Annotated in this window: 112 protein-coding genes and 1 pseudogene (1 of these 113 cut by a window edge); 59 read left to right on the top strand and 54 right to left on the bottom strand. The window is 56.5% G+C overall.

Going from position 1 to position 111,448, the window contains the following annotated elements; genetic code table 11:
- Positions 1-689: the 5' portion of an AraC family transcriptional regulator gene (locus MHZ89_RS13755; protein WP_311783448.1), read on the bottom strand. The gene continues 184 nt to the left of window position 1, outside the view; 689 of the gene's 873 nt are visible here — the first part of the coding sequence; its start codon is at positions 687-689; its stop codon lies beyond the left edge, outside the window.
- Positions 690-856: 167 nt separating this feature from the next.
- On the opposite strand from MHZ89_RS13755, the gene MHZ89_RS13750 reads away from it, so the two are divergent.
- A complete protein-coding gene (locus tag MHZ89_RS13750) occupies positions 857-1,588 on the top strand; it encodes an SDR family oxidoreductase (RefSeq protein WP_311783447.1) in 732 nt (243 codons plus the stop codon).
- A gap of 227 nt (positions 1,589-1,815) precedes the next feature.
- On the opposite strand, the pseudogene MHZ89_RS13745 reads toward MHZ89_RS13750, so the two are convergent.
- Positions 1,816-1,962: pseudogene (locus MHZ89_RS13745) on the bottom strand (glutathione S-transferase family protein); the annotation flags it as partial.
- A 218-nt stretch (positions 1,963-2,180) separates the two neighbouring features.
- Positions 2,181-3,440, bottom strand: coding sequence for a diguanylate cyclase domain-containing protein (locus tag MHZ89_RS13740; RefSeq protein ID WP_311783710.1), 1,260 nt, complete (start codon positions 3,438-3,440; stop codon positions 2,181-2,183).
- A gap of 480 nt (positions 3,441-3,920) precedes the next feature.
- Between MHZ89_RS13740 and MHZ89_RS13735 the strand changes: the two genes are divergently transcribed.
- On the top strand, positions 3,921-4,388 hold the full coding sequence (locus MHZ89_RS13735) for a helix-turn-helix domain-containing protein (protein ID WP_311783709.1): 468 nt from the start codon (positions 3,921-3,923) through the stop codon (positions 4,386-4,388).
- Between the two features lie 397 nt (positions 4,389-4,785).
- Here MHZ89_RS13735 and MHZ89_RS13730 read toward each other — a convergent pair whose 3' ends face one another.
- Complete coding sequence (locus MHZ89_RS13730; protein WP_311783446.1) at positions 4,786-5,250, bottom strand: NUDIX domain-containing protein; 465 nt, start codon at positions 5,248-5,250, stop codon at positions 4,786-4,788.
- Between the two features lie 836 nt (positions 5,251-6,086).
- On the opposite strand from MHZ89_RS13730, the gene MHZ89_RS13725 reads away from it, so the two are divergent.
- Complete coding sequence (locus tag MHZ89_RS13725; RefSeq protein ID WP_311783445.1) at positions 6,087-6,863, top strand: hypothetical protein; 777 nt, start codon at positions 6,087-6,089, stop codon at positions 6,861-6,863.
- 82 nt (positions 6,864-6,945) lie between these two features.
- Here the strand turns inward: MHZ89_RS13725 and MHZ89_RS13720 are convergent, their stop codons facing one another.
- Positions 6,946-7,464, bottom strand: coding sequence for an N-acetyltransferase family protein (locus MHZ89_RS13720; protein ID WP_311783444.1), 519 nt, complete (start codon positions 7,462-7,464; stop codon positions 6,946-6,948).
- Positions 7,465-7,552: 88 nt separating this feature from the next.
- Positions 7,553-8,098: a helix-turn-helix domain-containing protein gene (locus MHZ89_RS13715; protein WP_409373274.1), complete on the bottom strand. Its 546-nt coding sequence runs from the start codon at positions 8,096-8,098 to the stop codon at positions 7,553-7,555.
- A 102-nt stretch (positions 8,099-8,200) separates the two neighbouring features.
- On the opposite strand from MHZ89_RS13715, the gene MHZ89_RS13710 reads away from it, so the two are divergent.
- Positions 8,201-8,866, top strand: coding sequence for an AzlC family ABC transporter permease (locus MHZ89_RS13710; protein WP_311783442.1), 666 nt, complete (start codon positions 8,201-8,203; stop codon positions 8,864-8,866).
- Positions 8,863-9,186, top strand: a complete 324-nt coding sequence (locus tag MHZ89_RS13705) for an AzlD domain-containing protein (RefSeq protein WP_311783441.1) — start codon at positions 8,863-8,865, stop codon at positions 9,184-9,186. Before MHZ89_RS13710 ends, MHZ89_RS13705 begins: the two co-directional genes overlap by 4 nt.
- Here the strand turns inward: MHZ89_RS13705 and MHZ89_RS13700 are convergent.
- From MHZ89_RS13700 to MHZ89_RS13690, 3 genes are read right to left on the bottom strand one after another with little or no spacing between them, the layout of a single operon-like run.
- On the bottom strand, positions 9,168-9,713 hold the full coding sequence (locus MHZ89_RS13700) for a GNAT family N-acetyltransferase (RefSeq protein WP_311783440.1): 546 nt from the start codon (positions 9,711-9,713) through the stop codon (positions 9,168-9,170). The genes MHZ89_RS13705 and MHZ89_RS13700 overlap by 19 nt on opposite strands.
- A gap of 58 nt (positions 9,714-9,771) precedes the next feature.
- Positions 9,772-10,722, bottom strand: a complete 951-nt coding sequence (locus MHZ89_RS13695) for a capsular polysaccharide synthesis protein (protein ID WP_311783439.1) — start codon at positions 10,720-10,722, stop codon at positions 9,772-9,774.
- Between the two features lie 21 nt (positions 10,723-10,743).
- Positions 10,744-11,697 (bottom strand): capsular polysaccharide synthesis protein, encoded by a 954-nt coding sequence (locus MHZ89_RS13690; RefSeq protein ID WP_311783438.1) that lies wholly within the window; start codon positions 11,695-11,697, stop codon positions 10,744-10,746.
- A gap of 289 nt (positions 11,698-11,986) precedes the next feature.
- Here MHZ89_RS13690 and MHZ89_RS13685 point away from each other — a divergent pair, with 289 nt between their 5' ends.
- The 9 genes from MHZ89_RS13685 (at position 11,987) to MHZ89_RS13645 (ending at position 21,741) form a co-directional block, all read left to right on the top strand.
- Complete coding sequence (locus MHZ89_RS13685; RefSeq protein ID WP_311783437.1) at positions 11,987-12,883, top strand: alpha/beta hydrolase-fold protein; 897 nt, start codon at positions 11,987-11,989, stop codon at positions 12,881-12,883.
- Positions 12,884-12,929: 46 nt separating this feature from the next.
- Positions 12,930-13,622 carry a DJ-1/PfpI family protein gene (locus tag MHZ89_RS13680; RefSeq protein ID WP_311783436.1) on the top strand — a complete coding sequence of 231 codons (693 nt, stop codon included), beginning with the start codon at positions 12,930-12,932 and terminating at the stop codon, positions 13,620-13,622.
- 459 nt (positions 13,623-14,081) lie between these two features.
- On the top strand, positions 14,082-16,793 hold the full coding sequence (locus MHZ89_RS13675) for a cation-transporting P-type ATPase (RefSeq protein WP_311783435.1): 2,712 nt from the start codon (positions 14,082-14,084) through the stop codon (positions 16,791-16,793).
- Positions 16,794-16,899: 106 nt separating this feature from the next.
- Positions 16,900-17,178 (top strand): cupin domain-containing protein, encoded by a 279-nt coding sequence (locus MHZ89_RS13670; RefSeq protein ID WP_311783434.1) that lies wholly within the window; start codon positions 16,900-16,902, stop codon positions 17,176-17,178.
- 300 nt (positions 17,179-17,478) lie between these two features.
- The gene (locus MHZ89_RS13665; protein ID WP_311783433.1) at positions 17,479-18,678 is read left to right on the top strand and encodes a M20 family metallopeptidase; all 1,200 of its coding nucleotides are present in this window, start codon (positions 17,479-17,481) and stop codon (positions 18,676-18,678) included.
- A 10-nt stretch (positions 18,679-18,688) separates the two neighbouring features.
- Positions 18,689-19,537: a transporter substrate-binding domain-containing protein gene (locus MHZ89_RS13660; protein ID WP_311783432.1), complete on the top strand. Its 849-nt coding sequence runs from the start codon at positions 18,689-18,691 to the stop codon at positions 19,535-19,537.
- A 6-nt stretch (positions 19,538-19,543) separates the two neighbouring features.
- Positions 19,544-20,269, top strand: a complete 726-nt coding sequence (locus MHZ89_RS13655) for an ABC transporter permease subunit (RefSeq protein WP_311783431.1) — start codon at positions 19,544-19,546, stop codon at positions 20,267-20,269.
- Positions 20,270-20,278: 9 nt separating this feature from the next.
- The gene (locus tag MHZ89_RS13650) at positions 20,279-20,965 is read left to right on the top strand and encodes an ABC transporter permease subunit (protein ID WP_311783430.1); all 687 of its coding nucleotides are present in this window, start codon (positions 20,279-20,281) and stop codon (positions 20,963-20,965) included.
- Positions 20,962-21,741, top strand: a complete 780-nt coding sequence (locus tag MHZ89_RS13645) for an ATP-binding cassette domain-containing protein (RefSeq protein ID WP_311783429.1) — start codon at positions 20,962-20,964, stop codon at positions 21,739-21,741. The genes MHZ89_RS13650 and MHZ89_RS13645 overlap by 4 nt, the downstream gene beginning before the upstream one ends.
- Positions 21,742-21,885: 144 nt before the next feature.
- Here MHZ89_RS13645 and MHZ89_RS13640 read toward each other — a convergent pair whose 3' ends face one another.
- From MHZ89_RS13640 to MHZ89_RS13625, 4 genes are all read right to left on the bottom strand, one after another.
- Positions 21,886-23,916, bottom strand: coding sequence for an acyltransferase family protein (locus MHZ89_RS13640; RefSeq protein ID WP_311783428.1), 2,031 nt, complete (start codon positions 23,914-23,916; stop codon positions 21,886-21,888).
- 304 nt (positions 23,917-24,220) lie between these two features.
- Complete coding sequence (locus tag MHZ89_RS13635) at positions 24,221-24,634, bottom strand: ASCH domain-containing protein (RefSeq protein ID WP_311783427.1); 414 nt, start codon at positions 24,632-24,634, stop codon at positions 24,221-24,223.
- Positions 24,635-24,638: 4 nt separating this feature from the next.
- Entirely contained in the window at positions 24,639-25,430 is a 792-nt protein-coding gene (locus MHZ89_RS13630) for an ABC transporter permease (protein WP_311783426.1), read from the bottom strand.
- Complete coding sequence (locus MHZ89_RS13625) at positions 25,430-26,347, bottom strand: extracellular solute-binding protein (RefSeq protein WP_311783425.1); 918 nt, start codon at positions 26,345-26,347, stop codon at positions 25,430-25,432. The genes MHZ89_RS13630 and MHZ89_RS13625 overlap by 1 nt, the downstream gene beginning before the upstream one ends.
- 301 nt (positions 26,348-26,648) lie before the next feature.
- Between MHZ89_RS13625 and MHZ89_RS13620 the strand changes: the two genes are divergently transcribed.
- From MHZ89_RS13620 to MHZ89_RS13610, 3 genes are all read left to right on the top strand, one after another.
- Positions 26,649-27,173 carry a phenolic acid decarboxylase gene (locus MHZ89_RS13620; protein WP_311783424.1) on the top strand — a complete coding sequence of 175 codons (525 nt, stop codon included), beginning with the start codon at positions 26,649-26,651 and terminating at the stop codon, positions 27,171-27,173.
- Positions 27,174-27,779: 606 nt separating this feature from the next.
- A complete protein-coding gene (locus MHZ89_RS13615) occupies positions 27,780-28,187 on the top strand; it encodes a DUF2382 domain-containing protein (protein WP_311783423.1) in 408 nt (135 codons plus the stop codon).
- A 25-nt stretch (positions 28,188-28,212) separates the two neighbouring features.
- Positions 28,213-29,199 (top strand): YsnF/AvaK domain-containing protein, encoded by a 987-nt coding sequence (locus MHZ89_RS13610; protein ID WP_311783422.1) that lies wholly within the window; start codon positions 28,213-28,215, stop codon positions 29,197-29,199.
- A 483-nt stretch (positions 29,200-29,682) separates the two neighbouring features.
- On the opposite strand, the gene MHZ89_RS13605 is transcribed toward MHZ89_RS13610, so the two are convergent.
- Positions 29,683-30,240 (bottom strand): thioredoxin, encoded by a 558-nt coding sequence (locus MHZ89_RS13605; protein ID WP_311783421.1) that lies wholly within the window; start codon positions 30,238-30,240, stop codon positions 29,683-29,685.
- A 291-nt stretch (positions 30,241-30,531) separates the two neighbouring features.
- Here MHZ89_RS13605 and MHZ89_RS13600 point away from each other — a divergent pair, with 291 nt between their 5' ends.
- From MHZ89_RS13600 to MHZ89_RS13590, 3 genes are all read left to right on the top strand, one after another.
- Positions 30,532-30,801, top strand: coding sequence for a hypothetical protein (locus MHZ89_RS13600; protein ID WP_311783420.1), 270 nt, complete (start codon positions 30,532-30,534; stop codon positions 30,799-30,801).
- Between the two features lie 114 nt (positions 30,802-30,915).
- Positions 30,916-31,497, top strand: coding sequence for a flavin reductase family protein (locus MHZ89_RS13595; protein WP_311783419.1), 582 nt, complete (start codon positions 30,916-30,918; stop codon positions 31,495-31,497).
- Positions 31,498-31,525: 28 nt separating this feature from the next.
- Positions 31,526-32,542 (top strand): NAD(P)-dependent alcohol dehydrogenase, encoded by a 1,017-nt coding sequence (locus MHZ89_RS13590; protein WP_311783418.1) that lies wholly within the window; start codon positions 31,526-31,528, stop codon positions 32,540-32,542.
- 33 nt (positions 32,543-32,575) lie between these two features.
- Here MHZ89_RS13590 and gstA read toward each other — a convergent pair whose 3' ends face one another.
- Entirely contained in the window at positions 32,576-33,178 is a 603-nt protein-coding gene (gene gstA, locus MHZ89_RS13585; protein ID WP_311783417.1) for a glutathione transferase GstA, read from the bottom strand.
- Positions 33,179-33,425: 247 nt separating this feature from the next.
- Here gstA and MHZ89_RS13580 point away from each other — a divergent pair, with 247 nt between their 5' ends.
- On the top strand, positions 33,426-33,959 hold the full coding sequence (locus MHZ89_RS13580) for a sterol desaturase family protein (RefSeq protein WP_311783416.1): 534 nt from the start codon (positions 33,426-33,428) through the stop codon (positions 33,957-33,959).
- Here MHZ89_RS13580 and crtB read toward each other — a convergent pair.
- From crtB to MHZ89_RS13545, 7 genes are all read right to left on the bottom strand, one after another.
- Positions 33,898-34,827, bottom strand: coding sequence for a 15-cis-phytoene synthase CrtB (gene crtB / locus MHZ89_RS13575; RefSeq protein WP_311783415.1), 930 nt, complete (start codon positions 34,825-34,827; stop codon positions 33,898-33,900). The two genes, MHZ89_RS13580 and crtB, sit on opposite strands and share 62 nt — an antisense overlap.
- Positions 34,820-36,301, bottom strand: coding sequence for a phytoene desaturase (locus tag MHZ89_RS13570; RefSeq protein WP_311783414.1), 1,482 nt, complete (start codon positions 36,299-36,301; stop codon positions 34,820-34,822). Before MHZ89_RS13570 ends, crtB begins: the two co-directional genes overlap by 8 nt.
- Positions 36,298-37,461, bottom strand: coding sequence for a lycopene beta-cyclase CrtY (gene crtY / locus MHZ89_RS13565; RefSeq protein ID WP_311783413.1), 1,164 nt, complete (start codon positions 37,459-37,461; stop codon positions 36,298-36,300). The genes MHZ89_RS13570 and crtY overlap by 4 nt, the downstream gene beginning before the upstream one ends.
- Positions 37,445-38,734, bottom strand: coding sequence for a glycosyltransferase (locus tag MHZ89_RS13560; protein WP_311783412.1), 1,290 nt, complete (start codon positions 38,732-38,734; stop codon positions 37,445-37,447). Before MHZ89_RS13560 ends, crtY begins: the two co-directional genes overlap by 17 nt.
- Entirely contained in the window at positions 38,731-39,765 is a 1,035-nt protein-coding gene (gene fni / locus MHZ89_RS13555) for a type 2 isopentenyl-diphosphate Delta-isomerase (RefSeq protein ID WP_311783411.1), read from the bottom strand. Before fni ends, MHZ89_RS13560 begins: the two co-directional genes overlap by 4 nt.
- Positions 39,766-39,799: 34 nt before the next feature.
- Positions 39,800-40,657 carry a polyprenyl synthetase family protein gene (locus MHZ89_RS13550; protein WP_409373288.1) on the bottom strand — a complete coding sequence of 286 codons (858 nt, stop codon included), beginning with the start codon at positions 40,655-40,657 and terminating at the stop codon, positions 39,800-39,802.
- Positions 40,658-40,937: 280 nt separating this feature from the next.
- A complete protein-coding gene (locus MHZ89_RS13545; RefSeq protein WP_311783409.1) occupies positions 40,938-41,522 on the bottom strand; it encodes a YtfJ family protein in 585 nt (194 codons plus the stop codon).
- A 184-nt stretch (positions 41,523-41,706) separates the two neighbouring features.
- Between MHZ89_RS13545 and MHZ89_RS13540 the strand changes: the two genes are divergently transcribed.
- Complete coding sequence (locus MHZ89_RS13540) at positions 41,707-41,919, top strand: hypothetical protein (RefSeq protein ID WP_311783408.1); 213 nt, start codon at positions 41,707-41,709, stop codon at positions 41,917-41,919.
- 132 nt (positions 41,920-42,051) lie between these two features.
- Here MHZ89_RS13540 and MHZ89_RS13535 read toward each other — a convergent pair whose 3' ends face one another.
- The 5 genes from MHZ89_RS13535 to MHZ89_RS13515 form a co-directional block, all read right to left on the bottom strand.
- A complete protein-coding gene (locus MHZ89_RS13535) occupies positions 42,052-42,756 on the bottom strand; it encodes a pirin family protein (RefSeq protein WP_311783407.1) in 705 nt (234 codons plus the stop codon).
- 132 nt (positions 42,757-42,888) lie between these two features.
- Positions 42,889-44,616, bottom strand: coding sequence for a DUF2534 family protein (locus MHZ89_RS13530; RefSeq protein ID WP_311783406.1), 1,728 nt, complete (start codon positions 44,614-44,616; stop codon positions 42,889-42,891).
- A gap of 75 nt (positions 44,617-44,691) precedes the next feature.
- Positions 44,692-45,114 (bottom strand): DUF2946 domain-containing protein, encoded by a 423-nt coding sequence (locus MHZ89_RS13525; RefSeq protein ID WP_311783405.1) that lies wholly within the window; start codon positions 45,112-45,114, stop codon positions 44,692-44,694.
- Positions 45,115-45,234: 120 nt separating this feature from the next.
- Positions 45,235-46,155 carry a glutaminase B gene (glsB, locus tag MHZ89_RS13520; protein ID WP_120455996.1) on the bottom strand — a complete coding sequence of 307 codons (921 nt, stop codon included), beginning with the start codon at positions 46,153-46,155 and terminating at the stop codon, positions 45,235-45,237.
- A gap of 165 nt (positions 46,156-46,320) precedes the next feature.
- A complete protein-coding gene (locus MHZ89_RS13515) occupies positions 46,321-47,523 on the bottom strand; it encodes an MFS transporter (RefSeq protein WP_311783404.1) in 1,203 nt (400 codons plus the stop codon).
- 455 nt (positions 47,524-47,978) lie between these two features.
- On the opposite strand from MHZ89_RS13515, the gene MHZ89_RS13510 reads away from it, so the two are divergent.
- From MHZ89_RS13510 to MHZ89_RS13500, 3 genes are read left to right on the top strand one after another with little or no spacing between them, the layout of a single operon-like run.
- Positions 47,979-48,455 carry a ferritin-like domain-containing protein gene (locus tag MHZ89_RS13510; protein ID WP_120456000.1) on the top strand — a complete coding sequence of 159 codons (477 nt, stop codon included), beginning with the start codon at positions 47,979-47,981 and terminating at the stop codon, positions 48,453-48,455.
- A gap of 59 nt (positions 48,456-48,514) precedes the next feature.
- A complete protein-coding gene (locus MHZ89_RS13505; RefSeq protein ID WP_311783403.1) occupies positions 48,515-49,021 on the top strand; it encodes a DUF892 family protein in 507 nt (168 codons plus the stop codon).
- A 60-nt stretch (positions 49,022-49,081) separates the two neighbouring features.
- Positions 49,082-49,990: a manganese catalase family protein gene (locus MHZ89_RS13500; protein ID WP_311783402.1), complete on the top strand. Its 909-nt coding sequence runs from the start codon at positions 49,082-49,084 to the stop codon at positions 49,988-49,990.
- A gap of 93 nt (positions 49,991-50,083) precedes the next feature.
- Here the strand turns inward: MHZ89_RS13500 and MHZ89_RS13495 are convergent, their stop codons facing one another.
- The 4 genes from MHZ89_RS13495 to fucO form a co-directional block, all read right to left on the bottom strand.
- Positions 50,084-50,257: a hypothetical protein gene (locus MHZ89_RS13495; protein ID WP_311783401.1), complete on the bottom strand. Its 174-nt coding sequence runs from the start codon at positions 50,255-50,257 to the stop codon at positions 50,084-50,086.
- A gap of 138 nt (positions 50,258-50,395) precedes the next feature.
- On the bottom strand, positions 50,396-50,569 hold the full coding sequence (locus MHZ89_RS13490; protein WP_120456006.1) for a GhoT/OrtT family toxin: 174 nt from the start codon (positions 50,567-50,569) through the stop codon (positions 50,396-50,398).
- A 217-nt stretch (positions 50,570-50,786) separates the two neighbouring features.
- The gene (locus tag MHZ89_RS13485) at positions 50,787-51,299 is read right to left on the bottom strand and encodes a 5' nucleotidase, NT5C type (RefSeq protein WP_311783400.1); all 513 of its coding nucleotides are present in this window, start codon (positions 51,297-51,299) and stop codon (positions 50,787-50,789) included.
- Positions 51,300-51,498: 199 nt separating this feature from the next.
- Positions 51,499-52,647, bottom strand: a complete 1,149-nt coding sequence (fucO, locus tag MHZ89_RS13480; protein WP_311783399.1) for a lactaldehyde reductase — start codon at positions 52,645-52,647, stop codon at positions 51,499-51,501.
- Between the two features lie 245 nt (positions 52,648-52,892).
- Between fucO and MHZ89_RS13475 the strand changes: the two genes are divergently transcribed.
- Positions 52,893-53,927 (top strand): NADP-dependent oxidoreductase, encoded by a 1,035-nt coding sequence (locus tag MHZ89_RS13475; protein WP_240629465.1) that lies wholly within the window; start codon positions 52,893-52,895, stop codon positions 53,925-53,927.
- Between the two features lie 35 nt (positions 53,928-53,962).
- On the opposite strand, the gene MHZ89_RS13470 is transcribed toward MHZ89_RS13475, so the two are convergent.
- Both MHZ89_RS13470 and MHZ89_RS13465 read right to left on the bottom strand, forming a co-directional pair.
- Positions 53,963-55,030 (bottom strand): SDR family oxidoreductase, encoded by a 1,068-nt coding sequence (locus MHZ89_RS13470; RefSeq protein ID WP_311783398.1) that lies wholly within the window; start codon positions 55,028-55,030, stop codon positions 53,963-53,965.
- An 80-nt stretch (positions 55,031-55,110) separates the two neighbouring features.
- The gene (locus MHZ89_RS13465; protein WP_311783397.1) at positions 55,111-59,703 is read right to left on the bottom strand and encodes an ATP-dependent helicase; all 4,593 of its coding nucleotides are present in this window, start codon (positions 59,701-59,703) and stop codon (positions 55,111-55,113) included.
- Between the two features lie 282 nt (positions 59,704-59,985).
- Between MHZ89_RS13465 and MHZ89_RS13460 the strand changes: the two genes are divergently transcribed.
- Positions 59,986-60,543: a YbhB/YbcL family Raf kinase inhibitor-like protein gene (locus MHZ89_RS13460; RefSeq protein ID WP_311783396.1), complete on the top strand. Its 558-nt coding sequence runs from the start codon at positions 59,986-59,988 to the stop codon at positions 60,541-60,543.
- 159 nt (positions 60,544-60,702) lie between these two features.
- Here the strand turns inward: MHZ89_RS13460 and MHZ89_RS13455 are convergent, their stop codons facing one another.
- Positions 60,703-60,942, bottom strand: a complete 240-nt coding sequence (locus MHZ89_RS13455) for a biofilm development regulator YmgB/AriR family protein (protein ID WP_311783395.1) — start codon at positions 60,940-60,942, stop codon at positions 60,703-60,705.
- Positions 60,943-61,654: 712 nt separating this feature from the next.
- Between MHZ89_RS13455 and MHZ89_RS13450 the strand changes: the two genes are divergently transcribed.
- From MHZ89_RS13450 to gap, 4 genes are all read left to right on the top strand, one after another.
- Entirely contained in the window at positions 61,655-61,816 is a 162-nt protein-coding gene (locus MHZ89_RS13450; protein ID WP_311783394.1) for a hypothetical protein, read from the top strand.
- Between the two features lie 627 nt (positions 61,817-62,443).
- A complete protein-coding gene (locus MHZ89_RS13445) occupies positions 62,444-64,369 on the top strand; it encodes a methyl-accepting chemotaxis protein (protein ID WP_311783708.1) in 1,926 nt (641 codons plus the stop codon).
- A gap of 301 nt (positions 64,370-64,670) precedes the next feature.
- Entirely contained in the window at positions 64,671-64,853 is a 183-nt protein-coding gene (locus MHZ89_RS13440; protein WP_311783393.1) for a hypothetical protein, read from the top strand.
- A 194-nt stretch (positions 64,854-65,047) separates the two neighbouring features.
- Positions 65,048-66,049, top strand: a complete 1,002-nt coding sequence (gene gap / locus MHZ89_RS13435; RefSeq protein ID WP_311783392.1) for a type I glyceraldehyde-3-phosphate dehydrogenase — start codon at positions 65,048-65,050, stop codon at positions 66,047-66,049.
- 15 nt (positions 66,050-66,064) lie between these two features.
- On the opposite strand, the gene MHZ89_RS13430 is transcribed toward gap, so the two are convergent.
- Positions 66,065-66,952 (bottom strand): LysR family transcriptional regulator, encoded by an 888-nt coding sequence (locus MHZ89_RS13430; RefSeq protein ID WP_311783391.1) that lies wholly within the window; start codon positions 66,950-66,952, stop codon positions 66,065-66,067.
- Between the two features lie 124 nt (positions 66,953-67,076).
- On the opposite strand from MHZ89_RS13430, the gene MHZ89_RS13425 reads away from it, so the two are divergent.
- Positions 67,077-67,802, top strand: coding sequence for a pirin family protein (locus tag MHZ89_RS13425; protein ID WP_311783390.1), 726 nt, complete (start codon positions 67,077-67,079; stop codon positions 67,800-67,802).
- Between the two features lie 105 nt (positions 67,803-67,907).
- On the opposite strand, the gene MHZ89_RS13420 is transcribed toward MHZ89_RS13425, so the two are convergent.
- Positions 67,908-68,618, bottom strand: coding sequence for a hypothetical protein (locus MHZ89_RS13420; RefSeq protein WP_311783707.1), 711 nt, complete (start codon positions 68,616-68,618; stop codon positions 67,908-67,910).
- Positions 68,619-69,006: 388 nt separating this feature from the next.
- Between MHZ89_RS13420 and purB the strand changes: the two genes are divergently transcribed.
- From purB to MHZ89_RS13385, 7 genes are all read left to right on the top strand, one after another.
- Complete coding sequence (gene purB, locus MHZ89_RS13415; RefSeq protein ID WP_311783389.1) at positions 69,007-70,377, top strand: adenylosuccinate lyase; 1,371 nt, start codon at positions 69,007-69,009, stop codon at positions 70,375-70,377.
- Positions 70,374-70,877 (top strand): GNAT family N-acetyltransferase, encoded by a 504-nt coding sequence (locus tag MHZ89_RS13410; protein WP_311783388.1) that lies wholly within the window; start codon positions 70,374-70,376, stop codon positions 70,875-70,877. The genes purB and MHZ89_RS13410 overlap by 4 nt, the downstream gene beginning before the upstream one ends.
- 28 nt (positions 70,878-70,905) lie before the next feature.
- On the top strand, positions 70,906-71,709 hold the full coding sequence (locus tag MHZ89_RS13405; RefSeq protein ID WP_311783706.1) for an amino acid ABC transporter substrate-binding protein: 804 nt from the start codon (positions 70,906-70,908) through the stop codon (positions 71,707-71,709).
- A 62-nt stretch (positions 71,710-71,771) separates the two neighbouring features.
- Positions 71,772-72,443: an amino acid ABC transporter permease gene (locus MHZ89_RS13400; RefSeq protein WP_120456040.1), complete on the top strand. Its 672-nt coding sequence runs from the start codon at positions 71,772-71,774 to the stop codon at positions 72,441-72,443.
- A 7-nt stretch (positions 72,444-72,450) separates the two neighbouring features.
- A complete protein-coding gene (locus MHZ89_RS13395; RefSeq protein WP_311783387.1) occupies positions 72,451-73,212 on the top strand; it encodes an amino acid ABC transporter ATP-binding protein in 762 nt (253 codons plus the stop codon).
- 50 nt (positions 73,213-73,262) lie between these two features.
- The gene (locus MHZ89_RS13390; RefSeq protein ID WP_311783386.1) at positions 73,263-74,414 is read left to right on the top strand and encodes an amidohydrolase; all 1,152 of its coding nucleotides are present in this window, start codon (positions 73,263-73,265) and stop codon (positions 74,412-74,414) included.
- A 161-nt stretch (positions 74,415-74,575) separates the two neighbouring features.
- Positions 74,576-76,528: a methyl-accepting chemotaxis protein gene (locus MHZ89_RS13385; RefSeq protein WP_311783385.1), complete on the top strand. Its 1,953-nt coding sequence runs from the start codon at positions 74,576-74,578 to the stop codon at positions 76,526-76,528.
- Positions 76,529-76,579: 51 nt separating this feature from the next.
- Here MHZ89_RS13385 and MHZ89_RS13380 read toward each other — a convergent pair whose 3' ends face one another.
- The gene (locus MHZ89_RS13380; RefSeq protein WP_311783384.1) at positions 76,580-77,221 is read right to left on the bottom strand and encodes an HD domain-containing protein; all 642 of its coding nucleotides are present in this window, start codon (positions 77,219-77,221) and stop codon (positions 76,580-76,582) included.
- Between the two features lie 113 nt (positions 77,222-77,334).
- Here MHZ89_RS13380 and MHZ89_RS13375 point away from each other — a divergent pair, with 113 nt between their 5' ends.
- Positions 77,335-78,306 carry an AraC family transcriptional regulator gene (locus MHZ89_RS13375; protein ID WP_311783383.1) on the top strand — a complete coding sequence of 324 codons (972 nt, stop codon included), beginning with the start codon at positions 77,335-77,337 and terminating at the stop codon, positions 78,304-78,306.
- Between the two features lie 9 nt (positions 78,307-78,315).
- Here the strand turns inward: MHZ89_RS13375 and MHZ89_RS13370 are convergent, their stop codons facing one another.
- A complete protein-coding gene (locus MHZ89_RS13370) occupies positions 78,316-79,524 on the bottom strand; it encodes a zinc-dependent alcohol dehydrogenase (protein WP_311783382.1) in 1,209 nt (402 codons plus the stop codon).
- A gap of 341 nt (positions 79,525-79,865) precedes the next feature.
- Between MHZ89_RS13370 and fdhF the strand changes: the two genes are divergently transcribed.
- The 4 genes from fdhF to MHZ89_RS13350 are packed head-to-tail and all read left to right on the top strand — an operon-like array spanning position 79,866 to position 85,627.
- On the top strand, positions 79,866-82,838 hold the full coding sequence (gene fdhF / locus MHZ89_RS13365; RefSeq protein WP_311783381.1) for a formate dehydrogenase subunit alpha: 2,973 nt from the start codon (positions 79,866-79,868) through the stop codon (positions 82,836-82,838).
- Positions 82,838-83,326 carry a DUF1641 domain-containing protein gene (locus MHZ89_RS13360; protein WP_120456056.1) on the top strand — a complete coding sequence of 163 codons (489 nt, stop codon included), beginning with the start codon at positions 82,838-82,840 and terminating at the stop codon, positions 83,324-83,326. Before fdhF ends, MHZ89_RS13360 begins: the two co-directional genes overlap by 1 nt.
- Positions 83,319-84,686: a cytochrome ubiquinol oxidase subunit I gene (locus MHZ89_RS13355; protein WP_311783380.1), complete on the top strand. Its 1,368-nt coding sequence runs from the start codon at positions 83,319-83,321 to the stop codon at positions 84,684-84,686. Before MHZ89_RS13360 ends, MHZ89_RS13355 begins: the two co-directional genes overlap by 8 nt.
- A complete protein-coding gene (locus MHZ89_RS13350; RefSeq protein ID WP_311783379.1) occupies positions 84,683-85,627 on the top strand; it encodes a cytochrome d ubiquinol oxidase subunit II in 945 nt (314 codons plus the stop codon). Before MHZ89_RS13355 ends, MHZ89_RS13350 begins: the two co-directional genes overlap by 4 nt.
- Here the strand turns inward: MHZ89_RS13350 and clcA are convergent.
- Complete coding sequence (gene clcA / locus MHZ89_RS13345; protein WP_409373270.1) at positions 85,624-87,021, bottom strand: H(+)/Cl(-) exchange transporter ClcA; 1,398 nt, start codon at positions 87,019-87,021, stop codon at positions 85,624-85,626. The two genes, MHZ89_RS13350 and clcA, sit on opposite strands and share 4 nt — an antisense overlap.
- A 97-nt stretch (positions 87,022-87,118) precedes the next feature.
- A complete protein-coding gene (locus tag MHZ89_RS13340) occupies positions 87,119-87,796 on the bottom strand; it encodes an SOS response-associated peptidase family protein (RefSeq protein WP_311783377.1) in 678 nt (225 codons plus the stop codon).
- A gap of 309 nt (positions 87,797-88,105) precedes the next feature.
- Between MHZ89_RS13340 and MHZ89_RS13335 the strand changes: the two genes are divergently transcribed.
- Positions 88,106-88,279 (top strand): hypothetical protein, encoded by a 174-nt coding sequence (locus MHZ89_RS13335; RefSeq protein WP_311783376.1) that lies wholly within the window; start codon positions 88,106-88,108, stop codon positions 88,277-88,279.
- 30 nt (positions 88,280-88,309) lie between these two features.
- The gene (locus tag MHZ89_RS13330; protein ID WP_311783375.1) at positions 88,310-88,657 is read left to right on the top strand and encodes a hypothetical protein; all 348 of its coding nucleotides are present in this window, start codon (positions 88,310-88,312) and stop codon (positions 88,655-88,657) included.
- Positions 88,658-88,695: 38 nt separating this feature from the next.
- Here the strand turns inward: MHZ89_RS13330 and MHZ89_RS13325 are convergent, their stop codons facing one another.
- Positions 88,696-89,889: a zinc-dependent alcohol dehydrogenase gene (locus MHZ89_RS13325; protein WP_120456067.1), complete on the bottom strand. Its 1,194-nt coding sequence runs from the start codon at positions 89,887-89,889 to the stop codon at positions 88,696-88,698.
- A gap of 288 nt (positions 89,890-90,177) precedes the next feature.
- Here MHZ89_RS13325 and MHZ89_RS13320 point away from each other — a divergent pair, with 288 nt between their 5' ends.
- Positions 90,178-90,885, top strand: coding sequence for a phage antirepressor KilAC domain-containing protein (locus MHZ89_RS13320; protein WP_167456976.1), 708 nt, complete (start codon positions 90,178-90,180; stop codon positions 90,883-90,885).
- Positions 90,886-91,048: 163 nt separating this feature from the next.
- Positions 91,049-91,891 (top strand): type I 3-dehydroquinate dehydratase, encoded by an 843-nt coding sequence (gene aroD, locus MHZ89_RS13315; RefSeq protein WP_311783374.1) that lies wholly within the window; start codon positions 91,049-91,051, stop codon positions 91,889-91,891.
- A 32-nt stretch (positions 91,892-91,923) separates the two neighbouring features.
- Here the strand turns inward: aroD and MHZ89_RS13310 are convergent, their stop codons facing one another.
- Entirely contained in the window at positions 91,924-92,634 is a 711-nt protein-coding gene (locus MHZ89_RS13310) for an IclR family transcriptional regulator (protein WP_311783373.1), read from the bottom strand.
- 171 nt (positions 92,635-92,805) lie between these two features.
- On the opposite strand from MHZ89_RS13310, the gene MHZ89_RS13305 reads away from it, so the two are divergent.
- Complete coding sequence (locus tag MHZ89_RS13305; RefSeq protein ID WP_311783372.1) at positions 92,806-93,498, top strand: RraA family protein; 693 nt, start codon at positions 92,806-92,808, stop codon at positions 93,496-93,498.
- Positions 93,498-94,445, top strand: a complete 948-nt coding sequence (locus MHZ89_RS13300) for a hydroxyacid dehydrogenase (protein WP_311783371.1) — start codon at positions 93,498-93,500, stop codon at positions 94,443-94,445. The genes MHZ89_RS13305 and MHZ89_RS13300 overlap by 1 nt, the downstream gene beginning before the upstream one ends.
- Positions 94,446-94,498: 53 nt before the next feature.
- Here MHZ89_RS13300 and MHZ89_RS13295 read toward each other — a convergent pair whose 3' ends face one another.
- Together MHZ89_RS13295 and MHZ89_RS13290 are read right to left on the bottom strand one after the other, a co-directional pair.
- On the bottom strand, positions 94,499-95,827 hold the full coding sequence (locus MHZ89_RS13295) for an MFS transporter (RefSeq protein ID WP_311783370.1): 1,329 nt from the start codon (positions 95,825-95,827) through the stop codon (positions 94,499-94,501).
- Positions 95,828-96,153: 326 nt separating this feature from the next.
- Positions 96,154-96,576 carry a DUF2000 domain-containing protein gene (locus MHZ89_RS13290; protein WP_311783369.1) on the bottom strand — a complete coding sequence of 141 codons (423 nt, stop codon included), beginning with the start codon at positions 96,574-96,576 and terminating at the stop codon, positions 96,154-96,156.
- A 146-nt stretch (positions 96,577-96,722) separates the two neighbouring features.
- Here MHZ89_RS13290 and MHZ89_RS13285 point away from each other — a divergent pair, with 146 nt between their 5' ends.
- Entirely contained in the window at positions 96,723-97,196 is a 474-nt protein-coding gene (locus MHZ89_RS13285) for an Lrp/AsnC family transcriptional regulator (protein WP_311783368.1), read from the top strand.
- Between the two features lie 28 nt (positions 97,197-97,224).
- Here MHZ89_RS13285 and MHZ89_RS13280 read toward each other — a convergent pair whose 3' ends face one another.
- On the bottom strand, positions 97,225-97,815 hold the full coding sequence (locus MHZ89_RS13280; protein ID WP_311783367.1) for an ABATE domain-containing protein: 591 nt from the start codon (positions 97,813-97,815) through the stop codon (positions 97,225-97,227).
- Between the two features lie 198 nt (positions 97,816-98,013).
- Here MHZ89_RS13280 and MHZ89_RS13275 point away from each other — a divergent pair, with 198 nt between their 5' ends.
- Both MHZ89_RS13275 and MHZ89_RS13270 read left to right on the top strand, forming a co-directional pair.
- Positions 98,014-98,895: an alpha/beta hydrolase gene (locus MHZ89_RS13275; RefSeq protein ID WP_311783366.1), complete on the top strand. Its 882-nt coding sequence runs from the start codon at positions 98,014-98,016 to the stop codon at positions 98,893-98,895.
- Between the two features lie 72 nt (positions 98,896-98,967).
- A complete protein-coding gene (locus tag MHZ89_RS13270) occupies positions 98,968-99,183 on the top strand; it encodes a hypothetical protein (protein WP_311783365.1) in 216 nt (71 codons plus the stop codon).
- Between the two features lie 43 nt (positions 99,184-99,226).
- Here the strand turns inward: MHZ89_RS13270 and MHZ89_RS13265 are convergent, their stop codons facing one another.
- Positions 99,227-100,432 carry a diguanylate phosphodiesterase gene (locus tag MHZ89_RS13265; RefSeq protein ID WP_311783364.1) on the bottom strand — a complete coding sequence of 402 codons (1,206 nt, stop codon included), beginning with the start codon at positions 100,430-100,432 and terminating at the stop codon, positions 99,227-99,229.
- A 507-nt stretch (positions 100,433-100,939) separates the two neighbouring features.
- Positions 100,940-101,890: a LysR substrate-binding domain-containing protein gene (locus tag MHZ89_RS13260; RefSeq protein ID WP_311783363.1), complete on the bottom strand. Its 951-nt coding sequence runs from the start codon at positions 101,888-101,890 to the stop codon at positions 100,940-100,942.
- A 96-nt stretch (positions 101,891-101,986) separates the two neighbouring features.
- Between MHZ89_RS13260 and MHZ89_RS13255 the strand changes: the two genes are divergently transcribed.
- The 3 genes from MHZ89_RS13255 (at position 101,987) to MHZ89_RS13245 (ending at position 103,976) form a co-directional block, all read left to right on the top strand.
- Positions 101,987-102,421 carry a DMT family transporter gene (locus tag MHZ89_RS13255; protein ID WP_311783362.1) on the top strand — a complete coding sequence of 145 codons (435 nt, stop codon included), beginning with the start codon at positions 101,987-101,989 and terminating at the stop codon, positions 102,419-102,421.
- 1 nt (position 102,422) lies between these two features.
- A complete protein-coding gene (locus MHZ89_RS13250) occupies positions 102,423-102,881 on the top strand; it encodes a DMT family transporter (protein ID WP_120456101.1) in 459 nt (152 codons plus the stop codon).
- A gap of 108 nt (positions 102,882-102,989) precedes the next feature.
- Entirely contained in the window at positions 102,990-103,976 is a 987-nt protein-coding gene (locus MHZ89_RS13245; protein WP_311783361.1) for a UV damage endonuclease UvsE, read from the top strand.
- Here MHZ89_RS13245 and MHZ89_RS13240 read toward each other — a convergent pair.
- The 7 genes from MHZ89_RS13240 to MHZ89_RS13210 form a co-directional block, all read right to left on the bottom strand.
- A complete protein-coding gene (locus tag MHZ89_RS13240; RefSeq protein WP_311783360.1) occupies positions 103,948-104,481 on the bottom strand; it encodes a hypothetical protein in 534 nt (177 codons plus the stop codon). The genes MHZ89_RS13245 and MHZ89_RS13240 overlap by 29 nt on opposite strands.
- A gap of 35 nt (positions 104,482-104,516) precedes the next feature.
- Positions 104,517-104,810, bottom strand: a complete 294-nt coding sequence (locus MHZ89_RS13235) for a hypothetical protein (protein ID WP_311783359.1) — start codon at positions 104,808-104,810, stop codon at positions 104,517-104,519.
- 170 nt (positions 104,811-104,980) lie between these two features.
- Entirely contained in the window at positions 104,981-105,220 is a 240-nt protein-coding gene (gene ycgZ / locus MHZ89_RS13230; protein WP_033791039.1) for a regulatory protein YcgZ, read from the bottom strand.
- 262 nt (positions 105,221-105,482) lie between these two features.
- Positions 105,483-105,812, bottom strand: a complete 330-nt coding sequence (gene mdtI / locus MHZ89_RS13225) for a multidrug/spermidine efflux SMR transporter subunit MdtI (protein ID WP_120456108.1) — start codon at positions 105,810-105,812, stop codon at positions 105,483-105,485.
- On the bottom strand, positions 105,799-106,149 hold the full coding sequence (mdtJ, locus tag MHZ89_RS13220; protein WP_311783358.1) for a multidrug/spermidine efflux SMR transporter subunit MdtJ: 351 nt from the start codon (positions 106,147-106,149) through the stop codon (positions 105,799-105,801). The genes mdtI and mdtJ overlap by 14 nt, the downstream gene beginning before the upstream one ends.
- A gap of 497 nt (positions 106,150-106,646) precedes the next feature.
- Entirely contained in the window at positions 106,647-106,976 is a 330-nt protein-coding gene (locus MHZ89_RS13215) for a DUF1471 domain-containing protein (RefSeq protein WP_311783357.1), read from the bottom strand.
- Positions 106,977-107,264: 288 nt separating this feature from the next.
- Positions 107,265-108,065 (bottom strand): MetQ/NlpA family lipoprotein, encoded by an 801-nt coding sequence (locus MHZ89_RS13210; protein ID WP_311783356.1) that lies wholly within the window; start codon positions 108,063-108,065, stop codon positions 107,265-107,267.
- Positions 108,066-108,336: 271 nt separating this feature from the next.
- Here MHZ89_RS13210 and MHZ89_RS13205 point away from each other — a divergent pair, with 271 nt between their 5' ends.
- The 3 genes from MHZ89_RS13205 (at position 108,337) to MHZ89_RS13195 (ending at position 111,200) form a co-directional block, all read left to right on the top strand.
- Positions 108,337-109,338, top strand: coding sequence for a zinc-binding alcohol dehydrogenase family protein (locus tag MHZ89_RS13205; RefSeq protein ID WP_120456116.1), 1,002 nt, complete (start codon positions 108,337-108,339; stop codon positions 109,336-109,338).
- 35 nt (positions 109,339-109,373) lie between these two features.
- Positions 109,374-110,027 carry an oxygen-insensitive NAD(P)H nitroreductase gene (nfsB, locus tag MHZ89_RS13200; RefSeq protein WP_311783355.1) on the top strand — a complete coding sequence of 218 codons (654 nt, stop codon included), beginning with the start codon at positions 109,374-109,376 and terminating at the stop codon, positions 110,025-110,027.
- A 720-nt stretch (positions 110,028-110,747) separates the two neighbouring features.
- The gene (locus MHZ89_RS13195) at positions 110,748-111,200 is read left to right on the top strand and encodes an acyltransferase (protein WP_311783354.1); all 453 of its coding nucleotides are present in this window, start codon (positions 110,748-110,750) and stop codon (positions 111,198-111,200) included.
- Positions 111,201-111,448: the final 248 nt, after the last annotated feature.

The raw sequence follows: 111,448 nt of genomic DNA, 5'->3' as shown, positions 1-111,448 counted from the left end.
GTCAAACCGGTGCCGGCCTTGAACCGCCGGTGGAACACCGAAAGGCTCATGTTCGCCATGCCTGCCAGGTCGTTTACCCTGACAGGCTGCGCGTAATGCGTTCTGAGCCAGCTTACCGGCCTACGCAGCACAGAAAAGTGGCTGCTGACATCGGTCGCCTGGCGAAGCATGCTGCCCTGCGGCCCGCGCAGCAGGCGATACAGAACCTCACGCTCAGCCAGAGGAGCCATCACCGCAACATCCTCAGGATGATCCATCAGGCGCAGCAGACGCAGCCAGGCATCAAGTAACGCCTCACCGGCTAAATCGACAGAGATGCTTTCCTCCAAAGGGATATCGGATACGGCAGGCATCGCATGAATAAGTTCGCTGATCAGAGCGAAATCAAGGGTCAGACGTACGGCCAGGTAGGGAGCAGCTTCACTTGCAGCCGCTATTTTCCCCATGGCCGGCATATCTAAGGCGGCTATAAACACCTGCCCGGCTGAATAGCTGACAATCCGCGCGCCGGTCTGAAGATGCTTCTCACCCTGAAGAATCAGGCTGACAAAGGGCGGATAAATTTCAGGCGGCAGATCCATGGGGTATGTGACCCGGTAGATGTCCGTTCGCGGAATGAGCGTTTGTGTAAGCTCGCCGGCATGACGATTCAGCACGAATTCTCTCATCGCTCCGAGCGTATCTTTCATATCAGCCTGCTCCATTGACGCCCACCGGTGGGAAAATAATAAAAGCATAATCAGGCAAATTTTAGGCAGGATCGTGGCCGCGCCGCAAGGCAGGGCGGTTTAGGCTTTAAACAGCTGCCTGCAAAGCAGAACAACATACCGCTCATATAGCCAGAGGAGAAGATCGCTTGAACATCAAAGATGCAGTGGTAGTGATAACCGGCGCGTCCTCAGGTATTGGTGAGGCGACTGCCCGGGCTGCCGTACGGGAAGGCGCGCGGGTAGTGCTGGTGGCGCGTCGTAAAGCGCGTATTGAGGCGCTGGCCCATTCACTGGGGAATGCGCTGGCGGTGGAGTGCGATGTCACACAGTCAGATCAGATTAATCAGGCGATCAGCGCTGCGCTTGGCCACTTCGGACGGATTGACGTGTTAATCAACAATGCGGGGCAGGGGCTGCACGCGGCGATAGAAGATATTGATGCCGATGATTTCAGGGCGCTGCTTGACCTAAACCTGGTTGCGCCACTGGCCATGATGCAGGCCGTTATTCCCTGTATGCGCAAGCAAGGGGCGGGCAGCATTATTAATGTCAGTTCAGGTGCAACCCTTGCAACTTATCCGGGGTCAGCCGCCTACACCAGCGCCAAGGCGGGGCTGAATATGCTCTCTGCCGTCGCACGTCTTGAGCTGGCTCCGGCAGGTATTACCGTATCGACCTTCTATCCTTTTATGACGGCCACTGAATTCTATCAGGCAGTAAAAGCAGGGCAGGATCAGGCAATAAAACAGGAGCATCAGAGCACTGCATTTATGCATTCCCCTGAGCAGGTCGCCGGGATGATCCTCCGACTCATCAACAGCGGCGAGGCGCAAAGCGATCTGGTGCCGGAAGCCTATGGCGGCAGCTACCTCAAATGACGTGCGGTTATTTTTTGCGGTGTTGCTCCAAAAAATTAACCAATTTAATGCGCGTCATGATAAAGGAGAGCACTTGTTGCGAGTTAAGCAGTAAGTGAGAAGTAAATTTCTGAAGTGCCAAAGCCTGTCAGAAATCTCTGATATGACAGGCGTGGCAGAAACACCATACATATACGGGGCGGGCGTAATAGAAAAGTGGATATTCGAACAATTTCCAATAATCGTACTCAGTGATTATTTCTTTCTTGTGCCCTGAGAAAGGCCGGACTGCTCATCGCTCTGATGGTATAACTTTCAATTTCATTATTTATTTCTATTCCGCATAATTTAGCCCACAGCAGAGTATGAGAAATGAAAATATCTGCCAGCGTAAACTATATAAAGCATCCTTTCTTATCCTGTATCTTTTAAAGAAAGAATATAAAAGGGTTCAACATATACATATCTGATTTTTTCGAATCAATTTGAGATAAGCTTTACGCCTCATATTCTGTTTCCTCACGTAACGGACTAAATACGTCAGGCTGCTTTGTACCAAAAGATGTTAGGGTAAACGACACCATAATAAACCACCTACAACAGCAGAATGCCCCTAATCACGTAACGGCAGCGTTGTGTTATCAAAAAACTGATAGGACCCATCACGTCGTGCTTTCGCCTGATACATGGCGATATCAGCATTTTCAAATAACATCCTGGCCGACGCCGTCCCGAACCGCGCAAGGCTGATGCCAATAGCCGCGCCGAGCCGTACTTCCATATTATTCAGGGTAAAGGGCTCTTTAAGGCTGTCCATAATACGCTGGGCGATGGCGGACGCCGCTTCGCGATTGCTGCACTTCGCGGCTACTACAAACTCGTCGCCACCCAAGCGTGCCACCGAGTCGCCCGGGCGCATACAGCGTTGTAGCCGTTCGCTTACCTGCTGTAGTAAGAGATCTCCTGCTGCGTGCCCCATCGAATCATTAACTGCCTTGAACCCATTAAGGTCGATAAACAGCACTGCCGTATAGGCCAGGTCTTCGCCCTGGGCGAGCATGTAACCCACCTGGTCATTGATCCACGCTCGATTAGGCAACCCGGTCAAGGTGTCGCGAGTTGCCAGTTTTTCGAGCCTCTGCATCCTCTCCTTGTCACGCGTAATATCGCGCGAAACCAGCACTGCACCAATATTATTGCCTGTAGAAGGGTCGCTGACGCCGCAGGCTTTGGTGCCCAGCGTAATGTAGTGGCCGTCACGATGCTGCTTGCGCACCTCAACCACGTCCGGCAACTCGCCGCCGTTGAAGATGTGTAACAGCGCCTCCGTGGCGGGCGCGCGGTCGTCGGGATGCAGGAAATCCACCACCAGCTGTCCTATCATCTCATCGGCTGACCAGCCGATCATTTCGCTATAAGAAGGGGAGATCGACACGTACCTGCCGTCCGCGTCGCAATGGGCGATCAGATCGGTGCTGTTTTCTATCAACAGACGGTATTCCGCTGCCGTACGTAGCGCATCTTCAAGCGCTTTGCGCTGACCGGTTATATCAAGAATAAAGCCGTTATATTGCAGGTGAGAAGCACTGGGCTGGCAATCCGGCAGGCCAGAAACAATCACACGCCGCGTTGTCCCGTCCAGACAATGGATCGGCACTTCAATATGAAAAGGCGTCACGCATTCAAGTGCCGTAGTAAGTTGCAGCGCGATCTTTGCATCATCATCAGCCTGGGCGAATTTAAGCCATGCACTTAGCGTCACGCCTTTCAGCGCGGGCAACAGGCCAGCCGGACTTTCCTGACTGGCGATGCAAATACCCTGAGCGTCCGTTGACCAAACAGCGGAAAAGGTAGGTGTGATCGCTGTGTTCATGGTGGTCGGCTCCGATGTTTGCTGACGATACTCAACGCGCTCAATACTCGTCATTACAGAACTCCACGCGCCGTAATTGCCGTTCCCGTAAACCTGGCTGATGCTTCGGCAGGAGATGTTCCATTACGCGAAGGTCAGTAATAAGCGGGAAATTATCTTTGAGCATTCAAGGTCAGGAGTATTAATGTAAGTTTATCGGCTGATTAGCTCGCGATCTTTAATAAAGGCTGCATTATAAAACGGCTGTGAAATCTGCAACTGCCTCTTTATTCCTGAGTTATGCGATACATCACATTGTCCCGTTGTCTGACAACGGTGATGAACCGAATTTTTCTATAGAGCCGCCGTATGAGAACGAAGTTAAAGCCTGCCGCGCTGGTGTCATGTCGGTGTCTGGTTGCTGTCGGGTTTTGATCGTGGTGAGGCGGGCTGGCCTCGGTAGCATTGTTCACTGACAACTTACTACTCGGAGATGAGAAAATGAGTGATATTAATAAAGTCAGGGCGCTGCGCCTTCAACGGGCCTGGTCGCAGGAACAGCTTGCCGAAGTGTCAGGCCTGAGTACACGTACTGTGCAGCGTATCGAGAGCGGCGAGCGACCCGGTCTGGAAACGCTGAGCGCCTTAGCTGCGGTGTTTGACGTAACCGTTGCGGAGCTTTCCAGCCCGGAAAATGTTGGGGATAAAGCGCTCGATCAGCGAATTATCGAAATGAAAAGCAGAGTCGCTGAGGAGGGCCGGTTTTACCGCTCGGTGATGACGGCGCTTGTCGTCTGCCTGCTGCTGTTCATGCTTAACCGCTTTACGTCTCCCGCCAGCGACTGGTCGTTATGGGTGGCTGCTGTCTGGTTTGCATTGATTATGGTGCGCGGCATAAGGACATTTTTGTTTAGAGGACTGATTAGCAAGTGGCAGCAAAAGAGGCTGCAACGTCTGCTGCGCAGATAGCAAATAATAGCGTCCTGCTGAAGGTCGAATTTTGCAACTAACGGCAGGATCCTTTCAGGGCAGGCAGTGTTAATGACAGCCTGATGTTTTTCATGGAACTGAGGCAAAAAAACAGGAATATCCTGCCATTGAGCAAGCGCTTTTCGGGTGACAAATCCAGGATTCAGCATGTTACCTCCCTGTTATCCTTTAAGCCCATCAAGAGTAACGGATGTCTGACTGCAAAACTTTTCAGCGCACTATTCAGAGAGTTGAGTCGCTTGGGATCAGTGATGATGGGCGGAAATATAATTCTTGCTCGGTTATTTAGAGCCTGAAAAATCCTGATTCCACCTTAAGCAAAAAGCGCTTTCAGCCGCTTCGTGACCACACAGGTCATTAAGAGCATTACAGAGTATCAAATATCGAGAGGGGACGGTAATTCACCTGCAAGAATGTCGATGATCAAATCATGTGGAAAGATAGTTTCGTTAGTATGCCTGAGTTCTTCCAGTGTCCACCAATGATAACTCTGGATGACTGCCTTTTCATTCTCACTCCACCCGGAGCGATTAATGTCTGTTTTATTTGCGTGAACGATAAAAAAACGCTCTTCAGCAAGAACAGTGTCCCCATCAGGCAGCATCATGGTGAAAGTACGGGATGCTACTGACATTCCAGCTGCATGCCTTTGCAGTCCGGTTTCTTCCAGCAGTTCGCGTAAAGCAGCCTGCTCAAAAGTCTCATGGGATTCAAGCCCGCCACCAGGGGTTGCCCAGTATGACTTGCCGCTTAAGGCATCATTTTTATGACAGAACCTAAAGAGCAAGACGTGATTTTCAGGTGAAAGAATGATCAATCGAGATGATGGGCGAGTACGCACAAAGTCCCCTTTATTCAGCATTAACGGGTTTACTCGCTATTATATAAAAATATGTCTGGTCCGCCATTAGCAATATCACTTCTTGTAGTTTATGTTGGATACGGAATCGGATTGTTACGGTCGAATTTTTGGCGTCAGATTAACTTGTACCAGAAGCGGGAATGATCTTTTCAGCTATCTTCAAAAGATACTTATATTCATTTAACCGAGCTATGTCAGTATAAATTTTATTACTGTCCTCAGGAGGTAGACCCCTGTTATAATCTGCACAACTCTTACATCCCACCAGATATAACGCCACGTATGACGTTCGGTGGCGTCCGCTGCTGCTATAGCCAGGTTTGTATTATCTTTTCTTTGGCCTGAATTCCAGCCAGAGCAAAAAAATTGCAGCTAATGCGAGGCAAATTTTAAGATAAATATGGCCGTCGATGATTAAATCTCTGACTTTCATACTAATCAGCATATCTGACCCGGCATAATTTTGTATAGCGAATTTTTAGCCGCAAACCCTGGTATCGGAAAGCTAAATGTAAATAGAAGCCTGCCAACAAAGCGGGCAGAGGTGCTGAGCTAATATTTCATTCTCTCATTCAGCAGGCACATCCTTTATGCTCTGATAAGCAACATTCTGGCCTGCTAAAGGAATGAAACTTGCCGTTTGCCATCAGACGCTCGCCTGCCGCTTTGCCCGGAACAGCCCGCTGGTTTCAAGCAGCCTCACACCCCAAGAAAATTTCTTCAATACATTCATCCTGCTTAATCTTCACTTAAGAATATTCCGATAATGTGAGTTCTGCGTTAGCCCATTTCGGGCTTTTCCGGAGCCTACCCCTATGCAAAATAACAACACATACTCTTTGTCCATGAGTAAAGTCCCGGCTGTTACCCTTACTTTCTGGTTAATCAAAATCGCTGCGACTACGCTGGGTGAAACCGGCGGCGATGCGGTGACCATGTCGATGAATCTGGGTTACCTTACCGGCACCCTGATTTTCGCCATCATCTTTTTAGTCGCTGTCGTGGTGCAGATTAAAAGCCACACGTTTAATAAATGGATCTACTGGTTTACTGTGGTTGCCACTACCACCGTTGGTACCACGCTGGCGGATTTCGCCGATCGCTCATTAGGGATAGGTTATCTTGGCGGTACGCTGCTGTTGAGTACGCTACTGGTGCTCTCTCTGTTTATCTGGCGCATTGCCTGCGGCACCATCGCGGTGAGTTCCGTGAACAATGGCGTAACGGAAATCTTTTACTGGGTCACCATTATGTTCTCACAAACGCTGGGTACTGCATTAGGTGACTGGACCGCAGACAGCGAAGGCCTGGGCTATGACGGCGGTATCCTGCTGTTTGTTGGCGCGCTGGCCATTATCTGGGCCGCCAGCCGCTTTACTTCACTTTCACGTACTGCACTCTTCTGGGCCGCCTTTATTTTGACCCGTCCACTGGGCGCGGTGGTGGGCGATTTTCTGGATAAGCCCATCGCATCGGGTGGACTTGCGCTGAGCCGCTATAGCGCCTCACTGACTTTGACGCTGGTTATCATTGCTTTTCTCTGGCTGTTGCCACAGCGTCCGGCAATGAAAGCCGTAACGGCGAATTCATAAAAAAGCGCCAGCGCAGATTTGCAGTAATAAAAGAATTTAAAGGCCGCCAGCAATGGCGGCCTTTATTTTATTCAGGGCAGGATTATTCCGGCGAAGTATTGCTGCCTTCACCAAGTTCACGCTGCATAAAGTGAGTATCCAGCCAGCGGCCATGCTTGAATCCTACCGCTTTTAGCACGCCGGTTTCGCGAAAACCAAGCGCGCGATGCAGCCCAATCGACGCCTGGTTGCTGTTACCGGCGATAACGGCAACGATCTGACGAAACCCGCGCGCTTCGGCGAGACGGATCGCCTCCGTCAGAAGCGCGCGGCCTGCGCCGCGACCGGTGCATTCAGGATCGAGATAAATAGAATCTTCCAGCGTAAAACGGTAGGCGTAACGCGGCCGATAGGGCGCAAGATAGCAGTACCCAATCACCTGATGCTTTTCCAGCGCCACCAGCCAGATCCCGCCTTTTTCCAGCAGCGCGCTTAACCGGTTTTGCATCTCTTCAACGTCTGGCGGTTCGGTTTCAAAGGTGGCGCTGCCGTGAAGAACATGCCAGGCATAAATACGCTGAATAGCGGGAACATGGTGGGCTGTGGCGGGAATGATGTGCATAGCACCCTCGAAATCGACCTTGATTACGCCATATTACACCTGCAACAGCCTACCGGCAGCAGCGCGGGTCAGAGGAAAAAGTGATGGCTCAGCTATGCTCCATTACCAGCACCGCCAGCGTATCCGGCTCCAGCGCGCGAAAGATATGTTCTTCATCGCCGGCGTAACAGATGTAATCGCCCGGGTGCAGCTCGACGGGCGACGTTTTTGGCCCGACCAGCGCGCGACCCTGCGTAACGATCAGATGTTCGATAGTGCCTGGCGAGTGCGGCTGTGAGCTACGCTCGCTGCCAGGCTGCGTGTTTAACAGATAGATATCGCGCCGCGCGCCGGGTGGGCAGGTCGCCAGCAGTACGGCCTGGTAGTCCGCCAGCTCCGCCGTAACAGTCGGCCCTTCGCCGCGGCGAATAACCTGCATTCGCTTCTCTTCCGGCTCCATCAGGCGCGCAAACGGAATATTCAGCGCGACGCACAGCGCCCAGAGCGTTTCTATGCCGGGATTGCCATTGCCTGCTTCCAGCTGGGAAAGCGTAGATTTTGCAATACCGGCGCGCCGGGCGACTTCAGCCAGGGAAAGTCCGGCGCGCTGACGCTCACGCACCAGGCTATTGGCGATAATTGTGATCGGGGTCACGCTCACTCCTGTTTTCTTAATCGAACGAATCGTTCGCATTGTAAAACGATTCTGTAGCGTTCATTATAATGGAAAATTCGTTCGTTATAAGAAGGATTTGTTATGCAGATGCGTCGCATCCCCTTAAGCCGGGAAGTGATTAAAGCCATTATTCTGGTCTGCCTGGCCGATGGCATTGTCGGCTTATCCTACGGCTCGCTGGCCAGCGCTGACGGGTTTCCGCTCTGGGTGCCTGTGGCGCTGTCAACGCTGGTAATGGCGGGCGCTTCGGAATTTCTCTTTATCGGCATTGTGGCGGGGGGCGGCAGTCCCATCACCGCAGCGCTGGCGGGGCTGCTGGTGAATGCGCGCCACCTGCCGTTCGGCATAGCGGTCAAAGATCTGGTGGGGTCAGGCGCGCGCGGTCTGTTCGGCTGCCACATTATGAATGACGAAAGCGTGGTGTTTGGCATTTCTCAGTCAACGCTGGCGCAGCGCCGGGCTGCATTCTGGCTGTGCGGTCTCGGTATTGCATTGATCTGGCCGTTCACGGTTATTACCGGGGCCGCCATCGGTCAGTTTATCCCCGATGTTTCCGCCATCGGCCTTGACGCCGTTTTTCCGGCTATTTTGATTGCGCTGATCTTCCCGGCGCTGCGTCAACGCCGGACGCTGATCCCGGCGACAGGCGGCGCGCTGCTGTCGATAGCGGCAACGCCTTTCGTTCCGGCGGGTATGCCGGTGCTCTTTTCGCTGCTGGGATTACTGACGTGGAGGATGCGCAAATGAGTCATCAGGCGATGATTATTGCGGGTATCGCGCTGCTGGCGTCGGGGACTTATCTGATCCGTCTGGCAGGCGTTAAGCTCGGCAACCGGCTGCCGATCGCCGAACGGACGCAAACCATGCTGTCGGATGCGGCGACGATACTGTTGCTGGCGGTGGCGTCGACCAGCACGCTGTTTGAAGGCCAGCATTTTGCCGGCATGGCGCGCGTGCTGGGCGTCGCTTTTGCTGTTTTTCTCGCCTGGCGTAAGGCGCCGCTTATCGCCGTTATTATCGGCGCGGCCCTGATGACAGCGGCGTTACGCTACTTCGGCGTGCCCTGAGCGGCGCGCCACTCTGCCAGCGTGATTTGGAAGGTCAGGCTGGCGGGCGCATCGGGCACATCATAAACGTGTCCGTTCACCGCAAATCCCGCTTTTTCCAGTACGCGCTGTGAGGCGAGATGGTCTGGCCGCACCGCGGCGTCTATCACTTCTAAACCGCACTCTTCAAAGCCATAACGCACCATGGTGCGCGTAAACTCCGTTGCCAGGCCTTGCCCCCAGGCGTGCGTCGCCAGCCGATAACCCAGATTGTTAACCGGCTTGCCGCCAAATTCACGCAAGCTAAAACCGCCAAAGCCGATAATCTCGTGCGGCGCATGCCGCCGCGTAAGCGCCATATTGCCAAAACCGTGTTGCTGCCAGTGAATTATCCAGCGATCCAGCAGCAGCTGCGCCTCGTCCAGGTTAGCCAGCGGCCCGGCGGGATTAAAGGTATTAGTGGCCGGATCGCCATAAATACGCATCAGCGTATCCCTGTCCTGCACGCTAACCGGGCGCAGGATTAATCGTTCAGAAATTAACTGCATTTTTAATCCCTGTGGCGACGATGACCCGCTGTCATCCGCACATCATCATAGCCTGTTATCACGCGCTGCGTTGCAGGAGCAGTTTGCCCATCACGCTGTCGCGCTCAAGAATATTCAGCCTGCGCGCCAGGGGCAAAAAGCGACGATCGTCGTTGGTGAGTTTAATCAGTCTGGGATGCGTAGCCGGTTCGCGAACGCAAAGTAAAAACAGCGACATCTTCAGGCTGTCCCAGTGGAAAACGTCCTGATAGAAGAAGGCGGAACTTTCGCACTTTTTCAGGTAGCAGCTGAAGCCGGGCTGCTCGCGCATCACAATCTGACAGAGAAAATTGATAATGATATAGCTGCCGCGATTGATACCTTGGCGGATTTGCGCAAAATCGTTGCGCCGGGTGATTTGCGCATAGTACTCATCGATGCCAATCTGCGTAAGCGGCATAATCAGCTCCAGCCAGCGGGTGATAAAAGCATTGCCGGGTGGGGAGGCAAGGAACCAGGCCTCAACCACGGGAAAGGCTTTATCCACCGTGGTGCCGTCGCTGTAATAGCCGACAATATCGTAACCGCTGCGCTGATGCACCCATGAGAAATCCTGATAAACCAGCGTCGAGCTGTCGACCCAGATGCCGCCATACTCTTTCAGCAGGGCGAGGCGGATAACATCGCCTTTATGCGACATGCCGATCTGCGCGTAATCAAAGCGCAGCCACGGCAGAAACTCTTTGACGGATTCACGGTTCAGCAGATGGATCTGGTGGTCAGGGTTCATCTGCGCCATTCTGGCGTGAAACGCCTGGATAAAGTCGGGCGGGGTTATGTCGTCCCAGTACATCCAGATCACTTTCGGAACAGAGGGAGCATCTACGCTGTTCTGGCGGCCAATATCCTTCACGTCGTTTTCGTGCGCCTCTGAATAGGCGAGATCGGGAAAGCGAAAGAGGTGAAGCTTATATAAAACATAAAGCAGAAGAAATTTCGCCGTCCTGAGATGTCGTTTCAGCTTTTCCATTTTTATTACCCTGCTTATGGATTAATGATTCTGCTGTTCCAGCATTAATTTCCCCAGAATGCTTTCCGCATCGAGGATACGCAGTTTACGAGCCAGCGGTAAAAACTGGCGATCGCTGTTGGTCAGCTTAATGAGTTTTGGATGCGTTGTCGGCTGGCGCGTACAGAGTAAAAACAACGACATTTTCAGGCAGTTCCACTTAAAGACGTTCTGATAATAGAAGGCCGAGGTTTCACACTTTCTCAGATAAAGGTTAACGCTTTCCGTTTCACGCATGGCTATCTGACAAAGATAGTTTGTCGTCAAATAGCTGCCGCGCGGAATGCCCTGTTTAATGCGCTCGAAGTCCGGGCGATCTTTAATACGATTGTAATAGTCATCGACGCTGATTTTCGTCAGCGGCATGATCAGCTCCAGCCAGCGGCTGACAAATTCGTTTTCAGGCGGGGCGCACATAAACCAGGTTTCAATCACCGGGAAACGCGCATCCTGCGTATTCGCCTCGCTGTAGTAGCCCACCATATCGTAGCCGCTGCGTTCATGCACCCAGCTAAAGTCCTGATAGACCAGCGTCGAGCAGTCGACCCAGATGCCGCCGTAGCGTTTAAGCAAAGCAAGACGAATAACGTCGCTTTTATGCGCCAGCCCGATACCCTGAAAATCGAAGTGCAGCGCAGGAAGATATTTACTCAGGCTGTGGCGGTCGAGCAGAATTATTTCATGCGCCTGATTTATCGCCTTCATTTTTTTATGGAAGGCCATGATATGGTCAGGCGGGTTAGGCGTGTCCCAGTACATCCAGATTACTTTTGGGATAGTGGCTTTATCGCTGTCATATCTGGTGAGAATATCTAATGCCTCATTCTCATCCCTGTCTGAATAGGCAAGGTCGCTAAATTTGAATATTCCCAGACGAAACAGGGCGTAAAGACATAAAAAGCGCACAACCCTTATCTGGTATTTAAGGCGATCCATTTCACAACCTCTGATTAATGGTCTTGCTGGTGTCGATTGAAAGGAACGTCGGCGCACTCGTACTGACAAACGTCCGGCATCAAAATAAATAAAAGTCTGGTCGAATGCTGAAATTTAACGATCTGTGAAGTCGATTCGCAATCCCCGGCCCGGTAAATCAGAGTTTAGCTATCGGCTCTTATAAGCAGGGATAAAGCAATGTCGCGCGGATTGTTGAGAAAAATTCTCATTAGCATCGCTGATTTGTTAGTATGGCGAATCATTATTAACAGCTCAGGAAGGCGTTTACTTGAATATCCCCTCGAAGTTTTTCTCCGCTGCGCTGCTGGCGATCGGCGTCAGCTTAATCCCGGCGACGCAGGCGAACGGCAGACCCCTGATGGAACCTCTGGGCGACAATATTGCCGATCGCGGCTCGGCGTTTTACCGGTTCAGCATAAAGACCTTTAGCTCTGCCGACGGTCTGCGTCACTATAAAGTGTGGCTCGGCGTGCCAACACAGACGCCGCCGCCGCAAGGCTTTCCGGTGCTGTTTATGCTGGATGGCAACGCGGCGATGGCGCGTCTGAGTGAGGATCGCCTGAAGCAGTTAGCGGGCAACAGGCCGCCAATGCTGGTCGCAGTAGGATATGACACCAGGCTGCCGTTCGACGTACGGGCGCGGGCGCTGGACTACACGCCGCCCGGCGGGCAGCCAGGCGATCCACAGCAGGAACGCTATCCCGGCGGCGGCAGTCATGCTTTTCGCAAGCTGCTGCTGAACCAGATTATCCCCTGGACAGAGAAACAAGGGCCTGGCGATCCGCAGCGACGCGCGCTTTGGGGCCACTCTTATGGCGGCCTGTTCGTACTGGATACGCTTTATCACGGCAGCGGGTTTACCCACTATTTCAGCGCCGCGCCGTCGCTCGGCTGGCGGCATCAGCGCATTGTCGAACTGGCGCAGCAGGTTCCGCCTGGCGCTTTAAGCGGCAAAACCCTCTACCTGATTACAGGCGACGGGCAGAGCGACCGCGGCAAAGAGCGTAACGCTGCGCAGGCTGACGAGGCTCACCGCACGCTTATCGCCACGCTGCAAAAGAGCGGCGTCAGGCTGCATCAAATAGGTTATCCTGGTCAGACGCATGGCGAGCTGCTGCCGTCATCGCTTGAAGCGGCGCTGAATATTATCTCCGGCGCGGAATAAATCGCGCCTCGTTCTTATCACCTGCTCTCTGCTAAGGATCGCTATTATGACAACGCCTCTGCATATCGGTTTACTGCTTTTCCCTGACGTGACGCAGCTTGATCTTACCGGCCCTTTCGAAGTTTTTGCCCGCACGCCTGGCGTGGTCTGTCATCTGGTCTGGAAAGAGATAAAGCCGGTGCGCTCCGATCGCGGCCTGACGCTGTTGCCTGACTGCACGTTTAACGACTGTCCGCCTCTTGATGTGATCTGCGTACCGGGCGGCCCGGGTCAAATCGCGCTGATGTCTGATGAGGAAACGCTGAGCTTTTTGCGGCAGCAGGCACAGCATGCGCAGTTTATTACTTCTGTTTGCACAGGATCGCTTGTACTGGGGGCTGCCGGTTTACTGCGTGGTTATCGCGCGACTTCGCACTGGAGTTCACGCGATCAGCTGGCGCTGTTAGGCGCCGAACCGGTCGATGCGCGCGTCGTGCGCGATCGCAACCGGCTGACCGGCGCGGGCGTCACCTCCGGCATCGATTTTGCCCTGACGCTGGTGGCAGAGATACGCGGAAACGACGTCGCTCAGGCGATTCAGCTACAAATGGAGTACGACCCTGAGCCGCCGTTTCATGCGGGATCGCCGCAGTCAGCCACGCCTGAGCAGCTCACGACTGCCCGTTCGCAGATGGCGGCTTTTATCGCCACCCGACGTCGCGCAACCGAACAGGCGGCACAAAATCTCGCTCAGGATTAGCGAATAAAAGAGGAGGGTCGGGCAGCTGTCTGGCCCTCTTGTAAATAAAACGCTGAGTTTTAAATATGTTTATCTGCCGTTTAAAAGGCAATGCCTGGTTATATACGCAAAATTAATAAGGTTATTTTCGCCATGGCTTTTGCGCCGTTAAAATAAATTCCGAACAAAAATAAAATATCTGGCTCACAAAAAATTATCAACGACGCAATATCTCAATCAGCCTGTGGCGCTGCTAGCTGCAACTAAATCAGTCCTTTGATTTTTAGTATTTTCTAAGGTTATGCTCATCTTGTTTTGAATGAGGCGCAGGTAGCGTGAAAATTAATTCGGCAACAGCGCCACGGAATTAAAACCACAAAAATATGACCTGAATCAGTAACCGCTTATTTAACTTATCGCACTATGCTGGCCCATTAATTTAACTGCGCCCAAATTGCCGGTTTCCTGTATGGAGTGAAAATGAATAACGACCGCAAGACATTGCAAAATGCCGCTGCTAAAGCGCGGCCGTGGTATCAGCATCAAAGCGAAGACGTTTTTGCCGGGCTACAGAGTTCTCCGCAGGGGCTGACCACTGACGAGGCGCAGGCGCGGCTGGCGGCACACGGCCATAACACGCTGCCGCAAAAGAAAACGCAGCCTGCCTGGCTGAAGTTTCTGGCTCACTTCAACGACATGCTGATCTATATTCTGCTCGCCGCGGCGGTAATTACGGCGGTGATGGGTCACTGGGTCGATACCTTTGTCATTCTCGGCGTTGCTGTCATTAATGCTTTTATTGGTTTTATCCAGGAAAGCAACGCCGAGAAGTCATTGAAAGGCATCCAGAATATGCTCTCGAACGATGCCGTGGTAATGCGAAGCGGCGAGATTATGCGGGTGCAGGGCGAGGCAATCGTCCCTGGCGATGTGGTTATGCTGCGGCCCGGCGATCGCATTCCTGCGGATCTCCGGCTGTTTGAGGTGCATAACCTGCGCGTGGAAGAGGCGATTCTGACCGGGGAATCCACCGTGGTGGCGAAAAACAGCGATGCGCTTGAGGGTGAAAAAGCGCTGGGCGATCGCCTGAACCTGGCTTTTTCCGGCACTACCGTCAGCTCGGGCACCGCCTCCGGCGTGGTTATTGCCACCGGCCGCGACACCGAGTTGGGGCACATTAACGATATGATGAGTCATATCGAAACGGCAAAAACGCCGCTACTGCAGCAGATCGATAAGCTGGGCAAAGCGATTTTTGCGGTAATTCTGCTGATGATGGCCGGACTCTTTATCTTCGGCTATCTGCTGCGCGATATTCCGCTGGCCTCGCTGGCACTGTCTGTTATCAGCCTTGCGGTCGCGGCGGTGCCGGAAGGGCTGCCCGCCATCATCTCCATTATCCTTTCGCTGGGCGTGCAGTCGATGGCGCGTAAGCAGGCGATCATTCGCAAGCTACCGACGGTCGAAACCCTGGGCGCCATGTCGGTGATCTGCTCTGATAAAACCGGCACGCTCACCATGAATGAGATGACGGTGAAAGCGGTCGTGCTGGCGGAGAGCCACTGGCGGGTCAGCGGCGACAGCTATGAGCCTGTCGGGGAGATCCTGGCCGAAGCGCCGCACAGCACGCTTTCCGCAGCGCAGCATCCGGTTATGACACGCTTTCTCTCTACGATCGATATCTGCAACGAAAGCCAGACCCAGCAGGATGCGGCGGGACGCTGGCACATCGTCGGCGGGCCGACCGAGGGAGCACTAAAGGTGCTGGCGGCGAAAGGGGGCATGGCGGCGCAGGAACAACGGCTCGTCAGCAAGCTACCCTTCGACTCGCTCTATAAATATATGGCGGTAAGCGGCGAAGCGGACGGGGAGGCCTGGGTGTTGATGACGGGCGCGCCGGACGTGCTGCTGTCGCTCTGCGCGCATCAGCAGACTTTACGCGGCCCCGAGCCGCTGGATCGTTGTTACTGGGATGCCGTCATAACGCGCTACGCCAGCGAAGGGCTGCGCACCGTGGCGGCGGCATGGAAGCGCGTACCAAAAGCGATCGCCTCGCTGGATCACAACGATCTGCGTCAGGACATGGTGCTGCTGGGCCTCGCCTGCATGATGGATCCACCGCGCCCGGAAGCCGTTGCGGCAATTGATGAATGCCAGCAGGCGGGCATCCGCGTCAAGATGATCACTGGCGATCATCAGGAAACCGCGATGGCGATAGGGAAGATGCTGGGCATCAGCAACAGCGATAAAGCCCTGACGGGCCACGATCTGGAGCATATGAATGAGAGCGAGCTTTCCGAGGCGGCGCGCCAGTATGACATTTTCGCGCGTACCAGCCCGGAACATAAGCTGCGCCTGGTGAGGGCGCTGGCCGCCAGCGGCGAAGTGGTCGGCATGACCGGCGATGGCGTGAACGATGCGCCTGCGCTGAAACAGGCCAGCGTCGGCATCGCGATGGGTATTAAAGGGACCGAGGTGACCAAAGAGGCCGCCGATATGATCCTCGCCGATGATAACTTCGCGACTATCGCGGCCGCGGTAAAAGAGGGACGCCGGGTCTACGATAACCTGATCAAAACGATCTTGTTTATTATGCCGACCTGCCTGGCACAGGGACTGCTCATTATTATCGCTATCCTGATGGGGAATTTGCTGCCGCTTACGCCGGTCCAGATCCTGTGGATGAATATGGCGACCTCCGCCACGCTCTCTTTCGGCCTGGCGTTCGAAGCGGCAGAAGCAAATGTTATGCGACGACCACCACGCGACGTTAGCGCGCCGGTAATGGACGGGTATGCCATCTGGCGCATGGTCTTTGTCGGGCTGCTGATTTCCGTTAGCGCTTTTCTTCTCGAAGCCTGGCTGCAAACGCGCGGCTATGAGCCGGAATTTATCCGTACCGTGTTATTACAGACGATGGTAACCGCACAGTGGGTCTATATGCTGAACTGCCGCAGCAACGACAGCTTCTCGCTCGATCGCGGCGTGCTTAAAAACCGCGGCATCTGGCTGGTAAGCGGCGTGCTGGTGGCGTTACAGGCGCTGATTATCTATCTGCCGCTGATGAATACGCTGTTCGGCACGCGTCCGCTGCCGTTTAAATACTGGCTAATCGCCTTTATCGTCGGCGCAGCGATCTTCACCGTCGTCGAAACCGAAAAGCAGCTTACCCGCAGCTGGCGGCGCGGCTGAATGCCGCTGGAAACGCCCTGTCAGCAGGGCGTTTTACCGACTGGCCGGAGCGGGTTACCGCAGTTATGCTTGTTTCAGCGCACTTTCACTACTTTAGGGTGATCTTATGCAAGAACAGATATTTCGTGACCAGCTTAAAGCGGAGGGCTTTAGCGAGCTGGTCATCGTGACGCGCGAACCACACGGCGTGCTGGAACGTCACTGCCATCCGTTTGAAGCCAAAGCGCTGGTGCTTGACGGCGAACTGACCATCCATACTGACGCTGGCGAGCAGCGTTATCAGCGGGGCGATGTCTTTCATCTTGCGCTGAATCAGCCCCATTCGGAGATTTTTGGCGCACAAGGCGTGCGTTATCTGGTAGGCCGCAAACCGGTCATTCTCTGAAGCTACACTGCTGTCGCGCTGTGCCATTGCCTGAAAATCAGCGGCTTTGTGCAGTAACAACATCAGGCATTGTGATGACCAGTGAGGGATTATTAATAATCTTTCTGATGCGCTGCATTCACATTCAGATTTGCCGCTGTTTGATTTAATTGATTGAAAATTAATGCTTTTCTGTAAAAAGTCGCGCGTTGCTTTCTGCTTTCTGCTGTGAATAAATAAAGCCAGCAAACACAACAACATAGCCAGCGGCCCGATCCGCTGCGCCCACAGCCCGCCAAAAGGGCACTCCGCAGGCGAATCATGACTGATAAAAAAGCAATGCTGGCCAGGGAAATTAGCGCCAGAGCGGCAGAGATTGAGCCGCAACTGATCGCCATACGGCGCGATATTCATGCCCATCCAGAGCTCGGCTTCGACACGGTGCGTACCGCTGACATCGTTGCGGCCTGGCTACGCGAGTATGGATTAGCGCCGCAAACGGGTATCGGCCGAACCGGCGTCATGGCCGATATTATCGGTGCGCAGCCGGGTAAAACGCTGCTGTTGCGTGCCGATATGGATGCGCTGCCGATCCAGGAGCAGACCGGCCTGCCTTTCAGCAGCACTATCCCAGGCAAAATGCACGCCTGCGGACACGATCTGCATACCGCGACGCTGCTTGGCGTCGCCGCCATCCTGCCGCGTTACCGCCAGCAGTTAGCAGGCAGGGTGCGGCTGATCTTCCAGCCAGCGGAGGAAACGCCGGAAAGCGGCGCGGAAGCGATGATCGCCGACGGCGCTGCCGAGGGCGTCGACTGGGCCGTCACGTTGCATAACAAGCCGGAGCTGATGGCCGGGGAAGTGGCCCTGACGCGCGGCGGCAGTACCGCGTCGAGCGACGAGTTCGACGTGCGTGTGTATGGCATCTCTACCCATGCCGCGCGGCCCCATATGGGCGTCGATCCTATCGTTGCTACGGCGTATCTGATTGGCCAGCTGCAAACGCTGATCTCGCGCGAACGCGATCCGGCTCACTCCGCTGTGCTGACTATCGGCCATATTCAGGGCGGCACCACCCATAACATTATTCCTGACAGCTGCCTGCTTCAGGGCACCATCCGCACCAAATCGCCACAGGTACGCGCCGATATGGAGGCCTCCTTCCGACGCGTATGTGAAGGGGTCGCGCTGGCGATGAACGTGCGCATTGAGGTTGACTATCTGCGCGGCGTGCCGCCGCTGATGAATGACGATCGACTGATTGATGCGCTGGAAAGCATCCTTTCCCATCAGTTTGGCAAACCCGTTGTCGCGAAACCGAGCGACAGCTTCGGCGCGGAAGACTTTTCACTCTTTACCGCGCGCGCGCCGGGCTGCCAGATCCATATCGGTTCCGCCACGCCGGGCCGCAACGATCATCTGCATAACTCCGACTATCAGCCGGATGAGCGCAGCATTGCCGTCGGTACGCAGGCGCTGGTGCGCCTGGCCGTCGATCTGCTTACTAACAATAACAACTGAGGATCTCACTATGATGATGCGCAAAGGTCTGTTCACGGCCACGCTGGCACTGGGTTTACTGGCTGCGCCGGCGCTCAGCCAGGCAAAAGATTTCGGCACCCTGAAGTTTGCCACCGAAGGCAGCTATCCTCCGTTTAACCAGACCACGCCGAACGGCAAGATCGTCGGCTATGAACCTGACATCGTGGCTGAGCTGGCGAAGCGCGTCGGCTTTAAATATGAAATCAGCGCCCAGAAGTGGTCAGGCTTAATCCCAGGCCTTATCGACGGCAAATATGACGCCGTTATCGACGCGGTGACGGTCACGCCGAAACGCGCCGAAGCCATCGACTTTACGCAGCAATACACCGTCAGCATCTCCAGCTTTGTTACTTCCAAAAGCTCGCCTCTGGCGACCCTGCCCGGCAGCGGCGTCGTGGTGAAGGCTGATGACGCGGCGGGAATGCAGAAAGCGATCGATGAACTGAAAACCACGTTTAAAGGCAAGACCATTGCGGTGCAGGTCGCCACTATTCAGGCGGATTTCCTGCAGAAGTATCTGGGCGACGTCGCCACTATTCGCACTTACCAGGCGGGGCCAGAAACCTTTGCCGACCTGATGAATGGCCGCGTAGACGCGGTAATGGCGTCACGTACCAACCTCAACGCCTTTGTGAAGAAGCATACGGATGCCATCAGCAGCAGCGGCTATGGTTTTAGCGGCGGTCTGCTGGGTGCGGGATCGGCAATTGGTCTGCGCAAAGGTAACGCTGAGCTGAAGGGGGCGCTGGATGAAGCGCTCTCCGCGATGATTAAAGATGGCACGCTGAGCAAGCTCTCCGTGAAGTGGTTCGGCGAAGACGTCGCGCCGAAAGCCTGATAGCCCATGTTTATGCAAATTGACTGGCAGCTGATTGGCTTCGGCGACGAGGGGTGGGGCGGCGTGCTGTTGAGCGCCGCCACGGTGACGGTGACCGTTTCACTCTGCGCCTGGCTACTGGGCGCGGTACTGGGCAGCCTGCTGTGCTGGATGCAGATTGCCGGTTCGCGCTGGCAGCAGCGTCTTGCGGCGGGCTATATCACGGTGTTTCGCGGCGTACCTGAGTTGCTGGTGATCTACCTGTTTTACTTCGGCGGTCGCCAGGTCATCTCCTCGGTCGGTACGGCGCTGGGCATGCAGGGGCCTTTCGATATCAACGGCTTTATCGCCGGCGCTATCGCCATAGGCCTGATCTCTGGTGCCTATCAGAGCAGCGTATTTCGCGGCGCGTTTTACGCTATTCCAGGCGGCACGCTGGTAGCGGCGACGGTGACGGGCATGGGGCGGCTAATGCTGTTCCGCCGCATGATCGTGCCGCAGGCGCTGCGCACCGCGCTGCCGGGTATGGGCAATCAGTGGCAGTCGGTGATCAAGGAGTCGGCGCTGGTTTCAGTGACCGGGCTGGTAGAAACCATGAACCAGATCACCACGGCCGCCAACTCCACGCAGATGTCTTTTTTCTTCTACAGCGTCGGCGCCGTGATCTATCTGATTATTACAACCTGTTCCGACTGGGTCTTCCGCGCCGTCGAGAAGTTTGCGATGCGCGGCCAGCAGCGCGCCAACGTGTAAGGAAAGCCAATGGATATCCCTTTTTTGCAGGAAACCCTGCTTGCGCTGCTCAAAGGCTTGCCGCTGACCATTAACCTGGCGGTGCTGTCGCTGCTTGGCGGTGGCCTGCTGGCGCTGGGGCTGAACCTGCTGCGTCAGACGCGCGTCGGCAGCTATTTCGCCCGGCTTTACGTCTGGCAGTTTCGCGGCACGCCGCTGCTGATTCAGATTTTTATGATTTATTACGGGCTGGGCAGCCTGTCGGCGGTGCGGGAAAGCGTGCTGTGGCCGTTGCTGCGCGATCCTTACTGGTGCGGGTTGCTGGCCCTTATCCTTAACGATGCGGCCTATACCTCGGAGATCCTGCGTGGCGGGCTGAATGCGGTCAGTCGCCAGTCGCTGGAAGCGGCCAGAGTATGCGGCATGCCTTCGCATAAGGTATTTACCCGCATTACGCTGCCCATTGCCATTCGTCAGGCGCTGCCCGCTTACAGTAATGAAATCATCTCTATGCTTAAATCCACCTCGCTGGTCAGCACCATCAGCCTGATGGAGATGACCGGCATCGCCGACTCTATTGTCTCCTCTACCTTTCGCGCGCTGGAAGTCTTCCTCAGCGCTGCGGCGATCTATCTGCTGCTCAGCATGCTGGTGAGCAAAGGCGTCTCGGTGCTGGAGCGACGCCTCTCCCCCTATTATTTTGGAGCACGTTCATGACCCAACCAACCATCATGCTGAGCCATCTCAGAAAAAGCTATGCGGGACATGAAGTGCTGCACGACATCAGCCTGACGGCACAGGATGGCGATGTTATCTCTCTGATCGGCGCCAGCGGCTCGGGCAAAAGCACGCTGCTGCGCTGTATTCCTTTTCTTGAGGTGCCACAGGCGGGCGTTATCGCCGTGGGCGAGAACAGCGTAACGCTGGATAATCCCGACGAAAAACTTAATCGCGCGCAGCGCCAGCGTATCAAGCTGATGCGCATGCAGCTCGGCTTTGTGTTTCAGAGCTTTAACCTCTGGCCGCATAAGACGGTGATGCAGAACATTGTTGAAGCGCCGGTGCATGTACAGAAGCTAAACCTGAAAGAGGCGACGGAAGAGGCGGAGACGCTGCTGCACAAGGTAGGGCTTTATGCGAAACGCGACGCCTGGCCATCGCAGCTGTCGGGCGGCCAGCAGCAGCGTGTGGCGATTGCGCGCGCGCTGGCGCAGCAGCCGAAGGCAATTCTGTTTGATGAGCCAACCTCGGCGCTCGATCCGGAGCTGGTGGGTGAAGTGCTGCGCGTGATCCGCGGGCTGGCGGAGGAGGGCCGCACCATGATTATCGTGACCCATGAAATGGGCTTTGCGCGCGACGTATCGAACAAAGCGGTATTTCTGCATCAGGGAATGATTGAAGAAGAGGGCGCGCCAGAGCAGGTTTTCCTTGATCCCATTTCGCCGCGCTGCCGCGCCTTTGTTAACAGCCATTTCCAGCGTAATGCAGGTTAACAGACCTAAAGGCTAATCAATATCTTGCGATGGAAAGTCAGAAGCCATAATTTTTAAAATTAAGGCTTCTGACAGGCCGCTGTCTGAAAGCAGCGGCAATAATAATTTGTTTTTCAGAACTTGCTCACCTGACGCAGCCTGAGCTTAATGATTAAACGGGTTTCCGTATCTCTGTAAATATATGTCTCCAAAACGATATGAAGCGTAATCTGTCAGATGTCCTACATCACGATATAAAGGTATGCCGTCAATCTGACTGATACACTGGCCATTCGGGCACTGAATAGCCTTAGGATCAATAATCATTAAAGAGGGGTATTCTTTTTTTAGTTGAGTAAATAGCGACGCTATATATGGCTCCTCATCAGGCAGCGCTCTTGGTTCATTACACGTTTCGCGAACAAAATCTGCACGTTTCACTGCCTGGCGGCTGATGCATTCCTGATACCCGGACGGCATAGGATAAATAGTCTTGATGAAGACAGGACGTGCGCCAGAGGCAATAATGATATCAAGTGCTTCTCTCACAGCCTGATTCATCCTCGATTTAGACAAGGCCTCCGAGCGGTTATCATTGATATTATTAATCAGGTAAGGGCCATTGGCGTACTGTTCCCATATCTCGCCTATTATTACATAGTTATAATGATTTTGTTTAATCAGCTGGAAATAATGCTGAGTCCGATCGTGACATTCTGAGTAAGGCTGATTTTTATAAATCCACCAGTCAAATTGCCAGATTCCAGGAAGCGTAAGGCATGATGAAGCGCTTAAAGCGCTTACCCTGATATTTGCCGCTTTGGCTAATACGTCAAAGAAACCCCAAAAATGATTGGAGTTTGAATCACCAATCATCAGTGCGGTGCGTGCGCTTTGAGTATTACCCAGCTGACAACTACCTGGGTCATTACTATTATTGAGGCAACTCTCTCTGCGACCGGCTTTAGCCAGGTATTGGTCAAGAACATGTTGCTGACGGGCGTAACTTGCGCCAAGGCGTGCAGGAAAGCCTCCATGTTTCACGGCAAGAGTGTAGAGTCCGTTAAAAATTAATAAAGGAACCAGGAACAAAATTAAAAACGTCCATTTGAAGGATAAACGTTTCTTTCTGAGTGGAGCCTCAATAAGATAATAGCTGCCAGCTGAAAGAGCGATAATGCCTGTTAACGAGAGAATCAGAGAATAACCAGCAAGGTTAATACCAAGATAGCGACAAAATGCAAAAACGGGCCAGTGCCACAGATAAAGAGAGTAGGATAAACGACCGATCAGAACGAGCGGATATAACCCCAGCAGCCCCGATATGATTTTCTCCTGGTAATTGCCTGAAAAAAGCAGCACAGCAGAAGCCAGCACAACGGCCAGTGTCCAGAAGCCAGGGTAACTGTTAAGAACGCCCTTCTGAAGGGCGATGAGCAGAAGCGTAATAAGTGAAAGACCACCGAGCACAGACAAAATGCAAGGACGCGCAGAGGAAATGAGTCTGCTAAGAAGGAAAACCGAACCTCCAGCAGTAAATTCGAAAGCCCTCGTCGTGAGAAAATAATAGACTCCGCCGAGTGATTTATGACTAATGACCATAGATAAGCCACTCAAAATAACAGTGACAGCTAACCAGGTTAAGGTTGTATAAAGCCCCTTTTTTTGCGGGCCTTCCACCACCCAATGACTACGCTTCGCCAGGTAAAAGCTGGTTAACAGAACCGGTGGAAGGAAAAGGTACCACTGCCATTCTACCGATAAAGACCATGTATGAAGCAGCGGGAAATATTGGCTTTCTGGGGAGGAGTAAGCAACAGACTGCTTTGCGAAGTACTGATTTGAGAGAAAAAGGCTGGTGTATTTTGCGCTTTTAAGAAAATTAAGATAATCAGGAACGACATATAAAATTGATGCAGCAAGAAGTGTCGCTATTGATACCAGAATCAGAGCTGGCTGGATACGCCACATGCGGCTAACAAAAAAGCGGCTCAATGAAAAGCGCTTTTCTTGTATCTGCGTAAGAATAATGCCGCTAATCAGGTAACCCGATATGACGAAAAAAATATCTACGCCAATAAACCCTGAGTTCAACCAGTCTGGATTTGCATGAAAGACAATAACAAAAATAACAGCGACGGCGCGTAACCCATCGATATCAAGACGATAACGAGAGTTGGTCTGGCTTGCGTTCATAAAAGCTCAAGTCATAGTTTATAAAAAGTAAAGGCGGATTATATTTGAATCCAGCACTGATGCCACTCTTTATTGCCTGAGCTTTAAGTTAGCGAGCCAGCTCTTCATAGTAGTATTAAGATGCAAGTTCTTTATTGGCCCTTCGCCCGGTTAACAATAGAAGCGCAGTCTGGCAGACAGATTTACCGTTTGCGATGTGAAAGTTACCAACTTAATCCAGTTACTGTAATGTCGGCAACTTTGCAAAATCACACTACTCTGCTGACTCTGGCCTGTCGAAAAAGGCTCACTGTTATCGCCCGGGCTACACCACCTCGATCAGCTGAAAAGTTTCAAACACCAGCTCCATCTCTTGATGAAAGGTTCCTTCACTTTGGAAAAAGCGCTGATGCTCGCGACGCCAGCTTTCCAGGCTGAGATCGTCTTCGCCTTCCAGCATCGCCATTTCCGGCGTCAAGCGGTCAAAGCGAGTTAAGAACAGGCCCGTTGTGCGGATGACGCAGCGCGGCTGACCCGCGCCATCCAGCACAATGCTGTAGCCGCCAGGCTGCGGCTTCGCCTCGTCCTCACTCCACGACTGCAGCGAGCCACAGCTCGCCACTTTTTTACCGGCAATCACCAGCGTAACCAGACGATCGGCCAGTTCGGCTGAGTCGCCGAACGCCCATACGTGCGCCTCAGGATATTTATCGGTTAACTGCTCCAGCGAAACGGACATCAGATCACTCCCGATCGGGTGCGCGCGGCTGCCTGTCGCGCGCGTAGCGACGTACAAGCGCAAAGCAGGCCAGCGGCAAAGGTAAGGTAAACAACAACAGCAGCCACAGCAGCACGTACACCGCATCGACGCCATCATTCTGCAAATTGTTGTAGAGCTTAACCGGAATGCCCTGCGGGAAATAGGCAAAGATCATCACAATGCCGAATTCGCCGATAGCCCGAACCCAGGCCAGCGCTACCGCCGAGGCCAGGCCTGGCGCGGCGAGGGGCAGAGAAAGCCGAAGAAAACGCTGCCACGGTGACGCGCCCAGCGTGCGGCCCGCTTCCAGAATAGCAACAGGTACGGCGGCAAAAGCGGATCGCGCCGCCGTAATAAAGTAGGGCAGTGCGCCATACCACTGCGCCAGCACAAAGGCGGCAGGATTATTGACCAGCGCGATGCCCAGCCGCGCCAGCAGCGAGCCGGCCGGCCCGTATGGGCCATAAGCGCGAACCAGAAGAATGCCCATCGCCAGCGGCGGCGTCAGCAGCGGGATCAGCACCAGAAGTTCTACCACCGCCCGCGCTTTACCTCGCGCCTGCGACAGCCACCAGGCGACGGGCAGGCCGCTCACGATAATCAGCAGCAGGGCAATAAGTCCCAGCCCGGTCGACGTCGCGATAGCGTCGCCGTCGCCCCAGGCCAGATGGAAATTCCGCCAGTGCGTAATGGCAATCAGCGTCAGAAAAGGCACTGCCAGCATCAGCAGTGCTGGCAGCGATAACCATAACGCGGTAGAAGGAGAGCGCTTCATTACGGGTAAATCGCATCACCTTTAGGCGCGGCGTAGCCATTCTGCTGGAAAAGCGCCTGTCCCGATTTGCTCAGCATAAAATCCACAAAGGCTTTACCCGCTGCTTCCCCGTGAGGCGCGTTTTTCAGCACCGCCGCATAGTAAACCAGCGGCTGAGTATGCAGCGTTTTCTCCTCACCTTTGCTGTCTTTAAGGGTAAAGCTCACGGTGTCGTACCATTTTTTGGCCTGCGCCGGATTGCTCAGATTGATTTCGTCCGGCAGCGCGACATAAGGCAGATGCGCAGAGATCACTTCGCTTTCGTAACCCGCTGCGGCGTCTACCTGACCGCTCTCCAGCCGCGCCAGCAGGCCGCCTTCCAGATGCGTTTGCGCTGGATTCTGTACGCCACCCATAATTTTGTCGGCAGCGCCCGGCTTGTGGTAATACTTCTCCGCCAGCAGCAGGGTGAAGACGATATTCTGACCTTTAGGATCGTTGACCGGATCGGTGCGGCCGAACTTCAGGCCCGGCGTCGCCAGCACTTCAAGCCAGCCTGCATCGTTCGCTTTCGCCGCGGCGGCAAATTTTTGCGCATACGGGCCTTTCGGACTGTAGGCGATCACCATACTGGTGCTGGCGACCGGCACCGCGTTATCGATCAGGCCTGCGTCCTTCAGGATCTGCATTGGCCCTGGCGTGATTGAGACAAAGACGTCGGCGGTGATTTTTTTGCTCGCCAGCAGGCGCGCCATGCCGTAGGCGCCCTGGCCTTGTCCCTGATAGCTGCCGTGGTTCGCTTTGGCGAACGCCGGGCCTAAGCTCTCATCCATCACCTTACCCATAGAGCCTGCGTAGGTAACGCGGATATCAGTCGCCATCGCCGAGGCGCTGCAAATAGCGCCGCTAACCAGCGCTAAAAGCACTAACTTTTTCATTTGGTTACTCGTTATAAAGAAAAATAGATAACGATTATGGTAAGCCTGCCGCTGTCAGGCAAGCATCTGCTGTGCGGAAAGAAGGAAAAGAGAGAGGCTCTGAGGAAAAAGCCGCGCTGCGTTGAAGGAAGGTTTAGCCTTTTTGCCTTTCTGAGTTCGCCCTGACGTTCATGCAAGTGGTGAATAGCTGATCCTCATCAATAATAAGTGAGCCGGTTAAAGATTAGCATCCACTGCTTCACGAAAACGCAGCTCTGCGCGCCGGGCCAGCGTTCTTCTTACTGCTAACATGAGGTAAGCCATGTCTATTGCTTCGATTAACGAGTCATCCCGCGATCTTTCGCAGTTTGTCGGGACGCATTTTGTCTATACCTACGATAACGGCTGGAAATATGAGTGGTATGCACGCAATGAAACAACCTGCGATTACCGCATCCATAAGGGCCTGGTAGGCGGGCGCTGGGTAACGCATCAGAAGATGAATGCCGTACAGTTTGCGCCTGGCATCTTTAAGGTTGACTGGCATGAACCAACCGGCACCTGCGTCAGCCTGCTCTTTGATTTAAACCGCAAGCTGCTACACGGCACGATTTTCTTTCCGCAGTGGATTGCCGGTGAGGGCCAGCACCCTGAAAAGACCATCTGCTATCAAAATGAATTTATAGAGGATATGCATCGCTTCAGAGATGAAGGGCCTGCCTATCCCTACGTCATCATTCCTGAGTTTGCAGAAGTAACCTATATGAAAAATGAAGGCCCGGACAATGACAGCGTAATTGACCGCGCGCCAGGACAATTGCCAGAGAGTTTTTTTGACGATAAATAATTAATCCGCTCTGCCGCAATGCGCCATATACAGCGCCCCGGCGGCAGGGCGCTCTGCTTTTCATTAAGCTAAGTTGTCCTGCTAAACAAAAGACCTCCACCGCAACCTGTTCCACATTTTACTCATGGATTTTAGCCTTTTTCTGGACGGTTAATATCAGCCAGTAATTATTAAAGTCATTCGATCAAGGCTAATTTCTGGTTACAGACGTAATTACTAACGCGCTGACATATTTTTACATATTCTTTATGCTGATTATTTTTCTCTATATATAAAGTTATTGTAAATCATCAGGTTGGGTGGGTTGTTTGGGTGGCGTAGCTAAATTAAAAATTTTATGTGGTAGGAATTTTCCTGAATTAGCACCGCGCGTCAGGAGGGCTTAATCAGGCAATAAGTCGTTGGCTGGGCTGAATAATTTATCATTCGCAATATTTTTGCTTTTATATCCCCTGGTTCGGATTTTTAATTATTCTAGTTTTTTTTGCCGTCTGGCTTGCAACGGCTGGGTTTTGATTCACACTTAAATTTCTTTAGTTGTAAATGCTTTTGATTTGATTATATCAGGGTGTTTATTTCAACCGGGCATTTCATTAAGGGTCAAATATGGCTTCTTCTTCAAACAAAGACAAACATCCACATGCAAAAGAGGAAGTTTTGCATCTGGCTGAAGAAAAGCTGACCGTATCGCGGGAAGAGGTTCTGGATAGCTATGTCACTGTTAAACGCCAGACTTCTACCCATCACGAGCCAGTAAGTCTGATGTTACGCCGGGAAAATGTTGAGGTCACGCATGTGCCGAAAAACGAGCGCATTGCGTCTATGCCGGATATCAGGGAAGAAGATGGCGTCCTTATCGTTCCAGTGGTGGAAGAAGAGGTTGAAGTGATTCGCAGGCTGGTTTTGAAAGAGGAGTTGCATATCCGGCGAACGCAGGAAGAGGTTCCCTGGGAGGAGACCGTTTCATTACGTAAACAGCATGTCGAAATTGACCGGAAAAAAGACGACACCTAAAGCCATCATCACGCAGGAGGAAATCATGGCACACGAAAAGATCGTAACGATGTTCAGTACCCTGGCACAGGCAGAAGGCGCAAAGCGTAGCCTGATTAAAGCGGGTTTTGCAGAGCACGATATTGATGTGATTTCTGGCGAACGTCTGAAATCGGAAGGACACGAGGCCCGTCATCCTGGCTTCTGGCAGCGTCTGTTCGGCAACTCAGTAGATGAAGAGCAAAGCGGCGTGTATGAAGATGCGATGAACTCAGGCAGCGTGGTACTGACGCTGCGCGCCAATGAAGATCAGCTGCCGCGTGCCTACAGCGTGCTCGATGCGCATGATACCGGTGAACTGCCGCCAGGAAATGGACTGGGGCAGGATGACGGTTACACCGTTTCAGCCGCGCAGACTACTTCGGGTGTAAACAGCGGTGTGACTGAGCCGGTTCGTACCTCTCTGACCGGCGATGAAAGTGAAGAAGAAGTGCTGCGCCTTGCCGAGGAGCGTCTGGAAGTCGGTAAGCGTCTGGTCAGCGAAGGGACCACGCGCGTGCGCCGCTATACCGTTACCGATCAGGTATCGGAAGACATTTCTCTGCAGGAACAGCATGCCGATATTTTCCGCCGTTCAACAGGCAATCTGGCTGCAACGGGTGACGTTGACTGGGAAGAGAAAACCATTGAAGTGGCGGAAACGCATGAGCAGCCGGTAATAAACAAAACGGCGCATATCAAAGAAGAAGTGGTGGTTCGCAAAGATCAGAGCGAGCGCGTTGAAAACATCACTGATTCTGTCCGCCGCCAGGAAGTGGATATCGACCACGCGGATAACACGCTCGCAGCAGACGCGCCTTTAACAGGCGGCACCACTGCGAAAACCGCTGGTACCACCGGCGCTCTGAACCCAACTACGGGTACCACTGGCGCTCTGAACGAAACCGATGCTGATGGTCGCATCGTCGAAAGAAGCGGTGTGGCAGGGGTTGAGGACAAGGATAAAGTCGATCCGCTGCTGAAACGTCCGTAACGTGCGCTTATTCAGCCTGCCGGGAGACCGGCAGGCCTGAATTAGAACAGCTGCAGCGGGGAAGTCGACGCATTTGCCCTGGTGTTGGCTCGCTGTCGACCTCCCCGTCTGCACATATCAATTTATCGGCATCGCAGCTAGTTTCAGTAGTTTATTATATTGCCAGATGTAACCGAAACCTGTCGCGCGCTTCGTTGTTTATTTAACCTGCGTAATTGCCTGATCGAACAACCATTTCAGTGGGCAGGCGAAACGGTATAACAGCGAATTTTTACTCTCTGACGCGTTTTGTCCAAAAGGCGTCTGAAAGAAGCAGTGATGTAGCGATATGTTAAGTTTTTCAGCGGTGATATGAGGAGGTAAAAGATGTCAGAACGTCCCGATACAGAACCCTTACCGGACGATGTAGAAATACCTGCTTACGAAGATAACGACACCGATCAAACCTTTAATTTGCCTGCGGAATAAGCAGGTGAAACCCCATCATGCCATTAAGCGTTTAGCCCACTCGCTAACCTCATCACCGCTGCCCATATCAGGCTGAATAAGCCCGTTAATCATAAAACCAGGCGAGACGTGCACGCCGTTTTGTCGCGCATATTTACAGTGCCATTTAATCTCATTTTGCAGTTCTGCTCGGTCGAAAGGCGCGCGAGCGTCAATGCCGCTGTACTGCTTTAAGCGCTCAACAATCTCTTCAGGCGTGGTTTGCATATTCGGCCCGCGGCAGTGGTCAGTAAATTCAAACTCTTCACGGTGATCGGCCACCGCTTTCAGCACCGCTCTGGCAGCTTGTTTCCCTTGCGGCAGCGTCGAAGCGGCCAGAATATATCGCACAATTACGCCTGAATAGAGATGCCACGGCTGCGAATGCAGACGAATTTTTAGCGTCATTTCATTTTCGCCAACGTATTCAAGCAGCACATCAAGCTTATTAAACGCGCGGACGGAAAACGGGCAGGTAGGCTCCAGAAAAACTTCGAAAACGCGCGGTCCATCTCCCCAGATCAGCGGATCGGCATGCAAACGTTCTGTACTCATCATGACTCCTGTTCCCTCTCGAATAATGGCTTCTGCGAAAGCTGGTCACTCACTTTCGGCTGGCGCGACGCCGGTGCTAAAGCAGTGGGCCAGACCGCGGTTTACCACGAAATCCTCTTCATTTCTGAAAACGCTTTCACTGTGATAATCCCACTATGTAAAAGTCGCCGAAAGCCCGGCGATACGACTATAGTTAATGCCAGATTAACATTAACTCATCCGCAGACGTTTTGTCTGCGCAGTAAAAGTTATAACAGCTCCCGAGCCGGAAAGGGCTAGAAGAGGTTGATTTTGCTTACTAATCTTTCCTGGAAGATAATCCACGATGTCATAAACAAGACTATCGAAGAGATGCTGGACGAGCAGCAAACGCTGAACGTACTCTCGCTGCGCGCGCGGCTGAGAGAGCTGGCAGAAAGCGAAACGGACGAAATTATGGTGTTGTGTTACTGGCAGGCCAGCAAAGTCCTGATGCGGCTGCCCCCCACAGTGACGGCCGATCAGCTGATGACCGCAGCGCGCCACGCTTTTCGCACGCCGTTGAACCACGATCTCTTATAAAAATGGCCCGGCACGCAGCGGTAAACCTCAAATAGCGAAAACGCGTAAAGTAAAACGTTTACAGCAATTTATGATGTGCAAAGCAGTGTGCGTCAATTTCAGTAAGGAATCGATATGTCGCATTTCCAACCGGTGGCGCTTCAGCACGCCAGCCGCCTGCTTAACCATGGTCCTACCATTCTGATTACCAGCCAGCATCCGCAAACGCAACGCCGCAATGTGATGGCCGCCGCCTGGTCTACACCGGTAGAGTTCACTCCGCCGCGCGTGGCTATTGTGGTGGATAAAGCAACCTGGTCGCGCGAGCTGATCGAGTCGAGCGGTGCATTTGGCGTCTGCGTCCCGGCTGCTGCCTTTGCCGATCTGACCTATGCGGTCGGCAATACCTCAGGACGCGATCACGATAAATTCGCCGCCTATAACATTCAGGCCATCAATGGCCCCGAGCTGGGCGTGCCGCTGCTGGAAGAGAGCTGCGTCGCCTGGCTGGAGTGCCGGCTGCTGCCGGCAACAGAAGCGCAGCAAAACTACGACACGCTGTTCGGCGAAGTTGTCGCGGCGGCGGCTGACAGCCGCGTCTTTTATGAGGGGCGCTGGCATTTCAGCGCCGAAAACCGCGCGCTGCACACTCTGCATCATCTTGGCGGCGGGCAGTTCGTGACGGTCGCGGACAGCTTTAGCGCCAAAATGCCCTGAGCGCATTCACTATATCAGCGAGGAAAGCATGAAATTTAAAAGTTACGCAGTGATGAAGGCTGGAGAAGCGCTTCAACCTTATGAGTACGATCCCGGCCCGCTGGCGGCGGAAGATGTCGAAGTTGAAGTCGATTACTGCGGCGTGTGCCACTCCGATCTGTCCATGATCGATAACGAGTGGGGCGGCTCGACCTATCCGCTGATCGCAGGCCATGAGGTGATTGGCCGCGTGGTCGCGCTGGGCGACAGCGCCAAAAATAAAGGGTTGAACATTGGCCAGCGCGTGGGCATCGGCTGGACGGCCAAGAGCTGTCAGCACTGCGACGCCTGCATCAACGGCGAGCAGGTAAACTGCGTAAACAACAAAGTCTCTACCATCAACAATCATGGCGGTTTCGCCAGTCATCTACGCGCTAACTGGCAATGGGCGATCCCGCTGCCGGAAAACCTGGATCCCGCCACCGCAGGCCCGCTGCTGTGCGGCGGCATCACCGTCTTTAAACCGCTGCTGATGCACAACATTACCGCTACCAGCCGTGTTGGCGTAATCGGCATTGGCGGACTCGGCCATATGGCGATTAAACTGCTGCGCGCGCTCGGCGCGGAAGTGACGGCGTTCAGCTCGTCGCCCGCTAAAACCGAAACCATTAAGCAGATGGGTGCGGATTACGTCGTTAACAGCCGCGATCCGGAAGCGCTGAAAAAGCTGGCGGGCCAGTTTGACCTGATTATCAGCACCGTCGCGGTCGATCTCGACTGGCAGCCCTATTTCCAGGCGCTGGCGGCGAAAGGCAAGTTCCATACCGTCGGCGCAGTGATGAAGCCGTTTGAGGTGCCTGCGTTTACGCTTATCACGGGCGATCGCGCGGTTACTGGCTCATCTACCGGCTCGCCGGGTCAGCTGCGTTCGCTGCTTCGTCTGGCGTCGCGCGCAGATATCGCGCCAACCGTGGAATACTTCCCGATGTCGAAAATCAACGACGCGCTCGATCACCTGCGCGCCGGTAAGGCGCACTATCGCATCGTGCTGAAAGCGGATTTCTGATTGAAGAGCGCGCCCGTCGGGCGCGCTGTTTTATTACAGCAGACCTTCCGACTTCATGGCGGCGATCACAGACGGGCGCTGCGCATGGGTCGCAGCAAAACGTTGCAGCGCCGGCCAGCGATCCAGGCTGAAGTCAACCACGCGGAACCAGCTCAGCACGTTGAAGAGATACGCATCGGCAATGGTGAAATGGTTAGCGTAAAGGAAGCTGTTATCGCCCAGCGCTTCCGCCAGCCAGTCAAGGCGTTTGGTCAGCGTGGCGGTTGCCGCCGCCTTCCACTCTGGCGTTATGGCCGGATTAAAGAAAGCGCCGATACCCTTGTGCAGTTCGGTTGAAATAAAGTTCATCCACTCCAGCACCGCATAGCGCGCTTCGCCGCTTGCCGCCAGCAAATTACTTTCCGGCTTCAGGTCTGCCAGGTACTGCGCGATTACGGCGCCTTCGGTCAGTACGTGACCATTATCCAGCTGCAGCGCCGGCACATAGCCCTTGCTGTTGATCGCCAGAAAATCTTCGCCTTCTGCGGTACGTTTGGTTTTCAAATCCACCGCGACGGAGGTATGCGGCAAACCGGCTTCGTGCAGAATGATATGGGTAGTCAGCGAACAGGCGCCCGCTTTGTAGAAAAGTTTCATCTTGTTGTAATCCCTGTTTTGTTTTTTTGCCGCCGCAGTCTACGGCAGCGCAGGCCGCTCGCGCCATTGCCTTTTGTGCTAATGCCGGAAATTCACCGATTTTGCATCGCGCGGCGGCGCGGATAATGCGGTTAAACCCTGCGGCGAATTACAGGCCATAGCCTAGACTTAAGGTTCGCCTGCGGGATGCCGCAGCTGATGAGGGCCAGCTGGCGCTGGCTTGCAGGATGCACTGACGGGAGAGATTATGCTGTGGTTGTGGAATACTTTGATCGTGTTGCTGACCGTCGTCGCGATGGAAATTACTGCCGCGCTGTCGCACAAATATATTATGCATGGATGGGGATGGGGCTGGCATCGGTCGCATCATGAGCCGCATTCCGGCTGGTTTGAAATCAACGATCTTTACGCGGTGGTATTCGCCTTACTGGCGATTGCGTTGATCTACCTGGGCAGCCGCGGCGTCTGGCCGTTACAGTGGATAGGGGCAGGCATGACGCTCTATGGGCTGCTCTATTTTATCGTGCATGACGGCCTGGTCCATCAGCGCTGGCCCTTTAAGTACATTCCGCGCCGCGGCTACTTTAAACGGCTCTATATGGCGCATCGTATGCATCATGCGGTGCGCGGTCGGGAAGACTGCGTTTCATTCGGCTTCCTCTATGCGCCGCCGCTGTCAAAATTACAGGCGACGCTGCGTCAGCGACACGGGCGTCAGGCTAACGCGGACGCTGCCAAAGCTCAGCCGGACGCGGCGGCGAAACGGCCGCCCGAGATTTGACCGCCTGCGCCGCGCCAGCCGCCAGCAGCAGGAGCTTCTCCTGTTTGCTGGTGGACTGGCGGCAATCCCAGGCGGTTTCCCCCGCGCGATACACCTTTACCCCGATGCGCCGATAGACCTCTTTCGCCGTAGCAATCGCCCAGGCGGAGCGCAGCGGCAATCCGGCGAGTCCGGCCGAGGCGGAAGCGTAGTAAGGCTCCGCCTCGCTCACCAGACGGCGCGCCAGCCTCGCCAGCGCTGGGCGATGATGGCGATCGGCGAAGTGAAGCCGATCCAGTCCGGCCTCCTCCAGCCAGCTTTCCGGCAGGTAACAGCGCCCGACCCGGGCATCTTCGACAATATCGCGCGCAATGTTGGTCAGCTGAAAGGCGATGCCGAGATCGCAGGCGCGATCCAGTACGGCCGCGTCGCGTACGCCCATAATCTGCGCCATCATCAGTCCTACCACCCCTGCGACGTGGTAGCAGTAGCGCAGCGTATCCTGAAAGGTTTCATAACGCGCGCCACGCACGTCCATGGCGAACCCCTCCAGATGATCGAAGGCGTAAGCCGGAGAGATATCATGGGCGAGCGCCACCTCCTGAAAGGCGGCGAAAGCCGGTTCATGCATTTGCGCGCCCGCATAAGCCTGGCGGGTTTTAAGTTCCAGATGAGCCAGCCGCTGCTGCGGCGTTTGCGTCGAGGGGAGGTCGCCAGGAAAGCCCAGCTGCTGATCGTCAATCACGTCGTCGCAGTGGCGGCACCAGGCGTAGAGCATCAGCACGCTGCGGCGCGTTTTCGCATCAAACAGCTTAGACGCGGTGGCGAAACTCTTTGAGCCTACTTCCATCGTCTCTACCGCATGGTGCAACAGCGTCGGATTATTCATGCAGATCCTCCAGCATCAGGCTTGCGGTCGCTTTGGCTGAGCCGATCACGCCAGGAATGCCTGCTCCCGGATGCGTGCCCGCGCCAACCAGATAGAGATTGCGAATGTGGCTGTCGCGGTTATGCGGCCGGAACCAGGCGCTCTGCCGCAAAATCGGTTCAACGGAAAAGGCGGAGCCCTGATAGGCATTAAGCTCGTCGCGAAAATCGAACGGCGTAAACATGCGGTGCGTTACCAGCTGGCTGCGCAAGCCGGGCATATAGTGCTCTTCCAGATAGGCGAAAATGCGATCGCGCAGGCGCGGCCCCTCTACGCTCCAGTCAAGGTCGGCGGTGCCAAGATGAGGAACCGGTGCCAGTACGTAATAGCTACCGCAGCCTGGCGGCGCAAGCGAAGGGTCAGTGACGCAGGGCGCATGCAGATAGAGGGAAAAATCCTCCGCCAGTCCGTCGTGGTTAAAGATTTCATCAATCAGCTCGCGGTAGCGCGGGCCGAAGCAGACAGTGTGGTGCGCCAACTGATCGTGATGATGATTCAGGCCGAAATAGAGCACGAACAGCGAGTTGCTCATGCGCTTGCCTTTCAGTTTTCTGCCCTGAGCCGCAGCGGCGGGGTGCTGGCCAAGCAGGTCGCTGTAGGTATGCACCACATCGGCATTGGAGGCGACCGCGCGTGTCTCAAACACCCGGCCATCTTGCAGATGCACAGCGGAAATCGCGGCATCCTTCGCTTCGATATGGCTGACGCGCGCATTCAACTCCAGCGTGCCGCCTAAATCCTGAAACAGTCGCAGCATGCCCTGTACCAGCGCGCCGGTGCCGCCGCGCGGAAACCAGACGCCCCATTCCCGCTCCAGCGCATGGATCAGGGTATAGATGGAGGAGGTAGCGAAAGGGTTGCCGCCAACCAGCAGAGAGTGAAAAGAGAAAGCCTGGCGCAGCTTATCATCCTCAATAAAGCTCGCCACCTTGCTGTAGACGCTGCGCCACGCCTGTAGACGCGCCAGCTGAGGGGCGGCACGCAGCATATCGCGAAACGACAGAAAGGGAACGGTGCCGAGCTTAAGATAGCCTTCGGCGAACACCGCGCGCGAGTAGTCGAGAAAGCGCTGATAGCCTGCTACGTCGCGCGGATTGAATTTATGGATCTCCGCCTCCAGCCGCGCCTGATCGTTGTCATAGCTAAACACCTCGCCCGACTCCCAACAGAGCCGGTAGAAAGGCGTGACCGGCAGCAGCTCAACGTAGTCGCGCATCGATTTGCCCGCCAGCGTGAACAGCTCCTCGATGGCGCTGGGGTCGGTAATAACCGTTGGGCCAGCATCAAAGGTAAAGCCCTGATCCTGATAAACGTAAGCGCGGCCGCCCGGCTTGTCGCGCTGCTCCAGCAGTCGCGTTGGAATGCCTGCCGCCTGCAGGCGAATCGCCAGCGCCAGTCCGCCAAATCCTGCGCCAATTACCGTGGTCTGCTTCATCGTAATGTTCTTCGTCCAGAAGGTTGAGTGAGAATAGCCTGTATCGCCGCCAGCACCGGCACCGGCGGCTTGCCGCTAAGAATGCGCGCCCGGTCGGCCAGGGTAAGCCGCCCGGCGTAAAATCGGGCGATCAGTCCCTCCGACAGACCGTAAAAACGCTGCATAACGCGCCAGCGTTGATCCGCATCGGCGGCCAGAAACAGCATGCGGTTAAGCATGCGAAAGAAGCCCTGTTCCCGCCACGCCGCCTGGGCGAAGCGGTGAATACGCGGGGCAAGCGCGTCAGGGGAAAAATCCTGTTCCGTCGCCAGCGCGTCCGCCAGCGACGCCGCCAGCGGTAACGAATAGCCGGTAGTGGGATGGAAAAGCCCGGCGCGCAGGCCAACGCAGGGCTGACGATGATGCCAGAAACGTTCGAAGTCGCCCGCCAGCGTAATCGGCAGCGCGCCGCGTTCTTCGCGTACTAGCGTCGCCAGCTGCCAGCCCTGACGTGCGGCGTAATCGCAGATATTCTGACGCGCCTGCGCCGCCGCCAGCGAGGCGTCATCGATGTAGTGCGTATCTTCGATCAGCAGCCGCGTCGGCGAGAGCGGAAGCGTATAGACGAAACGATAGCCGCCCTGCTGGTCGACGGTAGCGTCCATCAGAATCGGCCCTTCAAGCTGATGAGGCTGGCTAAGCGTCCACTCCTGCCCAACAAAGGCCTGAAAGCCGATTTGCAGAGCGGCGTCAGGCTGATAGCCGCGACCGTCAATCACGGCGCGGGCGCGCAGCACTTCGCCGCTGGCGAGCTGAACATGGTCAGGCCCGCAGCAGGCGACGGTCTGGTTAAGCCGCAGCGCGTCGCCGAGCGCTGCGCGCAGCACCTCGTCAAAGCGCGATGAGGTTACGCAAAAATAGCCGCTGTCGAGCTGGCGCGTCAGCTGAGGAAAACGCACTTCGTAGTGCGGCCAGTGGTGCGCCACCAGCGGCGCGATCCACTGATGCTGCTGGTCGCTGAGATCGTCGGCGTGAAAGCACCAGGTGTGATTCCCACCCGCTCTGGCGTCGGCATCCAGTACCAGCACGCGCAGGTCTGGCTGCTGCTGCTTAAGACGCAGCGCCAGCAGACCGTTCGCCAGCCCCGCCCCCAGCAACAGCAGATCATACTGCGATGTCATAATTTTTCTCCGCGCGAACTGGCTGGCGCGTCAGCAGCGCGCGTTCGGTGATATCGGCCGCGCGCTCAACGCCGCCGAGGGCTGCCAGCTGCGGTTGCAGCAGTGACATACGCTGTTTAATCGCCCGATCCTGCAGCAAGCGACCCAGACGGCGCGCAATCTGATGGCTGGTGGCGAAGCGTGAGGCGCGAATGCCCAGCCCATGGTGCGTCAGACGCGCGGCGATGCCGGGCTGGTCAAAGGCCAGCGGGATCGCCAGCAGCGGCGTTCCCTGCGCCACCGCGTCCAGCACCGTATTCAGGCCGCCGTGAGTGATCGCTACGTCCGCCTGCGCCAGCGCGGCGCGCTGATCGACAAAAGAGGCGACCTGCGCCGCGCCAGCGCGCATTAACTTTCGCGCCTGAAAATCGCTCAGGCCGCCGCAGTGGGCAATCAACAGCTCTGCATTCAGTTCGCGGCAGGCTTTCGCCAGGGTTTTAAACAGCCCGTAGCGGCCGCCCTGCAGCGTGCCGAGAGAGGCGAAAATACGCGGCTGTTTGCCGTCGCTAAACAGCGGCATCGCGGTTGATGGCGCAGGCTCGCGCAGCGGGCCGGTGGCGTGAAAATGCGCGGGCAGCTCGCGGCGCGGAAAGTCGAGCGCGTGCGGCAGCTGGCTAATCTGCGCCAGCGGCGATAAGCACTGATGCGGCTGGCGGCCGCCAGCGAGGCCAAAGGCGCGGGCATAATGTGCCAGCACGCGATCGTGGCCGCGCATCAGCCAGTCATAGATTTTTTCGCTGGAGGCGAATCGCTCCCGCGCGGCGCTGCTGGTTCCCCAGAGAAAAGGCATCACCGGCAACGGGAAATGCGCTTCGCGGTTAACGGGCAGGGCGCAGGCGACAGACACGAAGGGCATCTGCATCGCCTCCGCCACCAGCCCGCCGGCGGGCGCCATCTGGTCGACAATCAGGCCATCTACCGCCAGCGACCGCAGCGCGTCGGGCAGTTCGCGGCACAGCATATCGGTGCTGCTGGCCATATCGCCGATCAGACGCAGAATGCCTAAACCGCCAGGGTGCGCCGCCAGCTGCAGCGTGCGGTCGAGCGTGCCGACAGGATGCGTTTCCAGCCCGACGGCATGAAAACCGACGGCCGCATCGTTCAGCAGCGCGGCGGCATCCGCCTGTTGAATAAAGGTGACGCGATGGCCCCGCGCGATCAGCGTCTGCGCCAGCGCCTGCAGCGCGCGCATATGGCTGTAAAAGGGCGGCGCGATTGCCGCGAAATGGCTCATCGCGTCTCTCCGCTGCGCTGCAGCGGCGCGAGACGCAGCTCACGCAGGTTTGCGCTGCCGGTACAGAAGCAGACGACCCGCAGCTGTTCAATCAGCGTCTGAAAATGCGCAATAACCGCGTCGGCGGAGTGCAGGGCGCTGCTGAGCACCGCCGCAGCCTGGCCGACGATATCCGCGCCCAGCCGCAGCGCTTTCGCCGCATCGATGCCGTCGCGGATGCCGCCGGAGGCGATAAGCGGCATAGCGGGCAGCCTGTCGCGCACTGCGCGCAGCGCTTCGTCGGTCGGGATGCCCCAGTCGGCGAAGGCCATCGCCACCGCGCGCTGCTGCGGATTGCTGGCGCGTTCACCCTCAACCGCCGCCCAGCTGGTGCCGCCTGCGCCCGCGATATCGATCATGCTGACGCCCGCTTCAGCGAGCCGCTGCGCAACCTGCGGCGAAATACCCGCGCCCACTTCCTTCACCACCACCGGCACAGGCAGCGACTTCACCAGCTGCGCAATCGCCTCCAGCACGCCGCGCCAGTCGCGATCGCCGCCGCGCTGCAAGGCCTCCTGCAGAGGATTCAGATGGACGATCAGCGCATCCGCTTCAATCATATTTACCGCGTTTAGCGCCAGCCTGCGGCCCTGTTCGCCCAGGATTTGCGCCGCGCCAAGGTTCGCCAGTAGCGGAATATCAGGAGCGATACGGCGCAGGTCGCGCGTCAGACCAAAGTTGTTCTCGCTTTCCAGCGCCACGCGCTGCGAGCCTACCCCAAGCGCCAGGCCAAGCGTCTGCGCCGCCTCGGCGAGATGGTGATTGATGGCGCGCGCGCGCGTTGCGCCGCCGGTCATCGAACTGATAAGAAAAGGGGCCTGCATGCTGCGGTTGAACAGCCGGGTGCGCAGATCGATCTGGTCCAGATGCAGCTCTGGCAGGGCGCAGTGGGTGAATTGCCAACGGGCGAAGCTGCCTGGCGCTGGCGTGGTGTTACGCAGAACAATATCCAGATGATCGTTTTTGCGTTTCGTCAGGTCCGTGTCCTTCATTGCTGCTCCATATACTCAGACGGGAAACGCGCGGTCAGCCGACCATAGCGAGTTTTTTTTCGAACCAGGCCTGCACAAAATGCCGGGTGGAGTAGCCGTTGCTGCAGGCGGAGGCGAGATGGCGATCGGCGCGTCGCAGATGGTCGCGCAGGCGTTTCTCCACCACTTTGCTGCCCAGCATATTGACCAGCGTTGATTTCCCTACGTCCTGATGCGCATCTTTTCCAGTGTCGCTCTGCCCGTCGCTCAGATCGTCCAGCAGCTGAAACGCCTGGCCGAGATCCCGCGCGAAGCGGTGCAGTTTTTCACGCGACTCCAGCGGCGCGCCAGCGACCACGGAGGCCATCTGCATTGCCGCGCTAAACAGCGCGCTGGTTTTAAAATGATTGGTGAGCTGAATAGCATCAGCGCTGCGCGGCTGTGCGCCTTCGGTCAGATCGCGAAACTGTCCCTGCACCAGACCCTGAATGCCAACGGAGTGGGAGAGTTCAGCCACGGCCTGCGTCTTCGCCTGGCTGCTGATGCCGTCGGCCAGCGCAATCACGCCAAAGGCGCGGCTCAGCAGGGCGACGGCCGCCAGAATAGCGACCGGTTCGCCGAACTGGCGATGAATGGTTGGACGACCGCGCCGCAGTTCGGCATCGTCCATACAGGGGATATCGTCGAGTATCAGTGAGGCGGCATGCACCATCTCAATGGCGCAGGCGAGGTCCAGCAGACCGCTGAGTTCATCGCGGTAGCCAAGGTCGTGAGCAGCCAGCATCAGCAGCACCGGCCGAATGCGTTTACCCGGCGCCAGCGCGCCTTCGCGCATGGCGAGGCCCACGCAGTCGCGTTCGCTTTCAACCGGCAGCAGCCGATCGAGACGTTGCTCGATGCTGGCCAGTAACATCAGGGGGTCGCTGGGGATGAGGGTGAGATCTCTTTCAGCAAAAATGGTCATGATGGCAGTCCTTACTTGCAGGTGAGCGTCGGCCTGTCGTGATTGCAATGAATGAACAAAGTGGCGCTTAAGGAGCCATCATTAAAAAATCAGTGCCTGTTATTTTTAGATCCGCCGCGCGCTAAGCGTGGTTGTTTTGTTTTGACGCGGCGGTGAAATAAAGCGTAGTCGAGAATTGTCAGGCTGAGGAGCAAAACGGGAATAAGTGGCAATAAAACAATAATTTTACTCACGAACTAAGTGCGGCCTCGGGCGGCGCTGGCTCATCGTTAAGCATCTGATTAAGCAAAACGACGGCCTGCTTAACCTCCTGCGGCGTCAGGGCGCCGTCTTTGGCAAAGCGAACCCTGCCTTGCCTGTCCAGCAGAACCACGGCGGAGCCGTGTGGCGTCAGTTGCCAGCTGTTCTGCGCCACACCGCTGCTGTCGATAACAAAATCCTGCCAGGGCGCGTCGTGCTTACTCGACCTGATGCTGCGCTCGACGAAAATGGCGCTGCCTGGAATAGCGTCGTCGGTATTAACGATGGTGGTGGTCTGAAAGCGGCTGCGCGGAAAGTTCGCCTGCTGGATAGCAGCGATCAGCGGCGCATTTTGCTCTTTGGCCGAAAGCCGTCCGGCGACGTGAATGACCATGCGCACTTTGCCAGTCAGCGACTGGCTGCTCCAGCGCTGATAGCCCAGCATCTCATGCTGCATTACCAGTTCGCCTTCGTTAGCGATAAAAACCGGGGGAAGAGGTTTTCCCGTTTCAAAGGTATGCGCGCCAGCAAGGCCGGGCAACAGTAAAGGGATAAGCAGCAGGAAGGGTTTCACGTATCCTCGCACGCAGAAGAGAAGAGCCTCAAGCCTGGGTGAAAAAGCGCCGCTTCGCCAGTTAAGGAAATATGAATTTTTACGCCTGGGTCAAAAATTAATCACTTTTTCACTGCGCCAGATCAAACAACTCGCCCTGAAAGGAATCGAAGATGCAGATATACATTCGCAAAAGGAGACGGATATGAAAAGTGAGTTAATGACGCTTTCAGAATTTGCACGTTACCTTGGCGTATCACCGCTGAGGCTGGTTCGTGCCTACTGTAATCGGGGATCGCTGGAGGGTGTGCCGCTGCCGGAACCCGTGAAAAACGTGGCGTTCAGGGAGCGCTGCTGGTCGCGTGAAGAGGTGCGCCAGTTCAGGCACCGGCTACAGCGCATTCAGCACCATACGTAATAAAAAACGTCTGGTGCTGAGGTTGATCGCCGCCGTTACACGAGCAGCGTAGCTGGTTGCCAAAAGGCTTACGGCCTTTCGGCACCTTTGGCTATGCTGCTCCCCGTCTTAACAAAGCGCCACCGGCTGTAATCAACTGCCGCTGATGGTGCCGCTCATCACCCCGGTCGCTTGCGCATCCACCAGGAAACAGATCAGCGTGGCGTCGCGCTCGGCGGTCACGGCGGGCAGCGCTTCAGTATCGCCAGCCACATCCCCTTTATGCAGACGCTGACCATCCAGATTCACCACGCCGTCCAGCACCGCCAGCCAGGGCGCGAAGCCTGGAATAGCGGGCACATCAAGGGATTTACCCCGTTCCAGACGAATATCGTAAATATGAATCGCCTGGCGCAGCGTCAGCGGCGCGGCACTGCCTTCCGGGCCTGCCAGCCATGTCCAGGCATTGTGGGCGATGCCCTCAGCGCGTTCCAGCAGCTGAGTTTTCGCTGCGCCGCCGGCGCGGGCCGGACGGATAAATGCCTGCAACACTTCCGCTTCAATCAGCGGCGCAGACTCCTCGTGTCGCAGACCTTCGCCCGCATTCACCACCATGACGCGTTTCGCCGACAGCGGCGTACGTTCACCGCTGGGATCGGTATGCTGCACCGATCCGCGCCAGACGTAGCTCAGGATGTCGTCATTAACGTGCTCATGCATCGGGATGCGTGCGCCGAGCTTTAGCGTCGTCATATCGACAATCGCCAGCGGCCCGAAGCGTTCACCCGGACGCAGACGGCGAATGGTAAAGGGACCATATTCAAACAGCTGGCCGCGATGGGCACGTACGACGTTCATCATCTTCTCCCGTTATAAGGTCACAGAGGGATAATAAACCTGCTGGAAAAGATGAGAAGGGGGGAGATTTGCCGAGAGAGTTCAACTTTTTTGAACAAGCTGCCCGCCCTTGTGGACGAGCAGCATGAGGCTTTATTTGCCCTGTTCGTCGCTTTCGCCGAGGAAGAAATACCACAGCGGAATCGACATCAGACCGGTAAAGACCGAGGTATAGAGGAGTACCATCAGCGCCTGAGTAACGTACATCATCAGCGACCAGTCGCTAAAGGCGATATGGTACTGATCGATCACCCCGCTGATAATGGCTTTACCCATCACTGTGCCGACAACCAGCCACAAAATCACCACGCTGCGCAGGAAATAACGCATCTCTTTCTGTTTGGCGGCGAAGCGACCGCGCACGATACCCAGCGGCGACTGCTGATCCAGCGGCGTTTCCGGCTGCGGCAAAGCGGCGCGCTGCGCGCGTCGCCAGCGCAGCAGATCGAGCGCGATAAAGATCAGCAGGCTGGCGCCCATCACCGGCAGCGCCCAGCCCAGCGCCAGAGCCAGGATCAGCGATGCGCCCTGCGCATAGCGCGGCAACGCCTGCCAGGCGGTGAGAAGCGTCTGCGCCGGATTCTGCGCAGGCAGCGCCGGACGGCGGATCCACCACATGCGATAGCCCAGCGCGATCATGGCGCACAGCCCAAAACCGAACAAGGCCAGCAGCAGCTGATTCGGTAGGCCGAACAGCACGCCCATATGCGCATCGACGCCCCAGCGCGTCAGCTTCGCCACCAGCGGAAAATGGGCGAACTCAACGCGATCGACGATAGCGAAACTGGCGGGGTCGACGGAAACGGCATCAACCTGACTCGGCCAGCTGCGATCGATCTCGCTGACCGTCCAGGCCTGGCCGCTCTCTTTCGGCTGGCGCAGTTCGACTCTGGCGGCATGAATACCATTGCGGCGCGCGGCGTTAAGCACGCTGTCCCAGTCGGCGTCCGGGGCGTTCGCCGCTTTGGCCGGCATGGCGGGCATTGCCATATTGCTCATATCCATACCGTCCATTTGCGGCATCGCGCGATGGTCGGCATGCGGATCGGCGGTCGCAGCAGGCGCGCTATCGTCCAGCGCGGTGCGTACCTGCGGCGTCAGCCAGCCGAAATCGCTGCGCATTTTATCAATATTGCCGCCCGCCCACTGCGACCAGGTGAGGCCGGTGACGGAGAAGAACACCAGACCCAGCGCCAGCACGAGGCCGAGCGTGATATGCCAGTGGCGAGCAAAGGCAAAGCTGGAGGAGCGCTTTTTCGCCTGCCGGCGCGGTCGCGTCCCGAGCCACAGCACCAGACCGCCCAGCGCGGCGACCCAGAGCCAGGACGCGGCCAGCTCGCTGTAGAGACGGCCGAAGTCGCCCAGCAGCAGACCGCGATGCAGCTGATCCAGCCACATCCGCAGCGGCAGCACGCCGCTGGTGCCATAAACCGTCATATCGCCCTTAACCTGTAAGGTATAGGGATCGATAAACACCGAGCGCGACTCTGACGGGCCGAGATCGCTCTGGCTGAACTGCACGCGCGTGGTGTCCTGCGCGCCAGGGGCCGGACGCACCGCATAAATACGCGCCCCTTCGCCAGTATGACGACGCGCCGCCGTAATCTGCGCCGAAAGCGGCTTCGCCACGCCCTGCGCCTCGGTGGTCAGCGCGGAAGAGTAAAGGACATTCTCAATCTGCGGCGTCAGCACGTACAGGGTGCCGGTTAGCGCCGCGATAAAGATAAAGGGGGCGATAAACAGCCCGATGTAAAAGTGCAGGCGGCGCAGCAAATTAAACAGCGAGCCGTGTGGCCGTACCGTTTCCCGAATTGATGACATAGCTCATCCATTTTTATTCAGTTAAAGATGAACCCGTTTCCGCCGCATCACACAGCAGAAAAGCAGGCTTTCTGATTAAAAAAAAGCGCAGCGGGAAGGCGGAGCGCGAGGCCGGTAAACGCGGCGCTCACGTCGGCGCGGTGGGGGATCTGCGCGCCGCGTCGGCGGCGGCGCGCGCGAGATCAGCATCATCAGCCAGAGCAGGGGAACCGCAGCCCAGATCATCAGCGGCACATGCACCAGCAGATCGCAGTAGCCGCAGGCGAAACCCTCGTCGGTGGACATCATATGTCCTGAGGGCATCATCATGTCGCCGTCCATATGATGCATCATGGGCATGGCATCGTCGCCAGACGACATCACTATCTGGGCGGGCATCGCGCTGTTGTGGCGCGCCATCAGATCCTTAGACACCACAGGCGCGACGAACAGCAGCAGCACCGCCAGGATAGCCAGGCAGGCGCTGAGTCGCTGTTGCAACGGGGTGAAAAAGGTCATGAAAACATCACTGGCTGGTAAACGTCAGGCGCTATTTTACCGCGTTACGGCCCTGAACGGGGCTAAATCTGTAAAAAATCTTACGTCTGGCGTTTATACCTGTAACATCCGCTGGGTGCGTCAGAAAACCGAGCTGCCGAGACGCTCGCTGAGCAGTTCCAGCGCGGCCGTTCCCGTCAGGGAGTTGCCGATGGCATCCAGCCCTGGCGACCAGACCGCAATGCTCATTTTGTGAGGAATAATCGCGATAATGCCGCCGCCGACGCCCGATTTGGCTGGCATACCGACGCGCCAGGCGAATTCGCCCGCGCCGTCATACATACCGCTGGTGATCATCAGCGCGTTAATCTGTCTCGCCTGCCGCGGGGTAATAAACGGCGAGCCATCCGCTGCTTTACCCTGATTCGCCAGATAAACAAAGCTGCGTGCCAGCTCGACGCAGCTCATAGAGAGCGAGCAGTAGTGGAAATAGGTCTGCATCACCTCGCTGACATCGTTATGAAAGTTGCCGAACGACTTCATCAGCCAGGAGATAGCGGCGTTGCGCGCCGAGTGTTCATACTCGGAGCGGGCCACCTGTCGGTCATAGTTAATATCGGGCTGACCGCTCAGCCGACGCACAATCTCCAGCATTCGCTGGCGCGGCGCGGTCAGGCGCGTTTCCAGCATATCGCACACCACCAGCGCGCCCGCATTGATAAAAGGATTACGCGGCTTGCCCTGCTCCAGCTCCAGCTGCACCAGCGAGTTAAACGGCTGGCCGGAAGGCTCCTTGCCGACGCGCTGCCAGATTTCGTCGTCGCTATAGCGCGTCAGCGCGACGCTTAGCGACAACACTTTAGAGATGGACTGGATAGAGAAGCGGGTCTGCGCATCGCCCGCCTGCCAGGTCTGACCGTCGGGGGTGGCGATGGCGATCCCCAGCGCGTGCGCAGGCACTTCGGCCAGCGCAGGGATATAGCTGGCGACCTTGCCGCGCGCGGTAAGCGGACGAACCTGCTCCAGAATCTCTTCCAGTAGCGCATTGCTGAGTTCAGGCACGAGTGAATCTCCTTTTCTGAGGCGTCTGGCGCCGGATAATGAACGTGTGCCGACGCCGAATCAATGCAGCGGATGCAAATTTTGTGAATTCTTCCACGCAACCCTGCCGCCGCTACGTTAACTCAGCTGCTCAACGCCTGTTTACAAGCCATTGCGCGCAGCAACTCACCTCATTTGCCTGGCGCTGCCAGCCAGCGGCGCGAGCAGCATTTGCATAAAACTCAGGGCCGCCAGCAGCGAGAGCGGCAGCGTCCAGTCGCCGCTCTGCTCATGCACAATGCCAAAGAACAGCGGGCCGAGCGCCGCCAGCGCATAGCCTACGCACTGCGCCATACCAGAAAGCTGCGACGCCTGGCGATGATCGCGCGCGCGCAGGTTAAACAGCGACAGGCAGAGCACCAGCGAGGCGCCAGCGCCCAGACCGGCGATAATCAGCCACAGCGCGGCTAAACGCGGCAGCAGCAGCAGCCCCAGCACGCCGCAAAAAATGGCGGCGGAGGCGACGAACGCGGTAAGACGCGCATCGCGCAGTCGCTTCAGCGCCACCATACAGCCGAGGTTGGCAAGGATCGCAATCGCCTGATAGAGAAACAGCAGCCAGCCAGCTTCCCCCTGGCTGTAACCCTTCGCCTGTGCGTAGGGGGTAAACCAGTCGATCAGGGTATAAAACGCCAGCGACTGAAGCGCCATAAACAGCGATACCTGCCAGCCGATGGCTGAGCGCCAGGGCGTAGCGCCAACAGCGGAGAGGGCGGGCGTCGCGCCTGACCGACGCGCCGCGCGCGGCGTCAGCAGCGGCAGCCAGGCGAACAGCGCCACCAGGCCAGGCACCGCCCAGACGCCGAGCGAAAGCCGCCAGCCCGCTTCGGACGTCGCGAGCGGTACGGCAACGCCCGACGCCAGGCTGGCGGTCAGCGACATGGTGGCGGCATAAAGCCCGATATATTTCGCGGTATGGTGGGTAAAGTCGCGTTTGATCAGCGGCGGCAACAGCACGTTAGCGGCAGCGATGCCGGCGCTGAGCATAAAGGTGCCGCCCCAGAGCGCGGCCTCATCAGGAAGCCAGCGCACTAGCGAACCCAGCGTAACCAGCAGCAGCGCCGCCCACAGGCTACGCTCCAGGCCGTAGCGATTGCCCAGCGCGGCGGCAACCGGGGCCAGCGCGGCGAACATCATTAAAGGAATAAAATTGAAAAAACCTGCCGCCGCGGCGCTCAGGCCAAAGGCGGTGCGAATGTTTTCCAGCACCGGGCCGACGGCGGTAATCGGCGCGCGCAGGTTTGCCGCGGTCAGTAGTATAACCAGCAGGAAAAAGCCAGGTTGGGTAAAACGCGAAGCGCATACAGCAGAGATTTGTCGCAGGGTCATAAGATCCGCATCACAAAAGGCGGCCAGGCCGCTGTGGTGCGTTGGTTGACGTTAACGCTTACGCACCGGCCAGAGGGGGCCGATGTCTGCGCGCTACTCTAATCACTGATGTTGCGCCTGTAAAGCCGCTCTCGCGTGGCTATTTAACCCTGACTGCCGCTGTATAGCGCAACGGCGGCAGGCGCGTCAGATAATTTGCTTACCACGCACGCCGCGCGTCGTAATAAGCGAGCCGATAATCCATTCGTGTTTTTTATAACCTTTAGGCTGCCCGAACGCTATTTAGCAGAGGCGGCCGTTTCGCCAAAATTAAGAATATTCCTTATTAATCAAACCATTTTTGCTCCGCGCTTCGTTTTTATTAAATTTGCGCAATTGTACTTAGCAACTATTATTAATTTCTGTAGCGTCCTGGCCAGGAAAACAAACATCTGATTTGACAAGAGGAACCTGTAATGGCGATTAAAACACTGGTAGATCTTTTTATTCACGATCTTTCCGATGTCTATAGTGCAGAAAAACAGATCACTCGTGCCCTGCCAAAAATGGCGCGCGCTGCATCAGACGAATCATTGAAAGCGGCGTTTGAAGCGCACCTGGAAGAGACGCGCGGACAAATTGAGCGCCTGGACCAAATTGTTGAAAAAACTGAAGAACTGCGCATCCGCCGTATGAAATGCCATGCGCTGGAAGGCCTTGTAGAAGAGGCTCAGGAGATCATCGATTCCGTTGAAGCTGGCCCGGTTCGCGATGCCGGCCTGATTGGTGCCGCGCAGAAAGTCGAGCACTACGAAATTGCTACCTACGGCACCCTGGCCGCAATGGCGAAAAGACTGGGCTTTGACGAAGCGGCTAAATTACTGGCCGAAACGCTGCAAGAAGAAAAAGCCACGGATGAAAAACTGAATATGATCGCTGAGAAAACCAGCTAATTATTTGATCCGATGACATCCGTCTTTTGCAGCATTCTCATTTTTCAAAGAGGTGAATCATGACACACGAAGAGAATTATCTGGCCTGGCTGAAAGATGCTCACGCTATGGAAAAGCAAGCTGAAAGCATGCTGGAAAAAATGGCGTCTCGTCTTGAACACTATCCCGATTTAAAAGCGCGTATTCAGCAGCATATTGAAGAAACGCGCCAGCAGCAGACCTTATTACAGTCTGTTATTGACCGTAATGATACTTCGCACTCCGCTTTTAAAGACGCCATGGGCAAACTTTCTGCAATGGGTCAGGCGATGGGCGGCATGCTGGCCGACGACGAAGTCGTGAAAGGCGCTATCAGCGGTTATGTCTTCGAGCAGTTTGAAATTGCAAACTACACCTCGCTGATCGCAGCGGCGCAGCTGGTAGGCGACCACGAAGGCGCTCGTATTTTTGAACAGATCCGTGAACAAGAAATTGCAATGGCGGAATGGTGCCTGACGCATCTGCCAGACGTGACGCAGCAGTTTATGACGCGTGACGCGGCTGAAGGCGTTGAAGCAAAAAAATAACGCTAAAGCCTGGCCCTCTCCAGCCAGAGAGGGCTAAATCCAACTGGAAAGGAATGAGCAATGTTCAGACACGTAAAGAAACTGCAATATACAGTCCGTGTTGAAAAGCCCAATCCCGGACTCGCCAATTTGCTGCTGGAGCAGTTTGGCGGACCGCAGGGCGAACTCGCTGCGGCATGTCGCTACTTTACTCAGGGTCTTGGCGATGACGATCCAGGCCGTAAAGATATGCTGATGGATATCGCAACGGAAGAGTTAAGCCACCTGGAGATCATTGGATCGCTGGTGGGTATGCTGAACAAAGGCGCGAAAGGTCAGCTGGCTGAAGGCACAGAGGAAGAGGGCGAAATTTATCGCAACATCACCGGTGCCGGCAACGACAGCCATTTGACCTCGCTGCTTTACGGCGGTGGGCCGCCGCTGACCAACTCTGGCGGTGTGCCGTGGACTGCGGCCTATATCGATACCATCGGCGAGGTGACCGCTGACCTGCGTTCGAACATTGCCGCTGAAGCGCGCGCAAAAATCCTTTACGAGCGTCTTATCAACATGACGGATGACGTTGGCGTAAAAGATGCGCTGGGCTTTTTGATGACGCGTGAAGTCGCGCACCAGATCTCGTTTGAAAAAGCGCTCTACTCAATTCGCAACAATTTCCCGCCGGGTAAATTGCCGCCAATCGAACAGTATTCCAACGTCTACTACAACATGTCGGCGGGTGAAGGCGATATTCGCGGTAGCTGGAATTCTGACGAAAACTTTGAGTATGTAGCCGATCCGGCACCGGCGGTTGACGGCGGCGATGGTGAGGCAACAGTCGCCACTTTGCCAGCCGATCAGAAGACCGATCTGCTGAATATGGCTAGCCGCACCGCCTCCGATCGCAGCCTGAACCCGACTACGGGTGCTGAACTGGGTTCGACGCTGGGCGAAGCTAACCAGCTCAACGCAGATAAACCGCGTTCATAATCCCCTCGCGTCAGTCAAGCCATTGACTGACGCGATTTCCCTCTCTTTATTGACTCTTCCAGACGGGCGTTACGCCGCCTCCACTATTTTGTTTCAATGAAATTCCGGCTCAGGAAAATGACCACAGTCGTTCTGGCTAATAGTTGTGCCAGGCTGGCAGGTTTGCTGTCGCGTTTCTGCGGAGGGTACCGGTTTTTCCGGTGCCATGGGGCCTGACTGACAGGCGCTAAGCAGGGTGACAAACAGGGCTAAAGCAACAAAACGCATATCCGCTCCTTGTGATGGCATGAAGTAAGCAAACAAACGTCGGTGGTCAGCTACGGGACCAGAGGCGTACAGATAAGTGTAGCTGGCGGCAGGAAAAGGTCTATAAATCAGCATGAAGCCGCACAGCGGCTTGCAGGATCAAAACAGGGCGAACATCAGCGCGACGGGAAAGCTCATCGGCCAGGTCGCGCCGACCAGAAAAGCGCTCAGCGCCCGAATCGACAGCTTATCCTTTGCGATAAAAAAGGTGATTAGCGTAGCAATCGTTGCCATAACCGCATAGAACACCAGCATATGTTGATAGAGGCTCATAAATACTCCGCATCGTTATAGTGGTTTTGCTGCGCACTATGCGGAAAATAGTGATCGAGATCAAGCAAAAAGCCGTGACTTTTTAAAGAAATTGATGGGGTTGCTGACAGCGGCTAAGCGCGAGCGATTTCAGGCTGAAATTTGGCAGGAAAAACGCGCCGGTTCCTTCAGGCGCGGGGGTTATACGCGCGAACGCGCGTGGCGAATTTAGCTTAAATCAGAGAAAGCGTTGCTCAATATCACGCCAGCTATCGACGCGCGCGTAGCCAGTCTCCTGCTGGTTTTGCGCAGTGGTGAACAGCACGCCTTCGCCCGTGAACTGCGCGAAGTGTTGCGGGTCAGCATCAATCAAATAATCCGCATTCAGAATGCCTTTGCTGCTGCAACAAACGATATTCATCGGGTTAATAAAGGGAAAGTTCGCTTTAAGCCACTCCAGCTTTGCGGCCAGCGAGCGCGGAAACTCCATCGCCGCGGTGGTGATAAAAATTTCATACTCCTGCGACAGGCGTTCGATTACCCGCTGCGCGTCAGGCAGGGCGGGCAGTCCGGCGTAAAAACTCTCTTCGCCGATCAGTTCTTCAATCTCCTGAAACAGCGCAGGGCGCGACTGTTGTGGTTTTGCTGCGTCCAGTGAGTCTACCTGAGCCTCTTGTGAAGCGGCGTCAGGCGTAAATTTGTGGTTCAAGTCGATAATGACTTCATCCATCTCGATGGCGATACGTTTCATGGTTTCCTCTGGTCAATCGTCAAGCCAAGGCGGCTAGAATAACAGCAGCGCGGCTCCGCTTGTAGTCTCAGCAGAAATGCGGCTCAGGCAGGTGGTTTAATCATCAATTGAAGCCTGGTAAATCGCCAATTACTGTGAGATGGGCCAGAAGCAGCAAAAAGAACGGGAAAAATGCCGCCCGGACAGGCGGCATTGCGGCTTAACTTTGCAGATAAAGGGCTTTGATCTCCTCCAGGGTCGCTTCACGCGGGTTGCCACCGGTACAGACATCCTCCAGCGCCGCCTGCGCCAGCGCCGGTACGTCCTCCGGCTTGAGGCCGACGTCGCGCAGCGAAGCTGGAATGCCTACGTCGCGGCAGAGCTGCCTCACCGCCGCGACCGCCGCCTCACGCGCCTGCGCCAGCGACAGCTTCTCTACCTCTGGTACGCCCATTGCGCGCGCGATATGACGATATTTTTCCCCGGTATAGTCTGCGTTCCACGCCATTACCTGAGGCAGCAGGATGGCGTTAGCGACGCCGTGTGGCACGTTATAAAACGCGCCTAGCGGGTGTGCCATGCCGTGTACCAGCCCCAGCCCGACATTGGAAAAGCCCATGCCTGCCACGTACTGACCCAGCGCCATCTGCTCTACCGCTGCTATATTGCCTTTCACAGAGTCGCGCAGCGACTGGCTGATAATTTCAATGGCGTTGAGATGCAGCATATCGGTTAGCTTCCATGCGCCGCGCGTAATATAGCCTCCAATGGCGTGCGTTAGCGCATCAATGCCGGTTGCCGCTTTGAGCGCGGGCGGCATGCTGGCCATCATTTCCGCGTCGATGATCGCCACCACGGGAATATCGTGCGGATCGATGCAGACAAATTTACGGCGCTTTTCTTCATCAGTAATGACGTAGTTAATGGTGACTTCCGCTGCGGTGCCGGCGGTGGTTGGAATAGCGATCAGCGGAACGCTGGGATTACGCGTCGGCGCGAAACCTTCCAGGCTGCGCACATCCGCGAACTCAGGGTTATTGATGATAATACCGATTGCTTTGCTGGTATCCTGCGGTGAGCCGCCGCCAATGGCGATGAGATAGTCCGCCTCGGCGCGTTTAAACACCTCAACGCCGCGCTGCACGACGGCGATGGTGGGGTTAGGCACCACCTCGTCATAGAGCGCCCAGTGAAGCTGGTGCGCATCCATCAGATCGGTTACGCGCTTCACGGCGCCAGCGGCGACCAGCGCCTTATCGGTCACGATCAGCGCCTTCGTCAGGCCGCGTCGTTTGACCTCCTCCGGCAGATGACGGATCGCGCCCGCGCCAAAAAAGGCAGTCTCATTCAGAATCATACGTTGTGTCATAGTCACATCCTTGATTAGCAAAATTCCCATTACCTTCCCGCTTAATCGCGCCTTAATTCTGCGATGAAGGTCACATTTCTTCTGAGGCGTAATTGACAAAAATCAATAAATTAGCGATTGGCAGCCAGCGTCAGAGAGGCGGTCGTGCTTCTACGATGCGGTGCAAAGCCATTCCTGCCAGGCAACTTTCTCATCCTCTGTTAGCCTCAATGGGAGCATTAAGGATTTAACCAACGGAGGAAATGATGGCGAAACCGCAAAATCACGGCTGGAGACTGGCCTCGCGCCCACACGGTAAACCTGTTCTGGAGAACTTCGAGTTCGGCGAATTACCTTTGCCGTCGCTGGAGGAGGGCGATCTGCTGCTGCGTACCATCTATCTGTCGCTCGATCCCTATATGCGCGGCCGGATGAGCGATGCGAAGTCCTATGCCGAACCGGTGAAGCTGGGCGATGTAATGGTCGGCGGTACGGTCAGCCGCGTAGTAGAGTCGCGCCATGCAGATTTCCAGCCCGGCGACTGGGTGCTTTCCAGCGGTGGCTGGCAGGCCTATTCCGTCTCGCCTGCCTCAGCGGTAAGAAAGCTGGGCAACGATCTGGCGAATCCTTCCTGGGCGCTTGGCGTGCTGGGCATGCCAGGTTTTACCGCCTATATGGGCCTGCTGGACATTGGCGAACCGCAGCCGGGCGAAACCCTGGTGGTGGCCGCAGCGACCGGGCCGGTAGGCGCTACGGTAGGGCAGATCGGCAAGAAAAAAGGATGTCGCGTGGTGGGCATCGCCGGCGGCGAAGAGAAGTGCCGACATGCAGTCGAGGTGCTGGGCTTCGATCTCTGCCTGGATCACCATCAGGCGGATCTGGCAGCGCAGCTGGAGCAGGCCTGCCCGGACGGCATTGACATCTATTATGAAAACGTCGGCGGCAAAGTGTTCGATGCGGTGTTGCCGCTGCTCAACACCAAAGCGCGTATCCCGGTTTGCGGTCTGGTGTCGGGCTACAGCGCGACCGATCTGCCTGACGGCCCGGATCGCCTGTCGCTGCTGATGGGCGATATCCTGAAAAAACGTCTGCGCGTGCAGGGCTTTATCATTTTCGATGATTACGGCCATCGCTATGGCGAGTTCCTGGAGGCGATGGAGCCCTGGGTAGAGCAGGGAGAGATTCGCTATCGCGAACATATTATCGACGGGTTGCAGAACGCGCCGGAAGCCTTCTTTGACATGCTTGAGGGAAAAAACTTCGGCAAAACCGTGGTGCGCGTGGCGCAGGACGACGAGTAACAGGATCAGGTCCCGCCCGCAGGCGGGACCGCAGTTTAGGCCGGGATCAGCTTCTCCTGCTTCAGGCGGTCAAACAGCGCGAAAAGGTCGTCGCGCGTGCAGTGATAGCCGGTAAAGCCCGCTTTGCGGCTCTTGCTCATATCCGTAAATACTTCCATCGGACGCCCCAGGTCGGCGTCGGTGTGCCACCAGGAGACCAGACGGTTAATATCCGCCTCGCGCAGCTGATAGTGCTGCGCTAACGCTTTCCACTGTGCTTCCGCATCCACCATGCGCTGTTCCAGCGGCTGGGTTTCTTCCGGCAGCGGCTGTGCGTCAATACCGAAGTAATCAGCGATCTCGCCCCACATCCATTTCCAGCGGAACACGTCACCGTTCACGGTGTTGAAGTCTTCATTCTGCGCGCCCGGCGCGCTGGTGGCCCATTCCAGCTGCTCCGCCACCAGCGTCGCGCTGCTCATATCGGTCACGCCGTGCCACTGCGCCGCCGAGCCGGGGAAGATAAACGGCAGGTTATGGAATTTGCACAGCGAGGCGTAAACCGCCAGCGTCTGCCCCATATTCATCGCGTTGCCCAGCGCATAGCCGATAACGGTATGGGGGCGATGCACGCTCCAGCGATAGCCGTATTTTTCCGCGCCGGCGAACAGCGCATCTTCCTGGGCGTAATAGAAGTTATCGACCGGCTGACGACCCTGCTCTTCGCGAAACGGCGTCATCGGCACCGCACCTTTGCCATAGGCGTCGAAGGGGCCAAGATAGTGCTTGAGGCCCGTGACCAGCGCGACATGGCTGCCGTTAAGCCGATCTCCCAGCGCATCCGTCACGTTGCGCACCATCGCGCCGTTAACGCGGATATTCTCTTTTTCCGTTTCCTGACGCGCCCAGACGCTGAAGAAAAGAGCATCTGGCCGCAAATCTTTCAGCGCTTCCTTTACCGATTCCGGCGCGGTCAAATCGGCGGTGAGGGCGTGGCAGCCTTGCGGCACCGGCGTGCGTCCTCGCGACAGGCCATAAACTTCCCAGCCGTTCGCCAGCAGGCGCTCTGCCGTCGCGCTGCCGATCACGCCGCTAATCCCGGCAATAAGAGTTTTCTTCGACATGCTTTTCTCCCTTGAGCCTTACAACAATGCAAAAGGGGAGTGTAGCCCGTGATCGGCAGTTAAGCGCAGCGCCAGGCCGTTCAGCCATACCAGCTATACCCTTTCGGCTCGCGGGAAAACCCGTCACGGCGCAGCGCGTCGATAAGCGGCGACTGGCCTGCGGGCTTGCCGTCGATGGTTTCCAGCGTAAAGCCAGAGGCTCTTTCGCGGCGCAGCGCGACGGCCAGCGCAGCGACCGCGGCGTCGCGCCAGCTCTCCTCACCATAGCTCAGCAGCTCTTTGCCGCCCTGCGCCAGATAGAGCGCCAGCTGCCCGTGGCAGATCACTACCCGCGCGCCGCTGCGGCGCACCGGACGCGTGGCAACGGCGTGCGCAGGCCAGCGCAGCGTGACGCCGAAGGGAGAGGCGGGATCGACGGCGGAAAGCGCCACCGCCAGCGGTTCGCCAGCCGTTCTCTCGGCAATCACCCGCAGCCGCTCAATGGTGGCATTCTCTGCAAACTGCGCGCCGCCCAGCCCGGCGACAAAGCGGCCGCGCAGCACGCGACCGGCATCTTCCAGCCCGCGCATTACTGGCTGCAGCGCCGGAAACCCGCCCGGCACCTGTTCCGCTATCGCCGCGCCGCGCGTTACTACGCCCCAGCGGTCCAGCATATTCTCCGCAATCGCCAGCGCCAGCTGGGCAGGCGGCGTGGCCGGGCGACAGAGGCGTGACCAGCGTCCGGGCAGGGCGGGCGTAGCTGGACGGCCCGTCGGAAGGCTAATCCGTCCGCGTCGCGTGCGCAACGAACGCGTCGCTTTTGCGCGCGCGCTGCTCGCCATGCCGGTTAGCTGGCGCAGCGCCGCCCAGGTATCGGAAGTGATATAGCCAGCCCACGCCAGCTCCCACAGGGCGCTGTGGATCGCGGCGTCATCGACCGGTTGCGCTGCTGCGACAGCGGCGGCGATCTGCTGCGCAAACCATGCGCCACCTTCATCCAGCAGCGCCAGAATAGCGCTATGCAGCGGCGACAGGCGCAGCGCATCGCTGCCCTGGGCCAGCGGCAGCAAGGTTTCGGCGGCAAACTCGCGCAGATGCAGCGACACCAGACCGTCGTTATGCCCCAGCGAACGCTCGCCAACCCAAATCACCTCGCCTGCGGAAAGCAGCTCATCCAGCATAGCGGGCTGATAGTCATGCACGCGCGGCGGCAGAATTTGCGTCTGCCAGAGCGAGGCCGGAAGCGCCAGCCCGGCGAGCTGCTCCACTACGCGCGCCACGCCGTTGACGCCTTCGTAGCTTCCCTGCGCCACCGGCGACGACGGCGCCTCGCCGGTTAAGCCTTGCCGCTCCAGCAGCAGCGAGACCCAGGCTTCCGGCGGTACGGGACGCGTCGCCTCACGCGCGGCCTGCAATGAGCGAATGCGCAGGCGCTTAAAGACCTCTTCGGCGACCCACTGGTCGCGCCAGGCGGCAGCGTCATCTTCTTCAGCCAGGCCAAAATCACCCTTGAGCAGTTTGCCCTGCGCGCGCATACGCTCCAGCGTTTCGCTGACGACCGCCGGGCCAAGGCCGAAATGACGCGCCAGCTGGCCGGTGGTAAAAGGGGTGTGAGTGCGGGCGTAGCGGCTGAGCAGATCGCGCAGCGGATCGGCGACCGGCTGTAAAAAAGCGGCGGGAATAGCCTGCGGCAGCGCGACGCCGAGCGCATCGCGCAGGCGCGCGGCATCCTCGATCGCCGCCCAGCGCCGCTCGCCGGCAATGGTCACCTCAATGGCGCGATGCGCTTCCGTCAGCTCAGCGACCGCGCGCGCTGGCGCATCGCCGTGAAATCGCGCTGCCAGCGCCTCTGCACTTAGCGGCCCCAGTTCGCGCAGCAGATCGGCAACGCCCTCCTTATCAGTAACCTTGTAGCGCGTGGTGAGGCGCTGCAGTTCTCTACCCACGGTTGCCACCACTCCGGCGTCGAGCAGCTCGTGCATATCAACCTGGCCAAGCAGTTCGCTCAGCAGGCCGCTGTCGAGCGCCAACACCGATGCGCGGCGCTCAGCCAGCGGCGCATCAGTGGCGTAGATAAATTCCGCCACGTAACCAAAGAGCAAAGGCGCGGCGAAAGGCGACGGCACTTCGGTCGTGACCTCGGCAAACTGCACGCTGCCGTTCTGTATGCGCGTCATCAGCTGGTGCAGCGCAGGCAGATCGTAAACATCCTGCAGACACTCGCGCGCGGTCTCAATCAGCACAGGAAAATCGGCATATTCGCGCGCTACCGCCAGCAGCTCTCCGGCGCGTAGCCGCTGCTGCCAGAGCGGCGAGCGCTTGCCGGGGTTACGGCGCGGAAGCAGCAGGGCGCGCGCCGCGCATTCGCGAAAGCGGGCAGCAAACAGCGCCGAGTGGCCGATAGCGTCAGCGACCGCGCGTTGCAGGGTATCGGCATCGAACTGAAACAGCTCGGCGCCCGGCACGCGGCCTTCCATATCGGGAAAGCGCGCGACAATACCGTCATCGCTTGCCACGATAGCGGGATCCAGTCCCATCCGGTGGCGGATGCGGTCCGCCACCGCCAGCGCCCAGGGCGCATTCACCCGCTGGCCCCACGGCGAATGCAGGATCACGCGCCAGTCGCCGGTCTCATCGCGGCAGCGTTCAATCAGAAGCGTACGATCGGTCGGCAGCAGCCCTGTCGCCTCGCGCTGTTCCGCTATCAGCGCCTGAATATTATGCTGTGCGCTGGCATCAAGCCCTGTCGCCTGGCTCGCCGCGCCGGAACGCTGTGCCGCTTCCGTTTCGCGCAGAAAGCGGCCAATGCGTTCGCCCAACAGCCCCGAACGCCCCAGCCCGTCGCCACGCCAGAAGGGCAGTCGGGCCGAGCGGCCTGGCGCGGGCACCACCACCACCTGATCGTGGGTAATCTGCTGGATGCGCCAGGAGGTCGCGCCGAGCGTGATAATGTCGTTTACCCGTGATTCATACACCATCTCTTCATCCAGCTCGCCAACCCGGCGCGATCCCGCCTGCTCTTCGCCTTCCGGCAGCATCACGCTGAAAGCGCCGCGATCGGGAATGGTGCCGCCGCTGGTGACGGCGAGATGCTGCGCGCCAGGGCGCGGGCTTAACAGGTTCGTTTCGCGATCCCATATCAGGCGCGGGCGAAACTGGGCGAACGCATCGGAGGGATATTTACCCGACAGCATATCCAGCGTGGCGTCAAACAGGCTGCGCGGCAGGGTACGAAAGGGATCGGCGCGGCGTACGGTGGCGAACCACGCATCCGCAGGGAGGGTATCCATCGCCACGGCGGCGACCGTCTGCTGCGCCAGCACGTCAAGCGGATTGTGCGGCGGCGCGACCGGTTCCAGTTCGCCGTTCAGCATGCACTGCACAATAACGGCGGCGTCAACCAGGTCGCGCCGCGTGCGCGGAAAGACGATACCGCTTGAAACGCCGCCTACCTGATGGCTGGCGCGGCCGACGCGCTGCAGCGCGCTGGCGACCGAAGGCGGCGCGCCGATCTGGATCACCAGATCGACCGTTCCCATATCAATACCCAGCTCCAGACTTGAGGTGGCGACGACGCAGCGCAACTCGCCCGCTTTTAACGCATCTTCGATTTCCCGCCGCTGCTCTTTAGAGACCGAACCGTGATGGGAGCGGGCGAGGGTGACCGGCGCGCCGTCGCTGCGTTTCTCCGTACCGCCGCTGAAAGAACCCCAGGCATGAGCCGGTTCCTCAGCGGCTTCCTTCGCGCTGAGAGCTGCGGCGTAACGTTCGTTGAGCCTGGCGGTCAGCTTCTCCGCCAGGCCGCGCGAGTTGGCGAACACAATAGTAGTGCGCCGCGCCAGCACCAGCTCAAGGACGCGCTGTTCGATATGCGGCCAGAGCGATCCCGCCGCGCCGCCCGTTTCCGGCGCGCCGCTGGCGTCCGGGCGTCCCGGTATATCGGTCATATCCTCGACCGGAACGGCGATGCGCATCTCCAGCGCGCGCGCGGCGGGCGGATTGACGACGATCGTCTCCTGTACCCCGCCGAGGAACTGCGCGACGCGCTCGACCGGCTGTACCGTGGCGGAAAGGCCGATGCGCTGCGCCGGTTGCGGCAACAGCGCATCGAGGCGTTCCAGGCTGACCGCCAGCTGCGAGCCGCGCTTGCTGCCCGCTACCGCGTGCACCTCATCCAGTATCAGGGTGGTGACGCCGCGCAGCGCCTCGCGGGCGCGAGAGGTCAGCATCAGAAAAAGCGATTCCGGCGTCGTGATCAGGATATCGGGTGGTGTGCGCTGCAGCTTCGCCCGTTCACCGCTGGGGGTATCGCCTGAACGCATGCCGACCGTTAGCGCGATGGTTTTTTCGCCATGCAGGCGGCGCTGCTGGTAAACCCCCTCCAGCGGGAGCTGCAAATTGCGCTGTACGTCCGCAGCCAGGGCTTTAACCGGCGAGATATAGAGGATACGCGTGCGGGTGGCTTTATCCGGCGTCTCCTGCTGCTCACGTTCGCGAAACAGCGCGTCGATGGCGTGCAAAAATGCCGCCAGCGTTTTGCCCGATCCGGTTGGGGCAATCACTAAAGCATGTTTACCGCTGGCGATGGCGTCCCAGGCCGCCGACTGCACCGGCGTAGGCGCAGCGAAGGTAGACTGGAACCAGCGTTGGGTAGCGGGAGAAAAGCGTGCAAGCGCAGCAGCCTTGGCGGACATAAGAGATTGAAATCACCGTATTTGCAGGGAATGCCTAAGCGTAGACCTTTGCGCTAAGCGCTGCGCGGTAAAAAAAGGGATGCGCGGCGCAGAAACTCGCAGGTTTCGATCGCTTTCCATTCAGCGATGCCGTGGCGGGCCAGCTTCGTCGGCGCAACGCTGTCTGCCTGCTGATGCAAAAAGTTCTTACGCCCTGGGCATAAACTTACGCACTGTTTTCATGCTTATTTTCGCTCCGCCTTCCATACTCAGGTTTCAGCAACCTGAACGGAGAGAGAGGGTATGAGATTAGCAAGCGCCATTCTGCTGGCGGCACTGCCCGCAGCCAGTTTTGCAGCCGCGCCGATTTTTACGCTGCAGTCGCAGGATTTTACCGATAACGCTTTTTTAGCGAAAGCGTTCGCCGGCAACAATAAAAACAGCCCCGCCTGTACCGGCGATAACGTTTCCCCGGCGCTAAGCTGGTCGAACGCGCCGCAGGGAACAAAGAGCTTCGCGCTGCTGGTCACCGATCCTGTGGGCGGCAAAGGGCTTGGCGTCACCCATATGGTCGCCTATAACATTCCCGCCGCGACGACCGCTTTCGCCCAGGGCGATTTAACGAAAGGCAAAGGCTATACCGGCGGCAAAAACTCTCCCGGCACCACCGCCTGGTATGGGCCGTGTCCGCCGGTCGGCAGCGGAATACATCACTACAACTTCGTCATGATCGCCACCGATCTGCCGCCTGAACAGCTTAAAGCGGGGTTAACGCATGATGAGCTGCTGAAGCAGCTTAAAGGCCATGCGCTGGGCGCCGCCTCGCTGATAGGGCGGTTCAGCAACGATCCGCAGCAGTAAAGCAAAAAGGCGCAGGCCTGACACGGCCTGCGCAACGGTCATTGCAGCGCAGACGATAAAAGCAGGCTCAATAAAACCCATTAACAGCAGGTCCCGCTCGATGAAAAGCGGAACCGGGTGGGGTAGGGTAAAAATGACGCAGGCGATATAAGGAAGCCGTTATTGTTGGCCAAAGAGCATACGAAAAAGCCGGTAATAGATCCGTTCTTCTTCTTTATTTTGCGCCTGTTCAAGCCGCTTCAGTAATTTGCAGCAGATCGATTTGCGGCTGACCGCTTTTTCAGCGCGTATTAATTCACACACGATCATTCCGATGGTGAGGTAGCGGATCGCGGCTTCATCGCTGAGCGCTTTCTCTTTCAGGGTGCAGAGGAGCATTTCGCTACTTTTATCTGACATTGGACCTCCCGGGACATAATGGCAATAAATAGCGTTGCTGCATAAAATTTCCGCTTACGATCCGGCGATAAAGGAGAGAGCCAGATAAAGCTGGCGGTACAGTATATAAAAGCACGTATGGAAATTGACGGTTGCTGTTCCAGCTTCCCTGGATAAGGGGTCAGGGCCGATTATCACTCGTACCGCCTGTTTCAGCTTGTTCACGCTTTTTCTGACCAGCACTCACCTGAGCACATTTACGTTTCTTTTTCCGCGCCTTCAGCACCACTACCCGAAACGCCGCGTGATCCCGTTCAGAGAGAGAAATCTTCAGAGACGACTGAACTATGAAATCAGAACGGCAATATATCAATAATAAATTTCATCACCTGCTTTTAATTCCTGTTGCGAATTAAGCGTAAACAAGAAAGCTGCTCGCCTAATATATTCATATTAAATAGATAAAACATATTTTTTATACAATTTTCAACCCTTTGTACTGATTTGCCAAAAGTGCTGATTCGTGAAAGAAGTCACATTATATTCCCCAGCATATCCAGCGGCTTACGCTTAAGACCCTGTCTCGTTCTGCTGAGACGTCTGAATAAATGCGCCAGTAAAAAGCTCCCTTTCTTTAAGGCGGGTGATAGTGGGTAGCGAAGCGCAACAGGCGGTTTTAGACGTCTATACTTAGCGTTAACCGAAGCGTGAAAGAGAGACGAGAAAATCAGAAATGAATGAAGAGATTGAGCGCCAGCTGTTTGAACGCTGGATCCGCAGTGATGAATTTTTTGAGGAACGCTGGCTGAGACGCGACAGTTTCAGAGGTTACCGTTACCATCTGGTGGAGAATCGCTGGAAGGCGTGGCTGGCCCGCAGCAAACTGAGTCTTTAGCACTTATCCTGCGCTTTTTAAGCCTGATTAATAGCCTGCGCTGATGCAAAAACTGTGCGTCCGGGCAGATTATTATCGCTTTTATCTGTTTTAGATGAGTTCTGCGCTTCTCAGTTAGTCTACGTATTAAACAAACGCATTATAACGCAGCAAAATTTATCAGTTAAAACTGAATTAATTAACTCCTCACTAAGCAGATAAAATGCACCTGGTGACGTCGATTATTTTTGCAGCTTATCTTGGGCTAAATAAATTGTGGCGGCGGTGTATCGGCATCTACTCGCTAAACTTTAGTTTATGATACTAATAAAATTCAATCATCCAGACAGGCTTACCGACTGGCTGGCGTGGCTCGGTATGTGTAGACTTAACCTATTGTATTATTGGATTATTTTTGCGTTTGCCTTAATGCTAACCTCCAGTAAATATCGTCTGTACACTCGGTGGTAAATCACCGTTAGCAACCTATAATCCTTTTCTGTTGAATATTAGTTGCGGTGCGTTTGGTAAAAAACGCGCATCCAACTATTTGCCTTAAAGCCCAACTATTTATTGAAAAATTAGCCCGGCTTAATTTTTACATTTATTGCCCATTGTCATCAGACAGACTAACCAGGAAGGAAAGTGATGAAGAACCTGCTCGATAAAATAAACCTGCCCGCTAAATTTCTTATTCTGGGCTTATTTGCCCTGATTTTGTTTGTTTTGCCAACAACACTATTTATCCATACGGGAAACCAGCTTATTGATGCTAAGCATCGCGAGCTTAGCGGCATCCCCGTCGAGAAACAGATGCTCAGGCTGCTGAACCTGCTGCAGCGTCATCGTGCTGAAACCGCCATCGCTATCGCGTTAAAGAAGCCAGACAACCCGCCGCGCGTGGCGCTGATGACTGAAATCAACGGCCTCTCTGAGGATATCCAGTCAACGCTGCGCCAGCAGGATATGCGCGCCCAGCCTTTACAGCGCCTCGATCAGATGAACCAGGCGTGGGCGCAGCTGCAAAACGATATTAACAGCGGCACGCTCTCTTTTGCCGACAGTCTGACTGCGCACGCGCGTCTTATTGAGCTTATGCTGAGCGCTAATCGCGACATTCTGGACTATTACGGTATGTCGCTCGACAGCGACCTCAACACCTATCAGCTGATTACCAGCATTTTTAACCGGCTGCCGCAGCTAACCGAAACGCTGGGACAAATCCGCGCGGCTGGCGCCTCCCTGATCGCGTCCGGTGCAATTTCAGAACGCGATTTTAGCCGCATGGCTTTCCAGGTCGAAGCGGGCAAAACGGCGCTGGAGCAGTTCAATAGCAACCTGGAGAAGGTGTATGCCATCGAACCCGCGCTGGCTGCGGATTTCAGCGCGGCCGCGCAGGAGGCGAACCGACAGGCCCTTAGCGCGCTACAGCTTGCTGAACGCGTGTTTGTCAGCAGAAGCGCCAGCGTTGCACCGGTGGAATATGTCCAGACTTTTACCCAGGCCATCAATCAGTTCAGCACGCTGGGCGCGCAAAATGGCGATCGGCTGGCGCAGATGCTGCAGACGCAAATTGACATGCATCGTCATCAACAATATATGTTGCTGGCCGGTTTGCTGGCGGTAGCGCTGGTGGCGATTTTTATGGCGCTGATGATCAGCCGCTCGGTTACGCGTCCTCTACAGGATGCGGTACGTCTTGCCAGCAGTGTCGCGGCAGGGGATCTGACCTCCACGCTTCACATCGGCGGCAGCAACGAAATGGCCGAACTGCTGCATGCGCTAATGAAGATGCAGCAGCACCTTGCCCGACTGGTTTCCGATATTAAAAACCACGCCGCCACCATCGCAACGTCTTCAGAAGAGATTGCGCAGGGCAACGGGGATCTCTCTTCCCGCACCGAAGAACAGGCCGCTTCTCTGGCGCAAACCGCCGCCAGCATGGAGCAGCTGGCGTCGATTATTCAGCAGAACGCCGACAACACCCGTTTTGCATCTGATAAAGCGGTTTCTGCCACTCAGGCGGCGTTGAAGAGCGGCGAGGCGATGGATTCGGTAATGGATTCCATGCGCAAGATCCACGGCAGCTCAGGCCAGATAGCAGAGATCACTTCTGTGATCGACAGTATTGCGTTTCAGACCAATATCCTGGCGCTGAACGCCGCCGTAGAAGCCGCCAGGGCCGGCGAGTCGGGCAAAGGGTTTGCGGTCGTGGCGACGGAAGTGCGCGCGCTGGCGCAACGCTCTGCCAGCGCCGCGAAGGAGATAAAAAGCCTGATCGAACACTCGGTCAGCCAGGCGCAGGAAGGAATAAACATGGCGCAAAGCGCAGGCGATAAGGTGAAGCAGAGCCTGAGCGCTATTGAACAGACCTCACAGCTTATCCGCGATATCTCCTCCTCTTCGGCGGAGCAGAGCAGTGGTATTTCGCAGGTCAATATCGCGGTCAATCAGATGGATCAGGTAACGCAGCAGAACGCGGTGCTGGTGGAGCAGTCAGCGGCGTCAGCGGACGATCTGGCTGGACGCGCCGGGCAGCTGCGTCATATGGTGGCGGTGTTCCGTACGGTCTGAGCCGGTAACTGAATGCTCCTTTATCCTGGGGGGCAGACGCTGCTGTTGAAACGACGCGCTTAGCACATTGTGACATCTCTGAAGCAGCAGTTTGTTTACTGCTGCTTTTGCGCAACGCATGCGTTTTTAAACGCTATGCTTATGGGTCAGGCCAGAAAGAGCAGAGGTAGGTTTGTACATAACAGAGATCGATATTGATCATTACGCGCTTGAGTTAAGACGTATTGCAGCAGGGTATCAGACAGGCGAAAAACTACAGGATGTTAAAAAGCGGGTCGACGGGCTTATCGAGACGCTTAAAATGACGCTGGCCAACGATGCGCAGCTACAGGTGCAAAAATGGAGCGAACTGGCGGAGGCGTTGAGCCACTATATGAAAAATACCGCCGATCCCGACTGGACCACCATTATGGCCTATGCCAAAAGAAAGGTGAACCGGAGTAAACAGAACGCCATGTTCCGGCGAAAACGCTTTAAGAATTAAACCGCCGACGGCGGTTTTTTTCTGCCTGTCGCTTACCTCGCGCGCCACTCTTACGGATAAGTTTAGCCAGGCCGCAAAGGCTATACTCTCCCACTTCACCGCAGTGCAACGTTGTTATGCAGTAATGGTTCCATGCGCAGATTCACCCGTCATTAACCCTCAACACACAGTGTTACCGGATTTGGGAGATCACCATGAAGAAAATTGGCATCAACGGTTTTGGACGCATTGGCCGTCTGGTTTTACGACGCATTCTGGAACAGCAGGAGGCGGTGGAGGTGGTCGCGATTAACGATCTCACCTCGCCAGAAATGCTGGCCTATCTGCTGAAATATGACTCCAACTACGGCGCCTTCCATGGCGACGTCAGCGTGGACGGCAATGCGCTGCTGGTCAACGGCAAGAAAATTACCGTCTTTGCGGAGAAAGAGGCGAAGAACATTCCGTGGGGATCGCTGGGCGTTGACGTTGTTATTGAATGTACCGGTTTCTACACCTCAGCGGAAAAAGCGCAGGCGCATCTGGACGCTGGCGCAGGCAAGGTGTTGATCTCTGCGCCGGCAGGCGATATGAAAACCATCGTGTATAACGTCAACCACGACACCATCAGCGCGGAGGACAAGATCATTTCCGTTGCCTCCTGCACCACCAACTGCCTTGCGCCGATGGCGAAAGCCCTGCACGACAGCTTTGGCATTAAAGTCGGCACCATGACCACAATCCATGCCTATACCGGCACCCAGGCGCTGGTGGATGGGCCGCGCGGCAAAGATTTCCGCTCATCGCGCGCGGCGGCGGAAAATATTATCCCGCACAGCACCGGCGCGGCGAAGGCGATTGGGCTGGTGATCCCGGCGCTGACCGGCAAGCTGAAAGGCCACGCGCAGCGCGTGCCGACCAAAACGGGTTCGGTCACCGAGCTGGTGTCGATTCTGGAGAAAAAAGTCACGGTCGACGAGGTTAACGCGGCGCTGAAGCGCGCCTGCGAGAACAATGAGTCGTTTAAATATACGGAAGACCAGATTGTCTCCACCGACGTAATCGGCGTGCCTTACGGCTCTGTCTTTGATGCAACCCAGACGGAAATCAGCGAAGCGGGCGACCTCCAGCTGGTTAAAACCGTTTCCTGGTATGACAACGAATATGGTTTTGTCACCCAGCTGGTGCGCGTGCTGCATCTCTACGTCACCCTCTGAACGCGAGCGGGCTGTTCAGCCCGCTCTGTTTCCCAGCTGTTCCTGCAAAAAATTCAGCAGCACGCGGTTCACTTCGCTGCGCTGGCGATGCTGCGGATAGACCGCATTCAGGCAGAGCGGCGCAGGCTGGAATGGCTCCAGCACGCTGACCAGTTCGCCGCGCTTCAGCGCCGGCCCGACAATAAATTCCGGCAGCAACACCAGCCCCAGCCCGGCAATTGCCGCATCGCGCAGCACTTCGCCGTTGTTGCTCAGCATCGGGCCCTGTACGGTCACGCTTCGGCGTTTGCCCGACTGCTGCAGTTCCCAGCCGCTTAAGGCTTCCCGTCCGTAGCGCAGACAGGCGTGCTGTGCCAGATCGTCCGGCGTGTCGGGTTCGCCCGCCCGCGCCAGATAAGCCGGGCTGGCGCAGATCAGACGCCGCTGTTCGCCGAGACGGCGCGCAATGAGCGTCGAATCAGCCAGCGCGCCGATGCGTATAGCCATATCGAACCCTTCACCGATCATATCGACGTAACGATCCGCCAGTTCAATATGAAACTGCAGCGCAGGATGCTGCGCCAGGAACTGCGCGATAAGCGGTGAAAGATGGCTCATGCCGAACGACATCGGCATGCTGATCCGGAAGGTGCCGTGAAGCTCCTGCCGACGCGTCGACATCGCCTGCTCCGCTTCGCGGATATCGTCGAGAATGCGCTGCGCGTGCGGCAGGAAAAGCATACCCGCCTCCGTTACCGAGAGTTTGCGCGTATTGCGGCTCAGCAGCTGCGACCCCAGCGACGCCTCCAGCGCGGCCATGCGGCGGCTGACGTACTGCTTGGAGAGCATGAGCTGCTCCGCTGCGGCGGTGAAGTTGCCTGCATGAATAACGGCGACATAGATACGAAGGTCTTCTATCAGCATATTGTCCACTTATTTGTGACAGTGATTGCCATTACAGCCTGTTTTTATGGAAATTAGTTTACGGTATTGTCTGTTCCATCGGAAGGGCAAAGGCGCTTCCCCTTTTACATAACAGGAGCAGACCATGATTGAGCAACGACTGTCAGAGCAACGCGGCCTCGGCGACCACGGCTGGCTGCATTCACGCCACACCTTCTCGTTCGCGAATTACTGGGATCCAAAACAGAGCGGCTTTTCCGACCTGCTGGTGATCAATGACGATCGGGTTGCTGCTGCACGCGGTTTCGGCGCGCATCCGCACTCTAATATGGAGATCCTCTCTTACGTGCTGGAGGGCGCGCTGGAGCATAAAGACTCCATGGGCACCGGTTCGGTTATCGTCCCTGGCGACGTGCAGCTGATGAGCGCAGGCAGCGGCGTGACGCACAGCGAATTCAACCATTCGAAAAGCGATGGCGTGCATTTCCTACAGATCTGGATTGTGCCGGCGGAAAAAGGAACGCAGCCTGGCTATCAGCAAATTTCAGTGCCGGAAAGCGAAAAACGCGGTCAGCTGCGCCTGATTGTCTCGCCGGAAGGCGAAGATAATGCGCTGTCGGTGCGTCAGGATATGCGTCTCTATGCCGGTTTGTTCGATGGCGATGAGCAGCAGACTTTTACGCTAAACGAGGAGCGCTACGCCTATATTCATGTCGCACGCGGCAGCGTGACGGTGAACGGCATCAGCTTTAAGGCGGGCGACGGGGCGCGGGTGCGCAACGAGAAAAGCCTGACCTTTAGCGGGGGCGACAATGCTGAAGTGCTGTTGTTTGATCTGCGCCCGGTTGAAGTAAACCATCCGAGCCGTTAATGGCTGATAAAAGCCCGACGCCAGCGCGTCGGGCTTTTCATTTATGTATTGCCGCTAAAGAGAGAGGCCGCGCGCCAGGCCTCGCTACTCTCTATAGCCGAGCACTTACCTGTTCGGTTTTTCCTCTGACGATTCTTTATCGTCCTGCTTTTCCTCTTTTTCCAGCCCGACCGGTTCCTCATGGTCCAGCCGGTGCGGCTTCAGCAGCTGAATATCCAGGATCACATAGGTCATGGTGGTAATAAACAGCGAGATAACGCTGCCGATTACGCCGCTGGTGGTAAAGGTAAAGAAGTTATACATCACTACCCATGTGACGCAGATAAACAGCGCCAGCGCGACATTGATGGCGGAAAACGAGTAGTGAGTGGTGCGCGCGCCCAGATCCATAATCTGCTTATACACGCTGCCGCCGGTATATTTCTCCAGCAGCACAATTGCGCGCTCCCAGTTTTGCAGACGGCGGGCGCTGCTGCGGGTAACAAACAGAAACAGCAGCGAGATAAAAAAGCCGGAGAAGGCGATCAGTACCGGCACTGCCTGCAACGCATAGTCGAGGCTTTTATGGCCGGTGCCGCGCGACAGATCCAGCGTCAGGGATGCGCCGAGCGCGGCATAGAGAAACACAAACAGCGCGAGGAACAGCGCGTTGCGTTTCCAGTCGCTTTCTACTTCAACATTGCGCTGAGCACGGGCGCTCTGCAACGTCTGGCGTATCGTTTCTGCCTGCGCAGAACCGGGTTCAATAGACACGACCGGCTCGCCTAAAAAAGTGTGCAGAAACTGTTCATCCGCCTTTTCAATCATCATCTTTATTATCCATAAACGTTATACGCGATGGGCACAGTGTAATAGAGGCGTCGTACGTGGCAAAGCGCAGGCCTGAAACAGCGGCGCGCAGTACGCATAATGGAGAAAAAAGAGGAGGGTATTGTTCTGAAAAAAGAGGCGAAGGTGACGGCTTAATAACAAAAACGCAAAAAGAAATCCGATATTTATTTACAACCTCATCATTAACGTTTGCTGCTTTCCTTTGCTGGCAAGGCCTGAGGCCGTTTTACCGCTTTCGACGGCCTGGCGGCGAGCATCCGGCTTTTGCCAGATGGTTATAACCTGCCGCTATAAGATATGTTTTTCCATTATCAGTAAGGCGGTTTGAAGGTGTTATTTTAGGGCTTCGTAAAACAACACAAGTGACATAGATATGTCGTCACATATTATTGATTTTCTTTTAATTGGCAATAATTTTGGTACACCAGAAATGCGCGCTGTCTGGTCGGAGCAGAACCGGCTGAAACAGCAGGTACAGGTCGAGGTCGCGCTGGCTCAGGCAGAAGGCGAACTTGGCGTAATCCCGGCGCAGGCGGCAAAGATCATTGTTGAACGCGCCGATCCGTCACAGCTGAATATCGACGATATCGCTCAGCAGGGCGCGCAGATGAAACACTCGCTGATGCCGACGCTGGTAGCCTTGCAAAAACAGTGCGGCGAGGCGGGCGAGTTTATTCACTATGGCGCAACCACGCAGGATATCGTTGATACCGCTACCGTACTGCAACTGCGCGACGCTTTCGCCATTATCCAGCGCGACGCAACTGTGCTGGCCAATGAGCTTTCTGCCGTCGCCAGACGCTATCAGCATACCCCGATGGTGGGCCGTACTCACGGCATGCAGGCGCTGCCCACCACCTTCGGTTTTAAAGTCGCCGTCTGGCTGGATGAATTCCTGCGCCATCTGACGCGCCTTAACGAAATCAAACCCCGTACGCTTACCGGCAATATCAACGGCGCCATCTCTACTTACGCTTCCTTCGGCCCGCAAGGCCCGGAAGTGGAAAAGCGCACGCTGGATATTCTGGGGCTGGCAACGCCGAATATCGGCTGGCAGTCGGCGCGCGACCGCTTCTCGGAGTTCGCCTCCGTTGCGGTGCTGATCAGCGGCACGCTGGGCAAGATCGGCAACGAGCTTTATAACCTGATGCGCACTGAAATCAACGAGATTGAAGAGCCATTCTCCGCCGGAAAGATCGGCTCCACCACCATGCCGCACAAGCGCAATCCCGCTGCGCTGGAGGGGCTGGCCAGCCTGACCGCGCCGGTGCTGAAAAGCGCTGCGCTGATCTATGAATCGATGCACGTCGAACACGAGCGCGACGCCATGAGCTGGCGCGCCGAATGGATCGCCCTGCCGGAGATCTGCATTTACCTTTCGGCGCAGCTGCAAAACGGCATCGCTATATTGCGTGGCATGACGGTGAATGAAGCGCGCATGCGCCGCAACCTGGATATGCAGGGCGGTCTGCTGCTGTCAGAAAAGGTGATGTTCGAACTGGGCAAAAAGCTGGGCAAGCAGACCGCGCACCATGTGGTGTACGAGTGCGCCATGCAGGCCTACGAACAGCAGCGCGACTTCAAAGAGACGCTGCGCGCCCATCCGCAGATGGATAACAGCATCAGCGACGACGAACTCAACGGCTGGCTCGATCCGGTGAACTATCTCGGCTCGGCGCCGCGCAAGGTGGATGAGGTTATCGCCGCCGCGCAGGCGTCAGGACTGCTGGAGATACGGGCATGAGCGATAGCTTCCGCCAGCTGACCGAGGCTGATACCGCGGCCTATTACACGCTGGTGCACGCGGCCTACGCTTCCGCGCGCGATCTGGGCATTAAATTCGATGCGGCCACGGCCGACGCCGCGCAGATGCAGCGTCATATCGCCGCTCACGGGGTTTACGGCATGTTCCGCGAGGATGAACTGGTTGCCTCGGTGACGCTGCGTTATCCCTGGGGCCCGCTGCCGGGTCCCTTCGGTCTGCCGCATATCGGCTGGTTCGCCACCGCGCCGCACTATCGTGGTCAGCGGCTGGGAGCGAAGATGCTCGACTGGCTGGAGCAGGCGGTGCTGCACGATCAGCTGCGCGCGCCAGCCTATTCGCTCGGCACCGCCGAAAACCATCCGTGGCTGATTCAGCTTTATGAGGCGATGGGCTTTGAGAAGGTCAGCAAAAAAGACCTCGGTAAAGGCCATATCACCGTTTATATGAAAAAAACAATTCATACACAGCACGCCCGCTAAGCGCGGCTGCACAGAAGAGACGAGGGAAATCACCATGAAAAAAGGGTTAATCGCACTGTCCGTCGTGATGGCGGCCTCACTGCTTAGCGCCTGTGACAACAATGATAAAACCGCGCAGGGCGGCTCCGACGCTACGACCATTCGTGTCGGCGCAACCGGCCTGAGCTTTCCCGGCGCCTTTAAGAAAGATGGCAAGCTGACCGGATTCGACGTTGAGGTTACCGAAGCGATCGCCAAAGACCTGAACTACAAAATCGACTGGGTCACCTCAGATTTCAGCGGCCTGATGGGCCAGCTGGAAGGCGGCAAGCTGGATACCGTGGCGAACGTGGTTGCTATCACGCCAGCGCGTCAGGAGAAATATAACTTCTCTACCCCTTACAGCTACTACGGCAGCCAGATTGTTACCAATAAAGGCAACGCTGATATCAATACGCTGGACGATCTGCGCGGCAAGACGATTGCCGGCGTGCTCGGCTCCAACCACCTGGCTAACCTGAAAAAAGCCTTTGGCGATAACGGCGTGACGATCCGCACTTACGAGAGCCGCGACGGCGCGATGAACGACGCCATCAACAATCGCGTGCAGGGCTACGTCAACTCTGGGCCGATTTTGATGGCCGAGATTAACCAGAAAGGTCTGCCGCTGAAGTTTGTCGGCCAGCCGCTGGTCATCGAGTCTGTCGGTTTTCCGTTCCACAAAGATGAGAAGGGCGACAAGCTGCGCGCTGCGTTTGACAAAGAGATCGACGCAATGCGTAAGGATGGTCGCCTGAAAGCGATTTCGGAAAAATACTTTGGCGAAGATATTACCGTACAGCCGTCTCACTAAACCCTGCATTTACTTGTCAACGTTTGCCACCGCCGGGTGGCAAACGTCGTTAAGGGCTTTTTATGAATTTTGATTTTAATTATCTGCTGAAAATTTCGCCGCAAATTCTCAGCTATCTGCCGGTCACGCTGATGCTGGCCGTGGTGTCGATGGCGTGCGCCATGGTGATTGGCCTTGGGCTGTCGCTGCTGCGCAACAGCAAATCGATGGTGGTGAGCAAGCTGGTCGAGCTTTATATCTCGCTGTTCCGCGGCATGCCGTCGCTGGTACAGCTTTTTATCATCTACTTCGGCCTGCCGCAGCTGTTCCCGGCGCTGACCGGCATGTCCGCCACCACCGCCGCGATTATCGGCTTCAGCCTGAAGACGTCAGCCTATATGGCGGAGATCTACCGCGCCGGTCTGGCGTCAGTCGATCCCACACAGATGGAAGCGGGGCTCTCTATCGGCATGCGTCGGGCGCAGATCTACCGCCGTATCATTCTGCCGCAGGCGCTGCTGAATGCGCTGCCCGCTACCGGCAACACCTTTATTTCGCTGATCAAAGACACCTCCGTGGCTTTTGCGCTGGGCGTCTCTGAAATGTTTGCCGAAGGCAAAATGATTGCGGCGGAGTCGCTGCGCTACTTCGAAACTTTCCTCGTAGTAGGCCTGATTTACTGGCTGGTGATTATCGGTTACGCCCGCCTGCAGGCGCTGCTGGAGAAAAAACTCAGTCACTCACTGCAACGCTAAGGCTCTTATGATCAGTGTAAAACAGCTTAATAAACGTTTCGGCGATAAGGTCGTGCTGAACGACATCAGTCTGACGATCGGCGAAGGCGAAGTGGTGGCGATTATCGGTCCATCCGGTTCCGGCAAATCGACCCTGCTGCGCTGCCTTAACCTGCTGGAAAAGCCGGAGTCCGGCGTTATCCAGATCGGCGAGGTTTCGCTCGATACCGCGAACTACAGCGCCAAAGAAGAGCATGCGCTGCGCGGTCAGACGGCGATGGTGTTCCAGAACTACAGCCTGTTTCGCAACAAAACCGCGCTGGAGAACATCACCGAAGGTCTAATCATGGTGAAAAAGATGCCGAAAGCGCAGGCCAGCGAGACCGGGATGAAACTGCTGGAGCTGGTCGGCATGGCGCCGCAGGCGCATCAGTATCCGGTCACGCTCTCCGGCGGACAGCAGCAGCGCGTCAGCATTGCGCGCGCGCTGGCGGTTAAACCGCGCGCCATTCTGTTCGATGAGCCAACCTCCGCGCTCGATCCCGAACGCGTGCATGAAGTGCTACAGGTAATGAAGAGCCTGGCGCAGCAGAAGACCACCATGGTGATCGTCACGCATGAGATGCAGTTCGCGAAAGAGGTGGCCGATCGCGTCATCTTTATGGCAGACGGCCATATTGTCGAGCAGGGGCCGGCGGAGCAGGTGATCAGCTTTTCCGACAATCCGGTGACGCGTCGCTTTTTGCGCCAGATGACTAACATCGAAACCAATGATGATTTCAATATTTAAGCGTGCCGCCGCATACTTTGCCGCAGGCCATCGCATGGGAAGAAGATAAGATGAAAGAGATCCGCGAACAGGACAGGGCGCTTGCCAGCCAGATCCAGGCGTTTCGCCACGATATGCACCGTTTTCCTGAACTGTCGAACCAGGAGTTCGAAACCACGGAAAAAATTCGCACCGCGCTCACCGAAGCGGGCATCCGCATTCTCGATCTGCCGCTGAAGACCGGCCTGGTCGCCGAGGTGGGCGAGGCGTCAGGCCCGCTGGTGGTGGTGCGTTCCGATATCGACGCCCTGCCAATCGAAGAGGAGTCCGGCGTAGAGTTTACCTCTGAGCGCGCAGGCGTTATGCACGCCTGCGGCCACGACTTCCACACCTCTGCCGCGCTGGGCGCAGCCATCTTGCTGCAACAGCAGGCGGCATCGCTGAAAGGCCGCGTGCGCATTCTGTTTCAGGCCGCCGAAGAGACCGGTCTGGGCGCGCCCGATCTGATCGCCACCGGCGCGCTGGATGAGGCCGCCGTGATTTTCGGCATCCATAACGATCCGACCCTGCCGGTTGGCGTGGTGGGCGGTAAAGAGGGCGCGCTGACGGCGGGCGTGGATCGCTTTGAAATCAAGGTAGCCGCTAAGGGCGCGCACGCGGCGAAACCGCATGAAGGCAACGATCCCATTATTATTGTGGGCCAGATTATCAGCGCGGTGCAGACGTTGATCAGCCGCAACGTGCCGTCGGATCAGAACGCTGTGGTTTCCATCACGCAGATCCACAGCGGCAGCACCTGGAACGTCATCCCGGATACCGCCTATATGGAAGGTACGGTGCGTACCTTTAGCGCCGAGGCGCGCGCGCTGATCGAGCAGCGTTTTCGGGCGCTGCTCGACGGGCTTGCCGCCGCGTTCGGCGCGAATATTGAGTTCCTGTGGCATGCTGGCCCGCCATCGGTGGTGAATACGCCGGAGTGGGTGGATTTCGCGCTGGAGCAGGCGAGCGACGTCGGCTTTGAGGCGCGCCGCATCGAGGCCAGCCCGATCGGTGAAGACTTCGCTTTCTATCAGCAGAAGATCCCCGGCACCTTTATGATGGTGGGTTCAGGTGGCCCCTGGGCGCTGCACCATCCGAAATTCCGTGTCGACGATAAAGCGCTTTTTCCAACCGCGCAGTATCTGGCGCAGCTGGCGGTTAACGCCTTGAATAAACTAGCCTGATAGCGGTGTTTTCGGAGCGAACGGCTGCACGTTCGCTCCTTTTCTCTCTTTTCCTTCCTGATCCTTACTTAAGTTTCAAAACCCCACGCCGATAAGCTCTGTAACAGCTTTGCTGTTTTATTCACCAGCGCCAGAAAATGAAAGAGTGGGGAAAACCAATAATGAAAGCCGATCGCGCCACAAAAAAAAGAATAAGCACCCGCGCCATGATGCTGCTGACCGGCGCGTTAACTATTACTACCGGCTTCGCCGTCACCATCGGCGTGCTGAGCTGGCAGTCAGGTCAGGCGCAGCACAGGCTAGCGGAAGAGTATCTGCAGCAGATTGCGCGCAGCAAGGCGATGGAGGTGGAAAAGAGCCTTAACCATGCGCGTGATGTGGCGCAGAGCCTGGGGCAGAGCCTGATAGCGATGCCGGATGCCGGCATTCATGACCGCCACGCCCTGGATAAGCTGACCGAATATACGCTCCGCAGCAATCCCGATTACCTCTCCATTTCGGTGATCCTGGAGAAAGATGTCTTCGACGGGCGCGACGCAGAGTTCGCCACGCAGAGCGGACAGCCGCCGGAAGGGCGCTACGCCTGGTTTGTCGATAGCGATAAGGCGGGTCATTACATGATGCATCCGCTGACCTCCTTTCTGACGCCGGGCCAGGGCGACTACTATCTGGTGGCGCAGCGCACGCGGAAAGATTTTCCTACTGAACCTTACAGCTACGCCTATAACGGCGTGCCGACGCTGCTTACCTCTATCGCTACGCCGATTATCGATCGCGGCAAGCTCTGGGGCGTCGTCACCTCCGACATTTCGCTGGCGGCGCTGCAGCAGCGGGTCAATGAGATCAAACCCTGGCAGGGAACAGGCTACGCAATGCTGCTCTCCAGCGGTGGAAAGATCGTCTCCTCGCCTGACAAAGAGCAAAATAACCAGATGTGGAAAGGCGACAAGAGCCGCCTGAAACCTGACGTGACGGAGCAGGATGACGCTATTCTCGGTGAAAAATCCCTGATCACCTGGCAGCCGGTTGTTATCGGCAACAGCAGCAACGTCTGGTATCTGGGCGTCGCCGCGCCGGTGAGCGTCGTCATGAGCGCCGCGCGTCAGCAGCTGCACAACGCGATCTGGATGATGCTGGCGAGCATTGTGCTGGTGAGCCTGCTGCTTGGCGTCGTATTCAGCCGTATCGTGCTGCGTCCGCTGGGTGGCGAACCTGCCGACGCGGCGGCCTTTGCGCTGGCGGTGGCGGATGGGCAGCTGCATACCCGTATTCCATTGAAAGCGGGCGACCAGAGCAGCCTGTTCTATGCGCTGCATACCATGCAGGCGCGGCTTATTGCCATGGTGAGCCATATCAAAGAGACCAGCGCATCGGTACGCGACGGCGCGGAGGAGATCGCTAAAGGCAATATCAATCTGGCGTCGCGCACCGAACAGCAGGCCGCCGCGCTGGAGGAGACCGCAGCCAGCATGGAGCAGCTTACGGCGACGGTGAAACACAACGCCGCCAATGCGCATCAGGCGACGACGCTGACGGAAAATGCCTCACTGACCGCGCGTAAAGGCGAGGCGCTGGTAGGCGAGGTGGTGCAGACAATGGCGCAAATCAACGACAGCGCGCGCAAGATTGGGGATATCACCGCCATCATTAACAGCATTGCGTTCCAGACCAATATCCTGGCGCTTAACGCAGCGGTAGAAGCGGCGCGCGCAGGCGAGCAGGGTCGCGGTTTCGCCGTGGTCGCTTCTGAGGTGCGGAATCTGGCGCAGCGCAGCGCCTCGGCGGTGAAAGATATCGCCTCGCTGATTGAAGAATCAACGCAGCGCGTCGACAGCGGCGTCAGCCTGGTTCGCACTGCGGGCGATACCATGCAGGAGATTACCCAGGCGGTGACCTCGGTGCAGGCGATTATCGACGAGATTGCTACCGCATCGGACGAGCAGAGCCGCGGCATCAGCCAGGTCTCTATAGCGGTCAACGAGATGGACAGCGTCACGCAGCAGAACGCCGCGCTGGTGCAGGAGATCTCCACCGCCGCCAGCGCTATGGAGGATCACTCCGCCATGCTGGCGCAGTCGGTCGAGCAGTTCCGGCTGGAGGGGCAGCCAGCGTAACGCGGTACGAAAGAAAGCAGCCTTACGGCTGCTTTCTTTACCTTTGCCCGCTTAACCTTTCCAGCGCGACTGCCGAATGATGCTGCAGAAATTGAGCGGCGCGAAGTCAGGCTGTTTATCCGCAATCACATCAGCTTTTACATTCCCGAAGGTGGTCTGCGGCTTGTGCCGGATACCCTCGTAGAAAGCCTGGATAATCTCCTCTTTAAAGGAGGCGCTGCGCGGATGCTGCTGTACCACCGCCTCGCGCTCTTCATCGCTGAAGCCATCGTAACGGATACCCAGCACGTCCATTTCAACGCCTGCGGTCACCAGCGCAATTTCCGCCGCCATAAACTCAGGAATGCCGGGCGTAGTGTGCAGCGCAATTGCCGTCCAGACCTTGTCGATATCGCTTTGCGCAATGCCGTAGCTGGTCAGAAAGGCCTGCGCCGCGTTCGCGCCATCCACTTCAAAACGTTTGTCGCAGCTACAGTGCTCGTGCGTCAGGCCAATATCGTGAAACATGCAGCCAATGTACAACAGTTCGCGATCGACCTTCAGCCCGCGCTGCTGGCCTGCTAAGGCACCCCAGTAGTAGACGCGGCTGGAGTGGTGAAACAGCAAATCGGATTCGCGGTCGCGAATAAACGCAGTAGCGTCGCGGGCGAGTTGTGTATCAGGAATAGCGACGCCGTTTATATGAAAGCTCATCAGGATTCTCCAGTGGGTTAACTGACTGTGAGCATAAAACGCATGACGCTTGTCTTAAATTGTCTTATAACGACGTTTAAGGTCATAACGACAGTTCAGGACGCCCATATCGCATGTCTCACTCAGTTACCCTGTTCGCGCTGCCCGGCGTGCAGCTGCTCGACGTTTCCGGCCCGCTTGATGTCTTTGCCGAGGCGAACCGCGCGCTGCGTCGTCAGTTCTATACCCTGCGCGTTATGGCGTCGGGTTCCAGCGCTATAACCGCTTCGTCCGGCGTCCGGCTTAGCGCCGACTTCTTGCTGGAGGAGGCAGCCCGCCACCCGATCGACACGCTGCTGGTGGCGGGCGCGCCGGATGCGGAACAGCAGACGCTGAGCCAGGCGCAGTGCGCGCAGCTGCGGGCGATCTGCGCGCGCAGCCAGCGCTATGGCTCCGTCTGCAGCGGCGCGCTGCTGCTGGCACAAACCGGGCTGCTGCATCAGCGGCGCGTCACGACGCACTGGGCCTGCGCCGATCTGCTGGCGCTGCGCTGTCCGCAGGCGCTGCTGGAGCCGGACGCTCTCTATGTCGCCGACGGGCCGCTGCGCACCTCCGCAGGCGTGACTGCCGGGCTGGATCTGGCGCTGCGGCTGGTAGAGGAAGATTTAGGACGCGAGGTGGCCCAGGAGGTTGCGGCGAGCCTGGTGATGTTTTTTCGACGCCCGGTCAGTCAGGGACATTTTGCCCGGCGCGACAGCGTGTCGCTGACGGGCCGCGCCGCGCTGCAGGACTTGCAGCGCTGGGCGCTGGCGCATCTGCAGGAGATTGGCGGCGTGCAGGATCTGGCGGCGCATATCGACCTTAGCGTGCGTCATCTGGGCCGTCTGTTCCGTCAGGAGCTGGATATGCAGCCGGGAAGCTGGCTGGAAAATGCGCGCATAGAGAAAGTGCGCGCGCTGCTGGAGGAGGGACAACTGCCGCTGAAGGCGATCCCTGCCGCCAGCGGTTATCGCAGCGGCGATGTAATGCGCCGCGCCTTTGTAAAACACACCGGCATGACGCCGGCGGTTTATCGCAGGGTATTTTTACAGAGGGAGCGGGAGTAGCTGCGCTGCTCAGGTCTCCAGTTCCACTTTTACCCAGCCCGGCTCGCGCTTGTCGAAAGCCTTGTAGGCCTCAATGACATTCTCAATCGGTTCCTCGTTGGTCAGCACTTTGGTGGGATCGATTGCGCCGGTACGCGTCAGTTCCAGCAGATAAGGGATATGGGTGTGGTGGTTGCAGTTGCCCATTTTGATGGTGAGATTTTTGTTCATCGCCTTGCCGATGGGGAAGGTCTCAGCGGTCGGCGGATAGACGCCGATGATGCTCAGACGACCCGCTTTTTTCAATCCGGCGATCGCCCACTCCAGCGCCTGCGTCGGCGCATCGCCGGGGATCCAGTTGTCGTGTTGCGGATGAGTTTCAGGCGCGACCTGCGCAACCTCCTGCGCGAATTTATCCGCTTTCTCCTCCGCCTCGGCGCTGGCCGGGCCGTGATGGGCATGCTGGCTGTCAACGCCAACAGCGTCAATGGCGCAGTCCGCGCCGGTGCCGCCGGTCAGCTTTTTAATCACCTCCACCGGATCTTCACGCTCGAAGTTTACCGGGAAAGCGCCCTGGCGGCGCGCCATCGCCAGCCGGTCTTCATGGCTGTCTACCGCAATCACCCGCGCCGCGCCCATCAGCAGCGCACTGGCGATGGCGAACTGGCCGACCGGCCCGCAGCCGAACACCACTACAATATCGCCGCGGGTGATATCAGCCAGTTCGGCGCCAAACCAGGCGGTAGGGAAAATATCGCTGATTAAAATGGCCTGCTCATCCGTTACGCCGTCGGGGATTTTAACCAGCGTATTAGCGGCGAAGGGGATACGCGCCTTTTCAGCCTGAAGCCCGTTTACCGGGCCGGTCGCTTTGGGGCCGCCAAAAAAGCAGGTCCCTGCCTCTGGGCCATTAGGGTTGGCGTTATCACACTGGGCGGTATGGCCAGCGCGGCAGGGCGGGCAAACGCCGCAGGATACGGTGGAGCAGACCACCACCCGATCCCCCTGGCTGAAGTTACGCACCTCGTCGCCAACCTGCTCCACGATGCCGACCGCCTCATGCCCCAGAATGGTGCCGGGCTGCATATCGCTAAAGGTGCCACGAATAAAATGCAAATCCGTTCCGCAAATCGCCGAGGCGGTAATTCGAATAACGGCATCGCCCGGTTGTTCAATTTGCGGATCGGGAACGTTATCTAACTGGATATTTCCCACGCCATGCCAGACTAATGCTTTCATTATTTACCTCTGCCTCTTGAGTGTCGTTTGCTGGAAACCTGTCGGACTAAAAAGTATAGAAAGCGTCAGAAATCCTGCCTGCTGGAAAATAAACGCAGCGGTTAGCAATGATTAACACTTTTTGGGATCTCTCTCTTAAATAATTTTATCTGGTTGAAAGTTAATATCTTTTTATGGGTTGGCTTCAGCGCAACGCTAAGGTTTTAATCATGCGGAACCTTATAAACGAAGCCGTTTTATTGCAGGCCATATAATTGCCGCTAAGCTGAAGACATAACTTTACATAACAATCAAAGCACGCTGGCAAGATGCCAATTGCAATGTCGATAACGAGGCGTTAAATGTCAGAGAAAACCTGTACCATTATTTATAATGGCGAACCCCTGGTAGGCGCCGTTAATCAGCCCTTAATCGACTTTCTCACCGAGCGGGGAAAAAAACTGCCTCACGTCTGTTACCACCCGGCGCTGCAGCCGCTGGAAAGCTGCGATGTCTGCTGGGTGGAGGCCAACGGCGAAAAGGTACGCGGCTGTACGCTGCGCACTTTTCAGGGGCTGGAAATCAACAGTGAAGGGGAATGGCCGCGCGCCGCGCAGCAGGAAGGGATGGATCGCATCCTTAACCGGCATGAGCTTTACTGCACAGTTTGCGAACACAACACCGGCGACTGTACGCTGCATAACACCGTCGCGGATATGCATATCCCAATCCAGTACTACCCCTACCAGCGCAAACCCACCAGCAAAGACCACTCCAATCCGTTCTATACCTACGATCCCGACCAGTGCATTCTGTGCGGGCGTTGCGTAGAGGCCTGTCAGAACGTTGAAGTCAATGAAACGCTCAGCATCGATTACACCCAGGAGCATCCCCGCGTGCTGTGGGACGGCGGCACGCAGATTGCGGGATCGAGCTGCGTCAGCTGCGGTCACTGCGTCACGGTCTGCCCCTGTAACGCGCTGCTGGAGAAAACCATGCAGCCCGACGCTGGCCCTTTTACCTCGATGGATGAGGATCTGAAGCGTCCGATGATCGATTTCGTCAAGTCGCTGGAGAACAGCATCGGCATGGAGCCGATTACCGGCATTTCGCTGATCGACGACGCGCTGCGCCAGGCGGAGATTAAACGCACCAAAACGGTTTGCACCTATTGCGGCGTGGGTTGCAGTTTCGAAATCTGGACGCGCGATCGCCATATCCTGAAGGTGCAGCCGGTAGCAGAAGCGCCCGCCAATGGCATTTCCACCTGCGTGAAAGGCAAGTTCGGCTGGGATTTCGTCAACAGCCCGGAGCGCCTGACCACGCCGCTGATCCGTGAAAACGGCCGTTTCCGCCCAGCCAGCTGGGACGAAGCGCTGGATCGCGTGGCGCAGGGGCTGCGCGACGTGGCGCGCCAGTATGGCGGTGACGCCATCGGTTTTATCGGCTCCAGCAAGGCCAGCAACGAAGAAGCCTATCTTTCTCAAAAAATTGCTCGCCTGATCTTTGGCACTAACAACGTCGATAACTCATCGCGCTACTGCCAGAACCCGGCAACCGAAGGGCTGTTCCGCACCGTAGGCTACGGCGGCGATGCAGGCACCATTCGCGATTTGCAAAAAACCGATCTGATTATCACCGTCGGCAGCAACCTGGCGGAGAACCATCCGGTTATCGCCTCGCATATTAAGCAGAGCCATAAGCATCGCGGGCAGAAGCTGCTGGTGGTGGATCCACGCCGACACGAAATGGCGGAGCGCGCCGACCAGTTCCTGCGCATCAAGCCCGGCACCGATATGGTGTGGGCGTCCGCCATGGCAAAATATATGTTCGACCACGGCTACGCTGACGAGGCGTTTCTGGCGGAACGTGTCAACCAGGTGGAGGAGTACCGCGCCTCGCTGGAACCCTTTACCCTGGCGTTTGCCAGCGAGATGACCGGCCTGAGCGTAGAAGAGCTTACCGCTGCGGCGGAGATGATCGGTCAGGCGGAGAGCGTTTGCCTGCTGTGGGCGATGGGCATTACCCAGCACAGCCACGGCGCGGACGCCAGTACGGCGCTCTCTAACCTGCTGCTGGTGACCGGCAACTACGGGCGTCCGGGCACCGGCGGCTATCCGATGCGCGGCCATAACAACGTGCAGGGCGCAAGCGACTTCGGCTGCCTCAGCAACGTCTATCCCGGCTATGAAAAAGTCTCCGATCCCGCGATACGCGAAAAATGGGCGCGTGCCTGGGGCGTCGCGCCGGAGGCGCTCTCTGACCAGCCCGGTGCCGATAACTTTATGATGGTGCAGCATGCGCATGAGGGAAAACTGCGCGCTATGTATATCACCGGCGAAGAGACGGCCTTTTCCGACGCGGACTCCACAAAAGTGCATGAAGCCTTCAGCCGCCTCGACTTTATGGTGGTGCAGGATATTTTTATGAGCCGCACCGCCGAGTTCGCCGATGTGGTGTTGCCGGGTTGTCCGAGCGTGGAGAAAGAGGGCACCTTCGTCAATACTGAACGCCGCATCCAGCACTTCTCGCCGGCGATGCCACCGCTGGGCGACAGCCGCCCGGACTGGCAGATCTTCACCGATCTGGCCGCGCGTCTGGGCCATCACTGGAACTATCCCAACCCTGGCGCGATCATGGCGGAAGCGGCAGGCATCGCGGAAATTTTCGCGGGCGTCAGCTATGAACGGCTGGTGGGCTGGCAGTCGCAAATCTGGCCGGTCAAGCCTGATGGCGAGAGCACGCCGCTGCTCTACACCGACAAATTCAAGTTCCCGGACGGCAAGGCACGCCTCTACCCGCTGAGCTGGCAGCCGCCGATGGAAGAGGCGGACGCGGAATACGATCTGATGCTGGATAACGGCCGCATGCTGGAGCACTTCCAGTCTACCAATCAGACCGGCAGAGGCGGCCGCATGATGTCGCTGTCGCCTAACTGGTTTGTGGAGATTTCGCCGCAGCTGGCGCAGGCGCGCGGCCTGAAAGAGGGTGAATGGGTCGCGCTTAAGTCCAGACGCGGAACGGTAGAGGTGCCGGTTGTGGTCACCGATCGCGTAGCGGGTAACGTGCTGTTTATTCCTATTCACCACGGCAAACCTGGCGTCAACGGCCTGACCGGTGAACATCACGATCCCGACGTCAACACCCCGGCTTATAAAGAGATCGCCGTCAGCATGACGAAGCTGACGCGTACCCCGCAGCCGAATCCTATTCCACGACATAATTTCCGCCACGGCCAGCGCACGCCACTGGATCATCTGCCCGTTGAGCAGAAGTGGCAGCAGGAAGGCTATCTTCAGCCGCCTGAACATGTAGAACACCCGGAGAAATTCTGATGGCCGAACGACTTTCCTATTCCGTACCGCCGACGCGCACCGAGAAAACGGCTCAGGAAGCGATGGATGAGCTGGTGGAAAACCTGCATAAGCATGGTTTTCTGCGCCTGGCTAACGACGCGATCAAAGCCAATAACGATATCGGCAAAATTCTGGTTTCCGGGCTAAACCGGCCGGGCACGCAGAGCGCGATTCAAAACCTTTCGCTGATAATGATGACGCTGAGCACCATTCCGCCGGAGCGGCTTAACCATATTCTGCTGGCGGTACGCGACGCGGCGATGGCGATGAAGCCCGCCAGCGACGAGACGCAGCAGCAGTCCCACGCCGCGCCGGGCATTCGCGGCGTGCTGCATCTGCTGAATGATGAAAAATTGTGGCAGGGATTGCGGCCGTTGTTCGCTGCGCTGGAGGCGTTCTCAGCAGGTATGCAGCGCGAGGAGGAGAAGCCGATCACCCGCTATAGCGGAAAGCCGAGCAATGAGTAACGCCGAGTGGGTGCTGCTGCTGTCGCGCGGCCAGTTCGCGCTCACAATGGGAATGCACATTACCCTGGCTGCGCTGACGCTCGGGCTGTCGCCCTTTTTGCTCTGGTTTGAGGCGCGCTGGCTGTGGGGAAAGCAGCCGGGCGCGCGTGAGGCGCTGCACTTCTGGCTAAAGGTCTTTGCGCTGACGGTAGCGGTCGGCGCGGTGTCCGGCGTGGTGATGGAGGTGCAGTTCGGCACCCACTGGTCAGGACTGTCGCAAAAAGTCGGCGGCGTGATTGGCCCACTGCTGTTCTATGAAGTACTGGTGGCGTTTTTCCTCGAATCGGGACTGACTGGCGTAATGCTGTTCGGCATGGGAAAAATCAGGCCGGGCCTGCACTTTATCGTTACCTGCTTTGTGACCCTCGGCGCGCTGCTGAGCGCCTTCTGGATCCTGGCCGCCAACTCCTGGCTACAGACGCCGACCGGCTTTACGCGCGACGAGAGCGGGCGGTTTTTGCCAGATAGCTGGGCGATGGTGCTCTCTGCGCCTTCGTTCCCTTTTCGCTTCAGCCATATGCTGCTGGCATCCCTGATCGCGGTAGCCTTTATGATAGCGGGCGTCGCCGCGCGCCGTTTGTTGCTTAACGTGCAGGAGCAGGCGGCGCGCCGGATGCTGACTGCCGCGCTGTCCTTTACGCTGGTCGCGGTGCCATTACAAATTGTCGTCGGCGATCTTCACGGCGAGAATACGCTGGCGCATCAGCCTGCCAAGCTGGCGGCGATCGAAGGCAGCTGGCATCAGCCTGCGGCTAACGACGGTGAGCCGCTGCGGCTGTTCGCCTGGCCCGATCAGCAGGCGCAGCGCAACCGGCTGGAGCTGGCGATCCCTGATATCGCTTCGCTCTATCTGCGGCATAACCTCTCCGGCCATATCAAAAGCCTGAGCGAATTCGATCCCCAGACGATACCGCCGGTTGTGCCGGTCTTTTTCGCCTTTCGCCTGATGGTAGGGCTGGGCGTGGTGATGCTGCTCGCCAGCATTGTGGCAAACGTACAGCACTGGCGCGGTCGGCTGACCCGTTCGCGTCGCTTGTTGAACATGCTGGTATGGCTGTCGCCAGCGGGCTTTATCGCTATGCTGGCCGGCTGGCTGGTGACGGAAATCGGCCGTCAGCCCTGGACGGTCTATGGCATGTTGCGCACCGCGGACAGTATTTCACCGCTGTCGCTCTCGACGACCGTAGTGATACTCGCCGCTATTATCGTGATTTACGCTCTCAGTTTTGCGCTGGGGCTACGCTATCTGCTGCGGCTGATCTCTTCACCGCTGCAGCCGAAGGGTGACGTTGTCACGCAGGAGATCAGGACTTCGCCATGACTATCGCTGACTTCGCTGCGCTGGCGCTGCTGCTTTCCATGCTGATCTATGTGCTGCTCGACGGCACCGATCTCGGCGTTGGCATACTCTTTCTCTGGTTTCGCGAAGAGTCGCAGCGTAAGCGCATGGTGGACAGCATTCTGCCCATCTGGGACGCCAACGAGACCTGGCTGGTGCTGCTGGCGGGCGGCATGTTTGCGCTCTTTCCGGCGGTTTACAGCCTGCTGTTCAACACGCTGTGCGGGCCGGTTTTCGCAATGGTGCTGGCGCTGTTTCTGCGCGGGCTGGCGCTGGAGTATCGGGCGCAGGCGCAGGAAGCCTTTCGCCACTGGCTGGATCGGCTGATGTGCGCCAGTTCGGCGCTGGCGGCCTTTCTTCAGGGCTGGTGTGCAGGCGTGGTGTTTGGCGCAGAGCCGCACAGCGGGCTGGAGATCGGCTTTTCGCTGACGCCGCTGCTGTGCGGCCTGGGGCTGGTGGTGATCTATGTATTGCTCGGCTGCTGCTGGATCCGCTGGCGCATCGGCGAGGATGTCGAGGAGAAGGCCAGCCCGCTGGCCTGGCTGTGCTGGGTGCTTTCGCTGGTGCTGTTTTTGTCGGTGATGCTGCTTAACCATGATATCTGGATAACGGCCTGGCAGCGCTGGCCCGGCAAGATCGCCGTCGCGCTGATTTTACTTTTATGGCTGGCCCAGCTGGGAGCGCTGTGGCGCGGGCGGGCGACCTGGCAACTGGCGCTGACGCTGGGCCTGATTGCCGCGGTGTTCGCAGGCGTCGCCTGCGGTTTTTATCCCTGGCTCATCCCCTGGCAGCATGATCTGCACCACAGCGCCGCTCCGGCGGCAACGCAACTTTTTGTGCTGGTCGGTACCGCCATTATCATGCCGCTGACGCTGCTCTATCACAGCTGGGCTTTTTGGGTGTTTCGCGGCAGGGTGCGCTAGGCCTTGCCGCTCTCCGCCTGCTGGCGCGCCAGGGTTCGCGCCAGGATAGAGGAGTAGAGCGGTTTGCCGCCAAGAAACTGCGCCAGCAGCGTCGCGCCCAGTCCGGTAACGATCATTGGCAGGATCAGCTGATAGTTATCGGTCATCTCCAGCACCAGCACGATGCCGGTCAGCGGCGCGCGCACCGAGGCGGCGAGCAGCGCGCCCATGCCGGCAATAGCAAAGGTGGCGGGTTGCAGATGGTAGAGCGGAAAGATGTCCGCCATCAGCACGCCGAAGGCGGTGCCCAGTACGGTGCCGAGCGCCAGCATCGGCGCGAAAATACCGCCCGGCGCGCCAGAGCTGAAGCAGAGCAGCGTAGTTAACAGTCTCACCGCAAAAATGACCAGCAGCACGCCGAGCGTATAGTGTCCGCCCGTCGCCAGCGGAATAAGTTCGAATCCACCGCCGGTGCCTGGCGCGAACCACAGCGCCAGCAGACCACAGCCGCCGCCCAGCAGGCCGCCCGTCGCGACCGCGCGCCAGATGCGTCCGGCATAGAGGCGCGTAAAGGTATCCTGAAAGAAAAAAATCAGCCGGTTAAGCAGTACGCCCACCATGCCGAACAGCATACCCAGCACCAGATAAAGCCAGAGCGTCTCAACCGGCGCGTCCGCCAGTTTCCCTACGGAGATAACCGGATGCGCGCCGTTGAACAGGCGAAACACAATGCTCGCCATAATCACGCCGGTAAAGACCGCTTTGATTGAGATAAGGTTGTAGCGAAACTGCGGACGCATCTCTTCAATAATAAAGAGTATGCCCGCCAGCGGCGCGTTAAACGCCGCCGCCAGCCCGGCCGCCGCGCCGGTCGCCAGCAGGGAGTGGCGTGCTTCGTCGCTGCGAATGCGCAGCATATCGAGCACCATGCGGCCGATATTGCCGCCAAGCTGCACCGTCGGCCCTTCGCGCCCCAGCACCATACCCGCGCCGAGCGTCCCCATCCCGCCGAAAAACTTCACCGGGATGACGCGCCACCAGCGCACCGGACGCAGCTCTTCCAGCGCGCCTTCGATTTCGGGAATACCGGAGCCTGCGGCTTCCGGAGCGAAACGGCGGACGAGAAAATAGCCCACCATTGCCAGCAGCGCGGAGAGCGAGAACGCCAGCACCCAGAGCGTCCAGCCGGAGTGCAGCGCCGGAGCGGCCAGCGACATACGCCAGTGCTGCACCCAGCTGACCGCTTTGGCGAACGCGCTGCCGACCAGACCGACGATAACGCCGACCAGCGCGGCGGAAATAAGCACCGCGACAGGGGTTTTATCGCGATTGAGCAACGCCCGGAACATGCGATTGCGTGCCGGGATCGACTGGGGAACATTAACTGAGGAGTGTGCTTCGTTGTTCACAATCATTCACTGCTGCGAAAAAAAGGGGGCTTAAGTGTACTGCAATCCCCTTTTTCCGTCCCGCGTTGAGATCATCAGATTCTTAACGAAGCGTGACAAGGGACTATTCCGCTTCCGCCGTCTCCTCAATCATCTCCTCGCCCTGATTATGGATATTCCCCACCTTTTTCGTCACCGGATGCCAGCGAAACGCCTTCTCCGGCAGCGCCGCTTCTTCAGCGAGCTGCTGCGCACGCTCCGGAGAGGTTTCCTCGCTCAGCCACTCTTCTACCGCATCGGGGCGCAGCACCAGCGGGCGGCGGTCGTGAATATCCACCATGCCTTTGTTGCTGGCGGCGGTTATGATGACAAAGCCTTCATGGCCGTGATCTTTATCGAAGGGCGCTTTGCCAATGGCGGCAAAGAAGAGCGGCTCTTGCTGCTGGTGATAGATAAAATAGGGCTGCTTACGGTCACCCTCTTTTTTCCATTCAAACCAGCCGTCGGCCGGCACCACCGCGCGACCATGGTTCCACAGCGGTTTGAACATGCGCCCGGTCGGCGCGGTTTCGCTGCGCGCATTGATCAGCGGCTGCTTATGCCACCATTCCGGGCCATAGCCCCAGAAAACCGGATCGAGATGGAGATGCTCGTCGCGCATATTAAGCAACAGCACGCGGGTGCCTGGCGCGACGTTATAGCGTGCAACAGGTTCGGGATCGTAAATCAGTTCGTCGTCCTCAATGCCGAGCGCGTCAAAATAGTCGTTCCGGCTGCGATACTGCGCAAAGCGTCCACACATAGTCCTTACCTCCGCTGTTAAGCATAGCTGTAACTCCGGCCGCGTTTTAATTCCTGATGAAAAGTATCAGGTTTAGCCGTGATGGATAAAAGCCTGGTCGTAAACTTCATTAATGGCGACAAGTTAAAACATTCAGTAAAACGATGTCGTAAAAATAAGCTGTTTCACGATTTACCCTTTATTTGTGATGCGATCGGCTGTTAAGCGAAGCGCAGGGGAAGCGTCTGAAATCTATTTATCTTCTTTACCAGGAATTACCCCTGAAAAGTGACTATCCTTCTATTAAATAAATGACTTTCAGGAGGGAAGATGAAGTTTTTCTATTTCGTTTCGCTAATCGCCGCTGCGGGTTATCTGCTGGCTTTTCTGCCCAAACTTCGTACCAAACGTGAACCTGTCGCTTATTGGGGATGCTGGGCTTACCTGGCCGCGAACGGCATTTACTGGGCGATCTATGCGCTGCGTTATTATTTCCATTTTTAACAGCAGAAATAGTCTGCCGCAGGAGAAGAGATGTCTGAAAATAAACGTGACCTGATGCCTTACTTACTTTATTACTGCCAGTCTCGCCTGCTGGTGGAAAATATTGACGGCCATGTGGTCGATATCGGCGGCGCGGAGCAGGTTGGCGGTAAGCTTCGCTGGCAGCTTGACGGTAAGGATGCGAAGGGCACCACAGAGAATGAGGCTGAAGAAATGCTGGAAGATGTTGCGCAGCATCTGAGCTTCCTGTTTGTTGACGGGCAGTTCACCAGCCTGCCGGATGTGCGCGGCGAGTATGGCGACCGTCTGGATAATGCGCCGTCGCGCGAGATTTCGCTGTCGGAGCTAAACGACAGCGATGAAGGTATCGTGCGTTAAGTGCCGCCAGGCTGCCAGTGGCAGCCTGGACGACCTGCTTAGCTGGCGGCGCGCTGCGACGCCATGCCCGGCACCAGAATGACCTTGCGGCAATCATCCTTACGCTTTTCAAAGATCTCATAACCGTGTGCCGCGTCTTCAAGCGGCATATGGTGCGTAACAATCTCTTCCGGCGTCAGCAGACCCTGTTCAATCAGCGACAGCAGGCGCGGCAGATAGGCCTGCACGTGCGTTTGCCCCATCTTGAAGGTCAGCCCTTTGTCAAAGGCGTCGCCAAACATAAAGCCATGGATAAAGCCGGCGTAGACGCCCGGCACGCTTACCACGCCGCCGCGCCTGACCGCAGCGATACACTGGCGCAAGGCTTTGCCGCTGCTGCCTTCCAGCTTCAGATTGCTTAGCACCGTTTCGGTCAGGCTGCCTTTGGCTTCAAAGCCGACCGCATCGATCACCGCATCAACGCCGCGATGATTTTTGGTGTGCTCAATAATCCACGCTGCCGGATCGTCGATATCGTCAAAGTTGATGGGCGTGACGCCGTAACGCTGACGGGCAAACTCCAGCCGGTAATTGTTATGGTCGATCATAAAAATTTCTTCCGCGCCGACCAGACGCGCGCAGGCCGCGCTCAGCAGCCCGACCGGGCCGGCGCCGAAAATCGCGACGCTGGAGCCTTTGTCCAGTCCGGCGTTCTGCACCGCCTGCCAGGCGGTCGGCAAAATGTCGGAAAGAAACAGCACTTTGTCATCCGGCAGCGCCAGCGGCACTTTAAACGGGCCAACGTTGGCTTTCGGCACCCGCACATACTCCGCCTGACCACCAGGCACGCCGCCGTAAAGATTGCTGAAGCCGAACAGCGCCGCTGGCGGCGTAATGTTCTTTTTATTCAGGATGGCGCCGCGACCGCTGTTGGTGGTTTCGCAGGCGGCATACTGATGCAGATGGCAGTAAAAACAGTCGCCGCAGGCAATAACGAAAGGCACGACGACGCGATCGCCAACGGCGACGCTGGTCACTGCCGCGCCCGCCTCAACCACTTCGCCCATAAATTCATGGCCGAATATATCGCCATGATCGGTGCCGGGAATTTTGCCGCGATAGAGGTGCAGATCAGAGCCGCAAATCGCTGTGGCCGTAACGCGTAAAATAATATCGTCTGGCTCCTGCAGGACAGGATCGGGAACGGTTTCAACGCGAACCTGGTGTGGACCATGATAGGTCAATGCTCTCATAACAACGTCCTTTCTTGATGAATGTGTCGGTCGCCATGACGCAACACGTAATTCCACGCCAGCGGCGCACGCTTCCCCGATATTGCAGGTACGCCTGGCGTGGCAGGCGGGGATGTTTTAAGCCTGGCCGCAGATACGGGTTAAGCAAGCGCGGCGGCTGTTGCGCAATCAGGCGAGACGGCGAACCGTTAGAAAAACGCTTAAAAAAAATACTGGATATAACAACAGTATCCTGTATACTTATTCAACAGCCCGAACGGCTGGGTACGTTTGCATGAGGTGACGCTGATGATGTTCTCTACTGAAAATCTTTCTGCTCTCAACGCTTCTGTCCTGATGAGCAGCCGTGAAATCGCCAGACTGACAGGCATCACACACGGCGAAGTAAAACGTTTGATCAAAAGCCTGGAAACCGCGCAGCGGCTTTCACAGCCGGTGACGATCAACCTTTACGAGCATGAAGGAGAGATGCGTCAGGAGTTTTGCCTGAACAAGCGCGACTCGCTGTTAGCCGTGGCGCGCCTGTCACCTGGCTTTACCGCCGATCTGCTGGACAAATGGCAGGAGCGCGAAAAAGTGGCGCATCTGCCTGACTTTACCAATCCTGCTGAGGCCGCACGCGCCTGGGCGGAGCAGTTTGAGCAGCGCCGCGCCGCTGAAGAGCAGCTGGCGCTTTCAGCCCCAAAGGCGGAATTTTTTGATCGTTTTGTCGAGGTGACCGATTCGCTCGGCTTTCGCCAGCTGTGCAAAATGCTGAAGGTAAAAGAGCCGGAGTTTCGCCAGTTCCTGCTGGAGCGCAACATCATGTACCGCGACAAAGGCACGCTGACGCCGCAGCACCACCATATGCAGGCGGGTTACTTTACGCTGCGCTCAGGCGTCGGGGAAAACCAGCATGCGTTTTCTCAGGCGCGCTTTACCGCGAAAGGGGTGAAATGGGTCGCCAGCCTGTGGGCGGGACATATCGCCACGCAGCCTAAAGGCGTTGCCGCTTGATCGTTATCGCTGTAAACATAAAAACCGGTCGCTGACCGGTTTTTTTATGCCTGGCCGCCAGCGGCGCGCATTCCACTACCAATAAACCCTGCTTTCTTGCCGATGGTAAAAGTGTGAGCTAGATCTTAAACCCTGGGTTTTATTCGGGACAGGGAGAGGTTTTATGCTCAAAGCACCTTTAGCGCTACTGATGATGATGGCGATTTCTGCGACGGCTGCGGAACCGTCACCTTCGCAGGTACGGCCTTTACAGGTCGGTAATCTCACCATTCAGCAAGGCAAACCGGCCATTATTGTCTCTACTACCGGCAACGATGAGGAGAGCGCGCTAAAGCTGGCGCGTCAGGCGGCGCAAATCCCGCAGGTTCAGGTTGTTGAACTGCGCGTCGATAAGCTCGATTTTGCTACTCATGTCGATAAGGTCACGCAGCTCGGTCAGGCAATGCGGCGCGAGCTAAAGGGTAAACCGCTGCTGCTGACGCTGCGCACCAAAGAAGAAGGGGGCAGCCTGTCGCCGGATGACGCCAGCTATATCGCCCTCTATCAGCAGTGGCTTGAGGCAGGCTTCGCCGATCTTATCGATATCGAAATGCGCATTGGCGCGCAGGCGGTAGATCAGCTGGTGAAGCAGGCGCACCAGCATCATGTCGCGGTCATCCTCTCTTATCACGATTTTCAGGCTACGCCGGATAACGCCGATATGCTGCGGCGTCTGACATGGCAGGCGGCCCACGGCGCGGACATCCTTAAGATCGCGGTGATGCCGAAGACGCCGCAAGATGTCAGCCGCCTGACCGACGTCACCTGGCAGATGCGCCAGCGCAGCGACAAGCCGCTGCTAACCATGTCGATGGGCGGGCTTGGGGCAGTAACGCGTATGTCGGGCGAGGTATTTGGCAGCAACCTGACTTTTGGCACGCTGGGCGAGGCGTCCGCGCCGGGGCAGCTCAACGTGCAGGCGCTAGACCAGGCGCTGACGACGCTGCATAAGGCGAACGCGTCGTGATTGTTGATCATAAGCTCTGGCGAGGTAAGGGATCAGCGCTGATAAAAGCGGTCACAAAACCCTTTGCTGGCGCCCAGCCGCATTGATAAGCGACAGGCCGTGTCCTTCATGGCGCGGGCGACATCGCTGTTGGTACGATCCGGCGTCAGGCGAGAGGCTGGCCCGGTAATGGCCAGCGCGGCGGCCAGCGTATCGCTCTCGCCGAAAACCGGCAGCGAAAAAGCGGCGATGTGCGGATCACGAATACCAGAAGTATAGAGCGGCAGCGCAGGCGGCTGTTCAAACAGCGACTCATTCAGCCCCCAGTGGCGCAGCACCTGGCCAATGGCGGAATTGTCCAGCGGCAGCGAGCTGCCTGCCAGCCGCGTTTCCCGCAGGCCTTCCGACGACTCGGCGCGAAACAGGCAGAGTCGCTGTCCCTCTTCAATAACGTACCAGGAGGCGCTTTCGCCGGTCGAGGCCGCCAGCGCGTGCAGCTCCGGCTGTACAATGTTCGCCAGATGAAAAGATTGTTCATAGAGCTTGCCCAGATAGAGCAGGCGCGGCCCAAGCGAATAACTGCCGTTCTCCCTACGGATCACATAATGCATTCGCTCCAGCGAATTCATCAGACGATAAACCGTGGTTTTATGCTGGCCGGAAGCCTGTGCCAGCGCGGTCAGCGTCAGGGACTCCTCGCCCGGCTTAAAGCAGTCCAGCAGCGCCAGCGCTTTCTCTACGGCAACTACGCCTTCATTTCCCATCCTGATCCTCCTGATTTTGGCGCTACGGATTGTAACCTGCAATTTGTGATTTACATCGTGTTTACATCACAAATGAATCGTTAACAGTGGCTTTACCGACTGATGGCTAGATATAGTTGTTGTATATAGTAAAACACAGTTTTACACAGTAAAACAACAGGAGCGACAGCCATGACAGAACGCGCAGTACCACTCTTGAAACGCGCTATTACGCGCGTCAAGCCCGATCTGGTGAAACGCGCCGCGGAATTTCAGGCGGCAATTCTGGCGGACGTCGCTGGACGACGTGGCACGCTGAACGGGCGAATTAAGCCGCTGGCCCCCGGCATGAAAGTCGCCGGACCGGCAATAACCGTCGAGGTGCGTCCCGGCGATAACCTTGCTATTCACGCCGCGCTGGCGATAGCCCAGCCGGGCGACGTGATCGTCGTTGATGGCAAAGGGGATCTGAGCTGCGCTCTGATTGGTGAAATCATGTCAACCCAGGCACATGCCGCAGGCATCGCCGGGATTATTATTGATGGCGCGGTACGCGATGCCGATGCGCTGGCGCAGAATGCTTTTCCGGTTTTTTCCGCCGGACTGAATCCCTGCGGACCTACTAAATCTATCGCCGGACGCGTTAATCATCCGGTATCAGTGGCAGGTGCGGCGATCCAGCCTGGCGATCTGATTATCGGCGATGCTGACGGCGTCGTGGTTTTGCCGCGCGATGAGGTTGCTGCGCTGCTTGAACTGGCGCAGAAAAAGCTGGATGGCGAAAACCGGCGTCTTCAGGCTATTCGACAGGGCGATATTCGCGCGCCCTGGCTGGAAGAGGCGCTGCTTGCAGCGGGGATGCTGGAAAACGGGGAGACGCTGTAATGAGTCATAAGCAGACCATTATTATCACCGGCAGCGATCTGGCGCAGGAGGCGATAGAACTGCTTCAGGCGTACCAGCTGGTTTATGCCGGCCGCCAGCCGGGCGAAGAGAAGCTCGTCGCTCTGTGCCAGCAGCACAATCCGCTCGCGATTGTTGTGCGCTACGGCAAAATCAACGGGCGCATCATGGACGCCGCACCCGCGCTGCGCGTGATTGCTAAACATGGCAGCGGCATCGACGTTATCGACCAGGCTGCAGCGGCGCAGCGCGGGATTCGCGTGCTGGCGGCGTCGGGCGCTAACGCCGCCGCCGTAGCGGAGCACACCTGGGCGATGATCCTCGCCTGCGCTAAATCGGTTATTACGCTGGATCGCCGCCTGCGCGCTGGGCACTGGGATAAAGCGCAGCATAAATCGCTTGAGCTGGAAGGACGCACACTGGGGTTGATTGGGCTGGGCGCCATCGGCAGCCGCGTGGCAAAAGCGGGCATAGCCTTTGGCATGAAGGTCATCGCCTGTGATCCCTGGGCGAAACAGTTTCCGGAAGGGTGCGAAGCCGTGGATCTGGCGACCCTGCTGCGCCAGGCAGACGTGGTATCGCTTCACTGTCCGCTGACGGCCCAGAATCAGGGTATGATCAATCGCGCTACGCTGGCGCAGTTCAAGCCGGGCGCTATATTGATCAACACCGCGCGCGGCGGCCTGATTGAGGAAGAGGCGCTGGCGGAAGCGCTGCAAAACGGCACGCTCCGCTGCGCCGCGCTGGACAGCTTTGCGCAGGAGCCGCTGACAGCGCCAAACCGCTGGCAGCAGCTTGACAACCTGATCCTTTCTCCCCACGTCGGCGGCGTAAGCGATACTTCCTATATCAAAATGGGCTGCGCGGCGGCGCGCAATGTGCTGAGCGTGTTGCAGGAAACCCCTGCTGAGGCGTATTCGCCGCTATAAGCAAGGCAATAAAAAAGGCGCTAATCGCGCCTTTTTTTACGTCTGTTGTTCGCTTACCGCGGCTGCGCTTCCACCTCAACTCGCAGCTGTGACTTACGCCCCATCACCAACACGGCGATACCGCCTGCCGCACAGAGCAGCGCAAGCGGCATCATCGCCAGCGTATGGCTGCCGGTTGACTGATTGATCATGCCATAAACGTTTACCATCAGGCCGCCGCCGATCAGGTTGGCCACGGCGCCAATGGCCGCAAGACCGGCCGCAGCGGTTGAAGAGGATAACCAGCCTGACGCCAGTGCCCAGAACGGACCTTTCATCGAATAAGCGCCGATCAATACCAGCGAGAGAATCACCACGCTGCCCGTCAGCGACTGGCTGATAAAGGCGGAAAGCAGGCCGCCCGCAATCAGAAACAGAGTCAGCGCGGTGTGCCAGCGGCGCTCGCCGGTGCGATCTGAACTGCGGCCCCAGACAATCATCAATACCGAAGCCAGCCCGTAAGGAATGGCATTCACCAGGCCCGTCGTGAAGTTATCCAGCCCAAACGACTTCAACAGCTGCGGCGACCAGACGCTGAGCGTGGAGCCAGCAGCGGAAGCGCCAGCGTAGATCAATGCCATCACCCAGATATGCTTGTGGCGCAGCAGCTGCCAGAGCGAAATATGACCAATGGCTTTACGCTGGGCATTTTCCGCCGCCAGGGTAGAGGAAAGCCAGTTGCGCTGTTCGGCGGTGAGCCAGCCAGCATTATCGGGTCGGTTGCTGAGTACAAAGAAGGCTGCAACGCCCAGCAGCACAGCGGGGACGCCTTCCAGAATAAACAACCAGTGCCAGCCGCGCATGCCGAACCAGCCGTCCAGCGAAAGGATGGCGCCGGAGATGGGCGAGCCGATAAAGTTAGCGGCCGGGATCGCCACCATAAAAGTCGCGATGACGCGGGCGCGATATTTCGCCGGGATCCAGTAGGTCAGATAGAGGATCACGCCGGGAAAGAAGCCCGCTTCTGCAGCGCCCAGCAAAAAGCGCAGTACGTAAAGCATCTCGCTGCTCTCTACAAACGCCGTACAGACCGACACGATGCCCCAGCTAATCATAATGCGGGAGATCCAGATCTTTGCGCCGATCTTTTGCATCGCCAGGTTGCTTGGCACTTCAAACAGAAAATAGCCGACAAAGAACAGGCTGCTCGCCAGCCCAAAAACCGCTTTCGACAGCCCCAGATCCTCATTCATTTGCAGCGACGCCATGCCGATATTACCCCGGTCGATGATCGCAATCAGATAGCAGACGATCAAAAAGGGCAGGATCCGCCAGACGACGCGCCTGACGGTTTGTCTTTCCAGCTCTGAGGGCGCAGTTGAAGCGTGCATCTTTTCAGCCATGATCTACCTCTTAACAGAAGTCGTTCCCGGCAAAGCGCAGCCTTGCGGGAGTGATTTGTTTTACTGTGTAAAACTGTTATGTACAGAGTACAACTCATTATCTCTTCATGGACTTTTATCTGTAGTGAGATGTTGCAAGGTTGGGTGAGATGTCACAAAAAGGTGGCGCGATAATAGCCGTTATGTGATGGCATTAAAATTATGCGCGGTCGGGTGGTGCAAAAAGCGAAGCGAATAAAGGGAAATGCCCCGGCGAGGCGCCGGGGAGGGAAAGCGTGGAGGAAGTGACCAGCGTGGCACATATAGCGCTGCGGTCAGTATTCGGCTCAGCGATAGAGCTTCAGATTGCCCGTAAGGCGAGTAATCGCTTTTTTCGGCCCTGCCAGTCCCAGCGCCACCAGTTCAATCTGCGGACTTGCGGCGTCGCGCATGCGCGCTTCATATTCGTCATAACTTTTACACGACTGCGCCAGCGCGCTAAACGGCATGGCAAACAGCGTCTCGTCTGCCGCGCTGCGCTGGTGCAGCTCGCGTAAATAGTCTCCTGAGGCCAGCAGAACCGGCAGCGGGGCGGTGATGACGCCAGGAAAGGTCACGCCATCCTGGCTTTGCAGCGCCGCGCCGACCAGGTTATCAATGGCGCGGCCAAAACTAATGCCAACGACGCTGGCGGCATTCATCGCCAGCCCAGGCGGTAAGTCTTTGTCGATGATAAGGGTGCAACGGTGAAGATCGGCATCGAAGCGCATAGGTTCCTCTGAAAAAAGCCGTTTAGACAAGAGGTAAAATTATGCGCGTTTATTGCAGGTGAGTGCTTGCGAATCACCAGGGTAAAAGGAATGATTCAGGCAGAGTATTTCATACAGGCACTGAAAATAGGCAGAGGCTACCCGCTATGGCGTTAAGTAGGGCAGAAATAAAGATTCTCGCGCAGCTGCAACAGGAAGGCCGCATAACCAATCAGGAGCTGGCGGAAAAAGTAAATATGTCAGCCTCGCCCTGCTGGCGCATGGTGCGCAAGCTGGAGAGCGATGAGGTGATTCAGGGCTATCGTGCCGTACTCAACCGTAAAAAAATCGGTCTCAACGTGATGGTATTTGTGCGCGTCATTATCGACAGCCACAGCGAGGCGCAGGCGCGCAAGTTTGAGCAGGAGGTGAGCGCGCTGGAGAATGTGGTGGCCTGTTACAGTATCGGCGGCGATACCGATTTTTTGCTACAGGTGGTCGCCGCCGATCTCGACAGCTACGCCGATTTCGCCATGGGCGTGGTGCGTCGGCTTCCGGGCATAAAAGAGATGCAGAGCATGTTTGTGCTTAAAGAGATAAAAGGACTGAGCGCCTGGCCGCTGGGCAATACGGGAAGCTGACCAACACTTGCTGCGACAGAAACCTGCGTCAGCCCTGGCTCATCTGGCGGAAACGCGCTGCTTTGGCACGATTGCCGCATACCGCCATGCTGCACCAGCGGCGGCGATGCGCTTTGGTGCGATCGTAAAACCACAGCGTGCAGTCGGGATGCTCGCACTCGCGCACCAGTGAAAAATCGCCGTTAACCAGCAGGTCTGCGGCCTGCTCCGCGACGGGGCCAAGCTGCTGCTCCGGCGTTGCGGCAGCGTATATGCGCCGGTATTCAGGGCTGCCATCGCTGCTCAGCGCCAGTTCAATATGGCTGGCAGCGCTGCGCAGAAAGCGGTTGAGCGCATCCGGCTGCCACCTCTCTTCACTTTTTCGTTGCTGCACTGCGTGATGGATAGCGTCGCGTAGCTGACGTGCCGCCATCAGCAATGCGCCTTTGTGCCGGTGTGGCTCAGAACTCTCCGTGGCCCATCCCGCTGCGCTCAGCCAGCGAATGACATCTTCATCCGTTTGAAAGAAATCGTGCGGCTGACCATTGACCTGCGCCACGGTGTTAAGAAAATCCAGCGCCAGGTGATCGCCGATGCGCAATGGAGCCGAAGGCAAATCCTCTCTGTTTTTCTCTTTCATCTCTTTCAACTCAGTCAGTAACCGCTAAATGCCATTTTAACAGGTTATTTAAAGCTGTCCAGAGCTTGAAAAGGTCATATGGTTTTAACCGGGAGATAAAAAGTAACTTCTATAAAACACTTTTAAAGGTTACCTGTTTGTGTCAGGGTAAATACGTAACTCGTAAAATTGTTCTTTAACGGTTAAGAGAGGTTCCTTATGATCAGCAATCCGCAATACCCTGTGCATTACCGCTATGTCGAAGCCGATGGCGTGCGCGTTTTCTACCGCGAGGCGGGCAATCCTGAGCCACCCACGCTGCTGTTGCTTCACGGCTATCCAAGCGCTTCGTATCAGTTCCGCGAGCTTATTCCCTTACTGAGCGATAAATTTCATCTGGTGGCGCCCGATTTGCCTGGCTTCGGTTTCACCGAGGTGCCGGATGAGCGGCACTATGTTTACAGCTTTGATGCGCTGGGCGAGACGCTGACCGCTTTTGTCGATGCGCTGCAACTGGAACGCTATGCGCTCTACGTGTTTGATTACGGCGCGCCGAGCGGGCTGAGGCTGGCGCTGGCCCGCCCTGAACGGGTCACTGGGCTGATTTCGCAGAACGGCAACGCCTATCTGGAAGGGCTGGGCGATGCCTGGCAGCCGATTCGTCGCTACTGGGCGCAGCCGACAGCGGAAAACCGCCAGGTTGTCCATGATAACGTGCTGAACCTGGCGGGAACCCGCTGGCAATACCTGCATGGCGTCAGCGATGAGACGCTGGTCGCGCCGGAGGGCTATATGCTTGATTCGTTACTTATGGAGCGTCCCGGCAACAAAGAGATTCAGCTGGATCTCTTCCTGGATTACGCCAGCAACCTGACGCGCTATCCCGATTTTCAGCAGTTCTTCCGCGAGAGGCAGTTGCCGACGCTGGTGATCTGGGGCAAAAACGATCCCTTTTTTATTCCGCCCGGCGCGCAGGCTTACCTGCGGGATAATCCCAACGCCCAGGTGGAGCTGCTGGATACGGGCCACTTTGCGCTGGAGACCAATGCGGCGTATATCGCGCAGCGCATCAAAGAGGTCATCGGAGGCGAAGCGGTTTAGATGGCGGATTTGCCGGGATAGCGTATGTTTAAACTTTGGCAGCACTGTTGAACTTAACCGCCAGGGGGAAATATGGAATACGCTATCGCCAGCAATCTGGATGAGCTAAATGAACTGCTCAGCAGCGGCAAACACAAAGCGGTCGTGATCGGCTATGAGCTTTCCGCCGATGAGTTTTTTGGCATCGCTATGTACTGGGGTGACCGGGGCGCGAAAATCAAACGTATTGACGGGAGTTTTGTGGTTAAGCTAGGGAAAAATGTGATTCCGCCGAACGACAATATTTAACGTAAACAGGCTGGCCGCACGAATGGCGACCAGCCTGAAAGCATTACTGCATTTCTGGCCACGCAACCGCGGGAATGCCGTTCAGCTGCGGCCTGGCGAACAGATACCCCTGGAAGTTGCTGATGCCTGCGGCTTCCAGCCACATCCACTCTTCCGGCTTCTCAACGCCTTCTGCGATAACGCTAATCTCCAGCGAGGAGCAGCATTTTAGAATTGCATGAACGATCGCCTGTTTCGGCCCGCTCTTATGCACGTCAATGATCAGATTACGGTCGATTTTGATCTTGTCCGGCTGAAAGCGCGACAGCAGCGAAAGTCCGGCAAAACCCGCGCCGAAGTCGTCCAGCGCAATACTGATGCCGGCCGCTCTAAGCTGCTTAACGGCAATAGTGAATTCATCGAGGCGCGAAATCACCTCGTTTTCCGTCACCTCTACGACGACCTGCTCCGGCACCAGCCCGTTTTCTCGGATTTGATTCAGCAAAATTTCGACCGCATTCGGCACCATCACCAGCGACATAGGCAGCAGATTGACGGATAACGTCTGGCCCTGAATATCGAGCTTTTTCGCCAGCGCGAAGGCGACGCCTTTCGCTTTTATATCGGCGGCGTAGATTTTGTCGCCGGGAAACTGTGCAAAGTAGTCGCCAGGCGCGCTGCCGTCCGGCGTGCGAATAAGCGCTTCCAGCGAAACAATCTGCTGCATCAGCGGATCGATAATCGGCTGAAAAGCGAAGCTACAGTCTGCGGCATCCGGCGGCGCAATCGCTTTTTCCAGCGCTTCCTCTACGACAAAATGCAGCGTGTCGGTTGAGGGGATTTCAAAATAGTTGGCTTTTTCTCGCGCCTCGACGAAGGTGCGCAGGAATTGTAGGGCGCGATCGTCATAGGTGAGCTGGTACTTAGAGGTGCCTTTATCCAGTACCGCCTGCAATACCGTCTCTTTGTCATACTTGCGCAGATCGAAAAGCTCCATGCCGACGTTGCCGAAGCGACGCGAAGGAGAGTAGTCATACATTAATTCAACTAAATTGTGGTGACGGGTATCCACGCAGATCCGGGCATAAATTGCGCGTACCGCCTCATCGGAACCTTCCAGAAGCTGGAAAAAATGGGTGCCGTCAAACAGGAGAATACCGGTGACGTCAAAGGTTTCATTAATTTTATTGGCGTTTGTTGCTAAATTATCCAGCGTTTTTACAGGCACGTCGTCTGAAAGATGGCTGCGATAGATAATGGTTGTCAGCATGGATAATTCCGGTCTTAGATTTTGTGAAGCACACATTACCAGAAGTCGCGCTGGTATTGTCTAGCGCTTTTTTTTAGAAATAAAAAAATAATTCAGGCATCGTGGCCGGGTAATAAAAAGCCTGATTAACTAGCCGTTTCGCTTTATTTTGCCGTCTGGTTTACTTTAATTCTTAATGTAATGTTTAATCTTGTTAACCTTTTGAATATGTGAACTTTCTTAAATTTAAAAGACCCTATGTTTTTTGTGCAATTAGTGCGGTGTAAAGTTGCATTTGGAATGCATTTTATCTATAACATCAGGGTAAGCCGCTGATGTCTGAAATCCCCTTTATGACATAGCTGTACAGCCGCTTCGCTTCAAATAACAGCCATCGGACAGGATGGCTGTTTTTTTTGCCATGCAGACGAGACGTTAAATGCACAGCGAACCTGACTTAATTGAAAAAACGTTATGCATTGCCGCCGTCACTTTTCTGACGATGGCGCTTGTCACCCTCTATTACTTCTAAACGCCAGCAGGCGCGTCGCGCTGCCAGTAAAGCGGCGTGCCGTAAACGTCAACAAAGTAATCAATAACCGCACGCACGTTGAGCGGGGAATGACGGGTATTGGGATAGATGGCCGCTATCTGCTGCGGTACAGGATTGATGCCAGCCTCATACTCTTCCAGCAGCCTGACTAAATTGCCCTGACGCAGATGATCGCCTGTCAGCCAGTCGGGAAAGAGCACCATTCCCATGCCGTCCAGCGCGGCGGTCAGTAAGGTTTCAGCGTTATTCGACGAAAGCAGCGCCTTCACGGGATACTGTACCCAGGGCTCATCGCGACGTCTGAACAGCCAGCGGTTCGCACCGGTGAAGCCGCGATAGACCAGACAGTGGTGCTCGCTCAATCCCTGCGGGCTGGCGATCGCGCCATGTTTAGCGAGGTATTCCGGCGCAGCGGCCAGATAATAACGCTGGCTGCCCAGCACGCGCGCGTGAAACGAGGAGTCCGTAAGGGGGCCGATGCGAAAGATCAGATCGGTAGCGGTACGGTGGGGATCGACATAATCATCCGTCAGCGTCAGCTCAATTTCCAGCAACGGATAGCGCGCCGACAGCTGCGCCAGCCAGGGTGCGATATGCCGCTGGCCGAAAAAAACCGGCGCGTTGAGGCGCACCAGGCCGGACGGCTCCTGCGATCGCGCCTGAAGCGCCTGTCGTGCTTCGCTGAACTGATTATCAATAGTGCGCGCGTAATCGACAAACAGCCGACCCGCTTCGGTCGGTATCACCGCCCGCGTATTGCGATAAAAAAGCTGCTGACCCAGCGCGTCTTCCAGCTGAAGAATGGTGCGCGAGACGACGGAGGCGGAAACACCTTCACGCCTCGCCACCACTGAAAAGTTTTGCGTATCAAAAACGCTAAGAAAAAAGCGCAGCGCGCGCAAATCTATTGAGCCGGTACTGTCCATTAATGCATTTCCTGCAAAAGTGTTTGCCACACTATAGCGTTTTTCAACTTGATCGACTCCACTATGCTGTTGCGCTTCGATTTAAAGGAAGCGTTTATGCAACTCATTTTAATTTTACTGGTTATCGCCGGCGGGATGGGGCTGTCGGTAGAGGCAGGGCTGCTCGGGCCGCTCGGCCAGCAGGTAGGGGATCTCTGGGCGACGTTCAGCATTTTCGGCGTTGGCGCAGCACTCACTTTCTTACTGATGCTCTTTTTTAGCCCGCGCAACAGCCCGTCGTTTTTCGCGCAGCCGGGCTGGCAGCTGCTGGGCGGCATTTTAGGCCCCGGCTACGTGGTGATCCTGACGCTGGCGACGCCGGTGATTGGCATTGCGATGACCATGATCGGCATTCTGGCCGGACAGGTTTTCAAAAGCCTCGTGATTGACCACTTTGGTCTGTTGGGAACGCCGCATCGCAAAATTGATGGCAAACGCATTATTGCGCTGGTGTTTATTATTATCGCGCTGGCGCTGGTAGCCCGAGGGTAGTATGACGATTTTTATGATCTGTTTAGCCGTCGTGGGCGGCGCGCTGTTAAGCATTCAGGCGGCCATCAACGGTCAGCTCGGCGGCAAAGTTGGCGTATTCCGCTGCGCCTTTTTGACCTTTGCGCTGGGCGCAGTCGTGACCGCGCTGCTGATTTTCTTCTTTGCGCCGCCGCAGACACACACGCTGCTGGATGTGCCGAAGTGGCAGCTGCTGGGGGCGCTCTGCGGGGTTCCCTATATCGTGATTATGGTGCTGGCGGTGCAGCGCATCGGCGCAGCCGTCGCCACCGTCGCGGTTATCTTCGGCCAGCTCGCGATGAGCATGCTGATTGATAATTTCGGCTGGTTAGGCAATGCGGCAATTGCTTTTTCACCGAGCCGCCTGGCGGCAGTTGTCTGCCTGGCGATTGCGCTCTGTTTTATCTACAGCAGCAATAAGCCGAAAAAAGCACGCGGTTAAGGGCTATGCCTGCGCCTGTCGCGCAGGCTGGCTTGTTCGCAGCGCCTGGTATCCAGCCGGTTTTCAAATAACTGTTAAACTTACTGTTTGTGTTTAACAGGGGGAAATATGAAATTAGGCTTCGCGTGTAAGTATCTGGATGCAGACTGCAAACAACATTTCCCGTTTAAGAGCACAACCCGCACGCGCTTTTTGAGTTTACAGCGAGATGAGCAAATTGCGCTGATCGCTAACCTTGCCCGCCTGAACCTGACAAACCTTGCAGGCCTGCTGGAAACACTCGCTACCCAGCCAGAGGCCTTGCGCATGATGCGTATCGGCAGCGATCTGTTGCCGTTGTATACCGTACCCGAAGCGACGCCGTTATACCGTGAGTTTTTGCCCGACCTCTACCCGCTGTATGAACGCTGCGGCGCGCTGGCGCGTCAGCATGGCATACGGCTCTCTTTCCATCCCGGACAGTATTCGGTGCTGGCGTCCGATAACCCCGACGTTGTACAACGGGCAATAGAGGACGTGGAGTATCATGCGTTGTGCGCCACCCTGATGGGCTTCGGTAAAACATTTCAGGATTTCAAAATCAACATTCATATGAATGGCAAAAAAGGCTTTGAAGGCTTTAGCCAGGCCTTCGCCCGGCTCAGCCCGGAAGCGCGCAATATGCTGACGGTGGAAAACGATGAGATTTCCTGTTCGCTGGACGATGTGTTGCAGGCGAGGGCGCTGTGCCCCATCGTGCTGGATATCCATCATCACTGGGTAAAAGAGAACGTTTTTATCCAGCCGGACGACTCCCGTATCCCTTTGATTATGGAATCCTGGCGCGGCGTGCGGCCGGTGCTGCACTACTCGATTTCACAGGAAGGATTAATACCGGAGCGCGGCTATCCCGATCAGCAGAATCTGGGCGTGGCGAAAAACAAACTGCGCGCCCACTCGGACTACTACTTTAATGAGACGCTGAATGACTGGGCGCTGTCGTTTAACGCCTTCGATATTATGTGCGAGGTTAAGATGAAGAATCTCGCCAGCCAGCGCCTGTATGACTATGCGCTGGCGACGAAAATTATTGATCCCAGCCGAAACGAGCGGTAATGGCGCGGCGGTAAGGGGTATCGATCTGCGCGGGAACCTGCAAGATGTAGGCGCGCGCATGGTCTGCCTCTTCGCCTTCCAGCTGCTGTAGATAATCAATCGCCTGCGGCAGCGTTGGGATCAATCCCTCTTTGCTGCCCAGTTTAGGCGGCAGACCGGTCCAGATAACCGCATCCAGCTCGCGCTTACGCGCCCAGTCGGCCAGCGTGCCGGGTGAATCCGCCGTCACGGAAAGAATACCAATGCCATCGACACGTTCGTCGGGGATGCCTTCGCGTTCGCGCAGCTGAGTAACGGCGAGCCGCAGATCCTGTGTCGCCAGCCTGGCCCAGAGTACCGGCACCGGCGGCGCGTTCATGCAGATCGCGGTCGCCAGTTCGCCCCCATCGCTGGTGCGAGAAAACTCAATGGGAAAGAGCGGGCCATCCTGATGCCATTCGCCCGCAACGGGAAGACTTCCCGATTTCCATATCAGCGAACCCCATCCAAGACAGGCAATATTCATAGCGCACTCCTGAGCGTAAAACCGGGAAAGAAGAGTCAGTGTTTGCGTTTGTCGCCCGGAATCGCGTCGCCCTTAAAGTGATGTTCCGTGTTATTGCGATCGCGCAGTGTGACGCGAGACTGCGCTGACTGAGCGTTAAGGTTTTGCTGCACCTCGTGAATGGCGCGCGCAATAACCTGCTGCCTCTCTTCATCAGCCTCGCTTTCAGCCATGCGCTGCAAAACCTCCATCAGCGCGCGGCTGGATACCGCTTTATCCGACAGCAGCAGCTCGAGCGTTGCCTCGCCGATAACAACGTCGGTCAATCTTTCTTCATTACTTTTATACATAACATGTGCTCTGTGTCCCGCTGCACGCCCCTGATAGCGGGGCAGGATTGAGGTGCGGTTGACTACAGAAAGAACCAGCGCACCTGGCTGGTGCTGGCGTGAGCCAGCTAATGCCTGCTTAAATCTAAAGGCCGTGCCGGAAAAACGGAAATCGTCAAGACAATCGGGAATTAACGGCCTAACAGCAGACCGATCAGACGCTGATAATGTTTCTCTTCTTCGGCCGTAGAGGCTACTTCCAGTCGTCTTACCAGCTTAGTGCAAATACCTTTACGGTTGACGTTTTTGCCTGCGCGAAGAAGTTCAACAACAATCTGACCCAGCGTCTCCTGTTGGGAAGGCAGGCTGGCTTCACGAAAATAACGCGCGATATCTTCAGATGAAGAGAGAAGGCTGCTGCTCTGACGCATGATTTTACCCCAAATGAGTTAAACGATGATCAGTCAAAAAATGACAAGTTGTACATCGAAAGAAAAGATGTACAAGAATATGCAAGATATTTGCGTTAACTTTTTTGCAAAAAATGCTACCAGATGGGGATGGTTCGGTTTAAGTCTTTGTATTGTGGCGCAAGAGAGTCATACGTCAAGTATTTTGAGACTCTTCTAAGGCTGTACAACTTTTGTTTTTGCCTCGTCCTGCTGCTAAAAAGCAGCAGGACGTTACCGGGCATCAGGCCAGCTTGATAAGGATCATCCCTGCCAGCAGCAGGCTAAGTCCCGCCCAGCCTCTGGCGTTGAGGCGTTGCCCAAAGAGCACCCAGCCCGCGGCGACGGTGGCGGCAATGCCGAAGCCGCCCCACAGCGCATAGGCTACCGAAAGATCGATGCCTTTCACCGCCTGAGAGAGCGCGCTGAACGCCAGCAATACCGATGCCAGCGAGGCGAGACCCAGCAAAGGCTTTTTAAAGCCGTCAGAATATTTCAGGAAAATATTGCCGGCTATTTCCAGCAGGATCGCCAGCGCCAGCCAGAGCATATGCGTGATATCAGCTGAGGACATGGTGCTGCCCCTTTTTCTGTGTGGTGCCGGTTTTGATCAGCATAATGCCGGCGATCAACACCGTCAGGCCGGCGATTTTCATCAGCGACAGCGGTTCATCGAACATCTGCACGCTAAATATGGTAATCAATACAATTCCGATGCCTTCCCACAATGCGTAGGCGACGCCGAGCGCGATCTTTTTAACAGCGAAACTCAGGAAAATATAGGAACAGGCGATCATCACCAGCATGATCAAATAACCGGTGCCGCTCTCATCAACGCTGGACCACTTCATCGCCAGCGTGCCGATGATTTCGCTAAAAATGGCGAGTAATAATAAAACCCATGGAAACATAACTGACTCCTGTCGCAACTATTAACCGACCTGCGCCATACAGGCGCACGTTATTTTTGGTAAACGGAAACGAGCAGGGGGCTACAGGGCGCTACGCCAGTGACGATCGTCGATATTCCAGACAGGAAGAGAGCAAGAAAAAAGGGAAGAGTGAACAAATGCTACGCGCATAATTTAAACAAGACATCCACGCTATTGCTTCTCATCGGTGGACGGATTGTGCTCCAGTAATAAACATGGCGCAGTTATAGCATCTGGCTATGCCAGTTTCAACAGCAGTAATTTCCACTATTGATTTATAACAAAGTTTATTCTGTTGCTATCTCCAGCAGGCTCAAACTGAGAGGAAATGCCTATAGTTACAACATACTTAAAAGTGATAACACTTTCCAGCATCGGAGTCGTTTGCAAAAGCTTGTCAGGCGTCAATGCCAGACCGGTTACGTTCAGGCCCAGGCCAGCGCGGCCTTATGCAGCCAGCGCTGGCCCGGTATTAATTACAAGATAAAGCCCGCCGTCAGCTGATCGTTACCGTTCTCATCGGGGATGTTATAAAGCGTTGCTTTCGCAGCCAGCAGAGGCTGGTCGTCGCTGCCTGATTTGTGCGACTCAATATCCGTAATATGATATCCAACCGCGCCAGCCTCGTGCGCTTTGCGAGCAACAGCCGCATTAAGCTCATCCATTGATGTCACCCAGCTTACAGAGGTGACGGCAAAAGGTTGAACGGAGGCAATTTCATGCTGAGACAAGTTCGAACGAATCAACACGGGGTTTACGCTCTGCGGAGAAAAGATAGATAAAACATCCTGCACTAATTCTTTCATTAGCAGCTCCTTCAGGGTTCAATGTACGGTTATCAGATTTATTATCGGTTATGACAACAGTAATAAATGCCAGGAAATGTTATGCGTTTTAGCTTTAGTTGCTAATGAGATGTTATGGAAATAATGACTGATAACTTACTGAAGGTTTAATGAGGATATTTTCATTTGATTACATTCTGGCTGTTTTTGTCATGAATGAATCAGGCAGCGCAAAATGCGAAAGGAAGCGCCCCCTGAACCGCCCCCGCAACCAGTCAGGTGTACGGAGGCGAGGGCGTAAGTAGAGAATTACCAGCCTTTAATAATATCGCCTTTATAAATTTCGTTGGCTTTATCCAGCACTTCCTGCGAGCGGAACGCCTCTTTCAGCTTCTGGATATTGGGGCTGTCTTTATTATCTTCGCGTGCCACGATGGCATTTACGTAAGGCGACGCTTTGCCTTCCATAAACATGCCGTCGCGCGAGGCGGACAGGTTAGCCAGCGCGGCGAAATTATTATTGATGATAGAGACGTAAACCTGTGGATCGTCGAGGGTACGCGCCAGCTGCGGGGTATCGACCTCAACAAACTTCAGTTTTTTCGGGTTATCGGTAATATCCAGCGTGGTCGGCAGCAGGCCCGCTTCCGGTTTCACCTTAATCAGACCTTGCGCCTGTAACAGCAGCAGGCTGCGGCCCAGCGTGGTCGCTTCGTTAGAAATGGTAATAGTCGTCCCGTCCGGCAGCGCATCCAGCGATTTAATCTTGCGTGAATAGCCCGCAATCGGGAAGACGAAGGTATTGGTAATGACCGCAAAGTGGTAGCCGCGTTCTTTCGACTGCATTTCCAGATAAGGCAGGCTCTGGAAGGCGTTTGCATCAACATCTTTATTGAACAGCGCTTCATTGGGCTGCACATAGTCGTTGAATGCCACGACATCGACATCCAGATGGTATTTATCATGCGCCACCTGTTTTACGGTGTCCCATAACGTCTGGTCCGGGCCGGTATTGATAGCTACTTTGATTTTGCTGTCGTCATCTTTATTACAGGCGCTGAGCAGCGTGACTGACGCGGCCAGCAGAATAGAAAGCACTTTTTTGTTCATAAGCCAGATCCCTTTTCTTGTAGGTGAGGGACTATAATCTACATCTAGACGTCTGTACATCCATAACGGCGCGTTTGCCTGATATTTGTTCGCTTTAGCCGGGCCGTTTGGCTATCCAATAAAGATTCTCTATGCCAGAAGCCTCAATCCAGGGGGATTTTCACTCCAGCAGTGAAAGTGCTACTGCCGCTGGCGGGTTTTTCTCACCGCGCAGGCGTCCTATTCTGTTATCAAGCACCAGTGAAATCCCTTACTGATAAAAGGAAAAGAGATGAAAGCTATCGTCTATAGCCAGAATGGATTGCCGATCGCCGATCCGCAATCGCTCTACGACACCGCACTGCCGCAGCCCCAGCCGGGCGCGCACGATCTGCTGGTGAAAATCGCCGCGATTGCCGTTAATCCGGTCGATACCAAAGTCCGTAACGGCGCGCCAACAACGCAGCCGCGCATTCTGGGCTGGGATGCGGTTGGGACGGTAGAAGCAGTTGGCGACAGCGTGACGCTGTTTAAGCCCGGCGACGAAGTCTACTATGCCGGCGCCATTGACCGGCCCGGCTCCTATGCCGAATATGGCCTGGTCGATGAGCGTATCGCTGGACATAAGCCTGCTTCGCTGAGCAATGCGGATGCCGCAGCGCTGCCGCTGACCTCGCTAACCGCCTGGGAACTGTTGTTCGATCGTCTCGAAGTCAAAGAGAATGAGGACGAGGCGCTGTTAATTATCGGCGCGGGCGGTGGCGTTGGCTCGATTCTGACGCAGCTGGCAAGCAAGCTGACCGGCCTGCGCGTTATCGCAACCGCTTCACGTCCGGAAACCGCCGACTGGGTGCGCGGACTTGGCGCGCATGACGTTATCGATCATAGCCGTCCGCTGACGGAAGGGCTGCGCGAAATCGGCGTCGAAAGCGTACGCTACGTCGCCAGCCTGACTCATACCGACAAACACTATCAGCAGATTGTGGAAGTGCTGGCACCGCAGGGCCGCCTGGCGGTCATTGACGATCCTGAAACGCTTGACGCGATGCCGCTGAAGCGTAAAGCCATTTCGCTGCACTGGGAGCTGATGTTTACCCGTTCGCTGTTCCAGACGCCGGATATGGCGCGCCAGAATGAGATTCTGGAAAACGTGCGCCGCCTGATCGACGACGGCACGCTGCGCACCACGAAAGGCGAACACTACGGCACCATCAATGCAGAAAATCTGCGTCGCGCTCATGCGCTCATTGAGAGCAACCGGGCGCGCGGCAAAATTGTACTGGAAGGGTTTTAACCTGACCGCGAATAACCCTGATTAAGGAAAGAGTAATGACGCTTCTTGAAGCCGTGGCGAAACGCCATACCGTAAAAGCTTTTGACGAATCTCGTTCGCTGCCGGACGCGCAGATCGAAACGCTGCTTAATGTGCTGCGCAATACGCCTTCGTCGGTCAATTCGCAGCCCTGGCATTTCGTGGTCGCCTCCACCGCTGAGGGGCGCGAGGCGATGGCCCGCTCCACTGCCGGCGCGTTTATCTATAACCAGCCAAAAGTGCTGCACGCCTCGCACGTTATCGCGCTCTGTATGCGAGCCGATCTGGATGAAAGCCACCTGCAAACCGTACTGGAGCAGGAAGAGAAAGACGGGCGTTTCCGCGATGCAGCGGCAAAAGCGGGACAGGATAAAAGCCGTCGCGGCTATGTTGATATGCATCGCTACGTTCAGCGCGATCTGCCGCAGTGGATGGAAAAACAGGTCTATCTGGCGCTGGGCGGTCTGTTGCTGAGCGCGGCTCTACTGGAGATTGACGCCACGCCAATGGAAGGGTTCGATACCGCTGTGCTGGATGAGGCGCTTGGCCTGCGTGAAAAAGGGCTGACCAGCGTGGTGCTGGTATCGCTGGGATACCGCAGCGAGCAGGATTTCAACGCCGCGCTGCCGAAATCCCGTCTGCCGCAGGAAGATATTTTCACTTTCATCTGATTTGTGATTTCAGTGAGACGCAAACCCGGCCCTGCGTGGCCGGGTTTTTTATTTCCGGCAAAATGGTAAAAAGCGATGCCTGTGACCGCAGGAACGAATATTTGAGAATAATTCGCATTGCTACTAATACGGCTCTGCCCGTAATTTGGAGCGACAGGCCAGACTGCAGAATATGTCGGGACAGAGGCGCGCCAGTTATTTACAGAGTGCGCAACAGCCTGCAATAGAGACGCAGTGAGACATTCAGGCGACAATCGCTTTGCCGGCCGCAGGCGAACGCATCAGACAATAAGGAATTTATGGGAGCTTACTGTAAGCACTGCCGCGCGCTTTTAAGCCGGGACGAATATTTCTGGTTTTATGACAGCTGTATCCACTATGAAAAATACGCGCAGCTCCGTGTTGAAGAGCGTGAGATTTTCATCAAGTCGCCGTTATACGTCTGGACTGAAATCACTTTCCAGACGCGTCGGCTCAAGCATCGATTTGCAGCCTACCTGAAAAGCCAGAATCTTGTCTGAGCGGGCGTCTGTTTTTAATTAGAAAACGCAAGTGAGTGATGACGACGGCTGCCGCTGGTTTTTTGTTCTTTCTGGGGCCGCGTAAAGAGGGATGAAATTATAAAACCTGATTTCGAAGTACAAAGCCGCGCCGCGCATTTTACTTTTTAATCAGGCCTGATTAACTGTTGTTAACTTATTCTTTCAAGGCCAGATCGACATGCAGATGATGGAAAGCGGCATTCATGATGTAAAAGAAGGAAACAACGTTAAGGTTGTCACGCCAGTCAATATTTATGGCTGCGAACTGGGTGACGACGTTTTTATCGGTCCCTTTGTCGAGATACAGAAAGGATGCATTATCGGCAGCCGAACCCGTATTCAGTCACACACCTTTATCTGTGAAAACGTCAGGATGGGCAGCGATTGCTTTATCGGGCATGGCGTAATGTTCGCAAACGATCTTTTTAAAAAAGGCGCTCCCGATCCCTCTCCGGACGGCTGGATAACGATCGTCCTGGGGGACGGCGTATCCATTGGCAGCGGAGCAACGATCCTGACGTCGGAAATTTGCAGCGGCGCAGTGATTGGCGCAGGAAGCGTAGTGACGAAACCTGTGCTAATCAAAGGGGTCTATGCTGGAAACCCGGCGAAACTCCTGAGACCGCTCTAGCGCTAACCATCTCTCCTGCCTGACAACATCAGGGCTGCGATGATAGCGGCTAACCCTGACTCATCATGTTCCTGATGCGCCATTTTGTGCCGGAAACCAGGCGGCGCAGGCCGCGACTGGCTGCGTTGGGGACGGCGTATCCATTGGCAGCGGAGCAACGATCCTGACGTCGGAAATTTGCAGCGGCGCAGTGATTGGCGCAGGAAGCGTAGTGACGAAACCTGTGCTAATCAAAGGGGTCTATGCTG

The sequence above is a fragment of the Pantoea sp. ACRSB genome (assembly GCF_022346905.1).
Classification (GTDB): domain Bacteria; phylum Pseudomonadota; class Gammaproteobacteria; order Enterobacterales; family Enterobacteriaceae; genus Pantoea; species Pantoea piersonii.
This window is presented reverse-complemented; position numbering and strand designations above follow the sequence as displayed.

Bases quoted from the DNA above. Each gene is read 5' to 3' on its own strand.
- MHZ89_RS13525 (WP_311783405.1), bottom strand. From the start codon at position 45,114: ATGACCTTTTTCACCCCGTTGCAACAGCGACTCAGCGCCTGCCTGGCT.
- MHZ89_RS13500 (WP_311783402.1), top strand. From the start codon at position 49,082: ATGTTCAGACACGTAAAGAAACTGCAATATACAGTCCGTGTTGAAAAG.
- MHZ89_RS13425 (WP_311783390.1), top strand. From the start codon at position 67,077: ATGATTGAGCAACGACTGTCAGAGCAACGCGGCCTCGGCGACCACGGC.
- MHZ89_RS13700 (WP_311783440.1), bottom strand. From the start codon at position 9,713: ATGCAGTTAATTTCTGAACGATTAATCCTGCGCCCGGTTAGCGTGCAG.
- MHZ89_RS13290 (WP_311783369.1), bottom strand. From the start codon at position 96,576: ATGCGCTTCGATGCCGATCTTCACCGTTGCACCCTTATCATCGACAAA.
- MHZ89_RS13640 (WP_311783428.1), bottom strand. From the start codon at position 23,916: ATGAACGCAAGCCAGACCAACTCTCGTTATCGTCTTGATATCGATGGG.
- MHZ89_RS13695 (WP_311783439.1), bottom strand. From the start codon at position 10,722: ATGGAAAAGCTGAAACGACATCTCAGGACGGCGAAATTTCTTCTGCTT.
- MHZ89_RS13305 (WP_311783372.1), top strand. From the start codon at position 92,806: ATGACAGAACGCGCAGTACCACTCTTGAAACGCGCTATTACGCGCGTC.
- MHZ89_RS13620 (WP_311783424.1), top strand. From the start codon at position 26,649: ATGTCTATTGCTTCGATTAACGAGTCATCCCGCGATCTTTCGCAGTTT.
- MHZ89_RS13445 (WP_311783708.1), top strand. From the start codon at position 62,444: ATGAAGAACCTGCTCGATAAAATAAACCTGCCCGCTAAATTTCTTATT.
- MHZ89_RS13645 (WP_311783429.1), top strand. From the start codon at position 20,962: ATGACCCAACCAACCATCATGCTGAGCCATCTCAGAAAAAGCTATGCG.
- MHZ89_RS13675 (WP_311783435.1), top strand. From the start codon at position 14,082: ATGAATAACGACCGCAAGACATTGCAAAATGCCGCTGCTAAAGCGCGG.
- MHZ89_RS13485 (WP_311783400.1), bottom strand. From the start codon at position 51,299: ATGAAACGTATCGCCATCGAGATGGATGAAGTCATTATCGACTTGAAC.
- mdtJ (WP_311783358.1), bottom strand. From the start codon at position 106,149: ATGTTTCCATGGGTTTTATTATTACTCGCCATTTTTAGCGAAATCATC.
- MHZ89_RS13440 (WP_311783393.1), top strand. From the start codon at position 64,671: ATGACGCTGGCCAACGATGCGCAGCTACAGGTGCAAAAATGGAGCGAA.
- MHZ89_RS13320 (WP_167456976.1), top strand. From the start codon at position 90,178: ATGATGTTCTCTACTGAAAATCTTTCTGCTCTCAACGCTTCTGTCCTG.
- MHZ89_RS13665 (WP_311783433.1), top strand. From the start codon at position 17,479: ATGACTGATAAAAAAGCAATGCTGGCCAGGGAAATTAGCGCCAGAGCG.
- MHZ89_RS13400 (WP_120456040.1), top strand. From the start codon at position 71,772: ATGAATTTTGATTTTAATTATCTGCTGAAAATTTCGCCGCAAATTCTC.
- MHZ89_RS13635 (WP_311783427.1), bottom strand. From the start codon at position 24,634: ATGTCCGTTTCGCTGGAGCAGTTAACCGATAAATATCCTGAGGCGCAC.
- nfsB (WP_311783355.1), top strand. From the start codon at position 109,374: ATGACGCTTCTTGAAGCCGTGGCGAAACGCCATACCGTAAAAGCTTTT.
- MHZ89_RS13570 (WP_311783414.1), bottom strand. From the start codon at position 36,301: ATGAAGCAGACCACGGTAATTGGCGCAGGATTTGGCGGACTGGCGCTG.
- MHZ89_RS13505 (WP_311783403.1), top strand. From the start codon at position 48,515: ATGACACACGAAGAGAATTATCTGGCCTGGCTGAAAGATGCTCACGCT.
- MHZ89_RS13625 (WP_311783425.1), bottom strand. From the start codon at position 26,347: ATGAAAAAGTTAGTGCTTTTAGCGCTGGTTAGCGGCGCTATTTGCAGC.
- crtB (WP_311783415.1), bottom strand. From the start codon at position 34,827: ATGAATAATCCGACGCTGTTGCACCATGCGGTAGAGACGATGGAAGTA.
- MHZ89_RS13475 (WP_240629465.1), top strand. From the start codon at position 52,893: ATGGCGAAACCGCAAAATCACGGCTGGAGACTGGCCTCGCGCCCACAC.
- MHZ89_RS13710 (WP_311783442.1), top strand. From the start codon at position 8,201: ATGCAGATGCGTCGCATCCCCTTAAGCCGGGAAGTGATTAAAGCCATT.
- purB (WP_311783389.1), top strand. From the start codon at position 69,007: ATGTCGTCACATATTATTGATTTTCTTTTAATTGGCAATAATTTTGGT.
- MHZ89_RS13705 (WP_311783441.1), top strand. From the start codon at position 8,863: ATGAGTCATCAGGCGATGATTATTGCGGGTATCGCGCTGCTGGCGTCG.
- MHZ89_RS13595 (WP_311783419.1), top strand. From the start codon at position 30,916: ATGTCGCATTTCCAACCGGTGGCGCTTCAGCACGCCAGCCGCCTGCTT.
- ycgZ (WP_033791039.1), bottom strand. From the start codon at position 105,220: ATGCGTCAGAGCAGCAGCCTTCTCTCTTCATCTGAAGATATCGCGCGT.
- MHZ89_RS13610 (WP_311783422.1), top strand. From the start codon at position 28,213: ATGGCACACGAAAAGATCGTAACGATGTTCAGTACCCTGGCACAGGCA.
- MHZ89_RS13690 (WP_311783438.1), bottom strand. From the start codon at position 11,697: ATGGATCGCCTTAAATACCAGATAAGGGTTGTGCGCTTTTTATGTCTT.
- mdtI (WP_120456108.1), bottom strand. From the start codon at position 105,812: ATGTCCTCAGCTGATATCACGCATATGCTCTGGCTGGCGCTGGCGATC.
- MHZ89_RS13725 (WP_311783445.1), top strand. From the start codon at position 6,087: ATGCAAAATAACAACACATACTCTTTGTCCATGAGTAAAGTCCCGGCT.
- MHZ89_RS13450 (WP_311783394.1), top strand. From the start codon at position 61,655: ATGAATGAAGAGATTGAGCGCCAGCTGTTTGAACGCTGGATCCGCAGT.
- MHZ89_RS13550 (WP_409373288.1), bottom strand. From the start codon at position 40,657: ATGTTACTGGCCAGCATCGAGCAACGTCTCGATCGGCTGCTGCCGGTT.
- MHZ89_RS13260 (WP_311783363.1), bottom strand. From the start codon at position 101,890: ATGGACAGTACCGGCTCAATAGATTTGCGCGCGCTGCGCTTTTTTCTT.
- MHZ89_RS13210 (WP_311783356.1), bottom strand. From the start codon at position 108,065: ATGAACAAAAAAGTGCTTTCTATTCTGCTGGCCGCGTCAGTCACGCTG.
- MHZ89_RS13375 (WP_311783383.1), top strand. From the start codon at position 77,335: ATGTCTCACTCAGTTACCCTGTTCGCGCTGCCCGGCGTGCAGCTGCTC.
- MHZ89_RS13470 (WP_311783398.1), bottom strand. From the start codon at position 55,030: ATGTCGAAGAAAACTCTTATTGCCGGGATTAGCGGCGTGATCGGCAGC.
- MHZ89_RS13295 (WP_311783370.1), bottom strand. From the start codon at position 95,827: ATGGCTGAAAAGATGCACGCTTCAACTGCGCCCTCAGAGCTGGAAAGA.
- MHZ89_RS13670 (WP_311783434.1), top strand. From the start codon at position 16,900: ATGCAAGAACAGATATTTCGTGACCAGCTTAAAGCGGAGGGCTTTAGC.
- MHZ89_RS13300 (WP_311783371.1), top strand. From the start codon at position 93,498: ATGAGTCATAAGCAGACCATTATTATCACCGGCAGCGATCTGGCGCAG.
- MHZ89_RS13540 (WP_311783408.1), top strand. From the start codon at position 41,707: ATGAAAAGTGAGTTAATGACGCTTTCAGAATTTGCACGTTACCTTGGC.
- MHZ89_RS13195 (WP_311783354.1), top strand. From the start codon at position 110,748: ATGCAGATGATGGAAAGCGGCATTCATGATGTAAAAGAAGGAAACAAC.
- MHZ89_RS13455 (WP_311783395.1), bottom strand. From the start codon at position 60,942: ATGTCAGATAAAAGTAGCGAAATGCTCCTCTGCACCCTGAAAGAGAAA.
- MHZ89_RS13680 (WP_311783436.1), top strand. From the start codon at position 12,930: ATGACAACGCCTCTGCATATCGGTTTACTGCTTTTCCCTGACGTGACG.
- MHZ89_RS13340 (WP_311783377.1), bottom strand. From the start codon at position 87,796: ATGTGTGGACGCTTTGCGCAGTATCGCAGCCGGAACGACTATTTTGAC.
- MHZ89_RS13275 (WP_311783366.1), top strand. From the start codon at position 98,014: ATGATCAGCAATCCGCAATACCCTGTGCATTACCGCTATGTCGAAGCC.
- MHZ89_RS13215 (WP_311783357.1), bottom strand. From the start codon at position 106,976: ATGAAAGAATTAGTGCAGGATGTTTTATCTATCTTTTCTCCGCAGAGC.
- MHZ89_RS13605 (WP_311783421.1), bottom strand. From the start codon at position 30,240: ATGAGTACAGAACGTTTGCATGCCGATCCGCTGATCTGGGGAGATGGA.
- clcA (WP_409373270.1), bottom strand. From the start codon at position 87,021: ATGATTGTGAACAACGAAGCACACTCCTCAGTTAATGTTCCCCAGTCG.
- MHZ89_RS13235 (WP_311783359.1), bottom strand. From the start codon at position 104,810: ATGTATAAAAGTAATGAAGAAAGATTGACCGACGTTGTTATCGGCGAG.
- MHZ89_RS13465 (WP_311783397.1), bottom strand. From the start codon at position 59,703: ATGTCCGCCAAGGCTGCTGCGCTTGCACGCTTTTCTCCCGCTACCCAA.
- MHZ89_RS13310 (WP_311783373.1), bottom strand. From the start codon at position 92,634: ATGGGAAATGAAGGCGTAGTTGCCGTAGAGAAAGCGCTGGCGCTGCTG.
- fdhF (WP_311783381.1), top strand. From the start codon at position 79,866: ATGTCAGAGAAAACCTGTACCATTATTTATAATGGCGAACCCCTGGTA.
- MHZ89_RS13355 (WP_311783380.1), top strand. From the start codon at position 83,319: ATGAGTAACGCCGAGTGGGTGCTGCTGCTGTCGCGCGGCCAGTTCGCG.
- MHZ89_RS13380 (WP_311783384.1), bottom strand. From the start codon at position 77,221: ATGAGCTTTCATATAAACGGCGTCGCTATTCCTGATACACAACTCGCC.
- MHZ89_RS13265 (WP_311783364.1), bottom strand. From the start codon at position 100,432: ATGCTGACAACCATTATCTATCGCAGCCATCTTTCAGACGACGTGCCT.
- aroD (WP_311783374.1), top strand. From the start codon at position 91,049: ATGCTCAAAGCACCTTTAGCGCTACTGATGATGATGGCGATTTCTGCG.
- fucO (WP_311783399.1), bottom strand. From the start codon at position 52,647: ATGACACAACGTATGATTCTGAATGAGACTGCCTTTTTTGGCGCGGGC.
- MHZ89_RS13245 (WP_311783361.1), top strand. From the start codon at position 102,990: ATGAAATTAGGCTTCGCGTGTAAGTATCTGGATGCAGACTGCAAACAA.
- MHZ89_RS13430 (WP_311783391.1), bottom strand. From the start codon at position 66,952: ATGCTGATAGAAGACCTTCGTATCTATGTCGCCGTTATTCATGCAGGC.
- MHZ89_RS13495 (WP_311783401.1), bottom strand. From the start codon at position 50,257: ATGCGTTTTGTTGCTTTAGCCCTGTTTGTCACCCTGCTTAGCGCCTGT.
- gstA (WP_311783417.1), bottom strand. From the start codon at position 33,178: ATGAAACTTTTCTACAAAGCGGGCGCCTGTTCGCTGACTACCCATATC.
- MHZ89_RS13325 (WP_120456067.1), bottom strand. From the start codon at position 89,889: ATGAGAGCATTGACCTATCATGGTCCACACCAGGTTCGCGTTGAAACC.
- MHZ89_RS13530 (WP_311783406.1), bottom strand. From the start codon at position 44,616: ATGTCATCAATTCGGGAAACGGTACGGCCACACGGCTCGCTGTTTAAT.
- MHZ89_RS13335 (WP_311783376.1), top strand. From the start codon at position 88,106: ATGAAGTTTTTCTATTTCGTTTCGCTAATCGCCGCTGCGGGTTATCTG.
- MHZ89_RS13655 (WP_311783431.1), top strand. From the start codon at position 19,544: ATGTTTATGCAAATTGACTGGCAGCTGATTGGCTTCGGCGACGAGGGG.
- MHZ89_RS13330 (WP_311783375.1), top strand. From the start codon at position 88,310: ATGTCTGAAAATAAACGTGACCTGATGCCTTACTTACTTTATTACTGC.
- MHZ89_RS13390 (WP_311783386.1), top strand. From the start codon at position 73,263: ATGAAAGAGATCCGCGAACAGGACAGGGCGCTTGCCAGCCAGATCCAG.
- MHZ89_RS13205 (WP_120456116.1), top strand. From the start codon at position 108,337: ATGAAAGCTATCGTCTATAGCCAGAATGGATTGCCGATCGCCGATCCG.
- MHZ89_RS13660 (WP_311783432.1), top strand. From the start codon at position 18,689: ATGATGATGCGCAAAGGTCTGTTCACGGCCACGCTGGCACTGGGTTTA.
- fni (WP_311783411.1), bottom strand. From the start codon at position 39,765: ATGAAGGACACGGACCTGACGAAACGCAAAAACGATCATCTGGATATT.
- MHZ89_RS13560 (WP_311783412.1), bottom strand. From the start codon at position 38,734: ATGAGCCATTTCGCGGCAATCGCGCCGCCCTTTTACAGCCATATGCGC.
- MHZ89_RS13240 (WP_311783360.1), bottom strand. From the start codon at position 104,481: ATGAATATTGCCTGTCTTGGATGGGGTTCGCTGATATGGAAATCGGGA.
- MHZ89_RS13285 (WP_311783368.1), top strand. From the start codon at position 96,723: ATGGCGTTAAGTAGGGCAGAAATAAAGATTCTCGCGCAGCTGCAACAG.
- MHZ89_RS13350 (WP_311783379.1), top strand. From the start codon at position 84,683: ATGACTATCGCTGACTTCGCTGCGCTGGCGCTGCTGCTTTCCATGCTG.
- MHZ89_RS13720 (WP_311783444.1), bottom strand. From the start codon at position 7,464: ATGCACATCATTCCCGCCACAGCCCACCATGTTCCCGCTATTCAGCGT.
- MHZ89_RS13735 (WP_311783709.1), top strand. From the start codon at position 3,921: ATGAGTGATATTAATAAAGTCAGGGCGCTGCGCCTTCAACGGGCCTGG.
- MHZ89_RS13460 (WP_311783396.1), top strand. From the start codon at position 59,986: ATGAGATTAGCAAGCGCCATTCTGCTGGCGGCACTGCCCGCAGCCAGT.
- MHZ89_RS13515 (WP_311783404.1), bottom strand. From the start codon at position 47,523: ATGACCCTGCGACAAATCTCTGCTGTATGCGCTTCGCGTTTTACCCAA.
- MHZ89_RS13360 (WP_120456056.1), top strand. From the start codon at position 82,838: ATGGCCGAACGACTTTCCTATTCCGTACCGCCGACGCGCACCGAGAAA.
- crtY (WP_311783413.1), bottom strand. From the start codon at position 37,461: ATGACATCGCAGTATGATCTGCTGTTGCTGGGGGCGGGGCTGGCGAAC.
- MHZ89_RS13615 (WP_311783423.1), top strand. From the start codon at position 27,780: ATGGCTTCTTCTTCAAACAAAGACAAACATCCACATGCAAAAGAGGAA.
- MHZ89_RS13740 (WP_311783710.1), bottom strand. From the start codon at position 3,440: ATGAACACAGCGATCACACCTACCTTTTCCGCTGTTTGGTCAACGGAC.
- MHZ89_RS13535 (WP_311783407.1), bottom strand. From the start codon at position 42,756: ATGAACGTCGTACGTGCCCATCGCGGCCAGCTGTTTGAATATGGTCCC.
- gap (WP_311783392.1), top strand. From the start codon at position 65,048: ATGAAGAAAATTGGCATCAACGGTTTTGGACGCATTGGCCGTCTGGTT.
- MHZ89_RS13650 (WP_311783430.1), top strand. From the start codon at position 20,279: ATGGATATCCCTTTTTTGCAGGAAACCCTGCTTGCGCTGCTCAAAGGC.
- MHZ89_RS13410 (WP_311783388.1), top strand. From the start codon at position 70,374: ATGAGCGATAGCTTCCGCCAGCTGACCGAGGCTGATACCGCGGCCTAT.
- MHZ89_RS13510 (WP_120456000.1), top strand. From the start codon at position 47,979: ATGGCGATTAAAACACTGGTAGATCTTTTTATTCACGATCTTTCCGAT.
- MHZ89_RS13630 (WP_311783426.1), bottom strand. From the start codon at position 25,430: ATGAAGCGCTCTCCTTCTACCGCGTTATGGTTATCGCTGCCAGCACTG.
- MHZ89_RS13580 (WP_311783416.1), top strand. From the start codon at position 33,426: ATGCTGTGGTTGTGGAATACTTTGATCGTGTTGCTGACCGTCGTCGCG.
- MHZ89_RS13590 (WP_311783418.1), top strand. From the start codon at position 31,526: ATGAAATTTAAAAGTTACGCAGTGATGAAGGCTGGAGAAGCGCTTCAA.
- MHZ89_RS13250 (WP_120456101.1), top strand. From the start codon at position 102,423: ATGACGATTTTTATGATCTGTTTAGCCGTCGTGGGCGGCGCGCTGTTA.
- MHZ89_RS13270 (WP_311783365.1), top strand. From the start codon at position 98,968: ATGGAATACGCTATCGCCAGCAATCTGGATGAGCTAAATGAACTGCTC.
- MHZ89_RS13370 (WP_311783382.1), bottom strand. From the start codon at position 79,524: ATGAAAGCATTAGTCTGGCATGGCGTGGGAAATATCCAGTTAGATAAC.
- MHZ89_RS13395 (WP_311783387.1), top strand. From the start codon at position 72,451: ATGATCAGTGTAAAACAGCTTAATAAACGTTTCGGCGATAAGGTCGTG.
- MHZ89_RS13385 (WP_311783385.1), top strand. From the start codon at position 74,576: ATGAAAGCCGATCGCGCCACAAAAAAAAGAATAAGCACCCGCGCCATG.
- MHZ89_RS13280 (WP_311783367.1), bottom strand. From the start codon at position 97,815: ATGAAAGAGAAAAACAGAGAGGATTTGCCTTCGGCTCCATTGCGCATC.
- MHZ89_RS13255 (WP_311783362.1), top strand. From the start codon at position 101,987: ATGCAACTCATTTTAATTTTACTGGTTATCGCCGGCGGGATGGGGCTG.
- MHZ89_RS13490 (WP_120456006.1), bottom strand. From the start codon at position 50,569: ATGAGCCTCTATCAACATATGCTGGTGTTCTATGCGGTTATGGCAACG.